Source organism: Rhodovulum sp. 12E13 (assembly GCF_003340565.1).
Lineage (GTDB): Bacteria > Pseudomonadota > Alphaproteobacteria > Rhodobacterales > Rhodobacteraceae > HLUCCA09.
The window spans coordinates 1-98,101 of the sequence record NZ_QPLK01000017.1; the positions used below are offsets into that span (position 1 = coordinate 1).

At 70.8% G+C, this 98,101-nt stretch carries 86 protein-coding genes, 4 tRNA genes and 2 pseudogenes; 53 read left to right on the forward strand and 39 right to left on the reverse strand.

Annotated elements, in window-relative coordinates; genetic code table 11:
* Nucleotides 1-677: IS110 family RNA-guided transposase (locus tag DLJ49_RS14375; RefSeq protein WP_115394253.1), on the reverse strand; the 677-nt coding region annotated here is incomplete at its 3' end.
* Between the two features lie 254 nt (nucleotides 678-931).
* Here DLJ49_RS14375 and DLJ49_RS14380 point away from each other — a divergent pair.
* The 4 genes and pseudogenes from DLJ49_RS14380 to DLJ49_RS14395 all read left to right on the forward strand — a co-directional run bounded on the left by DLJ49_RS14380 (nucleotide 932) and on the right by DLJ49_RS14395 (nucleotide 3,557).
* Nucleotides 932-1,007 (forward strand) — tRNA-Thr (locus DLJ49_RS14380).
* 123 nt (nucleotides 1,008-1,130) lie between these two features.
* Nucleotides 1,131-1,595, forward strand: a pseudogene (locus DLJ49_RS14385) (transposase); the annotation flags it as partial.
* A gap of 92 nt (nucleotides 1,596-1,687) precedes the next feature.
* A pseudogene (locus DLJ49_RS14390) lies at nucleotides 1,688-2,729 on the forward strand (IS110 family transposase).
* 201 nt (nucleotides 2,730-2,930) lie between these two features.
* Nucleotides 2,931-3,557, forward strand: a complete 627-nt coding sequence (locus DLJ49_RS14395; RefSeq protein WP_233489043.1) for an IS5 family transposase — start codon at nucleotides 2,931-2,933, stop codon at nucleotides 3,555-3,557.
* A 258-nt stretch (nucleotides 3,558-3,815) separates the two neighbouring features.
* Here the strand turns inward: DLJ49_RS14395 and DLJ49_RS14400 are convergent, their stop codons facing one another.
* The 3 genes from DLJ49_RS14400 to DLJ49_RS14410 are packed head-to-tail and all read right to left on the reverse strand — an operon-like array spanning nucleotide 3,816 to nucleotide 7,370.
* Nucleotides 3,816-5,486 (reverse strand): ABC transporter ATP-binding protein, encoded by a 1,671-nt coding sequence (locus DLJ49_RS14400; protein WP_115394254.1) that lies wholly within the window; start codon nucleotides 5,484-5,486, stop codon nucleotides 3,816-3,818.
* The gene (locus tag DLJ49_RS14405; RefSeq protein ID WP_115394255.1) at nucleotides 5,476-6,393 is read right to left on the reverse strand and encodes an ABC transporter permease; all 918 of its coding nucleotides are present in this window, start codon (nucleotides 6,391-6,393) and stop codon (nucleotides 5,476-5,478) included. Before DLJ49_RS14405 ends, DLJ49_RS14400 begins: the two co-directional genes overlap by 11 nt.
* Complete coding sequence (locus DLJ49_RS14410; protein ID WP_115394256.1) at nucleotides 6,390-7,370, reverse strand: ABC transporter permease; 981 nt, start codon at nucleotides 7,368-7,370, stop codon at nucleotides 6,390-6,392. Before DLJ49_RS14410 ends, DLJ49_RS14405 begins: the two co-directional genes overlap by 4 nt.
* Before the next feature lie 264 nt (nucleotides 7,371-7,634).
* Between DLJ49_RS14410 and DLJ49_RS14415 the strand changes: the two genes are divergently transcribed.
* Nucleotides 7,635-9,251, forward strand: a complete 1,617-nt coding sequence (locus tag DLJ49_RS14415) for an ABC transporter substrate-binding protein (protein WP_115394334.1) — start codon at nucleotides 7,635-7,637, stop codon at nucleotides 9,249-9,251.
* Here the strand turns inward: DLJ49_RS14415 and DLJ49_RS21810 are convergent.
* Nucleotides 9,146-9,613 carry a YgjV family protein gene (locus DLJ49_RS21810; RefSeq protein ID WP_158547475.1) on the reverse strand — a complete coding sequence of 156 codons (468 nt, stop codon included), beginning with the start codon at nucleotides 9,611-9,613 and terminating at the stop codon, nucleotides 9,146-9,148. The genes DLJ49_RS14415 and DLJ49_RS21810 overlap by 106 nt on opposite strands.
* A gap of 223 nt (nucleotides 9,614-9,836) precedes the next feature.
* Here DLJ49_RS21810 and DLJ49_RS14425 point away from each other — a divergent pair, with 223 nt between their 5' ends.
* The gene (locus tag DLJ49_RS14425; RefSeq protein ID WP_158547476.1) at nucleotides 9,837-10,259 is read left to right on the forward strand and encodes an FCD domain-containing protein; all 423 of its coding nucleotides are present in this window, start codon (nucleotides 9,837-9,839) and stop codon (nucleotides 10,257-10,259) included.
* A 206-nt stretch (nucleotides 10,260-10,465) separates the two neighbouring features.
* Here the strand turns inward: DLJ49_RS14425 and DLJ49_RS14430 are convergent, their stop codons facing one another.
* Nucleotides 10,466-12,985 carry a glycosyltransferase gene (locus DLJ49_RS14430; protein WP_115394258.1) on the reverse strand — a complete coding sequence of 840 codons (2,520 nt, stop codon included), beginning with the start codon at nucleotides 12,983-12,985 and terminating at the stop codon, nucleotides 10,466-10,468.
* Between the two features lie 146 nt (nucleotides 12,986-13,131).
* Nucleotides 13,132-14,397, reverse strand: coding sequence for a hypothetical protein (locus DLJ49_RS21815; RefSeq protein ID WP_115394259.1), 1,266 nt, complete (start codon nucleotides 14,395-14,397; stop codon nucleotides 13,132-13,134).
* Nucleotides 14,398-14,574: 177 nt separating this feature from the next.
* On the opposite strand from DLJ49_RS21815, the gene gndA reads away from it, so the two are divergent.
* Together gndA and hrpB are read left to right on the forward strand one after the other, a co-directional pair.
* Nucleotides 14,575-15,981 (forward strand): NADP-dependent phosphogluconate dehydrogenase, encoded by a 1,407-nt coding sequence (gndA, locus tag DLJ49_RS14440; RefSeq protein ID WP_115394260.1) that lies wholly within the window; start codon nucleotides 14,575-14,577, stop codon nucleotides 15,979-15,981.
* 508 nt (nucleotides 15,982-16,489) lie between these two features.
* Nucleotides 16,490-18,928, forward strand: a complete 2,439-nt coding sequence (hrpB, locus tag DLJ49_RS14445; RefSeq protein WP_115394336.1) for an ATP-dependent helicase HrpB — start codon at nucleotides 16,490-16,492, stop codon at nucleotides 18,926-18,928.
* 155 nt (nucleotides 18,929-19,083) lie between these two features.
* On the opposite strand, the gene DLJ49_RS14450 is transcribed toward hrpB, so the two are convergent.
* Entirely contained in the window at nucleotides 19,084-20,109 is a 1,026-nt protein-coding gene (locus DLJ49_RS14450; protein ID WP_115394261.1) for a YihY/virulence factor BrkB family protein, read from the reverse strand.
* 225 nt (nucleotides 20,110-20,334) lie between these two features.
* Between DLJ49_RS14450 and DLJ49_RS14455 the strand changes: the two genes are divergently transcribed.
* The 4 genes from DLJ49_RS14455 to DLJ49_RS14470 all read left to right on the forward strand — a co-directional run bounded on the left by DLJ49_RS14455 (nucleotide 20,335) and on the right by DLJ49_RS14470 (nucleotide 24,995).
* A complete protein-coding gene (locus DLJ49_RS14455) occupies nucleotides 20,335-21,444 on the forward strand; it encodes an NAD(P)H-dependent glycerol-3-phosphate dehydrogenase (RefSeq protein ID WP_115394262.1) in 1,110 nt (369 codons plus the stop codon).
* Nucleotides 21,441-22,214, forward strand: a complete 774-nt coding sequence (locus DLJ49_RS14460; RefSeq protein WP_115394263.1) for an HAD-IIB family hydrolase — start codon at nucleotides 21,441-21,443, stop codon at nucleotides 22,212-22,214. The genes DLJ49_RS14455 and DLJ49_RS14460 overlap by 4 nt, the downstream gene beginning before the upstream one ends.
* Nucleotides 22,204-23,694, forward strand: a complete 1,491-nt coding sequence (gene ggpS / locus DLJ49_RS14465) for a glucosylglycerol-phosphate synthase (protein ID WP_115394264.1) — start codon at nucleotides 22,204-22,206, stop codon at nucleotides 23,692-23,694. The genes DLJ49_RS14460 and ggpS overlap by 11 nt, the downstream gene beginning before the upstream one ends.
* 146 nt (nucleotides 23,695-23,840) lie before the next feature.
* Entirely contained in the window at nucleotides 23,841-24,995 is a 1,155-nt protein-coding gene (locus DLJ49_RS14470) for an acetate/propionate family kinase (RefSeq protein ID WP_115394265.1), read from the forward strand.
* 156 nt (nucleotides 24,996-25,151) lie between these two features.
* Here the strand turns inward: DLJ49_RS14470 and DLJ49_RS14475 are convergent, their stop codons facing one another.
* Nucleotides 25,152-25,340, reverse strand: a complete 189-nt coding sequence (locus DLJ49_RS14475; RefSeq protein WP_115394266.1) for a hypothetical protein — start codon at nucleotides 25,338-25,340, stop codon at nucleotides 25,152-25,154.
* A 131-nt stretch (nucleotides 25,341-25,471) separates the two neighbouring features.
* Between DLJ49_RS14475 and DLJ49_RS14480 the strand changes: the two genes are divergently transcribed.
* The 3 genes from DLJ49_RS14480 to DLJ49_RS14490 all read left to right on the forward strand — a co-directional run bounded on the left by DLJ49_RS14480 (nucleotide 25,472) and on the right by DLJ49_RS14490 (nucleotide 29,004).
* Nucleotides 25,472-26,242, forward strand: a complete 771-nt coding sequence (locus DLJ49_RS14480; RefSeq protein WP_115394267.1) for an enoyl-CoA hydratase/isomerase family protein — start codon at nucleotides 25,472-25,474, stop codon at nucleotides 26,240-26,242.
* The gene (locus DLJ49_RS14485; protein ID WP_115394268.1) at nucleotides 26,235-27,758 is read left to right on the forward strand and encodes an AMP-binding protein; all 1,524 of its coding nucleotides are present in this window, start codon (nucleotides 26,235-26,237) and stop codon (nucleotides 27,756-27,758) included. Before DLJ49_RS14480 ends, DLJ49_RS14485 begins: the two co-directional genes overlap by 8 nt.
* A 73-nt stretch (nucleotides 27,759-27,831) precedes the next feature.
* Nucleotides 27,832-29,004: a M24 family metallopeptidase gene (locus DLJ49_RS14490; RefSeq protein WP_115394269.1), complete on the forward strand. Its 1,173-nt coding sequence runs from the start codon at nucleotides 27,832-27,834 to the stop codon at nucleotides 29,002-29,004.
* On the opposite strand, the gene DLJ49_RS14495 is transcribed toward DLJ49_RS14490, so the two are convergent.
* Nucleotides 29,001-29,720: an aspartate/glutamate racemase family protein gene (locus DLJ49_RS14495; protein WP_115394270.1), complete on the reverse strand. Its 720-nt coding sequence runs from the start codon at nucleotides 29,718-29,720 to the stop codon at nucleotides 29,001-29,003. The two genes, DLJ49_RS14490 and DLJ49_RS14495, sit on opposite strands and share 4 nt — an antisense overlap.
* Before the next feature lie 114 nt (nucleotides 29,721-29,834).
* On the opposite strand from DLJ49_RS14495, the gene DLJ49_RS14500 reads away from it, so the two are divergent.
* The 7 genes from DLJ49_RS14500 (at nucleotide 29,835) to DLJ49_RS14530 (ending at nucleotide 36,877) form a co-directional block, all read left to right on the forward strand.
* Complete coding sequence (locus tag DLJ49_RS14500; protein ID WP_115394271.1) at nucleotides 29,835-30,986, forward strand: enolase C-terminal domain-like protein; 1,152 nt, start codon at nucleotides 29,835-29,837, stop codon at nucleotides 30,984-30,986.
* Complete coding sequence (locus tag DLJ49_RS14505; protein ID WP_115394272.1) at nucleotides 30,983-32,272, forward strand: NAD(P)/FAD-dependent oxidoreductase; 1,290 nt, start codon at nucleotides 30,983-30,985, stop codon at nucleotides 32,270-32,272. Before DLJ49_RS14500 ends, DLJ49_RS14505 begins: the two co-directional genes overlap by 4 nt.
* Before the next feature lie 19 nt (nucleotides 32,273-32,291).
* Complete coding sequence (locus DLJ49_RS14510; RefSeq protein WP_115394273.1) at nucleotides 32,292-33,272, forward strand: TRAP transporter substrate-binding protein; 981 nt, start codon at nucleotides 32,292-32,294, stop codon at nucleotides 33,270-33,272.
* A 73-nt stretch (nucleotides 33,273-33,345) separates the two neighbouring features.
* Nucleotides 33,346-33,879, forward strand: coding sequence for a TRAP transporter small permease (locus tag DLJ49_RS14515; RefSeq protein WP_115394274.1), 534 nt, complete (start codon nucleotides 33,346-33,348; stop codon nucleotides 33,877-33,879).
* 5 nt (nucleotides 33,880-33,884) lie between these two features.
* On the forward strand, nucleotides 33,885-35,198 hold the full coding sequence (locus DLJ49_RS14520) for a TRAP transporter large permease (RefSeq protein ID WP_115394275.1): 1,314 nt from the start codon (nucleotides 33,885-33,887) through the stop codon (nucleotides 35,196-35,198).
* The gene (locus tag DLJ49_RS14525; RefSeq protein ID WP_115394276.1) at nucleotides 35,199-35,942 is read left to right on the forward strand and encodes a sulfite exporter TauE/SafE family protein; all 744 of its coding nucleotides are present in this window, start codon (nucleotides 35,199-35,201) and stop codon (nucleotides 35,940-35,942) included.
* Complete coding sequence (locus tag DLJ49_RS14530) at nucleotides 35,939-36,877, forward strand: hypothetical protein (RefSeq protein ID WP_115394277.1); 939 nt, start codon at nucleotides 35,939-35,941, stop codon at nucleotides 36,875-36,877. Before DLJ49_RS14525 ends, DLJ49_RS14530 begins: the two co-directional genes overlap by 4 nt.
* Nucleotides 36,878-36,956: 79 nt before the next feature.
* Here the strand turns inward: DLJ49_RS14530 and DLJ49_RS14535 are convergent, their stop codons facing one another.
* A complete protein-coding gene (locus tag DLJ49_RS14535; RefSeq protein WP_158547477.1) occupies nucleotides 36,957-37,130 on the reverse strand; it encodes a hypothetical protein in 174 nt (57 codons plus the stop codon).
* 133 nt (nucleotides 37,131-37,263) lie between these two features.
* A complete protein-coding gene (locus tag DLJ49_RS14540; RefSeq protein ID WP_115394279.1) occupies nucleotides 37,264-38,136 on the reverse strand; it encodes a MurR/RpiR family transcriptional regulator in 873 nt (290 codons plus the stop codon).
* Nucleotides 38,137-38,266: 130 nt separating this feature from the next.
* Between DLJ49_RS14540 and DLJ49_RS14545 the strand changes: the two genes are divergently transcribed.
* Genes DLJ49_RS14545 through DLJ49_RS14575 form a run of 7 tightly spaced genes read left to right on the forward strand, consistent with a single transcriptional unit; the run spans nucleotide 38,267 to nucleotide 46,867 of the window.
* Nucleotides 38,267-39,763, forward strand: a complete 1,497-nt coding sequence (locus DLJ49_RS14545; protein WP_115394280.1) for an N-acyl-D-amino-acid deacylase family protein — start codon at nucleotides 38,267-38,269, stop codon at nucleotides 39,761-39,763.
* 40 nt (nucleotides 39,764-39,803) lie between these two features.
* Entirely contained in the window at nucleotides 39,804-41,381 is a 1,578-nt protein-coding gene (locus tag DLJ49_RS14550) for an ABC transporter substrate-binding protein (protein ID WP_115394281.1), read from the forward strand.
* Between the two features lie 60 nt (nucleotides 41,382-41,441).
* Entirely contained in the window at nucleotides 41,442-42,365 is a 924-nt protein-coding gene (locus tag DLJ49_RS14555; protein WP_115394282.1) for an ABC transporter permease, read from the forward strand.
* Nucleotides 42,362-43,255 carry a nickel transporter permease gene (gene nikC / locus DLJ49_RS14560; protein WP_115394283.1) on the forward strand — a complete coding sequence of 298 codons (894 nt, stop codon included), beginning with the start codon at nucleotides 42,362-42,364 and terminating at the stop codon, nucleotides 43,253-43,255. Before DLJ49_RS14555 ends, nikC begins: the two co-directional genes overlap by 4 nt.
* Nucleotides 43,252-44,979, forward strand: coding sequence for an ABC transporter ATP-binding protein (locus DLJ49_RS14565; RefSeq protein ID WP_115394284.1), 1,728 nt, complete (start codon nucleotides 43,252-43,254; stop codon nucleotides 44,977-44,979). The genes nikC and DLJ49_RS14565 overlap by 4 nt, the downstream gene beginning before the upstream one ends.
* On the forward strand, nucleotides 44,976-45,941 hold the full coding sequence (locus tag DLJ49_RS14570) for a DUF6963 family protein (RefSeq protein ID WP_115394285.1): 966 nt from the start codon (nucleotides 44,976-44,978) through the stop codon (nucleotides 45,939-45,941). The genes DLJ49_RS14565 and DLJ49_RS14570 overlap by 4 nt, the downstream gene beginning before the upstream one ends.
* Nucleotides 45,938-46,867 (forward strand): N-carbamoyl-D-amino-acid hydrolase, encoded by a 930-nt coding sequence (locus DLJ49_RS14575; RefSeq protein WP_115394286.1) that lies wholly within the window; start codon nucleotides 45,938-45,940, stop codon nucleotides 46,865-46,867. The genes DLJ49_RS14570 and DLJ49_RS14575 overlap by 4 nt, the downstream gene beginning before the upstream one ends.
* A gap of 734 nt (nucleotides 46,868-47,601) precedes the next feature.
* Here the strand turns inward: DLJ49_RS14575 and DLJ49_RS14585 are convergent.
* The 8 genes from DLJ49_RS14585 to glpD all read right to left on the reverse strand — a co-directional run bounded on the left by DLJ49_RS14585 (nucleotide 47,602) and on the right by glpD (nucleotide 56,544).
* Nucleotides 47,602-48,735, reverse strand: coding sequence for an iron-containing alcohol dehydrogenase (locus DLJ49_RS14585; RefSeq protein WP_115394337.1), 1,134 nt, complete (start codon nucleotides 48,733-48,735; stop codon nucleotides 47,602-47,604).
* Nucleotides 48,736-48,845: 110 nt separating this feature from the next.
* Nucleotides 48,846-50,579: an ABC transporter substrate-binding protein gene (locus tag DLJ49_RS14590; RefSeq protein WP_115394288.1), complete on the reverse strand. Its 1,734-nt coding sequence runs from the start codon at nucleotides 50,577-50,579 to the stop codon at nucleotides 48,846-48,848.
* 75 nt (nucleotides 50,580-50,654) lie between these two features.
* Complete coding sequence (locus DLJ49_RS14595) at nucleotides 50,655-50,927, reverse strand: DUF2160 domain-containing protein (RefSeq protein WP_115394289.1); 273 nt, start codon at nucleotides 50,925-50,927, stop codon at nucleotides 50,655-50,657.
* Nucleotides 50,928-50,939: 12 nt separating this feature from the next.
* The gene (locus DLJ49_RS14600) at nucleotides 50,940-51,836 is read right to left on the reverse strand and encodes a carbohydrate ABC transporter permease (protein ID WP_369932567.1); all 897 of its coding nucleotides are present in this window, start codon (nucleotides 51,834-51,836) and stop codon (nucleotides 50,940-50,942) included.
* Complete coding sequence (locus DLJ49_RS14605) at nucleotides 51,833-52,708, reverse strand: carbohydrate ABC transporter permease (protein WP_115394290.1); 876 nt, start codon at nucleotides 52,706-52,708, stop codon at nucleotides 51,833-51,835. The genes DLJ49_RS14600 and DLJ49_RS14605 overlap by 4 nt, the downstream gene beginning before the upstream one ends.
* Nucleotides 52,708-53,802: an ABC transporter ATP-binding protein gene (locus DLJ49_RS14610; RefSeq protein ID WP_115394291.1), complete on the reverse strand. Its 1,095-nt coding sequence runs from the start codon at nucleotides 53,800-53,802 to the stop codon at nucleotides 52,708-52,710. Before DLJ49_RS14610 ends, DLJ49_RS14605 begins: the two co-directional genes overlap by 1 nt.
* Before the next feature lie 11 nt (nucleotides 53,803-53,813).
* On the reverse strand, nucleotides 53,814-54,902 hold the full coding sequence (locus tag DLJ49_RS14615; RefSeq protein WP_115394292.1) for an ABC transporter ATP-binding protein: 1,089 nt from the start codon (nucleotides 54,900-54,902) through the stop codon (nucleotides 53,814-53,816).
* Between the two features lie 40 nt (nucleotides 54,903-54,942).
* Nucleotides 54,943-56,544 carry a glycerol-3-phosphate dehydrogenase gene (gene glpD / locus DLJ49_RS14620; protein WP_115394293.1) on the reverse strand — a complete coding sequence of 534 codons (1,602 nt, stop codon included), beginning with the start codon at nucleotides 56,542-56,544 and terminating at the stop codon, nucleotides 54,943-54,945.
* Nucleotides 56,545-56,732: 188 nt separating this feature from the next.
* Between glpD and DLJ49_RS14625 the strand changes: the two genes are divergently transcribed.
* From DLJ49_RS14625 to DLJ49_RS14690, 14 genes are all read left to right on the forward strand, one after another.
* Nucleotides 56,733-57,503 carry a DeoR/GlpR family DNA-binding transcription regulator gene (locus DLJ49_RS14625; protein ID WP_115394294.1) on the forward strand — a complete coding sequence of 257 codons (771 nt, stop codon included), beginning with the start codon at nucleotides 56,733-56,735 and terminating at the stop codon, nucleotides 57,501-57,503.
* A 621-nt stretch (nucleotides 57,504-58,124) separates the two neighbouring features.
* Nucleotides 58,125-59,465, forward strand: a complete 1,341-nt coding sequence (locus DLJ49_RS14630; protein ID WP_199533380.1) for an ABC transporter substrate-binding protein — start codon at nucleotides 58,125-58,127, stop codon at nucleotides 59,463-59,465.
* Between the two features lie 128 nt (nucleotides 59,466-59,593).
* The gene (locus DLJ49_RS14635) at nucleotides 59,594-60,460 is read left to right on the forward strand and encodes an ABC transporter ATP-binding protein (protein WP_115394296.1); all 867 of its coding nucleotides are present in this window, start codon (nucleotides 59,594-59,596) and stop codon (nucleotides 60,458-60,460) included.
* Between the two features lie 27 nt (nucleotides 60,461-60,487).
* A complete protein-coding gene (locus tag DLJ49_RS14640; RefSeq protein WP_115394297.1) occupies nucleotides 60,488-61,285 on the forward strand; it encodes an ABC transporter ATP-binding protein in 798 nt (265 codons plus the stop codon).
* On the forward strand, nucleotides 61,278-62,180 hold the full coding sequence (locus DLJ49_RS14645) for a branched-chain amino acid ABC transporter permease (RefSeq protein WP_115394298.1): 903 nt from the start codon (nucleotides 61,278-61,280) through the stop codon (nucleotides 62,178-62,180). The genes DLJ49_RS14640 and DLJ49_RS14645 overlap by 8 nt, the downstream gene beginning before the upstream one ends.
* A gap of 18 nt (nucleotides 62,181-62,198) precedes the next feature.
* Nucleotides 62,199-63,269, forward strand: a complete 1,071-nt coding sequence (locus DLJ49_RS14650) for a branched-chain amino acid ABC transporter permease (protein WP_115394299.1) — start codon at nucleotides 62,199-62,201, stop codon at nucleotides 63,267-63,269.
* Nucleotides 63,270-63,381: 112 nt separating this feature from the next.
* Nucleotides 63,382-64,077 (forward strand): CoA transferase subunit A, encoded by a 696-nt coding sequence (locus tag DLJ49_RS14655; RefSeq protein WP_115394300.1) that lies wholly within the window; start codon nucleotides 63,382-63,384, stop codon nucleotides 64,075-64,077.
* A gap of 1 nt (nucleotide 64,078) precedes the next feature.
* Nucleotides 64,079-64,999, forward strand: a complete 921-nt coding sequence (locus DLJ49_RS14660; RefSeq protein WP_115394301.1) for a glycosyltransferase domain-containing protein — start codon at nucleotides 64,079-64,081, stop codon at nucleotides 64,997-64,999.
* Nucleotides 65,000-65,002: 3 nt separating this feature from the next.
* Nucleotides 65,003-65,629, forward strand: a complete 627-nt coding sequence (locus tag DLJ49_RS14665) for a CoA transferase subunit B (RefSeq protein WP_115394302.1) — start codon at nucleotides 65,003-65,005, stop codon at nucleotides 65,627-65,629.
* Between the two features lie 275 nt (nucleotides 65,630-65,904).
* Entirely contained in the window at nucleotides 65,905-66,849 is a 945-nt protein-coding gene (locus DLJ49_RS14670) for a lysylphosphatidylglycerol synthase transmembrane domain-containing protein (RefSeq protein WP_233489044.1), read from the forward strand.
* Complete coding sequence (locus DLJ49_RS14675; protein ID WP_115394304.1) at nucleotides 66,846-68,147, forward strand: FAD-binding protein; 1,302 nt, start codon at nucleotides 66,846-66,848, stop codon at nucleotides 68,145-68,147. Before DLJ49_RS14670 ends, DLJ49_RS14675 begins: the two co-directional genes overlap by 4 nt.
* The gene (locus DLJ49_RS14680; RefSeq protein WP_115394305.1) at nucleotides 68,144-68,893 is read left to right on the forward strand and encodes an SDR family NAD(P)-dependent oxidoreductase; all 750 of its coding nucleotides are present in this window, start codon (nucleotides 68,144-68,146) and stop codon (nucleotides 68,891-68,893) included. Before DLJ49_RS14675 ends, DLJ49_RS14680 begins: the two co-directional genes overlap by 4 nt.
* 137 nt (nucleotides 68,894-69,030) lie before the next feature.
* Nucleotides 69,031-69,810 carry an imidazole glycerol phosphate synthase subunit HisF gene (hisF, locus tag DLJ49_RS14685; RefSeq protein ID WP_115394306.1) on the forward strand — a complete coding sequence of 260 codons (780 nt, stop codon included), beginning with the start codon at nucleotides 69,031-69,033 and terminating at the stop codon, nucleotides 69,808-69,810.
* Entirely contained in the window at nucleotides 69,807-70,133 is a 327-nt protein-coding gene (locus DLJ49_RS14690) for a phosphoribosyl-ATP diphosphatase (RefSeq protein ID WP_115394307.1), read from the forward strand. Before hisF ends, DLJ49_RS14690 begins: the two co-directional genes overlap by 4 nt.
* A gap of 24 nt (nucleotides 70,134-70,157) precedes the next feature.
* Here the strand turns inward: DLJ49_RS14690 and DLJ49_RS14695 are convergent, their stop codons facing one another.
* From DLJ49_RS14695 to rlmB, 4 genes are all read right to left on the reverse strand, one after another.
* Nucleotides 70,158-70,604 (reverse strand): CoA-binding protein, encoded by a 447-nt coding sequence (locus tag DLJ49_RS14695; RefSeq protein WP_255566676.1) that lies wholly within the window; start codon nucleotides 70,602-70,604, stop codon nucleotides 70,158-70,160.
* Between the two features lie 329 nt (nucleotides 70,605-70,933).
* Nucleotides 70,934-71,380 (reverse strand): YHS domain-containing (seleno)protein, encoded by a 447-nt coding sequence (locus DLJ49_RS14700; RefSeq protein ID WP_115394309.1) that lies wholly within the window; start codon nucleotides 71,378-71,380, stop codon nucleotides 70,934-70,936.
* A 136-nt stretch (nucleotides 71,381-71,516) separates the two neighbouring features.
* Complete coding sequence (locus DLJ49_RS14705) at nucleotides 71,517-71,891, reverse strand: TFIIB-type zinc ribbon-containing protein (protein WP_115394310.1); 375 nt, start codon at nucleotides 71,889-71,891, stop codon at nucleotides 71,517-71,519.
* A 1-nt stretch (nucleotide 71,892) separates the two neighbouring features.
* Nucleotides 71,893-72,684, reverse strand: coding sequence for a 23S rRNA (guanosine(2251)-2'-O)-methyltransferase RlmB (rlmB, locus tag DLJ49_RS14710; protein WP_115394311.1), 792 nt, complete (start codon nucleotides 72,682-72,684; stop codon nucleotides 71,893-71,895).
* Nucleotides 72,685-72,828: 144 nt separating this feature from the next.
* Between rlmB and DLJ49_RS21820 the strand changes: the two genes are divergently transcribed.
* Nucleotides 72,829-72,912, forward strand: a tRNA-Tyr gene (locus DLJ49_RS21820).
* A gap of 153 nt (nucleotides 72,913-73,065) precedes the next feature.
* On the opposite strand, the gene DLJ49_RS14715 is transcribed toward DLJ49_RS21820, so the two are convergent.
* Nucleotides 73,066-74,883: an extracellular solute-binding protein gene (locus tag DLJ49_RS14715; protein WP_115394312.1), complete on the reverse strand. Its 1,818-nt coding sequence runs from the start codon at nucleotides 74,881-74,883 to the stop codon at nucleotides 73,066-73,068.
* A 208-nt stretch (nucleotides 74,884-75,091) separates the two neighbouring features.
* On the reverse strand, nucleotides 75,092-76,306 hold the full coding sequence (locus DLJ49_RS14720) for an MFS transporter (RefSeq protein ID WP_115394313.1): 1,215 nt from the start codon (nucleotides 76,304-76,306) through the stop codon (nucleotides 75,092-75,094).
* Between the two features lie 215 nt (nucleotides 76,307-76,521).
* On the opposite strand from DLJ49_RS14720, the gene DLJ49_RS14725 reads away from it, so the two are divergent.
* On the forward strand, nucleotides 76,522-77,307 hold the full coding sequence (locus tag DLJ49_RS14725) for a 3-hydroxybutyrate dehydrogenase (protein ID WP_115394314.1): 786 nt from the start codon (nucleotides 76,522-76,524) through the stop codon (nucleotides 77,305-77,307).
* 46 nt (nucleotides 77,308-77,353) lie between these two features.
* Here DLJ49_RS14725 and DLJ49_RS14730 read toward each other — a convergent pair whose 3' ends face one another.
* The 4 genes from DLJ49_RS14730 to DLJ49_RS14745 form a co-directional block, all read right to left on the reverse strand.
* Entirely contained in the window at nucleotides 77,354-77,551 is a 198-nt protein-coding gene (locus DLJ49_RS14730) for a hypothetical protein (RefSeq protein ID WP_115394315.1), read from the reverse strand.
* Between the two features lie 237 nt (nucleotides 77,552-77,788).
* On the reverse strand, nucleotides 77,789-78,571 hold the full coding sequence (locus tag DLJ49_RS14735) for a DUF502 domain-containing protein (RefSeq protein ID WP_115394316.1): 783 nt from the start codon (nucleotides 78,569-78,571) through the stop codon (nucleotides 77,789-77,791).
* Between the two features lie 72 nt (nucleotides 78,572-78,643).
* On the reverse strand, nucleotides 78,644-79,588 hold the full coding sequence (locus DLJ49_RS14740; RefSeq protein ID WP_115394317.1) for a pseudouridine-5'-phosphate glycosidase: 945 nt from the start codon (nucleotides 79,586-79,588) through the stop codon (nucleotides 78,644-78,646).
* A gap of 264 nt (nucleotides 79,589-79,852) precedes the next feature.
* On the reverse strand, nucleotides 79,853-80,740 hold the full coding sequence (locus DLJ49_RS14745; RefSeq protein ID WP_115394318.1) for a PfkB family carbohydrate kinase: 888 nt from the start codon (nucleotides 80,738-80,740) through the stop codon (nucleotides 79,853-79,855).
* A 616-nt stretch (nucleotides 80,741-81,356) separates the two neighbouring features.
* Between DLJ49_RS14745 and rpsB the strand changes: the two genes are divergently transcribed.
* Nucleotides 81,357-82,166 carry a 30S ribosomal protein S2 gene (rpsB, locus tag DLJ49_RS14750; protein WP_115394319.1) on the forward strand — a complete coding sequence of 270 codons (810 nt, stop codon included), beginning with the start codon at nucleotides 81,357-81,359 and terminating at the stop codon, nucleotides 82,164-82,166.
* A 103-nt stretch (nucleotides 82,167-82,269) separates the two neighbouring features.
* The gene (gene tsf, locus DLJ49_RS14755; protein ID WP_115394320.1) at nucleotides 82,270-83,145 is read left to right on the forward strand and encodes a translation elongation factor Ts; all 876 of its coding nucleotides are present in this window, start codon (nucleotides 82,270-82,272) and stop codon (nucleotides 83,143-83,145) included.
* Between the two features lie 443 nt (nucleotides 83,146-83,588).
* On the opposite strand, the gene DLJ49_RS14760 is transcribed toward tsf, so the two are convergent.
* The 7 genes from DLJ49_RS14760 to rimK form a co-directional block, all read right to left on the reverse strand.
* Nucleotides 83,589-85,292 carry an ABC transporter permease gene (locus tag DLJ49_RS14760; RefSeq protein WP_115394321.1) on the reverse strand — a complete coding sequence of 568 codons (1,704 nt, stop codon included), beginning with the start codon at nucleotides 85,290-85,292 and terminating at the stop codon, nucleotides 83,589-83,591.
* A complete protein-coding gene (gene tpiA / locus DLJ49_RS14765) occupies nucleotides 85,289-86,044 on the reverse strand; it encodes a triose-phosphate isomerase (RefSeq protein ID WP_115394322.1) in 756 nt (251 codons plus the stop codon). The genes DLJ49_RS14760 and tpiA overlap by 4 nt, the downstream gene beginning before the upstream one ends.
* A gap of 302 nt (nucleotides 86,045-86,346) precedes the next feature.
* Nucleotides 86,347-86,718: a HesB/IscA family protein gene (locus DLJ49_RS14775; RefSeq protein ID WP_115394324.1), complete on the reverse strand. Its 372-nt coding sequence runs from the start codon at nucleotides 86,716-86,718 to the stop codon at nucleotides 86,347-86,349.
* Nucleotides 86,719-86,894: 176 nt separating this feature from the next.
* Nucleotides 86,895-87,440, reverse strand: coding sequence for a sugar O-acetyltransferase (locus DLJ49_RS14780; RefSeq protein WP_115394339.1), 546 nt, complete (start codon nucleotides 87,438-87,440; stop codon nucleotides 86,895-86,897).
* A 41-nt stretch (nucleotides 87,441-87,481) separates the two neighbouring features.
* Nucleotides 87,482-87,850, reverse strand: a complete 369-nt coding sequence (locus tag DLJ49_RS14785; RefSeq protein ID WP_115394325.1) for an SUF system Fe-S cluster assembly protein — start codon at nucleotides 87,848-87,850, stop codon at nucleotides 87,482-87,484.
* A gap of 225 nt (nucleotides 87,851-88,075) precedes the next feature.
* Entirely contained in the window at nucleotides 88,076-88,720 is a 645-nt protein-coding gene (locus tag DLJ49_RS14790) for a hypothetical protein (RefSeq protein ID WP_115394326.1), read from the reverse strand.
* A 234-nt stretch (nucleotides 88,721-88,954) separates the two neighbouring features.
* A complete protein-coding gene (gene rimK, locus DLJ49_RS14795; protein ID WP_115394327.1) occupies nucleotides 88,955-90,421 on the reverse strand; it encodes a 30S ribosomal protein S6--L-glutamate ligase in 1,467 nt (488 codons plus the stop codon).
* Between the two features lie 142 nt (nucleotides 90,422-90,563).
* Between rimK and DLJ49_RS14800 the strand changes: the two genes are divergently transcribed.
* Together DLJ49_RS14800 and tgt are read left to right on the forward strand one after the other, a co-directional pair.
* The gene (locus DLJ49_RS14800; RefSeq protein WP_115394328.1) at nucleotides 90,564-91,415 is read left to right on the forward strand and encodes a hypothetical protein; all 852 of its coding nucleotides are present in this window, start codon (nucleotides 90,564-90,566) and stop codon (nucleotides 91,413-91,415) included.
* A gap of 48 nt (nucleotides 91,416-91,463) precedes the next feature.
* On the forward strand, nucleotides 91,464-92,606 hold the full coding sequence (gene tgt, locus DLJ49_RS14805; RefSeq protein ID WP_115394329.1) for a tRNA guanosine(34) transglycosylase Tgt: 1,143 nt from the start codon (nucleotides 91,464-91,466) through the stop codon (nucleotides 92,604-92,606).
* 54 nt (nucleotides 92,607-92,660) lie between these two features.
* Here tgt and DLJ49_RS14810 read toward each other — a convergent pair whose 3' ends face one another.
* A complete protein-coding gene (locus DLJ49_RS14810; protein ID WP_115394330.1) occupies nucleotides 92,661-93,026 on the reverse strand; it encodes a hypothetical protein in 366 nt (121 codons plus the stop codon).
* Nucleotides 93,027-93,475: 449 nt separating this feature from the next.
* On the opposite strand from DLJ49_RS14810, the gene lon reads away from it, so the two are divergent.
* Nucleotides 93,476-95,890 carry an endopeptidase La gene (lon, locus tag DLJ49_RS14815; protein ID WP_115394331.1) on the forward strand — a complete coding sequence of 805 codons (2,415 nt, stop codon included), beginning with the start codon at nucleotides 93,476-93,478 and terminating at the stop codon, nucleotides 95,888-95,890.
* 90 nt (nucleotides 95,891-95,980) lie between these two features.
* Here lon and DLJ49_RS14820 read toward each other — a convergent pair whose 3' ends face one another.
* The gene (locus DLJ49_RS14820; RefSeq protein WP_115394332.1) at nucleotides 95,981-96,412 is read right to left on the reverse strand and encodes a L,D-transpeptidase; all 432 of its coding nucleotides are present in this window, start codon (nucleotides 96,410-96,412) and stop codon (nucleotides 95,981-95,983) included.
* A gap of 97 nt (nucleotides 96,413-96,509) precedes the next feature.
* Between DLJ49_RS14820 and DLJ49_RS14825 the strand changes: the two genes are divergently transcribed.
* From DLJ49_RS14825 to DLJ49_RS14835, 3 genes are all read left to right on the forward strand, one after another.
* Nucleotides 96,510-96,584, forward strand: a tRNA-Val gene (locus DLJ49_RS14825).
* 217 nt (nucleotides 96,585-96,801) lie between these two features.
* Nucleotides 96,802-96,877: transfer RNA gene (locus DLJ49_RS14830), tRNA-Val, on the forward strand.
* A 161-nt stretch (nucleotides 96,878-97,038) separates the two neighbouring features.
* Nucleotides 97,039-98,101: tyrosine-type recombinase/integrase (locus tag DLJ49_RS14835; protein ID WP_115394333.1), on the forward strand; the 1,063-nt coding region annotated here is incomplete at its 3' end.

Genomic DNA, 98,101 nt, shown 5'->3' on the forward strand with positions numbered 1-98,101 from the left:
GCAGTCACCGGGCCGATTCCGGGGATCGTGCATAGCCGGCGCAGCTCCTCGTCCGTCTTCGAAGCTGCTTCCAGGTCGGCTGCGAGCTTCTCGATCACCTCGGTGAGGTTCCCGATCTGCTCGAGGTAGACCGCGCCCATCTCACGGACCGGATCGGGTAGGTCCGTGGCCTCGGCCTCCATGGCATTCTCCAGAACCTTCAGGCTGGCCGGACCCTTCGGGGCCACAAGGCCGAACTCGGCAAGGTGCCCCCTGAGGGCGTTGATGAGCTGCGTACGCTGTCGGACGAGGCACTGGTGCGTTCGGAAGGCGACCGCGCCAGCCTGCGTATCAGCGCTCTTCACCGCCACGAAGCGCATGGTCGGGCGCAGCGCCGCTTCCGCGATGGCCTCCGCGTCCGCGCGATCATTCTTTTGCCGCTTTACAAACGGCTTCACGTAAGCAGCCGGGACCAGACGGACCTCGTGCCCGTACGCCTGCGCCAGCCGCCCCCAATGATGCGACGTCGCGCATGCTTCCATCGCCACCACGCAGGTCGGTTGCTCGGCGAGCAACGCCGCCAGCCGTGTTCGCGACATCGCCCTGTTGGACAGAACCGCCCCGTCCTGCCCAACAGCACAGACCTGGAAGCTTCCCTTCGCTAGGTTGATCGCCAGCATGCTGATCTTCGTCTTCATCGGTGCACCCTCTGCCTGGTTCCATAGAACCGTCATGGCATACGTGACGCCCTCCGGCTCCAGGGGCGGGGAATCCACCGCATCAGTTCACCATGAGCCCGGACGGACAAATCGCTCATCCGCTTGAGAAACCGCAATCAGAGAACCGGTGCAGAAACGCCCTCCGGGCAAGGCGGGGAGGTTGACACCGACTCTCCGCAGAAGCCAAAAATCCCCCTCGGAGATGTCGAACTTCGGTGCTAAGGTTAGGCGGCGCCCGCATAGCTCAGGTGGTAGAGCGACTGCCTTGTAAGCAGTGGGTCGGGAGTTCGAGTCTCTCTGCGGGCACCATTCAAGCAGCTTAGGAGCGTCTGAAAAACCCCGCTCTATGATCGGCTTGGGGTAGACTGGGCGGGACCACGAAGGAGGCCCCCGATTCCCAAGCAGCCCGCCTTTCCCGGCCTCCGCCGCGCGATGAAGAAGAAGCAGACGCGGCGGGAGAAGTTCCTCGCGGAGATGGAGGCGGTGGTACCCTGGACCCGCCTTCTCGCGCTGATCACGCCGCACTACCCGAAGGCGGGGCCGAAGGGCGGGCGCCCGCCGATGCCGCTGGAGACGATGCTGCGGGTGTACTTTCTCCAGCAATGGTACGCGCTCAGCGACCCGATGGCGGAGGAGATGCTCTACGACAGCGACGCCATGCGGCACTTCGCGGGCATCGAGTTGGGCGACGACCGGATCCCGGACGGTCCGAAGGGACCGTGGCGCCAGTGGCGCCGCGTAAGCCCGGAGGACGCGATCCTCAACTTCCGCCACCTGATGGAGAAGCATCGGCTGACCGAGACGCTGTTCGCGGAGGTGAACCGCCACCTCGCCGAGCAGGGGATCACGCTGCGCTCGGGGACGCTGGTGGACGCGACTATCATCGACGGTGAGCGATGGAACGCCACTGATGGGGTGGACGGCTCCCTCTCGCGGCATCGCGATGTGCCACATTGGGTGCCGTTTCAGACCCATCGAGGGAGCCGTCCATGCAACAGCCTACCACCATCGGGATCGATCTGGCCAAGAACCGAATTCAGCTGCACGGCGTCGACGCGGCCGGCGCGGCGGTCGTGAAGCGGAAGCTCCGTCGCGGTCAGGTCCTGGCGTTTTTCGAACGCTAGGAGCCCTGTCTTGTCGGCATGGAGGCCTGCGCCGGGGCACATTTCTGGGCACGCGAGCTTCAGGCCCTCGGGCACGAGGTCCGGATCATGCCGCCCTCCTACGTGAAACCGTATGTGAAGCGGGGGAAGACCGATGCCGCAGATGCCGAGGCTATTTGCGAGGCGGTCACGCGGCCTACGATGCGCTTCGTGCCGGTGAAATCGGCGGAGCGCCAGGCAGCGCTGCTGGACCACAAGACGCGGGATTTTCTCGTCCGCCAGCGCACCCAGTTGGTGAACACGATCCGGGCGCACCTGTCCGAGTTCGGCATCGTCGTGGCGAAAGGCATCCACAACGTCGAGCGGTTGCTGGAGGCAGCGACCGAACTGCCCGCCGCCGCGCGGCCGGCCGTCGATCTGCTTGCCGACCAGCTGCGCGAGACGCAGGAGAAGATCGAGAGGGTCACCGACCTCATCGAGGCGGCCCAGAGGACCGATCAGCTCGCCCGACGTCTGGCGACGATCCCGGGTGTCGGCGCCATCACGGCAAGCGCGATCGCGGCCACGACACCTGCGGTCGATAACTTCCGCTCGGCCCGCGACTATGCCGCCTGGCTCGGCCTCATCCCGCAACCCCATTCCAGCGGCGGCAAGGAGCGGTTGGGACGGATCTCGAAAGCCGGCAACCGGTACCTCCGGCGGCTCCTGTACCTCGGGGCCATGGCGCAGATCAGCGCGCGGCGGTGCCGACGACCGGGCGACGACTGGCTCTGGCGCATGCTGGAGAAAAAGCCCGTGAAGGTCGTCGCGCCGCCAATGCTGCTCGAACCATTGGCGCGATCATTGGCGGCCGCTGGCGAACCGCATGGCACGCGTCGTCTGGGCGCTGATCCGAAGCGGCGAGAGTTACCGGGTCAACCCGGCATGACAGGACACGCCGGTCGTTTTCGGCCGGCACCGAGACGGTGAGGCGCGACGTGAGGTGATGCCGAACAGACGGCGACACGGCAATCGGGACACCCAGTTCGGACCGGAGCACCCTCCAGTGCGTGCCATTGATTTGGACCCGAGCGCCGGCGGACTTCATCAGGGCGCGCAGCCCGAGCGCTGCAAGTCACACGCCGGATACATGGCCGCGACCGACCAACTGCCTGAACCAAATCGAGCCCTTGCCCCGCGGGAGCCGTCCATACATGGTCCGAGAGACATCGCGAACGCGTCGACGAAGAACGAAGCCAGGGCCCGCGACCCCGAGATGTCGTCGACGAAGAAGGGCGATACCTGGTATTTCGGCAGTGAGGAGGATCAGAAAGGGCGCCAGTGGCGCGTTTTCCCGGCGAACGCGCATGTCGGCGTGGACGCTGACAGCGGCATCGTGCACAGCCTCGAGACGACGACCGCGAAGGTGCACGACAGCCAGGTCCGGGACGCGCTCCCGCACGGCGCGGAGAGGTCGGTCTGGGCCGACAAGGGCTATGTCAGCGCCACGCGGGAGGCCGCGTTCTCCGGCCCCGGCAAGTTCTGGGGCGTCATGAGGAAGGCGCCGAAGGGCGGCGCGCTGCACCCCGTCGACGAGGACATCAACCGGATCATCGCCATGGTGCGGGCGCGGGTCGAACATCCCTTCCGGGTGCTCAAGCGGCAGTTCGGGTATCTCAAGACGCGCTACCGCGGCCTCGCGAAGAACCGGGCACAACTCTTCACGCTGTTCGCCCTCGGCAACCTGTTCTTCGTCCGACGGAGGCTGCTCGCATGAGGCGGAGTCTGCCCGCGGACGACAATCCCGGCCATTCCGGCCGGCAGATACGCCGAAAGCGCCCGTCTCACCGGGTGAAACGCCCTTGCCAGACCCTCCAAAGCCCCGAAATCGGCGAAGCCGAAGCGGTAGTTCAGACGATCCACCTGCAGTGCCCGCGACGAGCCCGGCGATCTCGCCGTCCGGCATCAGGTGCGCCGAGGCGGGCCTGCGGAGCCGCGGACCGCCGCATCGCGCGTCCTGGTCACGGCGGCGGGATCATCGCGGCGACGGGCGTTCCCGGTCGCCTTCCGCAAGCCGGTCCAAGACACGGCCCCCTTCTCCCCGGGCGATCGCGCGCTCCAGCCAGCCGGCCTCCATCTCCGGGACCGAGGACAGCAGCAATTCGGTGTATTCGGGATGGGGCGGGGCGAAGATCTCTTCCTTCAGGCCCTGCTCCACCACGCGCCCCTGCAGCATCACGACGACCTCGTCGGCGATGGCCTCGACCGTGGCGATGTCATGGGTGATGAAGATGTAGGACAGCCCGTGATCCTTCTGCAGCCGCATCAGCAGCTTCAGGATTCCCTCCTGAACGATCTGGTCGAGCGCGCTGGTCACCTCGTCGCAGATGATCACCTCGGGCTCGGCCGCCAGCGCGCGGGCGATGCAGATGCGCTGCTTCTGCCCGCCCGACAGCTCGCCGGGCAGCCGGTCGGCGAAGGAGCCGTCGAGCTCGATCTGCTCCAGCAGGCGCTCCACCCGCCGCTCCACCTCGCGGCCGCGCAGCCCATGGTAGAACGCGATCGGCCGGCCGATGATCTCGCGTACCGTCTGGCGCGGGTTCATCGCGGTGTCGGCCATCTGGTAGATCATCTGGATGCGGCGCTTCTGTTCCTTCGTGCGGCCCTTGAGATCGGCGGGCAGCGCCACGCCGTCGAAGCGCACCTCGCCGCGGCGCGGCGGCAGGAGGCCGGTGACGACACGCGCCGCGGTCGACTTGCCCGAGCCCGACTCGCCCACGAGCGCCACGGTCTTGCCCCGCGGCAGACCGATCGAGATGTTGTGCAGCACGTCCACCGTGCCGTAGGCCGCTGTCACGCGGTCGATCTCGAGCACGCGGTCGGCGCTCGTCTCGCCCGGTTTCCGGATCGAGCGGACGGCCCAGAGCGACCGCGTGTAAGGGTGCCTGGGATTCGACAGCATCTCGCCGGTCGGCGCCTCCTCCACCTCCTCGCCGTAGCGCAGCACCTTGATGCGGTCGGCCATCTGCGCCACCACGGCGAGGTCGTGGGTGATGTAGATGGCGGCGGTGTCGAACTCCTTCACCGCCTTGCGGATCGCCGCGAGCACATTGACCTGCGTGGTCACGTCGAGCGCGGTGGTCGGCTCGTCGAAGATGATCAGGTCGGGGCGCGAGGCCATCGCCATCGCCGTCATCGCCCGTTGCAGCTGCCCGCCGGAGACCTGGTGCGGGAAGCGGTCGCCGATGGTGTCGGGGTCGGGCAGGTCCATCGCGGCGTAGAGGGCGCGCGCGTCCCGCTCGGCCTCCTCGCGCGACCGCAGACCGTGGCGCACGGTCGCCTCCAAGGTCTGGTCGAGCAGCGTGTGAGCCGGGTTGAAGGCCGCCGCGGCGGACTGCGCCACATAGGCGATGCGCGAGCCGCGCAGGCGCTGCTTCTGCCGCTCCGAGGCGCGCATCAGGTCGATCCCGTCGAAGACGATCTCGCCGCCCGAGATGCGGCAGCCCGGCCGGGCGAATCCCATCGCGGCGAGGCCCAGCGTCGACTTGCCGGCGCCGGACTCGCCGATCAGCCCCATCACCTCGCCCTTGTGCAGCGTCAGGTCGACGCCCTTGATGATCTCGTGCCAGCGCTCGTCGGCGAAGCCGTCGATGCGCACCCCGCGCATCGCCAGCAGCAGCTCGGCCCGGTTCCCTTCAGTGCTCATCGCGCAGTCCGCTCGTCTTCATCAGGAACCAGTCGACCACGAAATTCACGGCGATGGTCAGGATCGCGATCGCTGCCGCCGGCAGGAGCGGCGTGATGCCCGCCTTTATGTCGAACTGCGCGAACTGGATCAGCGAGGCGTTCTCGCGCACCATCGAGCCCCAGTCGGCGGTGGGGGGCTGGATGCCCACCCCGAGGAACGACAGCGCCGCGATGGTCAGGAACACGAAGCAGAAGCGCAGGCCGAACTCGGCCACGAGCGGCGGCATGATGTTGGGCAGGATCTCGCGCCGCATGATCCAGCCCAGCCCCTCGCCCCGCAGCCGCGCTGCCTCGACATAGTCCATCACCACCACGTTCATCGCCACCGCGCGGGCCAGGCGGAAGACACGGGTCGAGTCCAGCACCGCGATGATCACGATGAGCGACAGCGTGGTCGAGCCGTAGATCGACAGCAGCATCAGCGCGAAGATCAGCGACGGGATCGAGATCAGCACGTCCACCGCCCGGCTCAGCACCTGGTCGACCCAGCCGCGCGAGATCGCCGCCAGCAGCGCGAGGCTGCCGCCGATCAGGAAGGCCAGCAGCGTCGTCGCCAGCGCGATGCCGATGGTGTTGCGCGCGCCGTAGATCAGCCGCGAGAGGATGTCGCGCCCGATCTGGTCGGTGCCGAAGACATGGGCGGCCGACCACGGCTCGTAGGCGCCGAACTGCGCGTCGGCTTCGCCATAGGGCGCCAGCCACGGCGCGAAGATCGCCACGAAGATGTAGGCGAGGATGATGACGAGCCCCAGCCACGCCGTGAACGGCGCCTTCTTCAACTCGATCCACGCGCGCTCGCGCCAGCTCCGGCGCATCCGGACGGCGCCGACCTCGGCGGCGGCGGAATATCCCTCGCTCTCGCTCATCGCGGGTGCAGCAGCCTCGGGTTGGTGACGATCGAGATGATGTCGGCCAGCAGGTTGAGCAGGATGTAGGTCGCCGCGAAGATCAGCGCGCAGGCCTGCACCACGGGGATGTCGCGCGTGGTCACCGCGTCGACCATCAGTTGGCCGATGCCGGGATAGACGAACACCACCTCCACCACCACGACGCCCACGATCAGGTAGGCGAGGTTGAAGGCGATCACGTTGACGATGGGCGCCCAGGCGTTGGGCAGGGCGTGGAACAGGATCACCCGTGTCGCCGACAGCCCCTTGAGCCGGGCCATCTCGATATAGGGAGAGGCGAGCAGGTTGATGATCGCGGCGCGCGTCATGCGCATCATGTGCGCCACGATCACCAGCGTCAGCGTCAGCGCCGGCAGGGCGCAGCGATAGAGCCGCTCCCAGAAGGGGGTCTCGGCGCTGACATTGGCCAGCGAGGGAAACACCGGGTAGAGCGAGCCGAGGAACAGGATCAGGACGTAGGCCACGAAGAACTCGGGCATCGAGATGGTCGAGAGGGTCGTGGCGTTCACCGCCCGGTCGTAGAGCGAGCCGCGCCAGAGCGCCGCCGTGATGCCCAGGGCCAGCGCCAGCGGCACCGCGATCACCGCCGTTATGCCCGCAAGGAACAGCGTGTTGGCCAGCCGCGGCGCGATCAGGTCGACCACCTCGCGCGAGCGATCCACCCCGCTCGAGGCGCGGCCGGAGAACGACGTTCCGAAATCGCCCTGAACCACGCCACCGACCCACTGGACGTAGCGGATGTAGGCGGGCTGATCGAGACCCAGCTCGCGCCGGAAGGCCGCGACCGTCTCTTCGGTCGCGGCCTGGCCCAGCACGGCCTGCGTGAAGTCTCCCGGCAGCATCTCGATCGCCATGAAGATGATGACCGAGACGAAAAAGAGCGTCATGAGCCCCAGCGCGAGACGCTGAAGCACGATGGAGACGACAGGATGCACCCGTGCGCCCCTCCCCTGTCCTGGTGCGATGTCGCTTTTGTCGCACGCCTGTTATGCGTCGAGATCAGACCCTAGGCCAGCGCGGTTGCGCTTGTAAACGCTTGTTCATCGAAGCCTCGCTGGGCGACGCGCCGAAATCGTTGCCTCGCGGCTCGCCTCTTGGCATGTTCGCCGCGCATGACGCGGCGCGGCGACCCCTGCCGCCCGCACTGGTCGAAAAACGACATCACCGGCTTCGAACCGGGCAGCACAGGGAAAACGAACATGACCGATCGCAAGACCCGCTACATCGCCGAGCAGGAGGCCGCCTACGCGCAGGGCCGCCTCTCGCGCCGCGGCTTCATCACCGCCCTCGCCGCTGCCGGCGTCGCGATTCCCGCCGCCATGTCGATGGCCACCCGCGTCGAGGCCGCCACGCCGAGCCGCGGCGGCTCGTTCAAGATCGGGATGGCGCACGGCTCGACCACCGACAGCCTCGACCCCTCGACCTACGAGAACGGTTTCACCACTCACATGGGCTATCTCTGGGGCAACTGCCTGACCGAGGTGGGCCCCGACAACGTGCTGCGCCCCGAGCTGGCCGAAAGCTACGAGCCGCTCGACGGCGGGCGGTCATGGGTGTTCCGGCTGCGCCCCGGCGTCGAGTTCCACAACGGCAAGACCCTCACGGCCGACGACGTGATCGCCTCGATCAACTACCACCGCGGCGAGGATTCCAAGTCGGCCGCGAAGAGCGTGGTCGCGCCGATCACCGAGATCCGCAAGGACGGCGACCTGACCGTGATCTTCGATCTCGAGAGCCCCAACGCCGACTTCCCGTTCCTGATCTCCGACTACCACCTGCTCATCATGCCCTCCGAGAACGGCGAGGTGGACCCGACGAGCGGCATCGGTACCGGCGGCTACGCGATCGAGAGCTTCGAGCCGGGCGTGCGCGTGCTGGCCAGCCGCAACCCCAACTACTGGAAGGAGGGCGCCGCCTGGTTCGACGATGTCGAGGTGCTGTCGATCATCGACGTGACCGCCCGCCAGAACGCCCTGCTCAACGGCGAGGTGCACCTGATTGACCGGGTCGACCCCAAGACCGTGCAGCTCTTCAGCCGGGCGCCGGGCGTTGAGATCCTCGATCTGGTGGGCTACCTCCACTACACGTTCCCGATGCGGCTCGACACCGCGCCCTTCGGCGATTTCGACCTGCGCATGGCGCTCAAGCTCGCCGTCAACAAGCAGGAGCTGGTCGACAAGATCCTGCTGGGCTATGGCACCATCGGCAACGATCACCCGATCTCGCCCATCGTGCCCTTCGCGGCCAACGATCTGCCCCAGCGCGATTACGACCCCGATCAGGCGCGCTTCCACTACGAGAAGTCGGGCCATTCGGGGCCGATCCAGCTCTCGGCCTCCGACGCGGCCTTCGCCGGCGCGGTCGACGCGGCGCAGTTGATTCAGGCCTCGGCCGCCGTCGCCGGCATCGAGATCGAGGTCGTGCGCGAGCCGAGCGACGGCTACTGGTCGAACGTCTGGAACAAGAAGGGCTGGTGCGCCTGCTACTGGAGCGGCCGACCGACCGCCGACTGGATGTTCGCCTCGGCCTATGTCGAGGGGAGCGAGTGGAACGACACCGCCTGGCGCGACACCGAGGCGGCCGATCGCTTCAACGACATCGTGGTCGAGGCCCGCGCAGAGCTCGACGAGAGCAAGCGCGCCGAGATGTATTTCGAGGCGCAGAAGCTCATCCACGAGGACGGCGGCGCGATCGTGCCGATGTTCGCCAATTACGTCATGGGCAAGGGCCCCGACGTGACGCATGGCGAGAACGTCGCCTCCAACTGGGAGAACGACGGCAACAAGGCCTCCGAACGCTGGTGGATGGCATCCTGACGTCGCCCTGCGGGGCAGGCGGGTGATCGGTCGGACGCCACGCCCGGGGGGTGCCCCGGGCGTGGCGTCCGCGCGTCGACGGCATCCGCGAGCAGGGCGAAAATGCCGGCGATCGAGCCGACGTGGGCGTTGTGGATGACCCAGAGCAGACTGCCGGTGAAGAACCCGCCACGCGCGGCAAGGCCCTCGAGATGGAAGACCGCGAGGATGCCGGCAAGGACGGCCGCCAGAGGGAGCAGGTCCCAGGCGCTGGTCCAGCCGATCGCGGTCGCGGCGACGTAGAAGCGCGGGAAGGCGAGGGCCAGCCTGGCGGACCGGAACCTGATACCGCAGGAGTTGCGCAGCGCCGTCACCAGGTTCACGCCCGGGGCGGGCGGCTGTCCTCGACCACGAGGCCGCCGTCGATGATCAGCTGCGTCAGCGCCCGCCCCGTCTCGGCGAGCGCGAGCTGCCTCAGCGGCGCGAACGCGATCGACCGCGCCGCTGCGCGAGGCGCTCGAGGCGCTGGCGGTAGAGGGGCTGGTCCTGGTCCAGCCCAACCACGGGGCGACGGTCGCACCGCTGGATCCGGTACGGCTGCGCGACGTGTTCGAGGCGAAGGGCGCCATCGAGCACGTCATCGGTCTGAACGCGGCGCTGCGCGCCTCCGACGCCGATATTGCCGATCTGCAGCGCCTGCATGAGCGTCTCGTGGCCGCCGAGGCGGCCGAGGCCCCGCAAGGCTATGCCGAGCTGAACGAGGCGTTCCACCTCAGGCTCGCCGAGCTTGCCGGCAATGCCGGGTTGCCGAAGGTGTACACGCGGCTTCAGCAGAACATCCCCCGCGCGCGCCACCGCATCAACGACGATCCGGCCCGCGTACGCGCCTCGCTGGCCGAACATGAAGGGATCATGGCGGCGATGGCCGCACGCGCCCGCCTGGACCTCGCCGAACGGCTCGTCACCCACAACGAGGCAACTGCGGCGGCAATCACCGCCAAGATCGGCGTGCAGCGCGGGGCTCCGTGAGCGGCTTCGGCACATTTGCCATCCTCTCCGGCCCACGCCCAAGGGAAGGCAAGAGCGCCACGCGCCGCGATGCCTGTACGTCGAGGGGAACCATCACAGCCAGGCCATCATCGCGCTCGCACGCCGCCGCGTCACCGTTCTCCCTGCCATGCTCCGCAGCCGGGAAGCCGTCGACCCCCAGAGAAAAGCCGCGACCAGCGCATTGCTCAGCGAGGCGCCGGCGCTTCCAGGGCCGGCGCAGTATCTGGCCGCGTCCGCCCCTCTTCGTGACCGTGCAGCAGAAAGTGCTCGTAGCCCGAGGCGAAGTGCCCGCCAGCCACGGCCGCGGCCACGTCGGGGTAGGCCGCGAGGTAGGCGCGCTCGTCGAAGAAGGGATGCGGCGCGATCGGCACCCGCACGTCGCGCAGGATCGCGCGCAGATCGTCTAGCGTCGCCCCGGTGCCGAGGGCACGGGCCACCTGCGCGGCGGCCGCGCCGCGCTCGGCGGCGCGAGACAGAAGCCCGTTCATGGCCCAGAGCCGGTCGATCTCGTCGGTGGCGCGGCGCGTCTGCTCGGCGTCGGGCGGCGGCGGGGCCGCGGCCTCGGCCAGCCGTGCCTCGATCCGCTCGAGCCGGGTGCGCATGTCGGTGGCGTAATAGCCCGCGATGGCGCTCGCGGCGACGGGGTCGGCCCGGCCGCGCCGCCGCATGAACATGTTGCGCATGACCGAGGCGAACTCGAGGTGCTTGGCCTGCCCGCCTGTCACCGAATTGGCGTAGAGCGCGAGCTTCGACGAATCGCCGTGGTCGCGGTGGTGGTAGAAGGCGAGCCGCTCCGGCAGCACGGCGATGTCGGAGGTCAGCGCGAACTCGAGGTTGAAATACCAGTCGCCCAGCACCGGAAGCTCCTCGTTGTAGCCGCCGATCCTGTCGTAGACGGAGCGCCGGTAGAGAAAGGCGATGGGCGGGAAGAGGTTCTGCGCGAGGAGCTCGGCGAGCTGGATGTTGCGTACCCACTCCAGGTACGGGCGGCGGTCGTGCTCGATGACCGCGTCGCCGCGGATCTCTTCGCTGACGTGGTCGGAGCCCGTGACGACGCCGCCGTAGCGCCCCCCGCCCGGCCCCTCGAGGAAGCCCACGGTGCGGGCGAGGAAGTCGGGGTGGAGCGTGTCGTCGTCGTCGTGAATCAGCAGGTAGCGGCCCGTGGCATGGGCGATGCCTTCGTTCGAGGCGGCCTCCATCCCGAGGCTGTGCGCATTCGAGACCAGGCGGATGCGGCGCCGGTCCACCGGGCAGGCGGCCAGCACCTCGCGCACCAGAGCCTCGTCGCCGCCGTCGTTGACCACGATCCATTCGACCGCGGCATGGCTCTGGGCTGCCACGCTCCGGGCCGCGCGGGCCAGCAGGAGGGGCCGGTTCTTGGTGCGGGTGATGATCGAGACGAGGGCGCCCTCGCCCGGGGCGAGCGCGGGCGCGGCGGCCGCCTCGGGGTCGAAATAGGCGGAGCTGTCGGCCATCCCGCTGGCCTGCAGCTGCATCTCGCGGGCAAAGACGCCCTGGTATTCTAGCGCGATCTGGCCCTGCGGCCAGAGCGAGCGGGCGATGCGGGCGTGCGGGTGGTCCGCCCCGGCTGCGACGTCGACCGCGTCGGGCGGCACGCGCCCGTCAGCCGGCAGGGCCCCCGACGCAGACCCGGTCGCACCAGGCTCGACCAGCACCGGGACGACGAGGCTCTTGCCGAAATCCGCCGAGCGTGGCTTGCCGGCGAGCGCCAGCGCCTCCTCCCGGCTTGGATGAACGATCAGCCGGGCGAGGCGTGGCAGCGCGGCGCGGGCGGCGGCCATGACCGCGGCGGGCGGATCGCCCGCGCGGGCCTCGATCCACGCCTCGGCGGCGAGGAAGAGAGCGTCGTGCAGGGGCGAGACGGTCTCGTGCGCGCAGGCCGCGATCTGGGCGCGGGCGCTGGCGTCGCAGGGGCCGCCCGGCACCTCCTCGATCGAGGGGCCGTTCGGTTCGAGCAGCGACTCGATCAGGTGGCGGTGCAGCGCCAGAGCCGTCTCAGGCCGGTCAGGGTCGTAGGCCTCGGCCTCGAACATCAGGCCGATCACGCGGTCGGCGATGGCCGGGTCGTGCGCCCCGCTCAGGATGCGCCCGAAATAGAGGCCGTGGAACTCCGTCTCGGGAAAGGCGCGGGCGAGCAGGCTCTGCGCGCTGCCCTGCCAGCCGCTGTCGATCAGCACGGCGCGCCGCGCGCCCCCTACCGCGCTGGCCAGCGCCACGTCGAAGGCGTCGCCCGTTTCGGCAAAATACGCGGTCAGGGCGCGCGCTGCCGGGCCGCCGGCCTCGAGCCACGTCTGGAACGTGTGCCCGGGTGCGTCGAGTTCCGCCGCCGAAAGGTCGAGAGCGTCCAGCCTGTCGGGCGCGTTCCGCAGCAGGCCTGCCACGGCCTCGCGGAGCGGCCGGTGGTGGAACTCGCGCGCTATCAGGGCGGCGGCGGTCTCCGGTACGCGGGCGTACAGAGCCTTGCACAGCGCGACCCGCGAGCACCAGAGCGTGGCGTGACGGTCGCCGAGGGCGCGGCCGCGCCCGGCCAGATACCCGTCGAACAGGCGGCGGATGCGCACCCCCGCCCGCGCGCAGTACAGAAAGGCGGTATCGCCGTCGTCGAAATAGGCGACGTGCTGCTCCAGCGCGAGCAGCCAGCGGTGCAGGACCGGGCCGATCGCCGTCTCGACAAGGGTTTGCACCAGCGCGGGTGTGCTTTCACCCCCTCCTCCGTCTGGCTCCGCCACGCCGCGACCGGCCGGGCGCGGAGAGGGAGGGGGGGCGTGGGCCGTGTCGGGTCTTTCCGTCGTCTGCATCGGGGGCTCGGTCCGGCGAGGGGGGCGGTCGGTCATCGGGGCAGGGCGATGTCGAGGGCGATCGCGTGCGCCTCGTCGAGGGCGCGGGCGCTGGCGATGTGGCAGGTGCGGCGGGCGACGAGCTCTGCGCGCGAGAGCGGCAGATGCAGCGCCGCCCATCCCCGGCGGGCCGGTTGGGCGAAATCGCCCTGCATGCTGTCGCCGGCATGGACGAAGGCGGTGGGCGGCAGGCCCAGCGCCGCCTCGACCAGCGGGAAGATCAAGCCCGAGGCCTTCGAGACGCGGGTATCGGCGCTCGAGAACAGGCGATCGTAGCGGTCGGGGGCGATTCCATGGCGCGCGAGCAGATCTGCGACGTGCTCGGCATGCATGTACATGTCGGTGATCAGCACGACCTTCCGCCCTGCCTCGCGCATCCGGTCGATCTGCGCGAGAAGCGCGGGGTTGGGCGAAAGCCGGCCCTCTTCCACGTCGAGTTCGGCGGCGACGAACGCCTCGGTGAGCCGATCGTCGCCGGCAAGCAGACGGCTGGCCGTGCGGTGCAGCTCCGTCAGCGAGCCCTCGCGGCAGCCCTGCGCCGTGGGTGCGGCGCGATAGGTCGCCCTCGTGCCGAGGTGGCGGGCGACGAGGGCGTCGACGGTGCGCACCTCGCGCCCCAGCCGATCGGCGGCGACGTGCGCCATGCGATCCGCGATCTCGTGAAAGCGCGTGAGCTCCGACGAGCCATCGCGCAGCAGCAGCGTGTCGAACACGTCGAGCGAGAGCACCTGGCGACCGCGGCAGAGCGTCTCGAGCCGGTCGCCAAGGCGTGCGGCGAAGCCCCGGTCGGCGAAGAGGGCGACGCGATCTGCGGCCTCGGTCAGCTCGGTCTCGAGGGCGTCAAGGCGATGGAGCGTGCCGCGGCGCCCCGCGGGCGCGCCGCGCACCGGTGCGCCGGCTGCGGCGGCGGCGCACTCAGGCCCCCGGTCGCCGGCATCCCCCGCCGCGGGGGCAGGCGCCCCGGCAGCGGCGTCGTGGGTGGTGCCATCATGGGGCGGGGCGGCGGATGCCGGCGCGGCGGCGCCGGCGCCCGGTGCAGGGAGGTCTGGCGCAGCGCCCTCGGCTGCCGGCGGGCGAGCGTCGCTGCCGGTGGTGCCGGCAGCGATTTCGGCTTCGGCCTCGGCCTCAGGGCCGCTGGCGGTGCAGGCGTTCTGCGTTTCCGGCCCCGTATCGCCCCCGCGCCGCCTGGCTGCCCTGGCCTTGCGCGCGGCCCGCGTCCGGGCATGCCGGTCGATCTTCGTGTCGCTCAGCGCGGTCATCCTGCGCGCCCCTTTCCCTCTGAGCCGGGCCCGTTCTGGCCACGGCCGAGGGCGTCCCACATCGAGCCTAACTTTCGGTGAACGCCAGCTGCGTCTGGCCGCGCCCGCTCCGGCCCGCTAGCTCTGGCTGGGGCAGGCGCCGCCTGGGGCAGCCGACGGATCGAGGGGGAGTGGCGCATGGCACGACCGGCGCGGATCGGGGTGACGGGGATGGGAACGATGGGTGCGGCCCTCTCGCTCAACATCGCCGAGACAGGGGTGGACGTGGCGCTGCACAACCGCACCGCGACCCGCGCACACGAGGTCGCTTCAGGGGCCGGCGCGCTGGCGGCCCGGCTTCACCCGACCGACACGCTCGAGGCGTTCGTGGCCGCGCTGGACACGCCGCGCGTCGTCGTGATGATGGTGCCCGCGGGCGCTGCGGTGCGCGCCACCGTGGCCGCGCTCAGACCGCTTCTGGCGGCCGGCGACATCCTGGTCGACGCGGGCAATGCCGATTTCCGCGACACGCAGGCAGCCGTCGCGTCGCTGGAGGGCAGCGGCATCGCCTATCTCGGCCTCGGCGTCTCGGGTGGCGAAGAGGGCGCGCGCCATGGCCCCTCGCTGATGGCGGGCGGCGACCGCGCCGCGTGGGAACAGGTGCGCGACGTCTTCGAGGCGATCGCGGCGCGGCACCGGGGCGATCCCTGCGCGGCCTGGCTCGGCCCCGACGGCGCGGGGCATTTCGTCAAGACGGTCCACAACGGCATCGAATACGCCGACATGGAGCTCATCGCCGAGGTCTACGGGCTGATGCGCCACGGGCAAGGGCGCGCGCCGGCGGAGATCGGGGGGGTCTTCGCCCGGTGGAACGGCGGCCCGTTGCAGAGCTATCTCGTGGAGGTCACGGCAGAGGTGCTTCGGGCGACCGACCCGGCCACGGGGGCGCCCGCCGTCGACATGATCGTGGATTCGGCCGGGCAGAAGGGGACGGGGCGGTGGACGGCGATCGAGGCTCTGCGGCTGGGCCGTCCCGCCTCGACGGTCGAGGCGGCGGTGGGCGCGCGGGCCTGGTCTTCGCTGCGGTCGGCACGGGCCGCGGGCGCGGCGGCGCTTCCGGCGGCGGACGTGCCTGCGCCGGCCCTCGACGACGCCACGCTTGCGGAGGCGCTGCTTGCGGCGCGCATCGTCGCCTACGGCCAGGGGGTCTCGATCCTCGAAGGGGCCTCCGCCGAGCATGGCTGGGGCACCGACCTTGCCCGCGTGGCCGAGATCTGGCGGGCGGGCTGCATCATCCGCTCGGCGCTGCTCGACGACATCGCGCGGGCGCTGCGCGAGGGGCTGCCCGAGGGCCAGCTGCACCTCGCCCCCGCCTTCGCGGAGGCGATGGCACGGGGGCTGCCCGCGCTGCGGCGCGTGGTGGCCGAGGCGGCCCTGGCAGGGCTGCCGGTGCCCGGCTTCTCGGCCGCGCTCGCCGTCGCCGAGACGATGCGGCGGGCGCGCACGACGGCCGACCTGATCCAGGCGCAGCGCGACTATTTCGGCCGCCACGGCTTCGAGCGGGTCGATGCGGACGGCCGCCACCACGGACCGTGGGCGGGGTAGCCGCGGGGGCGGGCGGCTCGCACCGAAGGAAACGGGGCGCTCCCGCCTCCGCTCGGGGCCGTGCGCCCCCTCGCTCCGTTGGGCCCGGCGCCGCGCGGGGCGCGCGGCGCGGCGGTGCTCCGCTCCACGCCCGGGCAGGTCGGCCGGCGGTGCGGCCTCGGACGAGCCGGGGCGACTGCGCGATCCGCGTCGGCCCCTGCCGCGACGGCTGTTGCGCCTGCCGGGCGCTCCCCGCCGCGCCTGGTGTCGAGCCGTCTCGCCGGGCCTGTCCCGTCGCCCGGCTGCGGGCCGCGTGACCGTGGGAGGACGGCTCCCAAGCGGAGGGCGCGCCCCCGACGTGCGTGGTGGAGCGGCAGCCGGGGGGGCGAGGCGCGGTCGGGCCCGCCGCGGGGGCGCGTGCATGGCCGATCAGCCAGGCAGGTTGGGGGCTGGCGGCTCGGAGGGCAGCGCCCCTCTCCGCGGCCGTGCGGCGTTGACGGGGCGCAGGCCGCCGGCCTACCTCCCGCGCGTGCCCGCTCCCCTGCCCATAGATGCCGTCCTGCCCGAACTCGTCGCCGCGCTGCGGGCGGCGGGGCGGGCCGTGTTGCAGGCCCCGCCCGGCGCCGGCAAGACGACGCGGGTGCCGCTCGCCCTGCTCGAGGCGGGGCTCACCCGGGGCCGCATCCTGATGCTCGAGCCGCGCCGGCTTGCCGCCCGCGCCGCGGCCGAGCGAATGGCGGCGACGCTGGGCGCAGAGGTGGGCGGCCCCGTCGGCTATCGCATCCGCGGCGAGGCGCGGGTGGGGCGCGCGACCCGGATCGAGGTGGTGACCGAGGGCATCCTGACTCGAATGCTGCAGGACGATCCCGGCCTCGACGGCGTGGGCGCGATCCTCTTCGACGAGTTTCACGAGCGTTCGCTCAATGCCGATCTGGGTCTCGCGCTCGTGCTCGAGGTGCGCGGGGCGCTGCGCGACGACCTGGCGCTTCTGCCCATGTCGGCCACGCTCGACGCCGCGCCGGTGGCCGCGCTGATGGGGGGCGCGCCCGTGATCACGGCCGAGGGGCGGGCCTTCCCGGTCGACCTGGTCCATCTCGACGCGCCGCTGGCGAAGGGGCGGCGGCCGGAGGAGGCCGTGGCCGACCTGATCCGGCGCGCGCTTGGCGAGACCGACGGCGGCGTGCTCGCCTTCCTGCCCGGCGAGGCCGAGATCCGGCGGACGGCGGCGGCGCTGGGCGAGCCGGGCGCGGGCGTGACCGTGCATCCGCTCTTCGGCGCGATGCCCTTCGGCGCGCAGCGCGCCGCCATCGCACCCGCGCCGCACGGCACACGCAAGGTGGTGCTGGCCACTGCCATCGCCGAGACGTCGCTGACGATCGAGGGAATCGGCGCCGTGGTCGATGCGGGGCGGGCGCGGCGGGCGCGGTTCGATCCGCGCTCGGGCATGTCGCGGCTGGTGACCGAGCGGGTCAGCCGGGCCGAGGCCACCCAGCGCGCGGGGCGGGCCGGGCGACTCGGGCCGGGGCGCTGCTACCGGCTGTGGACACGGGGCGAGGAGGGCGCGTTGCCGGCCTTCCCCCCCGCCGAGATCGAGATCGCCGACCTCGCGCCGCTCGCGCTCGAGCTCGCGCTCTGGGGCGACCCCGACGGTAGCGCGCTGCCGTTCCTGACGCCGCCGCCCGAAGGGGCGCTGGCCGAGGCGCGGGCGTTGCTCGCAAACCTCGGCGCGGTCGACGCCGCGGGGCGGGTGACCGACCACGGCGCGGCGCTGGCGAAGCTGCCGGTGCATCCGCGCCTCGGCCACATGCTGCTGTCGGCGGGCCGGGATGCGGCGCCGCTCGCGGCGCTCCTGTCGGAGCGCGATCCGCTGCGCGGGGCGCCGGTCGATGCGCGCCACCGGCTGAAGGCGCTGCGGGGCGACCGCGACGTGCCGGGCGAGATCAACCGGGGCGCGCTGGAGCGCATTCGCGCCGAGGCCAAGCGGCTGGCACGCCTCGCGCCCCAGGCGCCTTCATGCACGCCCGCCGAGGCCGCCGCGCTCGCCTATCCCGACCGGGTGGGTCTGCGCCGGCCGGGCGATGCGCCCCGGTGGCTGCTCTCGGGCGGCAAGGGCGCGGCGATGGAAGCGGGGGACGCGCTCGCCGGGCAGCGGCTGATCGTTGCGACGGACCTCGACGGCGACGCGCGCGAGGCGCGCATCCGCATGGCGCTGCCGCTGGCGGAAGCCGAACTGCGCGGTCTCTTCGCCGACCGGATCGGCTGGGTCGACGTGGCCGAGTGGTCGCGCCGTGATCGGAGGGTTGTGGCGCGGCGGCAGGAGCGCTTCGGCGCGCTCGTGCTCGACGACCGGGTGTGGCGCGATGCGCCGCCGGACGCGCTTGCCCGCGCCGCCCTGGAGGGCGTGCGCGACCTCGGCCTGCCTTGGTCGGAGGCGGCACGGCGGCTGCAGGCACGCGCCGTGCTCTGGCGCGCCGAGGGGGCCGACGTGCCCGACCTCTCCGACGCCGCTCTGGAGGCGGAGGCGGAGGCGTGGCTGCTGCCCTTCCTGGCGGGGGTGCGCACGGCCGACGACATCCGCAGGCTCGATCTCGTGCCGGCGCTCGAGGCGCGGATAGGCTACCAGAATCTGCGCCGGCTCGACGCCGAGATGCCGCCTGTCTTCACCTCGCCCGCGGGGCGCCGCCTGCCCATAGACTACGGCGCCGAGGCGCCCGAGATCGCGGCACGGGTGCAGGAGTTCTTCGGCACGACGGAGCACCCCTGCGTCGGCCCGCGCCGCCTGCCGCTGCGGCTGGTGCTGCTGTCGCCTGCCGGGCGGCCGGTGCAGGTGACGACGGACCTGCCGGGCTTCTGGGCGGGCTCCTATGCCGAGGTGGCACGCGACATGCGCGCGCGCTACCCGCGCCACCCCTGGCCGGACGCCCCCGGCCTGGCCGACCCGACGCTGCGGCCGAAGCGGCGCGAGTGAGCCGGTCGGGCCGCGGGTGCGGTGTGGCGACGTCGCGGGGGGGCGCTGCCCCCGTCGGCCCGTGCGGGCCGACTCCCCCGGGATACTTGGGGCAAGAAGAAGCCGGGGCGGCGGGCTTGCGGTGCGCTGCCCCGAGCCGGGCCGTCCGGCGAGCGTCAGGCGCGACCCGGGGCTTCGGCCCGGTCGGGGGCCCAGTCGGGGGCCTTGGAGGGGGCCTGGTCGGGGGGCGCGGTGAGGGCCTGGGCGTGGCCGCTGGTGGGGGAGGGCTCGTCGCCCTCGGCGTTTCCGGCTTGAGACTCGTCGGAGTCGGCGTGGGGCAGGGCGACGGCGCGGGCCACCTCGACGTCGACGATCGCGCCGAGAAGCACGACGAAGCCGCTGAGATAGAGCCACATCAGCAGCGCGATCACCGCGCCGAGCGAGCCGTATACACGGTCGTAATCGCCGAAATTGGCGAGGTAGGTGGAAAACCCCCAGGACACGAGGCCCCAGAGCGCCACCGCCACGATGGCGCCCGGCGTGATCACGCCCGCCCGGCGCCAGACGGGTCGCACCGCCTTTTCGCTCGGGCCGAAGCGATAGAGCAGGCCGATGGCAAGCAGGACGATGCCGATGCCGACGATCCAGCGGAGGATGTCGAGGGCGAAGCCCGTGTAGGGGCCGAGCGGCAGGAGCGTGAGCGCCACGGGGGCGATGACCACGGAGGCGAGCGCCACCAGGGCTGCGAGGATCATCGTGGCGGACATCGACAGCGCCACGACGGCGTGCATGACCCCGCCCCGCGAGCGGGAGCCATGCACCTTGTTGAGCCCGCCGATGATCGCGGCGACCCCAGAGCGCGACGCCCAGAGCGCCGCCAGAAGCGAGGCCGCCGAGGCCCATCCGAGGGTGGCGCTGGCGCCGCTGGCAAGCGATTCGACCTGGTTTTCGAGGATGGTGTAGCCGTCCTCCGGCATCATCGGCTCGAGCGTCTGCACTTCGGAGACCACCACCGCAGGGTCAGCGAAGAGGCCCCAGAGCGCCACGATCGCGGTCATGCTGGGGAACACCGCGAGCAGACCGTAGAAGGCGACGCCGGCCGAGACGAGGCCGATATTGATCTCGCTCATCCGGTCGGACATCGCGATGGCGACGCCCGCTGCCCGGGCGAGCGGCGCCGGCAGGAACCGCTTGAAATTCATGGGGCAAACCCTCTCCGTTCCGCGTCTGGCCCGGGCCGGGTGCGGCCCGCGCACCGCAGGCGTCCGCCCGGCCGCCCGCCTGCGCGCCCTTTCGCACCGGCTCCGCGCGCTCTACACTAACACCGACATGGACATAGTGAACGCCTCCACCCGACCGACCGTGGCGCCTGCCTCTCCGGCGCCGCGCCGGGATGTGATCTGCCCCCGCCGTCGGGGCCTGTGCGCATGAGCGACAATCGCGGAGAGGGGGTCTATCCCGTGATCGCCGTCCTCGGTGCGGGGGCGTGGGGCACGGCGCTAGCTGCGGTCGCGCGCAGGGCGGGGCGCGAGGTGCGCCTGTGGGGGCGCGACGCCGCGGCGCTGAGCCGGATCGCGGCGACGGGCCGGAACGAGAGCTATCTCGAGGGCATCGACCTCCCCGAGGGGCTGATCTGCGAGCCCGACATCGCCCGCGCCATCGAGGGAGCCGACTGCGTGCTGATGGTCACGCCGTCGCGCACCCTGCGCGAGATGGCCCGCCGCATCGCGCCGCATCTCGAGCGGCGGGTGCCGGTCGTGCTCTGCGCCAAGGGGATCGAGCAGGGCTCGGGCAAGCTGCTCGGGGAGGTGGTGGAAGAGGAACTGCCCGGCCACCGGATCGGCGTGCTCTCGGGGCCGACCTTCGCGCGCGAGACGGCGCTTGGGTTCCCGACGGCCGTGACGCTGGCCTTCCCTTTTGCCGCCGCCGACCGGCGGGCGCCGCAATCGGCGCCGGCCTCGCGCCTGGCGCTCTCGCTCGGCAATCCGATGTTCCGGCCCTACGTCTCCGACGACATGGTGGGCGTCGAGGTGGCGGGTGCGGTGAAGAACGTCATCGCCATCGCCTGCGGGATGATGACGGGCGCGGGCTATGCCGAGAACACGCGCGCCGCGCTCATCACCTGGGGGGTCGACGAGATGAAGAGCATGGCCGAGGCGCTGGGCGGGCGGCGCGAGACCGTCACCGGCCTCGCGGGCACCGGCGACCTCACGCTCACCTGCTCGTCGCCCACCTCGCGCAACATGTCGCTCGGCCTGCAGTTGGGGCAGGGGCTGCCGCGGCACGAGTGCTTCGAGGGACGCAAGGTGGTGGTCGAGGGCGAGGTCAACGCGGTGTCGGTGGTCAACCTGGCCGACATGATCCGCGTCGAGATGCCGGTCTGCCGCGCCGTCCACGCGATCCTGCACGAGGAGGCCGACCTGCAGCGCACCTTCGCCGATCTCTGGGCGCGGCCCCTCGTGGGCGAGCCGCGGGCGCTCGACATCGAGATGGCGCACCCGGCCGCCGGGCCCGACACGCCGAGGGCCGCCGAATGACCCCGATCTCCGACAGGACCTTCGTCCTCGCCACCGATCTCGACGGCACGTTCCTCGGCGGCTCGGAGGCGTCGCGCGACGCGCTCTACCGCTGGATCGAGGCGCGGCGGGACACCGTCGGGCTGATCTTCGTCACCGGGCGCGACCCCGAGTTCATCGTGTCGCTGACCCGGGGCACGCCGATCCCGACGCCCGACTACGTGGTGGGCGACGTGGGCACCACGATCGCCCATGTCACCGAGGAGGGGCATTGCGAGCCCATTCCGCACCTCGAGCACGAGATCGCCGCGCTCTGGGACGACGGTGCCGCCATGGTGCGCGCGGCGCTCGCCGACATGGCGGGACTGACGCTGCAGCCCACCGAATTCCGCTATCGCGTGAGCTACGACATGGACCCCGCCACGCTCGACCCCGAGGCGAAGCCGCGGATCGAGGCGATGGGCTACGACGTGCTGATCTCGGCCGACCGCTACTTCGACGTGCTGCCCCGTGGCGTGTCCAAGGGGCCGTCGCTGCGGCGGCTGGTGGCGCATCTGGATGTCGACGAACCCCGCGTGCTCTGCGCCGGCGACACGCTCAACGACCTGTCGATGCTGGCCTGCGGGCTGCCGGCGGTCGCCGTCGGCAATTCGGAGGCGGCCCTGCTCGAGGCCTTGCCCGAGGCGCCGCACATCCACCGTGCGCAAGGCCACGGCGCGGCCGGGATTGTTGAGGCCATCGCCGAGTTCCAGCTCCATCCCGAGATAGAGGAGGTGCGCCATGCCGTCTGATCTGGTGATCGTCTACCACCGCCAGCCCTACGAGGAGGTCGAGGGCGAGGGCGGCGAGATCCTCTACAAGGAGAACAAGTCGCCCAACGGCATCGTGCCCACGCTCAAGGCGCTGTTCGGCAAGGTCGAGCACGGCGCCTGGGTGGCCTGGAAAGAGGCGGAGGACCCCGCCAACCCCGATTTCGAGCGCGTGATCGAGATCGAGGACAGCTTCGGCAAGTACACCGTCTCGCGGCTGCCGCTGACGAAGGAGCAGGTGTCGAGCTTCTACCACGTCACCTCGAAGGAGGCGTTCTGGCCGATCCTCCACGCCTTCAAGGAACGCTACAATTACGACCCCGTCGACTGGCCGACCTTCCGCGAGGTGAACTGGGCCTTCGCCGAGGCGGCGGCGCGCGAGGCCGACAAGGGCGCGCTGGTGTGGATTCACGACTACAACCTGTGGCTGGTGCCGGGCTACCTGCGCCAGCTTCGGCCCGACGTGAAGATCAGTTTCTTTCACCACACGCCGTTTCCGGCGGCCGACATGTTCAACGTGCTGCCGTGGCGCGAGGAGATCGTGCGCTCGCTGCTCGAATGCGACGTGGTGGGCTTCCACATCCCCCGGTATGTCGCCAATTTCGTGCAGGTCGCCCGGTCGATGTTCGATGTGCGGGTGACCGAGCGCAAGCCGGTCAAGACCTCCGACGTGCCGCTCGGCTCGGCCCTCGACGAACGCTCGCAGCCCACCGAGATCGTGCTCGACGACGGGCGCAAGGTGGCGCTGGCCGCCAGCCCCGTGGGCATCGACACCGACTTCATCGAAAGGAACGCCCGCAGCGAGGAGACGGTGCGCGCGCTGACCGGCATCGAGGCCGACAAGGGCGACGGCACGCTGCTGCTCTCGGTGGGGCGGACGGACTACACCAAGGGCGGGCCAGAGCAGCTGCTGGCCTTCGAGCGTCTGTTGAAGCGCCGCAAGGACCTGCACGGCAAGATCCGGCTGATGCACGTCTCGGTCGTGGCCAACCGCAACATGACCGCCTACGCCGAGGTGCAGTCGAACCTCGAGCAGATCGCGGGCCGGATCAACGGCACCTTCGGCACGCTGGAATGGCAGCCGCTCGCCTTCATCAGCCAGCCGATTCCCTTCACCGAGCTGGTGGCCTACTACCGCGCGGCCGACATCGCCTGGATCACGCCGCTCGCCGACGGCATGAACCTCGTCTGCAAGGAATACGTGGCCAGCCGGGTCGATGGCGACGGTGTGCTGGTGCTGTCGGAATTCGCGGGCGCGGCGGTTCAGCTGACGGCGGCGGTGATGACCAACCCCTTCTCGCACCGCTCGATGGACACCGCCCTCGACCAGGCGCTGGCGATGCAGGAGGCGGAACGGCGCGACCGGATGGCGGCGATGCGCGAGAGCGTGCGCCGCGAGGATATTCGCGCCTGGGGCGACGCCCAGCTCGCCTTCGGCCAGAAGGCGGCGCAGGCGGCCTGAGCCTGGCCAGCGGCGGGGCGGCGACGCGACGTTGGCGCGCGTGGCCGCGCGCGATGCCTTCGGCGAGGATACTTGAAGCAAGAAGAAGCGGGGGCGCGCGCTTGTGTCGGGCGGGGCGACCCGTGGCCCGCGCGAAAGGGGGGTGCATGGCGGCGATCCTGACGCTCAACGCCGGCTCGAGCTCGATCAAGTTCGGTGTGTACGCGGCCGGGGACGACCCTGCCTCGCTGGCCTCGGGCCAGGTCGACCGGCTGGGCCCGGAGGCGCGGCTCATCCTCGAGGCGGGCGACGGGCGCGAGGAGCGGGCCGTCGAGGCGGCCGATCACCGGGCAGGGGTGGCGGCGATCCTCGAGGCGATCCGGCCGGCGACGGCGGGCCGCGAGGTGGCCGGCGTCGGCCACCGGGTCGTGCATGGCGGCACCCGGTTCGACGCGCCGGCCGAGCTGACGACCGAGGTGCGCGACCGTCTCGCCGAACTGGTGCCGCTCGCGCCGCTTCACCAGCCGCACAACCTCGCGGCGGTCGAGGCGGCGGTCGCGGCCTTCCCCGATGCGCTTCAGGTGGGGTGCTTCGACACGGCGTTCCATCGCGGCCACCCCTTCGTGGCGGATGCCTTCGCCCTGCCGCGGCGCTTCTACGACGAGGGAGTGCGGCGCTACGGCTTCCACGGCCTGTCCTACGACTACATCGCGGGGCGGCTGGCGGCGGAGCACCCGGCGCTGCACGCGGGCCGGGTGGTGGTGGCGCATCTCGGCAACGGCGCCTCGATGTGCGCCCTTTCGGGAGGTCGGTCGGTGGCCTCGAGCATGGGGTTCTCGGCGCTCGACGGCCTGCCCATGGGCACGCGCTGCGGCCAGATCGACCCGGGCGTGCTGCTCTACCTGATGGATCGGGGCATGGGCGCGGACGACCTCACCCGCCTGCTCTACCGCGAGAGCGGGCTGCTCGGCCTGTCTGGGGTGTCGCACGACATGCGCACGCTGCTGGCATCGCGCGATCCCGACGCGGAGGACGCGATCGCCTACTACACCCATCGCATCGCGCGCGAGATCGGGGCGATGGCCGCCGAGCTGGGCGGCCTGGACGCGCTGGTGTTCACCGGGGGGGTCGGCGAGAACGCTGCGCCGATCCGGGCGCGGGCGCTGGCGGGCCTGGAGTGGATGGGCCTCGCGGTCGACCCGGAGGCGAACGCCGCGAATGCCCGCCGGATCGGCGCGGGCGACGTGCCGGTGCTGGTGATCCCGACCGACGAGGAGCGGGTGATCGCCCGTGCGGTTCAGGAGGCGCTCTCCGCGGGCTGAGCGGCCTCGGCGGCGCCGGTGCAGCGCCAGCACCACGGGGCGCGAGCGCCACCGTCGCGGCAACCGGCAGGGCGAGGGCGAGCGCCACCCTGCCGACCTCCGCCGACCCCCGCCGACCGCCGCCGACCCCGGCGGAGATCGCGCGCATCGCCGTCGTCATGTGGGTGAGGGGGGCGCCACCACCGCCGCGAGCCAGGGCGGCATGGTCGCCGGATCGACCATGACGTTGACGGCGAAGACCAGCGGGAAGAGCACGGGGAAGCGGAGCGTCATCACCGTGGTCGACCTGCGCACGAGAAGGCCCGGCACGAGGAACATCCGGCCTGCGCCGAAGCCGATCGCCACGAGCGTGCCAGTGATCCCGGCCTCCGGGTGGAAGCCGAGCCCCAGCCCGATGCGGGCCCCGTCGTGGGCCCTTGCGGCGCGCTTCGGGGCGCGTCAGATTGCCCGGCGGCCGAGCGAGGGAGGGCAGCGCCATGACCGACGACGCGATCCTTGAGGAGCGGTCGGGGGGCGTCGTCCTGCTGACGCTCAACAAGCCCGGGCGCATGAACGCCTGGGACGAGGCGATGCGGTCCGACCTGATCGGCCGCCTGACCGCCGCCGGGGCCGACGCCGAGGCGCGCGCCGTCGTCCTGACCGGCGCCGGCGAGCGGGCCTTCTGCGCCGGGCAGGACCTGAACGAGCTCTCCGGCTTCGGGCCCGAGAAGGCCGAGGACTGGATCGACGGGTTCGCCCGCCTCTATCGCGCCGTCGCCTCGCTGGAGATTCCGGTCGTCGCGGCGCTGAACGGGGTGGCGGCGGGCTCGGCCTTCCAGTTCGTGCTGCTCACCGACCTGCGGATCGGACATGCCGGGGTGCGCATGGGCCAGCCGGAGATCCGCTCCGGCATCGCGAGCATCACCGGGCCGTGGATCATGCGCGAGACGCTCGGGCTGTCGCATACGCGCGAGCTCACCCTCTCGGGCCGGCTGATGGAGGCGGAGGAGGCGCTGCGCCTCGGCGCGCTCCACGAGATCGTGGAGCGCGAGGCAGTGCTGGCGCGCGCCATGGACGCCGCGCGCGAGCTGGGCAGCCGCCCGCGCACCGCAATGCGCCTGATCAAGCGGCGCTTCTTCGAGGTTCTGGAGCCCGGGCTCGACGAGGCCATCGACGCGGCCAGGCGCTATCACCGGCTGTCCTTCGAATCGGGCGAGATGCACGCAGAGACGCGCCGCTTCCTCGGCCGGGGCGCCGGCGATGGCTGACCTTCCCGGCCCGCTGCGGCCGCCCTTCGCGGGCACGGCGGGCGGGCTCCTGGCGGACATGGCCCGTCTCGCGCCGGAGCGGACGATCCTCGTCCACGAGGGCCGGGAGATCTCCGTCGGCGCGCTGGCCGCAGCCGCCCGCGCCGCCGCGGCCGGGCTGCGAGCGCGCGGCATCGGGCCGGGCGACCCGGTGCTCACCATGCTCGACGCCGGGCCGGACCACGTCGCCACCGTGCTGGGCATCGCGCTCGCCGGCGCCCTCTGGGTGCCGCTCGCACCGGACGCGCAGGGGCCCTCTCTCGCCCATGCGCTGTCGGTCGCCGCGCCAGTCCTCGGCCTCGTGGCGCCCGCGGCCGAACCGGCGCTCCGCGCCGCGGGCTGGGCCGGGCCGCTGGAGCACCGCCACGGCCACGGCTGGACGCCCGACCGCGGCCCGGAGATCGCGCCGCCGCCGGACCCGGATGCGCATCGCGCCATCCTGTTCACCTCCGGCACCACCGGCCCGCCCAAGGGCGTGATCGTCACCGAGCGGATGCTCCTCGCCTCCGCCGCCGGCTGCGCGCTGGCCAGCGCCTGCACGCCCGGCGACGGCTACCTGATGTGGGAGCCGATGCACCATGTCGGCGGGCCGCAGCTGCTGCTCATGGCGCTCGCGGGGCAGGCGCGGCTGGTCACGACGCCGCGCTTCTCCGCCTCCCGCTTCTGGGACGACGTGCGCCGGCATCGCGTCACCAAGCTGCACTATCTCGGCGGCATCCTCGAGATCCTGCTGAAGGCCGCGCCGCGCGCCGACGACCGCGAGCACCCCGTCGCTCTCGCCTTCGGGGGCGGCTGCCGGCCGGACGTGCAGCGCGCCTTCGAGGCGCGCTTCGGCATCCCGCTCCGCGAGGTCTACGGCATGACCGAGGCGTCGAGCTTCACCACGGTGAACCTGCGCGGTGTGCCGGGCGTGATCGGCACGCCCGTGCCCTGGCTCGACGTCGAGCTCGCCGGCGCCGACGGCGCGGCGCGCGACGGCCCCGCCGAGGGCGAGATCGTCGTCCGCCCGCGGCAGCCGGGCCTGCTGACGCCCGGCTATCTCGGCAACCCGGAGGCGACGGCGAAGCTGCGGCGCGGGGGCCGCCTGTTCACCGGCGATCTCGGCGCGCGCGACGCCGCGGGCACCTACCGCTTCCTCGGCCGGACGACCGATTCGCTCCGCCGGCGGGGCGAGAACGTCTCGGCCTGGGAGGTGGAGACGGCGCTCGCGGCCCATCCCGACATCGCCGAGGCGGCGGTGGTGGGCGTGCCCGCCGAGATCGGCGACCACGACATCCTGTGCTTCTTGACGATGCGCGAGGGCGCGGACTTCGCGCCGCGGGCGCTCGCGGCCTGGGCGCGCGAGCACATGCCGCGCGCGCATGTCCCCCGCTACTGGAAGGCGGTCGCCGAGTTCGAGCGCACCCCGAGCCAGCGCATCCGCAAGGACCGGCTCGACCGCAGCCTCGAAGGCGCCTTCGACCGCGGCGACCGCTGAGGCGGGGCGCTCTGGCATCCCGCCGGCGGCCCGTGCCAAATGCCGCCCGGGTCGACGCGACAGGGAGATCGCCATGCTGCTCTTCGACAGGTCGGAATACGCGGCGCGCCTCGCGCGCTGCAAGGCGGCGATGGCCGCCCGCGGGATCGACGTGCTGCTCGTCGCCTCGCCGGCCAACCAGTTCTGGCTGACGGGCTACGACGGCTGGTCGTTCTACACCCCGCAGATGGTCGTCGTCGCCGCCGACCGGGCGGAACCCGTCTGGATCGGCCGCAAGATGGACGCCGCGGGTGCGAAGTTCACCGCCTATCTCGCCCCGGAGAACGTGGTGCCCTACCCCGACGAATACGTGGGCTCCGACACGCTCCACCCGATGGATTTCGTCGCCGACCGGCTGATCGACATGGGCCTGTCGGGCCGGGCCATCGGGGTCGAGACCGACGACTACTACTACACCGCGCGCTGGGATCACATCCTGCGCCGGCGCCTGCCCGAGGCCGACTTCCGCGACGCCTTCCTGCTGGTGAACCGCTGCCGCATGGTGAAGTCGGAGCGGGAGCTGACCTACATGCGCCAGGCCGGGCGGATCGCGGCCGCCGCGCACGAGGCGGCCTTCGCCGCGGCCGAGGTCGGCGTGCGCCAGTGCGACGTGATGGCCGAGGTCTATCGCGTCACCACGGCGGGGCTGCCGGACTTCGGCGGCACCTTTCCCTGCAAGCCGCCCAACGCGATGGTGAGCGAGCGCTGCTCGGCGCCCCACCTGTCGTGGACGGACGATCCGCTCGTCGAGGGCGATATCTTCTACATCGAGCTGGGCGGCATCCGGCACCGCTATCATTCGCCGCTGTCGCGCTGCATCTATCTTGGCGAGCCGCCCGACGATCTCAAGCGGCTGGCCGACGTGATCGCCGAGGGGCTGGAGGCGGTGCTGGCCACCGTCCGGGCCGGCGCCACCTGCAGCGATCTCGCCGCCGCCTGGCAGGCGGTCAGCCGCCGCCACGGCGTCGAGAAGGACAGCCGCATCGGCTACCCGGTCGGCATCGGCTATCCGCCCACCTGGGGCGAGCTGACCGCGAGCCTGCGCAGCGGCGACGAGACGGTGCTGGAGCCGGGCATGACGTTCCACTGCATTCCGGCGATCTGGCTCGAGAAGTACGGCGTCGTCATCTCCGAGACCTTCGCCGTGACCGAAATGGGGGCCGACGTGTTCGCCGACAGCCCCCGCGAGCTGTTCGTGAGGCGCTAGGGCGCGGGGAAGCGCCGCGGCACGAGGCCCGACTGGAACCAGCGCACGAAGCCCTCCATGGTGAAGACGGGCAGCGCCGTGGCCGCGGCGATGTCGGCGGCGTAGGGCGTCATGTTGGTGCATTCGAGCACGATCGCGCCCAGATCGTCCTGCGCCGCCCGAAGCGCCAGCGCGGCCTCGACGTTGTCGGCCCGGGCCGCGTCGACGTCGAGCTCGGGCCGGTCGTCGAGGATCGCGCCGGTGAACTCGCGCATCCCCTCGGTCGTGCCCACGGGGGTGCCCGCCGGCACGCCGGCGGCGGCGAGATGCGCCTCGGTCAGGGTCGACGCCGAGATGGTCAGGATGCCCGCCCGCCGGTCGGGCGGCAGCAGGCGGTTCACCATGGCGACCTGCATCAACGACGAGGCCGCCACCGGCACGCCTGTCGCCTCGGCCAGTTCCTGCTGGAAGGGCGAGAGGAAGCCGCAATTGGTCGTCAGCCCGTCCACGCCGTCGGCCACCAGCTCGCGCGCCGCCGCCACGAAGGCATCCAGCAGGCCCTCGGCGCCGCGGCGCACCACCCGGTCGGGCGAGGCGTTGCGCACGACCCGGTAATGCACCGGAAAGTCCCATGTCGTCGCGTTGCCCATGTCGCCGGGGATGCGCGGGAAGCGCGCGTCGAGCATCAGGATGCCCACCGCCGCGCCGTAGATCGCCTTGTTGCCCGCCACCTTCATCGCCCAGCCCTTTCTTCCGAGAGTTGTCCCGCCCGTCGCGGGACGGAACCCGATTGACATTCCGACGCGCCCGCGCCCAGCGTTGCAAGAGGGCGAAATGCGCGGGGGGGCGGGATGAACCGGGGGACGGCCGATCTTCTTCAGCCGATCACGGGCATCGACCTGTGGCACCTGAAGCTGCCGGTCGTGTCGCGGCGCGACCACGGCGTCGGCACCGTCGCCGGCGCCTGCGAGGTGGTGGTGGTGTGCCTGACGGCGGAGGGCGGCGCCCAGGGCTTCGGCGAGGCGGCGAGCTGGGCCGTCTTCACCGGCTCGCCCGAGGCGAGTTTCGCCGCGCTCGACCGCTACCTGCGCCCGATCGCGCTCGGCCGCCCGGCCGGCGACGTGCAGGCGATCATGGCCGAGGCCGAGCGCGCCGTCGCGCACTGCACCGAGGCCAAGGCGGCGCTGGAGACGGCGCTGCTCGATCTCTGCGGGCGGATCGCGGGCGTGCCGGTCTGGGCGCTGCTGGGCGGGCGGTGCCGCGACCGCATCCCGCTGTCGGTCTCGCTGGCCGATCCGGATTTCGAGGCCGACCTGCGCCTCGTATCGCGCCTGCGCGACGAGGGCGTGGGCATCGTCAAGCTCAAGGCCGGGGTGCGCGACCACGCCTTCGACCTGACCCGGCTGGAGCGCCTGCGCGCCGAGCATCCCGACCTCGACCTGCGGGTGGACTACAACCAGGGCCTGAGCCCCGAGGAGGCCCTCTCCCGGGTGCGCGACGTCGCCGGTTTTCGGCCCACCTTCATCGAGCAGCCGGTGCGCGCGCATCTCTTCGACGCGATGTCGCGGCTGCGCGATGCCGTCGACGTGCCCTTGCTGGCCGACGAAAGCGTGTTCGGCCCCGAGGACATGCTGCGCGCCGTGCGCGAAGGCATCTGCGACGGCGTCTCGGTGAAGGTCATGAAGGCCGGCGGCCTGCGGCGCGCGCTGCGAACCGCCGGGATCGCCGCCGACGCGGGGCTTGCGGCCTATGGAGGCGACATGTTCGAGACGGGCCTCGGCCATCTTGCCGGTGTGCACATGATCGCCGCGGCGCCCGCGATCACGCTGGGCTGCGAGTTCTACCAGGCGCGATACTACCTTGCCGACGACATCCTGTCGGAGCCGTTCCCGGTGCGGGACGGCGCCGTGAGCGTGCCCGACGGCCCCGGCCTCGGCCGCAGACCCGACCCGGAGGCGCTCGCGCGCTTCGCCAGCCGCACCAGCACGAGAGAGGCCGCATGACCGCAAACCGCCGCGTCGTCGTCGTCGGCGCCGGGATCGTCGGCGTCTCCACCGCGCTCTGGCTCCAGCGCGACGGGGCGGAGGTGACGCTGATCGACAAGTCCGGCCCCGGCGCGGGGGCGAGCTTCGGCAACGGCGGGGTGCTGGCCTCCTGCTCTGTCGTGCCGGTGACGGTGCCGGGGCTGGTGGGCAAGGCGCCGCGGATGCTGTTCGACGGCAACCAGCCGCTGTTCCTGCGCTGGGGCTACCTGCCGCGGCTCCTGCCCTGGCTGCGGGCCTATCTGCGCCACGCCAACGCCGCCGACACCCAGCGGATCGCGCAGGCGCTCGCGCCGCTGACCTGCGACAGCCTCGAGGATCACCAGGCGCTCGCGGCGGGCACGCCGGCCGAGCGCTGGATCGTGCCGTCGGACTACCTCTACATCTACGACGACCGGGCCCATTTCGAGCGCGACGCCTTCGGCTGGCGGCTCCGGCGCGCGCACGGGTTCACCTGGGACGAGCTGGAGGGCGCGGCCTTCCGCGCCTACGATCCCGCCTTCTCGGAGCGGCTGGGCTTCGCCGTGCGCCTGCCGCGCCACGGGCGGATCGCTGATCCAGGCCGCTACGTGCAGGATCTCGCGGCGCATCTGGAGGCAGGGGGCGGCCGCGTCCTGACCGCCGAAGTCACCGACATCGCCTCCGAGAACGGCCGCGTCACCGGCGTGCGCGCCGGCGGCGAGACGATCGCCTGCGACGCGGCCGTGCTCTGCGCCGGCGCCTGGTCGAAGCCGCTTGCGCGCAGGCTCGGCATCGACGTCCCCCTGGAAAGCGAACGAGGCTACCACCTGGAACTGGTGGAGCCGAGCGTGATGCCGCGCGCGCCGGTCATGGTGGCCTCGGGCAAGTTCGTCGCCACGCCGATGGACGGGCGTCTGCGGCTGGCCGGCGTGGTGGAGTTCGGCGGCCTCGATGCGCCGCCCTCGCGCGGCCCCCTGGCGCTGCTGAAGCGCAACGCCCGCTCCACCTTTCCCGGCATCACCTGGCGGGAGACGCGCGAGTGGATGGGCCACCGCCCGGCGCCGACGGATTCGATCCCCCTGATCGGGGAGGCACCGGCGATCGGCGGCGCCTTTCTGGGCTTCGGACACCACCATGTCGGGCTGACCAGCGGCCCGAAGACGGGCCGCCTGCTGGCCCAGCTTGTCGCCGGACGGCAGCCCAATCTTGACCTTGGGCCATATTCCCCGGCACGCTACGCGCGGTCCGGGATGCGCGGCCGCGACGCCACCCCAAGAACGGCCTGACCACAGGGAGAAAAAACACATGAAGACGCACACCAGCCTGATCCTCGCAACGGCGCTCACCGCCGTCGCCGCGGCGCCCGCCGTGGCCGAGACGTGGGACATGCCGCTCGCCTATGCCGGCTCCAACTTCCATTCCGTGACCGCCGCCGAGTTCGGCGAATGCGTCACCACCGGCACCGGCGGCGACATCGAGATCACGACCCACCCCTCCGGCTCGCTCTTCGCCGGCAACGACATCAAGCGCGCCGTCCAGACCGGGCAGGCACTGATCGGGGAGCGTCTGCTGTCGGCCCACCAGAACGAGGACCCGATCTTCGGGGTCGACTCGATCCCGTTCCTCGCCACCTCCTTCGATCAGGCCGACGACCTCTGGGAGGCCGCCAAGCCCACGATGGAGGAGCTGCTGGCCGGGCAGAACCTCAAGCTCCTCTACTCGGTGCCGTGGCCGCCGCAGGGCCTGTACTTCAAGGAGCCGAAGGAGTCGGTCGCCGACATGGAGGGGGTCAAGTTCCGCTCCTACAACAATGCCACGGCCCGTCTCGCCGAGCTGACGGGCATGCTGCCGGTGCAGATCGAGGCGGCCGAGATCAGCCAGGCCTTCGCGACGGGCGTGGCCGACTCGATGATCTCGTCGGGCGCGACGGGCTATGACCGCAAGGTGTGGGAGAGCCTCAACTACTTCTACGAGGTCGATGCCTGGCTGCCGCGCAACTACGTCTTCGTGAACATGGATGCATGGGACGGCCTGTCGGAAGAGAACAGGAACGTCATGCTCGGCTGCGCCGGCCTCGCCGAATACGCCGGCACGTGGCGCGCCAAGGAATACACCCAGTTCACGCTGAACGGCCTGCGCGAGGGCGGCATGACGGTGGAGCCTGCCTCTGACCAGATGAGGGAGGAGCTGCGCGAGATCGGCGAGACCATGACCGCCGAGTGGCTCGAGGATGCCGGCGAGGGCGGCCAGGCCATCGTCGATCAGTTCCGCAGCATGCAGAACTGACCCTTGAGGGCGCGCGCCCCTTCGGCAGCGCGCGCCCGTTTCGCGACATCGCCATCGGGACAGGAGAACGGCCGTGGGTTTGCTCCGCGTGTTGAGGGTGACGCTCGACGCGATCTACAAGACTGCCGGCGTGCTCGCCGCCCTGTGCCTGATCGCCATACTCGCGCTGATCGTCATGCAGATGGTGGCGCGTTGGACCGGGTTGATATTCGTGGGGGCCGCCGCCTACGCGGGCTACGCGATGGCGGCGTCGAGTTTTCTCGCCTTCGCCTACGCGCTGAACCACGGATCGCACATCCGCGTCTCGCTCCTGCTCAACGCCGTGCCCGACCGGGTCCGGCGCTTGATCGACACATGGTGCTTTGCCATCGGCGCGGCCGTCATGTGGTATTTCGTCTGGTATTGTCAGCGGTTCGTCTACTGGTCGTGGAAGTTCGGCGACATAAGCCAGGGGCAGGATGCGACACCGCTCTGGATTCCCCAGAGCGCGATGCTCGTCGGCGCGGTTATCCTTGCGGTCGCTCTGACCGATCATCTCGTTCTGTTGCTCTCCGGCAGGGAGCATCGCTTGAAGCGTGACATCGTCGATCAGAGCTTCGCGGAGTAGCGGCTGTGGAAAACCTCTCGATCATCGTCCTCTTTCTGTTCGTGCTGTTCACCCTGCTCGGCACGGGCGTATGGGTGGGCCTTGCCCTGATGGGGGTGGCCTGGGTCGGCATGGAGCTGTTCACCACCCGACCCGTGGGCGACACCATGGTCACGACGATCTGGGCCTCGTCGTCCTCGTGGACGCTGACCGCCCTGCCGCTGTTCATCTGGATGGGGGAAATCCTCTTTCGCACCCGGCTGTCGGAGGACATGTTCAGGGGGTTGTCGCCATGGCTCGCGCGGCTCCCCGGCGGGCTGGTGCATACCAACATCGTGGGCTGCACCGTCTTTGCCGCGGTGTCCGGCTCGTCGGCGGCCACGTTGACGACCGTCGGCAAGATGTCGATCCCGGAGCTCAGGGCACGCGAATACCCCGAGCGCATGGTCATAGGAACGCTGGCGGGCGCCGCGACGCTTGGGCTGATGATCCCGCCCTCGCTGGCGCTCATCGTCTACGGCGTCACGGTGAACGAGAGCATCACCCAGCTGTTCTTCGCGGGCATGCTGCCAGGGCTCGTCCTTGCAGGGATGTTCATGGGGTATGTCGCGCTGCACGCGGTGTTCTCGTCCTCGTTCCGGCCGATCCAGGAGACGGCGATGACCTTCATGGACAAGGTCAGGAACTCGCGATACCTCATTCCGGTCATCTGCCTCATCATCGTCGTGATCGGCTCGATGTATCTGGGCCTTGCCACCGCGACCGAGGCGGCGGCGGTCGGCGTGATCGGTGCGCTCGTCCTCGCGGCGTCGCAGGGGTCGCTGACATGGAGCACGTTCACCGAAAGCCTGATGGGCGCCACGCGCACCTCGGCCATGATCGCCCTGATCCTCGCGGGTGCCGCGTTTCTCAAGCTCGCCATGGGGTTCACCGGTCTGCCGCGCGCCCTCGCGGACGGGATCGCGACGCTGGAACTGACGCGCTTCGAGCTGCTGATGGTCCTGCTGGTGTTCTACATCATCCTCGGCATGTTCCTCGACGGGATATCGTCGGTCGTGCTTACCATGGCGGTCGTCGAGCCCATGGTGCGCGACGCCGGGATCGACCTCGTTTGGTTCGGCATCTTCGTCGTCGTCGTGGTGGAGATGGCCCAGATCACGCCGCCGATCGGCTTCAACCTGTTCGTGTTGCAGGGCATGACAGGGCACGAGATGGGCTACATCGCGCGGGCGGCGCTGCCGATGTTCTTCATCATGGTGCTGATGGTCTTCGTCCTGATTCTCTTTCCGGAACTGGCGACCTGGCTGCCGGAGACCATGCGCTCCGGCCCCTCGACCTGAGTGAGCGACGTGACGCACCTGCTGGGGGTGCCCTGGCTGCTGGCCGCGGTGCTCGCCGTGGTCTTCGTCGCGGCCATCGTGCAGATCAATCTCGGCATGGGTTTCGGGCTGACGGCGGCGCCGCTGCTGGCGCTGCTCGATCCTGCGCTCGTGCCGGTGCCCACGCTGATCCTCGGGCTGTTCACCGCGAGCTTGGGCGCCTGGCGCGAGCGGGAGGGGATCGCCTGGGCCGAGGTCCTGCTCGGCGCGCCGGGCCGGATGGCCGGGGTGGCAGCCGGGGCGGGCCTGCTCGCCCTGATCACCGGGCCGCGCCCCTTCATGCTCGCCTTCGGCACGCTGATCGCCCTCGCCCTGATCCTCTCGGTCTCCGGCTGGCGGATGCCGTTCACCCGCGGCCGCCTGCTGGCGATGAGCGCGCTCTCGGGCCTCATGGGCACGCTCACCTCCGTCGGCGCGCCGCCGATGGCGCTGCTCTACCAGCACCGGCCGGTGCAGACGGCGCGGCCCACAATGGCGGCCTTCTTCGCCGTCGGCTGCGTGCTCTCGCTCGCCGGGCTCGCGCTGGCGGGCTGGGCGCGGCCGAGCCACGTCCTGCTCGCCGCGATCATGGCGCCGGGGCTGCTCGCCGGCATCTTCGCCGCCCGGGCCGCGGGCCGCCTCGTCGATCGCCGCTTCCGCCCCGCCCTGCTCGCGGTCAGCGGGGTCGCGGCGGCGATCCTCGTCGCCCGGGGCCTCGGACTGTGAGCGTCGCGCTCGCGCCGCTTCTCTTCGCGGCGCGGCATTCGCGCACGATCCTGATCGCGAGCCTCGCCACCGGGATCGCGCTGCCCGAGGTCGCGCACCTGGCCCGGCCGTGGCTGGCCGAGGGCGTCGCCGCGGCGCTCTTCTTCGCGGCGCTGCGCGTCGCCCCGCGCGCGGCGATCGGCGCGCCGCGCGCCCTGCCGCGGACGCTCGCCCTCGTCGGCATCCTGCAGGTGGCGCTGCCGGTCGCGGCGCTGCTGGCGCTGGCGGCGCTCGGCCGGCTCGACACCCTGCCGGCGCTGGCGCTCGCCGTGATGCTGGCCGCGCCGCCGATCGCGGGGAGCCCGAGCCTGACGGTTCTCGTCGGGCAGGACCCGGCGCCGGCGCTCCGGCTTCTGGTGCTGGGGACGCTGCTGATGCCCCTGACCGTGCTGCCCACCCTCTGGCTGATGCCCGCTCTCGGCACGCCCGGCGCCGTGCTCGCCGCGGCGGCGCGCCTGCTCGCGGTGATCGGCGTCGCGGTGGCGGCTGCGCTGGTGGTGCGCGGCTGGCTCCTGCCCCGGCCCGCCCCCCGGACGCTCTCGGCGTTCGACGGCGCCGGCGTGCTGTTCCTGTGCGTCGTCATCCTCGGGTTGATGTCCGCCCTCGGCCCCGCGCTGCGGGCCGATCCGTGGCGCGTGGCGGGCTGGCTCGCCGTGGCCTCGGCGCTCAATGTCGGCCTGCAGCTGGCGGTCGGCCGGCTGCATCCGGGCGGTCCCGGCGCCGCGGCGGGGCAGGCCATCGCGGCCGGCAATCGCAACATCGCCCTCTTTCTGGTGGCGCTGCCCGCGAGCGTGACCGACCCGCTTCTGCTGTTCATCGGCTGCTACCAGATCCCGATGTATCTCACGCCGGTCCTGCTGCGGCGCTTCTACGCCGCGCCGGGGCGGCCGGCGTGACGGCGCCGCGGACCGGTTCCCCCGCCGCGTTGCCTGCCCCGCGACCCGCCCCGCGACCCGCCCGCGTCGCCCGTCCCCGCTAGCCGCTCCCGGGCGCATGGAGGGCGCTGCCGGCGTCGTCGAGCGGGCGCGGGACGGGGCGGCCGGCCTTGCGCTTTTCGACGAAGGCGTTGATCGCCTCCCAGGTCCGGGTGACGAACGCGTCGGGCTTCGGGCTGCAGACGGCCTCGGTTCCGTCGTCGAGCAGGAACACCTTGTCCTCGTCCGGCGAGCGGGGGGAAGCCATACCCTGGCTACGCCCGGCGTCCAGTTCCCCCGGAGTCACCACCTGCAATGTCGCACGTTTTCATGAGCCGTGTCGGAGGACAGGCCTCGGCCACGCGGGCTCATTCAAGCTCGCCAAGCAGGCCGTGCAGCCGCTCGACCCGCTCCAGCGTCTCGCGCGAGGCGGTATCGCGCTGCCGCAAGGTCTGCAGAGAGAGCAGGCGCACGATGGCGAAGGGTCCGGCGAAGCTGTCGATCGGCTGCTCGGTCTCGATCGCGCAGATCAGCGTCCAGTCCGGTCGCCGGGAGGGGTCGGCGAGGCGGAGGCTGCGGTCGGCGAGCAGGGCTGTCCGCGCGCCGCTCTCCCCGATGGCCTGCAAAAGCGGCGCGAAATGCGCCATCCGGCGGCGCATTCCGAAGACGATCGCCACGTCGCCGGCCTCGATGCCCGCCACGCGCTCGGCGAGGCTGCGCCCGCCATGGGCCAGCACGAAGACGTCGGGCCGGACCGACGCCAGCAGGGTCGCGGCGTATTCCGCGAGCACATGGCTGTTGCGGAAGCCCACGCACCAGACCCGCCGGGCCCCGGCAAGGGCGGCGGCGATCTCGCGCACCGTCGTTGGGTCGAGCATGGAGAACGACGCCTCCATGGCGCGCGCTTCCTCGGCGAGATGCCCCGCAACAAGCCGCTCGGGCGCGGGCGAGTCGCGCGCACCGGTCTCGAAGAGGTGAAAAATCGAGCCAGATGCCCGCAATTCGCGCGCTGCCCTCCGGGCGGCCTCGTAGGAGGCGTAGCCGAGGCGCTGGAACAGACGGGAAACGGTAGCGGTCGAGACGCCGGATCGCGCGGCCAGTTCCTTGCCTGTCATCACCGCGATCTCGCCCGGCCGATCCCGCAGGGCATCCACGATCTTGCGTTCGCTCGCCGTCAGTTCCCCATATGTGGCGTTGAGCCTTTCGGTCAGCGTCGGCGCCGCCACATCTCCCGTCTTCATCCTGCCTCCCTTTCGGCGCCGTCCGACGCACCTGAAACGAAGATTTCAAAAAGGTTGACACACTGCAATCACGTTTTCAGGCTCGATGGAGTGACGCCGTGCGGCGCGGCGCGAAAGGGCATCGGGGGCGATGGGCGAACCTCTCACGGAGAGTGCGGCAGAGCTGGCGGGCGATCTTCTGATCCGTGACGTCCAGCTCCATCGCGGCGACGGGTCGGCATCCGTCCGGGGTGATCTCGCGGTGGCCGGCGGAAGGATCGTCGCGCTCGGGCCGGGCCTCTCCGGCCGCTTCGTCGAGGTGGTGGAGGGCAGGGGGCGCGCCCTCGCGCCCGGCTTCATCGACGTGCACACCCATGACGACGCGGTGGCGCTCGCGCCCGGCGCGATGCGGCCCAAGCTCAGCCAGGGCGTGACCTGCGTGGTCACCGGCAATTGCGGCATCAGTCTCGCCCCGGGCCTGCCCGAGAGCCTCGCCGCGCCGGTGCCGCCGCTCGACCTGCTGGGCGGGCGCGACGCCTTCGCCTTTCCGCGCATGGCCGACTACCTCGCCGCGCTCGCGTCCGCCGGCCCCGACCTGCACGTCGTCCCGCTCGTCGGCCACACGGTGCTGCGGGTGCGCGCCATGGGCACCGACCTCGACCGCCCGGCGACGGCGGCCGAGATCGACGCGATGCGCGCCGACCTCGCGGAAGCCCTGCAGGCCGGGGCCGTCGGCCTCTCCACCGGGCTGGCCTATCCGCCCGCCCGCCACGCCTCGACCGACGAGATCGCCGCGCTGGTGGCCGACGTGGCCGCGGCCGGCCGCCTCTGGACGACCCACATGCGCGACGAGCGCTCGGGCGTCGTCTCGGCCGTGGCCGAGACGCTCGACATTGCCCGCCGCACCGGTGCCCGCGTGCTGATCTCGCACCACAAGTGCTGCGGCGAGGCATCCTTCGGGCTCTCGCGCACCACGCTGGAGATGATCGCGGCGGCGCGGCGCGAGATGGCGGTGGATCTCGACGTCTATCCCTACACGGCCTCCTCTACCGTGCTGAACCCGGTCTTCGCCCGCGACAGCAGCCGCGTCACCGTCAGCTGGTCCGACCCGCATCCCGAGGCCGAGGGGCGCGACCTGCACGACATCGCCGCCGAATGGGGCGTGGGCGAGGGGGAGGCGCTGGAGCGGCTGAAGCCCGGCGGCGCGATCTATCACCAGATGGACGAGGCCGACCTGCGCCGCATCCTCGCCTTCGGGCCCGCGCTCGTCGGCTCCGACGGGCTGCCGCGCGACCGCCGCCCGCATCCGCGGCTGTGGGGCACCTTTCCCCGCGTGCTCGGCCATTACGCCCGCGACGAGGGGCTGTTCCCGCTCGAGACGGCGATCGCCAAGATGACGGGGCAGACGGCGGCCGTGCTGGGGCTGGCGGATCGAGGCCGCCTCGCGCCGGGCTGCGCCGCCGATCTCGTGCTGTTCGACCCCGCCACCGTGGCCGACGTCGCCACCTACACCGACCCCGCGCGCCCCAGCCTCGGCATCGACCGGGTGTGGGTGGGCGGCCGCCTTGCCTGGGCCGATGGCGAGATGCAGCCGGCCCGCGCCGGACAGGTCCTTTCCGCCGACCCGCCGCCGAGCGCCGCCGCATGACGCTCGGGCCGGCCAACACCCAACCGAAAGGAGACAGGGAATGACCGCACAAAGACACCGAAACCGGGGGCTGCGCATCGGCCTGAGAACGGGCCTGCTCGGGGGCGCGATCTCGCTCGCCGCGCTGCCCGTGCTGGCCCAGGATCTCGTCTGGGCGCGCTACGGCGACATCGACAGCCTCGACCCGCACCGCGCCACCTCGACCCTGTCGATGCAGGTCTGGGACCAGATCTACGACACGCTGCTGGCCTTCGACGAGAACGGCGTGGCCCGCCCCAACCTGGCGAAGTCGTGGGAGGTGAGCGAGGACGGGCTGTCCTACACCTTCACGATGCAGGAGGGCGTCGTGTGCCATGACGGCACGCCCTTCACCGCCGACGACGTCAAGTTCACCATCGACCGCGCCTTCGGCGACAACCCCAGCCTCACCCGCACCAGCTGGGGCCCGATCACCGACGTGACCGTGGTCGACGACCTGACCGTGACGGTCACGCTGGAAAGCACCTTCGGCGCCTTCCTGCCGTTCCTCGCCGACAGCTTCTCGTCGATGATCTGCGACTCCAACGCGGAATTGGAGGATTACGGCACCGGCTCGGCCATCGGAACGGGGCCGTTCTCGCTCGTCAGCTGGGTGCAGGGCGACGAGGTGGTGCTGGAGGCGAACCCCGACTACCGCAACTTCGGCAAGCCGGTCGAGAATGACGGGCCCGTCCACATCGACCGGCTGATCGTGCGCACCATCCCCGAGCCGCAGACGCGGCTGGCGGCGCTGCGCACCGGCGAGGTGCACATCGCCGAGCCGCCCTTCGACGACATCCCCGACATCCAGTCGGGCGAGGAACTGGAGCTGGTGGTGGCCGAGAACACGGGACAGAACGTGTTCTGGCAATACACCACCTCGCGCCCGCCCTTCGACGACATCCGCGCGCGGCAGGCCATCGCCCACGCCACCGACCCGCAGATGGCCATCGACATCGTCTATGGCGGCATGAACCAGCGCGAATGGTGCCCGATCGCCGCCGGCGTCTTCGGCAACGACCAGGAGTTCTGCCGCCAGTTCGGCTATGAATACGACCCCGAGCGCGCGCGCGAGCTGCTGGCCGAGCTGGGCTACGGCCCCGACAACCCGCTCGAGACGACGATGTATGTCTGGACGGGCGGCAACCGGCACATCCTCGCCGAGATCTTCCAGGCGCAGCTGGCCGAGGTCGGCGTCGATGCCTCCATCGAGATCATGGACATCGGCACGATGAACGCCCGCGTCCGCGAGGACAACGAGAACGCCGACAGCGAGGAGCCCGGCACCTTCAACATGATGACCTGGGGCTGGTACGACCCCGACATCCTGTATGCGCTGTGGCACGGCGGCGGCGCCTATGCCGGCTACCAGTCCGACGAGCTCGACGCGATGCTGGAGCGGACGCGCACGCTCACCGACGAGGAAGAGCGGCTGGAGGCGGTGCAGAACGTGATCCAGTACCTGATGGAGAACGCCATCCATGTCGGCCTCTACACGCCCGGCTGGGAGTGGATCTTCGCGCTGAGGCCCGAGGTCGAGGGCTTCAAGGTGGGCGCGTTCCTGCACCCGATGTTCCAGGATGTGCGCGTGACCGAATAAGCGCCTCGCCCGGCCGCGCGATCCGCGGCCGGGCACGTCCCCGCGCGACCCGGAGGCCCCATGGCCCGCTTCATCGCCCAGAGACTGCTCGCCGCGCTGATCACGATCTGGATCGCCACCATCGCGGTGACGCTCCTGATCCACCTCGTGCCGGGCGACCCGGTGCGCATCATGTATTCGGGCTTCCAGACGACCGACGCCGAGATCGAGGCGATCCGCGAGCGCCTCGGCCTCGACCAGCCCGTGATCGTGCAATACGGCATGTATCTCGGCCGCGTGCTGCAGGGCGATCTGGGCTATTCCATCGTCGGCAACCAGCCGGTGCTCGACACCCTGCTGCAGCGCTTCCCGGCCACGCTGGCACTGACCACCTCGGCGCTTCTGATCGCCGTGGTCGTGGGCGGATCGCTCGGCTTCTTCGCCGCCTACAAGAAGGGCACGGCGTGGGATTTCGGCGCCATGACGCTGGCCATCGTCGGCGTGTCGATGCCGCATTTCTGGCTCGGCCTGCTGCTGCTGTTCCTCTTCGCCATGACGCTGGAATGGCTGCCGGTGGGCGGCTCGGGCTGGCAGAACCTGATCCTGCCCGCGCTGACGCTGGGGCTCGCCACCGGCGCGGTGATCGCCCGGCTCACCCGTTCGGCGATGATCGACATCTTCGACCAGGACTTCGTGCGCACCGCCCACGCCAAGGGCCTGCCCAAGACGCTGGTCCTCTACCGCCACGCCCTGCGCTCCGGGCTCGTGCCCGTGGTCTCGATGCTGGGGCTGCAATTCGCCTACCTGATGGGAGGGGCCATCGTGATCGAGAACGTCTTCGCCTGGAACGGGGTGGGGCGGCTGGCGATCCAGGCCGTCTTCGCCCGCGACTACCCGCTCATCCAGGGCTTCATCCTGTTCTTCGCCACCGTGGTCGCGCTGGTGTCGGTGATCATCGACGTCACCTACGCCCTGCTCGACCCCCGCATCCGGTACGGCAAATGAGCGCCCCCGACGCGACCCAGGCCGAGCCCGCTTCCGCCCTCGCCCGCCCGCCGCGCAAGCTGGGCGCGCTCCGCGCGCTGCTGCGCAGCCCCTCGGGCGCGGTGGGCCTCGCCATCGTCGTGATCCTCGTGATCGCGGCGGTCTTCGCGCCCCTCATCGCGCCGCACGACCCGTTCCGCATGGCTGCGGGCCCGCGCCTCTCGCCGCCCTCGGCCAACCACCTGATGGGGACCGACCAGCTGGGGCGCGACGTGTTCTCCCGCATCGTCTACGGCGCGCGCCTGACGCTGCAGATCGGCGTCATCGCCGTGGGCATCTCGCTGACCGCGGGCCTGCTGCTCGGGCTCGTCGCGGGCTATGCCGGCGGCTGGCCCGAGCGCATCCTGATGCGCCTCGTCGACGTGCTGTTCAGCTTCACCGAGATCGTGATCGCGCTCGCCTGCCTCGCCATCCTCGGCGTGGGGCTGGTGAACGCGATGATCGCCATTGGCATCGCCTCGATCCCGTTCTACGCCCGCATCACCCACTCGGTCGTGCTGGTGGAGAAGAACAAGCCCTATTTCGAGGCCGCCATCGCCGCCGGCGCCTCGCGCCTGCGGCTGATCTTCATCCATCTGCTGCCCAACGTGATCCCGACGCTGATCGTCGTGGGCACGCTCGGCGTCTCGACCGCCGTGCTCGCCGCGGCGGGCCTGTCGTTCCTCGGGCTGGGCGCGCAGCCGCCGCAGCCCGAGTGGGGCTTCATGCTGTCGTCGTCGCGCGACCTGATCAGCCGCGCGCCGTGGATGATGATCTTTCCCGGCCTCGCCATCGCCATCACGGTGCTCGGCTTCAACCTGCTCGGAGACGGGGTGCGCGAGGTGCTCGACCCCCGGCAGAGGGCCCGATGAGCGCGCCGCTTCTCAGGGTCGAGGGGCTGACCGTCGCCTTCGGGCACGGCGCGGGGCGCAACGTGGCCGTCGAAGGGCTGTCCTACCACATCGACCCGGGCGAGACGCTCGCGATCGTCGGAGAGAGCGGCTCGGGCAAGAGCGTGTCGTCCATGGCGCTGCTGGGCCTGCTGCCGCCCCGCACCGCGCATATCGAGCGCGGCCGCGCGGAGTTTCACGGCAGCGACCTGCTCGCGCTGCCCGAGAAGGAGCTGCGTGCGCTGCGCGGCAACCGGATCGCGATGATCTTCCAGGAGCCGATGACCTCGCTCACCCCGGTCATCCGCATCGGCCAGCAACTGACCGAGGCATTGGTCGAGCACCGCGATCTCAGCCCGGCCGAGGCGCGCGACAAGGCGCTCGAGATGCTGCGGCTCGTGGACCTGTTGGACCCGCCACGCCGGATGCGCCAGTTCCCGCACGAGCTGTCGGGGGGCATGCGCCAGCGGGTGATGATCGCCATGGCGATGGCGCTGGAGCCCGACATCCTGATCGCCGACGAGCCCACGACCGCACTCGACGTGACCGTGCAGGCGCAGATCCTCGACCTGATGCGCGATGTGCAGGATCGCTTCGGCACCGCGATCCTGCTCATCACCCACGACATGGGCGTGGTCGCCGAGATGGCCGACCGCGTGGTGGTGATGAACAAGGGCCGCAAGGTGGAGGAGGGGCCGGTGGAGGCGATCTTCGCCCGCCCGCAGGCCGACTATACCGAGCGCCTGCTCGCCGCCGTTCCCCGCCTCGGCGCGCGCGGGCAGGAGGACGGGCCGCGCCCGGTCACGGCCGACCCCGCCCTCCCCGGCGAGGTGGTGCTGCACGCCGAGGGGCTGGGCAAGACCTTCGCCGGGCGCGGGGGCCTCTTCGGCCGCGCCGCCGGGACCGTGGCGATGGACGACGTGGGCTTCACCGTGCGCGCGGGCGAGACGCTGGCGCTGGTGGGCGAGAGCGGGTCGGGCAAGTCGACCTCGGGCCGCGCGGTGCTGCGTCTGCTCGAGGTCGACGAGGGCCGGATCGAGCTGGAGGGCGAGGACATGCGCGCCCTTCGGCCAGACAGCCTGCGCAAGGCCCGCCGCGGTATGCAGATGGTCTTCCAGGACCCGTTCGCCGCGCTCAACCCGCGCATGAGCGTGGGCCGCCTGATCGGCGAGCCGATGTACATCCACGGCATCGCGCAGGGGGCCGAGTTGCAGGACAGGGTGGCCGAACTGCTGCGCCGCGTCGGGCTGGAGGCCGACCACATGAGCCGCTTCCCGCACGAGTTCTCGGGCGGCCAGCGCCAGCGCATCTGCATCGCGCGCGCGCTGGGCGTCGAGCCGAAGCTGATCGTGGCCGACGAGCCGACCTCGGCGCTCGACGTCTCGGTGCAGGCGCAGGTGCTGGAGCTGATGCTGGAATTGCAGCAGTCGATGGGGCTCGCCTACCTCTTCATCAGCCACGACATGGCCGTGGTCGAGGAGATGGCGCACCGCGTCGCCGTGATGCGGGCCGGCCGGATCGTCGAGATGGGGCCGCGGCGCGACGTTCTGGGCGAGCCCCGCCACCCCTACACCTCGGCGCTGCTCGCGGCGGTGCCGCGCCCCGACCCGACCGCGCTGCGCGGCAAGCTGCCCAAGCTCGACCTCGACACGCTGCCCATGGGCGCGCTGGAACAGGCCGCGCCGAACCATTGGGTGGCCGCATGACCATCGGGATCGGCATCGCCGGCCCAGACGCCGGCCGGGCGGCGCTCGCCGCCCTTGCGTCGGTGGAGACAGTGGGACGGGGCATGATCGGCGGCTTCGTCAGCCTGGCCGCGCTGGACGCGCAGGGCCGCCTGCACCGGGCCGAGACGCAGCGGGGCGGGGCGGCGGCGCTGTTCCCGGGCGGGATGCCGGAGGCCATCGCCGAGGCGCCGGTGGTCGCGCTCATGTCGTCCGGGCCGGATCGCACCCCGCCGCTGGCGCAGTTCACCCCGGCCGCCGAGGGCGTCGCTTGCCTCAGCGGCCACCGCCTGCCCAACATGCCCGGCCGCCCCGGCGGCGAGGCCGTCAACGCCCTCGCTCTGGCGCGGCTGATGCAGGGCGCCCCGCCGCAGGCTGCGCTGGAGGCGGTGCTGGCCGAGCACCCGGATGCCGATGCCGGGCTGATCGCCGTGACCGCAGCCGGAGAGGTTGCCGCCGCCAACAGCGCACTCGCCGCAGCGCGCACCGATGCCGGCGCGCTCGTGACCGAGGGCGCGGGGCTGAAGATCGCGGTGCTGCACAACGCGATCTTCCCCGTCGCGGGCGTCGCCGCGCTCGCCGCCGGCGCCGCCATCGACGCCGCCGCCCCCGCCGACGCCGCCGACTTCGAGATCACGCTTTCGGCCGGCCTGCCCCTGTCCACCGCGCCGCCTGCCGGCATTGAGATCGACGGCGCCGGACAGGTCGTCGCCCTCTCAGGTCTGCCGGCCGGCTGGGCCGCGCCCGCGTGGCAGGGCGCGGCGGCGATGCGCGGCACGCCCGTGCTGCGCGACGGCCGGCAGGTCGGCACCCTCGTGTCGGAAGCCTACTGCGTCGCCCTAGGTGGCGTGCTGCAAAGCTGCGACGGCCAGCCCTCCGCCCGCCTGCGCGTCCGCGCGGCGGAGCCAGCCGGTATCGCCCCGCAGCAGGAAGAGGCCGGATGACCCGCAGCTTCATCGTCGCCGCCGCGCAACTCGGCCCCATCGCGCGCGACGAGCCACGCGCCTCCGCCGTCGCGCGGATGATCGCGATGATGGAAGAGGCGCATGGGCGCGGGGCGGCCCTCGTCGTCTTTCCCGAACTGGCGCTCACCACCTTCTTTCCGCGCTGGTGGATGGAGGACGCCGCCGAGCGCGACGCCTTCTACGAGCGCGCCATGCCCTCGCCCGAGACGCAGCCGCTGTTCGACGCGGCCCGCCGCCTCGGCGTCGGCTTCCACCTCGGCTATGCCGAGCTCACGCAGGAGGGCCGCCGCTTCAACACCGCCATCCTCGTCGGGCCCGACGGCGCGATCCTCGGCACCTACCGCAAGATCCACCTGCCGGGCCATGCCGACCATGAGCCGTGGCGCCCGTTCCAGCACCTGGAGAAGCGGTATTTCGAGAAGGGCGACCTCGGATTTCCCGTCTTCGACGCCTTCGGCGGCCGCGTCGGCATGTGCATCTGCAACGACCGGCGCTGGCCCGAGACATGGCGGATGCTCGGCCTCGGCGGCGCGGAGCTGGTCGTGCTGGGCTACAACACCCCGGCGCACTACCCGCCCGCGCCCGAGCACGACCACCTGCAATACTTCCACAACGCCCTGTCGCTGCAGGCCGGCGCCTACCAGAACGGGCTCTGGGCGGTGGGCGTCGCCAAGGCCGGCCACGAGGAAGGCTCCGACCTGATCGGCGGCAGCCTGATCGTCGCGCCCACCGGCGAGATCGTGGCGCAGGCGACCACGCTGGGCGACGAGGTGATCACGGCGCGGGTCGATCTCGAGCGCTGCGCCGAGATCCGGCGCAACATCTTCGATTTCGCCCGCCATCGCGAACCCGGCGAATACGGCCGCATCGCCGAGGCGCCGGGCAATGTCTCGCCCGGTCCCTGACCGCGTCGGCTCCGGGGCCGCTTCGCGCCCGCGGGGAGGCAGAGGGCGCCTCGCCGCCAGGAGACGCAGCCGCTCCCGACCAGCGGTGTCGCTTCGGCAGGCGTGCTCCGCCGACCCGGGGGCCGTGCAGTCGCCGAGCGGCCGGCCTGGTTGACGGTCGGCCTTCTTGATCGGCGGGCGGGAGGCCGAGTCGCCCAGGGAGAGCGCTCACCCCCGATGGCCGGGCCGATCACCGCCCGACGCCCGCTGTCGGGGGCCTCTGTTCCAGCTCTGGGGCGAGTGGTCCGGCAACCGGCCGGCGGCGAGGGCCGGAAGGCCCGCCGGTGATCGACCGCCAGCCCAGCATCATCCCGTGGCCTTCCGGCGTGGCCTGCGTGGCCTGAACGCGGTTGGTGAACGACTGGGCGCCGCCCCGGTTCGAACGACCGCAGCGTAGGCTGTCAGCAGGCGGAGCGGCGGCAGATCGTGATCCATGGCATAAGCAGTCGGCCAATACTTCCTGTAGCGCACTCGCCGTTTCGTGCAGCCTGGCCCCCTCGGGAAATGCCTGCGAGAACCATGGGCTGGGGCTCGAGGACTACCAGGAAGGGAAGAGCCTGCACGTCGGCTGAGGCGTCATCCGGCTGCGTCGGGGCGGTCTCGGTGTCCCGCGCCCGGGGCGGCACCGGGCCCGGGCAGGTCGATGCCGGGCGAACTGCGCCACCGATCCGGTCGCCGCTCGGCCCGCGGCCCGGTCACGGGCAGGCAGCGGCCAGCAGGTGCGCCAGCTCGGCCCGGTCGAACGGGACCGGGCTCGCCTTCATCGACGAGGATGCACACGCCGCCTCGGCCACGCGGTCGCGCACCGTGCCGGACAGGGACGGCATCGCCGGCAGGCCGTGCGCGTCCAGCCACCCCTCCATCGACGCGCGCCCGCCCGGAACGGACCTTTCGATGAGGTCGCAGACCTCCACGAGCCGCGCCCGGCCTTCGCCCGAGGCGGGGAGCTTGCCGTCGAGCGCGCGCAGCGCAGACGGCAGGAGCCGGGCGCAGATCGCGCCGTGGGGCGCGCCCGTCTCGCCGCCGAGCGGCCCGGCGAGGCCGTGCACCACGCCGAGGCCGGCATTGGCCAGCGCGATGCCGCTGACATGGGCGGTGTAGGCGAGGCGGTCGCGCGCGCCGGCGTCCTCGCCCTTGTCCATCAGGGTGACGAGGGCGGAGAGGCCGTGCTCGATCGCCGGGCGGGCGAGCGCGTCGGTGAACGGGGTGGCGCGCGCCGACAGGTAGGGCTCGATCACCTGCACCACCGCGTCGAGGCCGCTTGCCAGCGTCTGCGGCTTCGGCGTGCCGTCGGTCAGGCCCGGGTCGATCACGGCAAGGTCGGGCACCATGCGGTCGTCGCGCAGGCTGACCTTGCGGGCGTGCTCGGGCACCCCGATCACTGCGTTCTTGGTGGCCTCCGAGCCGGTGCCGGCGGTCGTGGGGATAGCGATGCAGGGCAGGGGGGCGGCCGCGAGGGGGCGGCCCGCGCCGACGACCTCGAGGTGGTCGAGGGGGTCGCTGCCCGAGGGCAGGAGGGCCGCCACCGCCTTGCCGAGGTCGAGCGCAGCGCCGCCGCCCATCGCCACCACCGCGTCCGGCGCGGCCGCGCGCCCCTCCGCCAGCGCCTGTTCGAGCGCCTTCAGCGTCGGCTCGCCCGGGCACGAGAGACCGGCGACGGTGCAGCCGGCCTCTTCGAGCGCGGCGCGCAGGGGCGCCGACCGAGCGGCGCTCTGGCCGTGGACGAGCAGGAGGCGCGGGCCGAAGGCGGCGATCTCGGGCAGGGCGGCCTGGAGCGCGCCGCGCCCGAAGCGGACGCGGGCGGGCAGGCGCAGGCTGAACGGGGGGATCGGTGTCATGGCGGACCCTTCACGTTTCGGGCCGCGACGGACGATGCCGCCGCGGCCCGATAGGGAGGCGGGCCGGCCGCCTCAGGCGGCCGGCCGGGGTCGGGGCAGGATCAGGAATCGTCCTGCCAGGACTTCACCAGCTCGTCGTAGGAGACGGTCACCGGCTCCGGATCCTCGTTCTCGAGCTCGGGCTTCGGCGCGCCCGGCTGCGAGAGCCAGTATTCGGGGTCGCGTTCCTCGTTGAGCATCGGCCCGATGTCGCCCTGCACGCCCGCGCGCTCAAGCCGCTCGAGCACCTGCTCCTGGTCGGCGCAGAGCGCGTCGAGCGCCTCCTTCGGGGTCTTGGCGCCCGACATGGCGTCACCGATGTTCTGCCACCACAGCTGCGCGAGGCGCGGATAGTCGGGGATGTTGGTGCCCGTGGGCGACCAGCGCACCCGCGCCGGCGAGCGGTAGAACTCGACGAGGCCGCCCAGCTCGGGCGCGCGCTCGGTGAAGCTTTCGTGCTCGATCGAGGAATCGCGCACGAAGGTCAGGCCGACATGCGACTTCTTCACGTCCACCGTCTTGGAGGTGACGAACTGCGCGTAGAGCCAGGCGGCCTTCGCCCGGTCGACCGGGGTGGATTCCATCAGCGTCCACGACCCCACGTCCTGGTAGCCGACCTTCATGCCGTCTTCCCAGTAGGCGCCGCGCGGGGAGGGGGCCATGCGCCACTTGGGCGTGCCGTCCTCGTTGAGCACGGCCTCGGCGCCGTCGCCCACCATGTCGGCGGTGAAGGTGGTGTACCAGAACATCTGCTGCGCGATCTGGCCCTGCGCCGGCACCGGCCCCGCCTCGGAGAAGGTCATGCCGGCGGCGGTGGGCGGCGAGTACTTCTCGAGCCACTCGATGGCCTTGCGCACGGCATAGACGGCGGCCGGGCTGTTGGTCGCGCCGCCGCGGGCCATGCACGAGCCCACGGGCTGGCTGTCCTCGTTCACCCGGATGCCCCACTCGTCGACGGGCAGGCCGTTGGGCTCGCCCAGGTCGCCCATGCCGGCCATCGACATCCATGCGTCGGTGTAGCGCCAGCCGAGGCTCGGGTCCTTCTTGCCGTAGTCCATGTTGCCATAGACCTCGCCCTCGACGCCCATGTGGCTCAGGTCGCGGCCGGTGAAGAACTCGGCGATGTCCTCGTAGGCCGACCAGTTGACCGGCACGCCGAGGTCGTAGCCGTACTCGGCGCGGAAGTCCTCCTGGTTCTTTTCGTCGTTGAACCAGTCGTAGCGGAACCAGTAGAGGTTGGCGAACTGCTGGTCGGGCAGCTGGTAGAGCTTGCCGTCGGGCCCGGTGGTGAACTGGGTGCCGATGAAGTCGTCGAGGTCGAGCGTCGGCGAGGTGACGTCGGCGCCTTCGCCCGCCATCCAGTCGGTCAGGTTGCGCACCTGCTGGTAGCGCCAGTGCGTGCCGATCAGGTCGGAGTCGTTGACGTAGGCGTCGTAGATGTTCTCGCCGGTCTGCATCTGCGTCTGCAGCCGCTCGACCACGTCGCCCTCGCCGATCAGGTCGTGGGTGACGTTGATGCCGGTGATCGCGCTGAAGGCGGGCGCCAGAACCTGCGCCTCGTATTCATGCGTGGTGATCGTCTCCGACACCACGGTGATGTCCATCCCCCGGAACGGCTCGGCCGCGTCGATGAACCACTGCATCTCCGCTTCCTGTTCCTCGCGGGTCAGCGTCGACAGGTCGCCGATCTCGGCGTCGAGGAACTCCATCGCCGCTTCCATGTCGGCGAAGGCCGGCGTGCCGCCAATGGCGAGCGCCACCGCCAGCGCGGTCGAGGATCTCAAGGTAAAGCCCATCGGTTTTCCTCCCTTATCTGGACTGTCTTGGGTGCCGGCCCGGAACGCCCGGGCCGGAGGTGCGCGGCGCCCGGCTCAGACGTATCTGAACACGAGCGCGGCGTAGATCAGGCAGACGACGAGCGCCCACCATTGCGCGAGGTCGGTCCACCCGAGCCACGCGATGTTGATGAAGGCCGAGCCGAGCAGGGTGATGAACAGCCGGTCGCCCCGCGTCGTCTCGATCCGCAGGATGCCGGTGCGCGGCGTCTCGGGGTATTTCACCCCGAGGATCGAGAAGGCGATCAGAAGCCCCGCGATCACCACGAAGAACGCGGCGGTGGGCCATGTCCATGCCATCCAGGCCATGCGATGCCTCCCTTACACGCGGCCCAGGGCAAAGCCCTTGGCGATGTAGTTGCGCACGAAGTAGATCACGAGCGCGCCGGGCACGATGGTCAGCACGCCCGCCGCCGCCAGCACCCCCCAGTCGAGGCCCGAGGCCGAGACGGTGCGCGTCATGGTGGCGGCGATGGGCTTGGCGTTCACGCTCGTTAGCGTGCGCGACAAGAGCAGCTCCACCCACGAGAACATGAAGCAGAAGAAGGCCGCGACGCCGATGCCGCTCGCGATCAGCGGCATGAAGATCTTCACGAAGAAATGCGGGAACGAGTAGCCGTCGATATAGGCCGTCTCGTCGATCTCGCGCGGGACGCCCCGCATGAAGCCCTCGAGGATCCACACCGCCAGCGGCACGTTGAACAGGCAATGCGCCAGCGCCACGGCGATATGCGTGTCGAACAGCCCCACCGACGAATAGAGCTGGAAGAACGGCAGGGCAAAGACCGCGGGCGGCGCCATCCGGTTGGTCAGCAGCCAGAAGAACAGGTGCTTGTCGCCCATGAACGTGTAGCGCGAGAAGGCGTAGGCCGCCGGCAGCGCCACGGCGAGCGAGATCACCGTGTTCATCACCACGTAGATCAGCGAGTTGACGTATCCCATGTACCATGACGGGTCGGTGAGGATCGTCGCGTAGTTCTGGAACGTCAGATCGCGCGGCCAGAGGCTGAAGCTGCCGAGGATCTCGGCATTGGTCTTCAGGCTCATGTTGACCAGCCAGTAGATCGGGATCAGCAGGAAGGCGAGGTAGAGCACCATCACCACCGCCGAGCCCTTGACCCGCACGCGGCGCCTGGCCGGGGCGCTGGCGGTCAGCTTGCCCGGAAGGCTGGCGGCGCCGGGGGCGGCCGTAGGGCTGTCGGCTGTCCGGTCGGTCATCCGCGGGCCTCCTCCTTGTCGAGATTGATCATCACCGTGTAGAAGACCCAGCTGATCAGCAGGATCACGAGGAAATACATGATCGAGAAGGCCGCGGCAGGGCCGAGGTCGAACTGCCCGAGCGCCATCTTCACGAGGTCGATCGACAGGAACGTGGTCGCGCTGCCCGGCCCGCCGCCGGTCACGACGAATGGCTCGGTGTAGATCTTGAAGCTGTCCATGAAGCGCAGAAGGATCGCGATGGTCAGGACGCCGCGCATCTTGGGCAGCTCGATGTAGCGGAACACGGCCCAGTTGCTCGCCTGGTCGATCCTGGCCGCCTGGTAGTAGGCCGCCGGGATCGACACGAGCCCGGCATAGGCCAGCAGCGCCACCAGCGACGTCCAGTGCCAGACGTCCATCACGATCACCGTGACCCAGGCGTGCACGACGTTGGAGGTGTAGTTGTAGTCGATCCCCAGCGCGTTGAGCGTGTAGCCCAGCAGCCCGATGTCCTGCCGGCCGAAGATCTGCCAGATCGTGCCGACGACGTTCCACGGGATCAGCAGCGGCAGCGCCATCAGCACGAGGCAGACCGACACCCACGGCCCCTTGCGCGGCATCGACTTGGCCACGAGGATGCCGAGCGGCACCTGGATGGCCAGGATCGTGGCCGAGAAGGCGAGCTGGCGCCAGAGCGCGCCCCACATGCGCTCGTCCTCGAGCATCTGCTCGAACCAGCTCAGACCGGCCCAGAAGAACACGTTGTCACCGAACGTGTCCTGGACGGAGTAGTTGACCACCGTCATCAGCGGGATGATCGCCGAGAAGCTGACGATCACCAGCATCGGCAGGACGAGCAGCCAGGCTTTCTGGTTGACGGGCTTTTCCATCAGGCGGCCTCCCCCACGCGGCGCCCCGACGGCTCCACCAGCCAGTCGTCGGCGTAGACGTTGACGCCCGCGGGGTCGAAGACGACCCGGGTCTGGTCGGCGCCGATGCGGGCGTCCTCTCCGGCGACGATGGCGATGTCCTGCCCGAACATCTCGGCGCGCACGATCTTGTGGCGGCCCACGTCCTCCACCCGGCGGATCTTCACCGGCAGCCCTTCGCCCGAAGAGAGCCGCACGAATTCGGGCCGCACGCCCAGCTCGACCCGGCCCGGGACAGCGCCATAAGACGCCCCCAGCGGGATCTCGGCGCCCTGCACCACGGCGCGGTCGCCGCGCACCTCGGCGGGGATCACGTTCATCCCCGGCGAGCCGATGAAGTAGCCGACGAAGGTGTGCGCGGGCCGCTCGAACAGCTCCTGAGGGGTGCCGATCTGCACCACCTGTCCTTCGGTCATCACCACGACATGATCGGCGAAGGTCAGCGCCTCGGTCTGGTCGTGGGTGACGTAGATCATCGTGTGCCCGAACTCGTGGTGCAGGCTCTTGAGCTGGGTGCGCAGCTCCCACTTCATGTGCGGGTCGATCACCGTCAGCGGCTCGTCGAAGAGCAGCGCGTTGACGTCCTCCCGCACCATCCCGCGGCCGAGGCTGATCTTCTGCTTGGCGTCGGCCGTCAGCCCCCGCGCCTTGCGGCTCAGCTCGTCTTCCATGCCGATCATGCGTGCGACCTTCGCCACCCGCTCGGCCACGACGTCGGCGGCAAATCCCCGGTTGCGCAGCGGGAAGGCGAGATTGTCGCGCACGCTCATCGTGTCGTAGACGACGGGGAACTGGAACACTTGCGCGATGTTGCGCTCGGCCGTCGTCATGTGCGTCACGTCGGCGTCGTCGAACAGGATGCGGCCCTCGGACGGCTCCAGAAGCCCCGAGATGATGTTGAGCAGGGTCGACTTTCCGCAGCCCGAGGGGCCGAGCAGCGCGTAGGCCTCGCCGTCGGCCCAGACGTGGTTGAGCTCCTTGAGCGCGTAATCCTCCGGCCCCTTTGGCCTGGGCGCGTAGGAATGGGCGAGGCCGTCGAGCGTGATCCGTGCCATGTCTCCTCCCTTCAGGCCGCCAGCGCGTAGGAGGCCGGCGCGACCAGCGCCCCGTCTGCGCCGAAGACGTAGACATGCGCGGGGTCGATGTAGACGGTGACGGGAGCGCCGATCTGCAGGTCGCGCACGCCGTGCACGAGGCCCACCCAGCGCTCGCCATGGTGGTCGAGATGCACGAAGGTTTCCGACCCGGTGATCTCGAAGACCGCGAGGCGCGTCTCGAAAGTCATGGTGTCGGCGGCGTGCGGCTCGATCTCGACGTGATTGGGCCGGAAGCCGGCGGTGTACGGCCCGTCTGCCAGACGGGCGAGCGCACCCTTTGCCTCGGCCGACTGGCCGTCGCCGAACATCAGCCGCCCGCCCCGCTTCTCGATCTCGAGGAAGTTCATCGGCGGGTCGGAGAAGACGCGCGCCGTCGTCGCGTCGACCGGCTGGCGATAGACCTCGGCCGTCGGCCCGAACTGGGTGATCCGCCCTTCCCACAGCGTTGCCGTGTTGCCGCCAAGCAGCAGGGCCTCCTCCGGCTCGGTGGTGGCGTAGACGAAGATCGCGCCGGACTTTTCGAAGATGCGCGGGATCTCGATGCGCAGCTCCTCGCGCAGCTTGTAGTCGAGGTTGGCCAACGGCTCGTCGAGCAGCACTAGCCCCGCATCCTTCACCAGCGCGCGGGCCAGCGCGCAGCGCTGCTGCTGGCCGCCCGACAGCTCCAGCGGCTTTCGGTGGAGCATCGGCGTCAGCTTCATCAGCTCGGCCGTCTCGCGCACGGCGCGGTCGATCTCTGCCTTCGACTTGCCCAGCAGGCGCATCGGAGAGGCGATGTTGTCGTAGACGGTCATCGCCGGGTAGTTGATGAATTGCTGATAGACCATCGCCACGCCGCGATCCTGCACGCGCAGGCCGGTCACGTCGGCACCCTCCCACAGGATTCGCCCCGAGGCCGGCTTGTCGAGCCCGGCCATCAGCCGCATGAGCGAGGTCTTGCCCGCGAGCGTCGGCCCGAGCAGCACGTTCATCGTGCCCCGCTCCAGCGTCAGGTCGGTGGGGTGAATGTGGGTCTCGCCGCCCACGACCTTCGACACGCCGTCCAGCGTCAGTGTCATGCCTCTCCTCCCTGGCTCGCCGCGGCCGGTGCCGGACGAGTCACTCCGCGGCGGACCGGGTGCTCCCGGCCCTGTCCCCGGTCATGAACGCATCGAGTTCCGCGGCTTCCTCCTCCGACAGCCTAAGCCCGAGCTTCGTGCGACGCCACAGCACGTCGGCCGCGGTGCGGGCGAATTCGCGCTCCATCAGCCAGCGCACCTCGCGCTCGGTGAGCGTCGCGCCGAAATCGCGGCCGAGATCGGCCGCCGAGCGCGCCTCGCCCAGCACCTGCCGCGCCTCTGTCCCGTAGGCGCGGACGAGTCGCCGTGCCCAGGCCTCGGTCAGGAACGGACAGGCGGCGCGCAACTCCGTCGCCAGCCGGTCCGATCCGCCGACCTCGAAGTCCCCGCCCGGCAGCGGGACGCCCGCCGTCCACGCGCCACGGGCGAGCGGCAGATGCGCGCCGATCTTCTCCAGCGCGCCCTCGGCCAGCCGCCGGTAGGTGGTGATCTTGCCGCCGAAGACGTTGAGCGCCGGCGCGCCCGCGCCCGTGTCGACGCTCAGCACGTAGTCGCGCGTCGCCGCCGAGGCCGATTGCGCGCCGTCGTCGTGCAGCGGGCGGACGCCGGAATAGGTCCACACGATGTCGTCGACGGTGACGGGCTCGGCGAAATAGGTCGAGGCGAAGTCGAGCAGGTAGTCGCGCTCTTCGTCGGTGCAGACGGCCGGCGCGTCGGGGTCGGTGTGCTCGGTGTCGGTCGTGCCGATCAGGGTGAAGTCGCCCTCGTAGGGGATGGCGAAGATGATGCGTCCGTCGGTGCCCTGGAAGAAATACGCCTTGTCGTGGTCGAAGAGCTTGCGCGTCACGATGTGCGAGCCGCGCACCAGCCGCACCCGCTCGCCGGTGTTGCGGCGCATCCGGCCCGTGATCACGTCGGCCACCCACGGCCCTGCCGCGTTGACCAGCATGCGCGCGGTCAGCGCCTCGGTGCGCCCCGTCTCGACATCGCGCAGGACGGCGTGCCAGAGACCGTCCTGCGCCTCGGCCGAGACCAGCTCGGTGCGCGTGCGGACATGCGCGCCGCGCGCCTCCGCGTCGCGGGCGTTGAGCACCACGAGGCGCGAATCCTCCACCCAGCAATCGGAATACTCGAACGCCTTCTCGAAACGGTCGTCGAGCGGCACGCCCTCGGGGGCCCGCCGCAGATCGAGCGTGCGGGTGGGCGGCAGGATCTTCCGGCCGCCGAGATGATCGTAGAGAAACAGGCCGAGGCGGATCAGCCAGGCGGGCCGGCGCCCCTTCATCCACGGCATCAGCGTGGACAGAAGACGCGATGTGGGCGTGCGCGACTCGAAGCGCATGTCGGGGTGCCAGGGCAGCACGAAGCGCATCGGCCACGAGATGTGCGGCATGGCGGCGAGCAGACGCTCGCGCTCGATCAGCGACTCGCGCACCAGCCGAAACTCGAAATACTCCAGATAGCGCAGCCCGCCGTGGAACAGCTTGGTCGAGGCGGAGGATGTCGCCTGCGCCAGGTCGCCTTTCTCCACGAGGGTGACGGACAGGCCTCGCCCGGATGCGTCGCGTGCGATGCCGCACCCGTTCACGCCGCCGCCCACGACCAGCAGGTCGCAATCGGCCTCTGGCCCGGATCCACCCATACGAAAACCTCCCGGCATGAGTGGTGCAAGATCGCGCATCTCTTGTCAACGCATGGTTTCGTTTGTTTTCGTTTCTGTCTGTTTCTGTACGCGACCCCCATGCATCGCTCACGCAGCGTCTGCCGAACACATCTTGCGATTCCCGTCTGCCGCGCTTCATCCTGCCCCAGGTCCACCGCTCCACGATCATGACGCAGACGTTCCGCCAGCCCGAAATCCTCGAGATCGCGCGCCGCGAGGGCCGCGTGACGGTCGAGGGTTTGGCGTCGCGGTTCGGCGTCACGCGCCAGACGGTGCGGCGCGACCTCACGGAGCTCGCCGAGGCCGGCAAGCTCGAGCGCGTGCATGGCGGGGCCATCCTGCCGTCGGGCGTGACGAATATCGGCTACGCCGAACGCCGGGCCCTGGCTGCCGATGCTAAGGCGCGGATCGGTCGCGCCTGCGCCGCCGCGATCCCCGACGAGGCCTGCGTGTTTCTCGGTATCGGCACCACGACGGAGGCGGTGGCCCGCGCCCTCGTCAATCATCGCAACCTTCTGGTCGTGACCAACAACATCAACGTGGGCGCCACCCTGCTGGCCAACCCAGATTGCGAGGTCGTGGTGGCGGGCGGCACGCTGCGCCGCTCCGACGAGGGGCTCGTCGGCACGCTGACGATGCGCACGATCGAGCAGTTCAAGTTCGACCACGCGGTGCTGGGCTGCTCGGCGCTCGACGAGCAGGGCGACCTGCTCGACTACGACATGGAGGAGGCCGGCGTGAACCAGGCGGTCATCGAGCGCTCGCGCATCGCATCGCTGGTGGCCGACGCGACGAAGTTCGAGCGAACGGCCCCGGTGCGCATCGCCTCGCTGCGCGATCTCGACCGGTTCTTCACCGACGCGCCTCCGCCGGCCGCGCTCTTGGGCGACTGCCGGGGCTGGGCCACGTCCGTGCAGGTCTGCCCCGGCCCGGAGTGAGCGCGCGGCCGCGCCCTGGGCGCCTGCGCCCTTGCCGCCGATGTCCGGTCGATCGCCGGGTCCCGCCATCCTGGAGCGGTTCGGCGGCAACGGTGTCGGCTCGTCGGTGGCTCCCCTCGTCCCGCGTCGTCGGCCATGGCCCGACCGTCGATGAGGGTGGGGGGCGGCATCTGCCGGTTTGTCGGTCACGTGCGCTTGACAGGCCTGTCAACGAGGCTACCCTGCGGCAAAGTGTCATTACCGATCTTGCCGGGGGCGTTCCTGACGGGCCGGGTTCGCGGGGTCGACCGCGCTCGTCTCCGGGAGCTGCGCGGGGTGTTCGGGCGGTACGCGCGCCCGTCGCACGGCGATGCGGTAACGACCTCTGAAGGGAGCACTGCCGCGTGTGCGGCGGCTCGCTCAACCTTGGTGATGCGGGCTTTCGAGACCCTGGGTCAACCCGGGCGGCCCGCGGCGTAAGCGGTGATCGGTCACCCGGCTACCGGGAGCGGCACGGCCACTCGTGCGACTGCCACCGGTCTCCGCAGCGGTCGGGGCACCGGGCGCCGAACGCGATGCAGACATGATCTGCGACTGTCGTCGAACGACGATACTGACGGGGAGGAGAAGAAGAGAATGAGCATGAGACGCACGCTTCGCGACATGATGGCGGTGTCCGCCATCGTGTGCGCCGCGATCGTATCGGCGGCGTTGCCCGAGCGGGCCGCCGCCGAGGAAACCCAGTATTTCCCGATCGCGAGCAGCCGGGTCGGCCCCTATTCCGCCATGGGCACGGGCTATTACGGTGCGCAGATCGACTACCTGAACTACGTCAACATGAACGGCGGCGTGAACGGCGTCATGCTGACGTGGCAGGAATGCGAGACCGAGTACAACGCGGTGAAGACCGTGGAGTGCTACCAGCGCCTGTTCGAATACAACGGACAGAAGATGGTGGTGTTCGACACGCTCGGCACGCCCGGCGCCTATGCCGTGATCAACCGCATGGCCGAGGACGAGGTGGTGCTCGCGCAGTATGGCTACGGCCGCACCGACGCCGCCGACGGCAGCGTCTGGCCCTGGGTCTTCAACGCCGCGGGCCATTACTGGGACCAGATCGCCGTGAAGATGCGCTTCATGGCCGAGCAGGAGGGCGGCGTCGAGAACATGCGCGGCAAGAAGATCGTGCACATGCACATCGACAGCGCCTTCGGCCGCGAGCCGCTTCCCGCGATGCGTGCCATCGCCGAGGAATGGGGCGTCGAGATCGTCGAGATCGCCGTGCCGCCGCCGGGGCTCGAGCAGCAGTCGCAGTGGCTGCAGGTGCGCCGCGAGCGCCCCGACTGGGTGACGTTCTGGGGCGCGGGCTCGGGGATGAACTCGACCGGCATGACCAATGCCGCGCGCATCGGCTTCCCGCGCGAGCGGCTGATCTACGTCACCTTCGGCGCCGCCGAGGAAGACATGTATCCCGCCGGCGACAGCGCGACCGGCACCTATGCCATGGCCAATGCCCTGCCGGGCAAGCAGTTTCCGCTCGTGCAGGCGATCGAGGAACAGGTCTACGGCGCGGGGGAGGGCAACCTCGCCGACGAAAGCCGCATCGGCTCGGTCTACTGGAACCGCGGGCTCGGCGCGGCGGTGATGTGGATCGAGGCGCTGAAGAACGCGCAGGAGATGCACGACAAGGTCGGGCAGGCCGTGACGGGCGCCGAGTTCCGCGCCGGCTACGAGGCGCTGAACATGACCCCGGAGAGGCTCGAGGAGCTCGGCATCGGCGGCATGGTCGCCCCGTTCGATCTGTCCTGCGCCAAGCATAACGGGGCGCGCGCCTTCGCCATGATGCAATGGGACGGCGAGAAGTTCGTGCAGGTCACGGACTGGCTGCCGCCGCTCGACCCCGACGCGATCCGGACGCTGATCGAGGACTCGGCGGCCAAGTTCGCGGCGGAAAACGGCATCACGCCGCGCGACTGCTCCTAACCCGGCGAGCGGTCGGCGGCCGAGCGGACCCGGTGCCGGCGCAGCGCATGCGCCGGCACCCCCGTCCTGATGCTCCGCCGATCAAAGTCCCCGCGCTCCACAGGATACATCAGCATGGCGATCTTCCCATGAATGCGACCCCGCCTCCGACCCCCTCCGGCAATGCCGCCCCGAACGTCGCTCAGGACGACATTCTCGTCGTCGACTCCATCGAGGTGGTCTACGACAACGTCATCTCGGCGCTTCACGACGTCTCGCTCACGGTGCCGCGCGGCAAGATCGTGGCGCTGCTCGGCGGCAACGGCGCGGGCAAGAGCACGACGCTCAAATCGGTGTCGACCATGCTCGCGGGCGAGCGCGGCAAGGTCACCCGCGGCACGATCACCTACGACGGCACGCCTGTGCGCGACCAGACGCCGTCGGACATGGTGGGCCTCGGGATGGTGCAGGTGCTCGAGGGGCGGCGCTGCTTCGGCCACCTGACGGTGGAGGAGAACATCATCGCCGGCGCCTACTCGCGCAGCCTGTCGAAGGGCGACATCGAGGCCGAGCTCGATCGCATCTACGGCTACTTCAAGCGCCTCAGGGACCGCCGCAAGAGCCAGGCCGGCTATACCTCGGGCGGCGAGCAGCAGATGACGGCGGTGGCCCGCGCGATGATGGCCAAGCCCAAGATGCTCCTGCTCGACGAGCCGTCGATGGGCCTCGCGCCGCAGCTCGTGGCCGAGATCTTCAACATCGTGCAGGAGCTCAACAAGCACGAGCATGTCAGCATCCTGCTCGCCGAGCAGAACACCAACGTCGCCCTGCGCAACGCCGATTACGGCTACGTCATCGAGACGGGCCGGGTGATGCTGCAGGGGCCGGCCCAGACGCTCCTGAACGATGACAAGATCAAGGAATACTACCTCGGCATCTCCAAGGAGGGCCGGAAGAACTTCCGCGACGTGCTCCGCAAGGAAAGCGAGTCGCACGCCGATCTCCACCATCACTGACCGCCGCGGCAGGAGACCCATCCAGCAATGACCCAGGCAAGAAACTTCCCCATCGGCGGCCCGATCCTCGAGGTGGAGAACATCTCGCTCAGCTTCGGCGGCGTGAAGGCGATCACCGACACCTCGTTCAAGGTGCTGATGCACGAGATACGGGCGATCATCGGTCCCAACGGGGCCGGCAAGAGCTCGCTGCTGAACTGCATCAACGGGATCTACAAGCCCCAGCAGGGCAGGATCTCGTTCAAGGGCGAGGTGCTCGACAGGATCAGCCCCAACATCGTGGCCCGAAAGGGTATCTCGCGCACCTTCCAGAACCTGGCGCTGTTCAAGCGGATGTCGGTGATCGACAACATTCTCGTCGGACGCAGGCTGCACATGGGCGCCAACTTCCTGCAGATCGCCTTCCAGACGCCTGCCGCGACGCGGGAAGAACGCGAGAACCGCGAGCGCTGCGAAGAGATCGTCGAGTTTCTCGAGATCGAGAGCATCCGCGACACGCCCGTGGGCAAGCTGCCCTACGGCCTGCAGAAGAAGGTCGAGCTCGGCCGGGCGCTGGCCACCGAGGCCGACATGCTGCTGCTCGACGAGCCGATGGCGGGCATGAACGTCGAGGAGAAGCGCGAGATGTGCCGCTTCATCCTCAAGGTCAACGACGAGCTCGGCACGACCATGGTGCTGATCGAGCACGACATGGGCGTGGTCATGGACATCTCCGACAACGTCGTCGTGCTCGACTACGGCAAGATCATCGCCGACGGGCCGCCCGAGGCGGTGCGCACGAACCAGGACGTGATCGACGCCTATCTGGGGGTGGCCCATGACTGAGATACTGTTCTTCTTCGAGGTCGTGCTGGCCGGGATGCTGGCGGGCACGATGTATTCGCTCGTCGCGCTGGGCTTCGTGCTGATCTACAAGGCGTCGGCCACCTTCAACTTCGCACAGGGCGCCATGGTGTTCTTCGCCGTGCTGTCGTTCGTGGGCTTCATGGAGCTGGGGCTGCCCTTCGCGCTGGCCTTCGTGGTGACCGTCTTCCTGATGATCGCGGTGGGCTACGCCACCGAGCGGCTCGTGCTCGAGCCGCTGATGAGCCAGAGCGAGGACACGATGCTGATGGCCACGATCGGCCTCGCCTTCGTGCTCCAGGGGCTCGCGCAGGCGGTCTGGGGCGTCGAGGTGCGCCGCCTCGATCTCGGCATCGGCGATTTCCCGATCCCCTGGGTGGCGGAGAATCTCGGGCTTTTCGTCAGCGCGCTCGACGTGGCCGCGGGCGTCGTCGCCGCCGTGCTGATCGTGATCCTCGCGCTTCTGTTCCGGTTCACCAAGATGGGCCTCGGCCTGCGTGCGGTGGCCGACGACCCCGGTGCGGCCGCCTCGATCGGCATCCCGCTCAAGACGATCATGCTGATGGTGTGGTCGGCCGCGGGCATCGTCGCCCTTGTCGCGGGCATGCTGTGGGGGGCACGGGCGGGCGTGCAGTTCGCGCTCGTCGATCTGGCGCTCAAGGCGTTGCCCGTGCTCATCATCGGCGGCTTCTCGTCGATCCCGGGCGCGATCGTCGGCGGGTTGATCATCGGCGTCGTCGAAAAGACGCTCGAGGTCTATGTCGGCCCCTTCTTCGGCGGCGGCATCGAGGGCTGGGCGCCCTACGTCCTCGCCATCTTCTTCCTGCTCTGGCGGCCCGAGGGCCTGTTCGGCGAAAAAATCATCAGGCGCGTCTGAGGCGCGGGAGGCAGACACATGCACGACAAGCCCCTCTTCATGACCTACAGCCGCGGCGACGTCGCCAACTTCGTCGTCCTGATGGCGCTGGCCTTCGCGGTCGTCCCGCTCATGATCGAGACCGACTACTGGTATTCCTCGATCCTGATCCCGTGGCTCTGTCTCGCGCTCGCGGCGATCGGCCAGCAGTTCGTCATGGGCTACGCGGGCCAGCTCGCCCTCGGCGCGGCCGGATTCATGGCCGCCGGCGCCTTTGCCTGCTACAACATCGAGCTGCGCATCCCGTGGATGCCCTTTCCGCTCTCGCTGCTGTTCTCGGGGCTGATCGCGGCGGCCTTCGGCGTGCTCTTCGGCCTGCCCAGCCTGCGCGTGCGCGGCATCTACCTGATGGTGGCGACCCTCGCCTCGCAGTTCTTCATCATCTGGATGATAGACAAGTTCGGCTGGTTCAAGAACTACGACAGCTCGGGCATCATCACCGCGCAGGACATCGTGATCGCGGGCCGCTCCTTCACCTCGCCGATGGAGATGTATCTGGTCGTCGCGGTGGTGGTGACGGTGCTCACCATCCTCGCCGTCAACATGACCCGCGGCTCGGTGGGGCGGAACTGGATGGCGGTGCGCGACATGGATATCGCGGCCGAGAGCATGGGCATATCGCTCCTGCGGGCCAAGCTGCAGGCCTTCGCTCTCAGCGCCTTCTACTGCGGGGTGGCCGGCGCGCTCTTCGCCTTCACCTACCTCAAGTCGCTCGAGCCGGTGGCCTTCGACATCAAGCTGTCCTTCCAGATCCTCTTCATGGTGATCCTCGGCGGGCTCGGCACGATCAACGGCGCCTTCATCGGCGCGGGATTCATCCTGCTCTTCCCGGTGGTGCTGAACACGGTCGGCAATGCCTGGTTCCACGGGATGATCGACGCCACGATCATCTCGGCCATCGAGCAGGTGGTGTTCGGCGCGCTGATCATCGTCTTCCTGATCTACGAGCCGCTGGGAATCGCGAAACTCTGGGAGAACCTCAAGAGCCGCCTTTTCTCCCGCCGTCCGGTGGCCGAGGCGGCCGCGGCCAAGCAGGAGCCGGCCGGCTGACGCGCCGGCCGGCTCCGCTCTCCCGCGTCGGCCGCTGCGCTGCAGCGTGCGTTGACAGCGCGCGCGCCGCCCGCCACAACCGCGGCGACCGCATGACTGGCGAGGGAGCACGATGGACAAGGTGTATGGCAGCGCGGCCGAGGCGCTCGACGGGCTTCTCCACGACGGAATGCTGATCGCCGCGGGCGGCTTCGGCCTCTGCGGCATCCCCGAGCTCCTCATCGCCGCGATCCGCGATGCGGGGGTCAGGAACCTCACCGTCGCCTCGAACAATGCTGGCGTCGACGATTTCGGCCTCGGCCTGCTGCTGCAGACCCGGCAGGTGAAGAAGATGATGTCGTCCTACGTGGGCGAGAACGACACCTTCATGCAGCAATACCTTTCGGGCGAACTGGAGCTCGAGTTCAACCCCCAGGGAACCCTTGCCGAACGGATGCGCGCGGGGGGCGCGGGCATCCCCGGCTTCTACACCAAGACCGGCTACGGCACGCAGATCGGCGAGGGCAAGGAGGTGAAGGAGTTCGACGGCGAGCCCTACATCCTCGAGCGCGGGATCTTCGCCGATCTCTCGATCGTCAAGGCGTGGAAGGCCGACACGACGGGCAACGCGATCTTTCGCAAGACCGCCCGCAACTTCAATCCGCCGGCGGCGATGTGCGGGCGGGTCTGCGTGATGGAGGTCGAGGAGATCGTCGAGCCCGGCCAGCTCGACCCCGACTGCATCCACCTGCCCGGCATCTACGTTCACCGCCTGATCCAGGGCGAGCACGAAAAGCGCATCGAGCAGCGCACCACGCGGGCGGCCTGACGTGGCCGACGGCGCCACCGTTGCACGCGACGTGCCGAGCGAGGCGCGGGACGCGGCGCGCGCCATGCGCAAGGTGGTCTATACCTGCACCTTCGACAGCTACGACAACCTGATGTCGCCGCTCGCGCGGACGCCCGGCACGCCGTTCCTGCACTTTTCCGACCGGGCCGCGCCGCTCACCTTCGGCTGGCGGTTCCGACCGCTGCCGGGCGCCGTCGCAGGCTGGCCGCAGAACGAGGCCAACCGCTACTGCAAGCTCCTGCCGCATCGTGTGCTGCCCGATGTGGACCTGTCGATCTACATTGACGGCAACATCCTCGTGCTCGGCGACCTCACGCCGCTGATCGAGGAATTCGTCGCCTCCGACGCCGACCTTGCCCTCTTCCCGGGCGAGAACAATCGGACAGTGGAGGAAGAGATATTACTGGTCCTCAAAGGGGACCGTCTGTCTCCTGAGCGCGCTGTCGCCGCCAAAGCGCAGCTCGCCGAGTATCGGCGGCAGGGCGGGGCTGATCTACCGATTACCATGAACGGCATTCTTTTTCGTCGTCACGGCCGTGCTCGCCTAGACAGGCTAATGGAAGAATGGTGGGAAGAGACTCGGCGCTGGGCAATGCGCGACCAGTTCTCACTCCCACCGCTTCTTGCTGCCTCGGATGTGACCGTTCACAGCTGGAACTGGCAATACTTCCACAAGAGCAATCCTTATTTCTCGGTAAAGATGCACCGAGTTCCCGGCCCTCGGCGCTGGGGCGCCCTGTCCGACGCACAGGCGGCCAGTCTGCTGCGCGCGCCCTACAGCCGCGTCGACAGGACGTTCCAGCGCTATGTCGTCGCCCCCCTGCGCCGCGTCATGGGACGCCCGCCGGTGAAAGAGACCTTCCTGCGCCCCGCTGCGCAGCCGCTGCCGAAAGGAGACTGAAGCATGCCCTGGGACCGCAACGAGATGGCCGCCCGCGCCGCGCAGGAGCTCGAGGACGGCACCTATGTCAATCTCGGCATCGGCATCCCCACGCTGGTGCCCAACTACATCCCCGAGGGCGTGAACGTCACGCTCCAGTCCGAGAACGGGATGCTCGGCATGGGCCCGTTTCCGCCCGAGGGCGAGGAAGACCCCGACCTCATCAACGCCGGCAAGCAGACCATCACCGAGCTGCCGCACACCTCCTACTTCGACAGCGCCACCTCGTTCGGGATGATCCGCGGCGGCAAGATCGCCATGGCCATCCTTGGCGCGATGGAGGTGGCCGAGAACGGCGATCTCGCCAACTGGATGATCCCCGGAAAGCTGGTCAAGGGGATGGGCGGCGCGATGGACCTCGTGGCCGGTGTGCGCCGCGTCGTGGTGGTGATGGACCACACCAACAAGGCCGGCGAGTCGAAGCTCCTGAAGGAGTGCACCCTTCCGCTCACCGGCACGGGCGTGGTCGACCGGATCATCACCAATCTCGGCGTGCTCGACGTGGGCCGGAAGGGGTTGCACATCGTCGAGACGGCGCCGGGTGTCACCCATGACGAGATCGTGGCGAAGACCGAGGCAACGATCGTCTGACTGTGATCAGCGGCAGAGATCGGTCCCGGCGAGGCTGAAGCCGGCGGGGGGACGGGAAGGGCGAAGGTGGCGGATATGCGCATCGGAGACTCCATTTCCCCGGGCCCAGGCGAGCGGACCAGCCGAAGACGCCCCGAGGCCACGCTCCAGACCGGCTCGACTGTCGCGATTCTCGAAACGGCTTCACTTTCTCGCCGCATTCTGTGTCTACAGGCGGCGCGATGACGCCGTTCGATACTCCCGCTTCCGTGGCCGGACCGGCCCGCCCCCGCCGAGTGCGCGAAGCTGCCTTCGGCCTCGGCCTGCTGGTGCTGTTCCTCGCCGGCCTCGCGGGCGTCGCGGCCGCGACCGGCTGGGAAGAGGTGCTCGCCCATATCGGCGCGCTCACCGCGGCGCAGGTGGCGGTTCTGCTCGCGCTCTCGCTGGTGAACTATGCCGGCCGCGGGGCGCGCTGGCACCTCTTTACCCGCGCTCTGGGTCTGCAGACCCGGCTCGGGCAGGACATGCGCCATTTCTTCGGCGGCTTCGCAATGACCGTGACGCCGGGGCGGCTGGGCGAGTTGATCCGCCTGCGCTGGCTGCGCCGCGAGACGGGCGCGGCCTACGAGCGTATCGCGCCGCTTGTGCTGGCCGACCGCGCGGCCGACCTCGCCGCGATGGCGCTGATCCTCGCGCTGTCCGTCGCGCTGTCTGCGGCCGGGATCCGGGGTGCATTGCCCGTCATCGTGATTGCGCTGGGCGCTGCCTGGATCGCGACGCGCCCCCGCCTGATGGCGTGGCTGGCGACGGCCGCCTGGCGCGCGACGGGCCGCGCCGCCCGCCTCTTCGCCCGCGTCCGGCAGGGGGCGCGTGCGCTCGCGCGCTTCTCGTCATGGCCTGTCCTCATGCCGGCAATGGCGCTCGGCGTGGTGGGCTGGCTGGCCGAGGGATACGCACTCTACCTGCTGCTGGGCTGGATGGGCGCCGATGTCGGGCTGTGGACGGCGGTCGCCATCTTCACCTTCGCCACGCTCGCGGGCGGGTTGACCGGGGCGCCAGGCGGCCTCGGCGGGGCCGAGGCGGCGATGATCGCGCTGTTGCAGGTGCAGGGGGTGCCGCTCGAGGTGTCGGTGCCCGCCACCGCCGTGATCCGCCTCACCACGCTCTGGTTCGCCATTCTCATCGGGCTGCTGGTGCTGCCAGCGGCGGAGCGCACGGCCGCGCGGGCGCTCGCCGCATGACCTGGGCCACGCGGGAGATCGCCGGCTGGGGCCGGGTGCTGCGTGCCGAGGCTGCGCTCGCCCGCCCCGAGCGGCAGCGCACCGCCCGGGCGCTTGCTGAGAGCGCGCCGGCTCCCGCGCTGGGCCGCCGCCGGTCCTACGGCGACGCCTGCCTCGCGGAGCGCGCCATGCTCACCGAGCGGCTCGACCGCGTGCTCTCCTTCGACCCCGAGACGGGCACGCTCGAGGCCGAGAGCGGCGTCATGCTGGGCGATCTGGCCGCCCGCCTCGCGCCGCTGGGATGGCTGCCGCCGGTCATGCCCGGCACCGGCTTCGCCACAATGGGCGGGGCCATCGCGATGGACGTGCACGGCAAGAACCACCACCATGCCGGCGCCTTCGCCGCCCATGTCGACCGGCTGACGCTCGCCACACCCGCCGGCCCTGTCGAGGTGGCGCCGGGCGACCCGCTTTTCGCGCTGACGGCGGGCGGCCTCGGCCAGACGGGCCCGATCCTGAAGGCCACGATCCGGCTCGCGCGCGTGCGCGGCGACGTGATGATGGTGACCGAGCGGCGCATGGCCGACCTCGATGCATTCTGCGATGCGCTCGACGCCTCCGACGCGCCCTACACGGTAGGCTGGATCGACGCGACAGCGACCGGCCCGGCGCTCGGTCGCGGCATCCTCGAGGAGGGCGAGGTCGCCAGGGGCCTGGTGCCGCCGGCGAAACGCGGCCGCACCGTGCCGCTCGATGCCCCGGGCTTCGCCCTCTCCGCACCGGTGGTGCGCACCTTCAATGCCGCCTACCTGCGCCGGGTGCCGGCGCGGGGCCGGACGGTGGTGCGGCCCATTGCCGACTATTTCTTTCCGCTCGACAGGATCCACGACTGGAACCGCCTTTATGGCAAGTGCGGCTTCCACCAGTTCCAGTGCGTCGTGCCGATGGACGCCCGCCCCGCCCTGCGCGACATGCTGGCCCGGATCGGCAAGGCCGCGCTCGCCTCGCCGCTCGCCGTGCTCAAGCGGCTCGGCCCCGGCGCCGGCCACCCGATGTCCTTCCCGGTCGAGGGCTACACGCTCGCGATCGATCTTCCGGCGCGCGACGGGGCCGACCGGCTGCTCGCCGCGCTCAACGCCGCGACGGCCGAGGCGGGCGGCCGCGTCTATCTCGCCAAGGACAGTTCGCTGACGGCGGAGCAGGCCCATGCCATGTATCCCGGTCGCGCCGCCTGGGCCGAGGCCGTCAACGCCCGCGACCCCGAACGGGCCTACGAAACCGCGCTGGTCAAGCGCCTGCGCCTGCGGGAGGCGGCATGAGCGCGCCGCAGACCGAGACATGGCTGATCCTCGGCGCCTCGTCGGCCATGGCCCGCGCGATGGCACGGGCGCTCGCTGCCGAGGGCGCGGGGCTGATCCTCGCGGGGCGAGACGACGACGACCTTGCCGCGCTCGCCGCCGATTGCCGGTTCCGCGGCGCGACGCGGGCCGAGGCGATGCGCTGGGACGCACGCGACCCCGCGACGATCGCCCCCCTGATCCACCGTCTTGCGCAGGCCCAGGGCGTCGTGAGTGCGGCCGTCTTCGCCGGCTCGATGCCGCCGCAGGCCGAGATCGACGTCGACCCGGCCCTGATCGCCGGCGTCGCGGCCGACAGCTTCACCGGCCCCGCGCATGTGCTCTCGCGCGTGGCACCGCTGATCGAGGCGCGGGGCGCGGGCACGATCGTCGGCGTGGCCTCGGTCGCCGGCGACCGGGGGCGAGTCGGCAACTACGTCTACGGCGCGGCGAAGGCGGCCTTCGCCACCTACCTCTCGGGCCTGCGCAACCGGCTGAACCGGGCGGGGGGGCACGTGGTGACGGTCAAGCCGGGCTTCGTCGACACGGCGATGACATGGGGCCTGCCGGGGATGTTCCTCGTCGCGCCGCCCGAAGCCGTCGTAGCGTCGATCCTCAAGGCGGTGCGCAGGCGGCGCAACGTCATCTACACCCCCTTCTTCTGGCGCTACATCATGGTGATCATCCGCGCGGTGCCCGAGCCGATCTTCAAGAAGCTGTCGATCTGACGCGATCCGTGGGGACCAGGCGCAAAGGGCCTTCCAAGGCCCTTGCGCACGCGCTTTCGAAAGCGCGTCGCAAGGCGCTTGCAAGCGCCTTCCCCCGTGCCCTTCCGGCCGGCGGGCAAACCCGTTAAGGCAATCCCATGCTGAAGACCCGCCTCATTCCCTGCCTCGACGTGAAGGAGGGCCGCGTCGTCAAGGGCGTCAACTTCGTCGACCTGATCGACGCGGGCGACCCGGTGGAGGCCGCCATCGCCTACGACGCCGCGGGGGCCGACGAGATCTGCTTCCTCGACATCGCCGCGACCCAGGAAAACCGCGGCACGATGTACGATCTCGCCACCCGCACCGCCGAGCACTGCTTCGTGCCGCTGACCATCGGCGGCGGCGTGCGCAGCCCGGAAGACGTCCGCAAGCTCCTGCTCGCCGGGGCCGACAAGGTGAGCTTCAACTCCGCCGCCGTGGCCGACCCCGACGTGGTCGCCCGTGCCGCCGACCGCTTCGGCGCGCAATGCATCGTCGTGGCGATCGACGCCAAGCAGGTCGCGCCCGGCCGGTGGGAAGTCTTCACCCACGGCGGGCGCCGCGCGACCGGGGTCGACGCGGTGGAGTTCGCGCACACGGTCACGGCGAAGGGCGCCGGCGAGATCCTGCTGACCTCGATGGACCGCGACGGCACGCGGTCGGGCTTCGATCTCGCGCTCACCCGCACCATTGCCGACGCCGTGAACGTGCCGGTCATCGCCTCGGGCGGCGTCGGCACGCTCGACCACCTTGCCGAGGGCGTGCTCGAGGGGCATGCCTCGGCCGTGCTCGCGGCCTCGATCTTCCATTTCGGCGAACATTCCATCGCCGAGGCCAAGGCCCACATGGCCGCCGCCGGCATCCCCGTGCGGCCCGTACCGGGCGCCGCCGCCGCATGACCGACCCGCTCGACACTCTCGCCGCCACCATAGCCGCCCGGCAAGGCGCCGACCCCGAGACGAGCTGGACGGCGAAGCTGCTCGCCAAGGGCGCCGAGAAATGCGCCGGGAAGTTCGGCGAGGAAGCCGTCGAGGCGGTGATCGAGGCGGTCAAGGGCGATGCGGAGCGGCTGACCGAAGAGGCGGCCGACGTGCTCTACCACCTGCTGGTGATGTGTGCCGCGAGAGGTGTCACCCTCGACGACATCCGCGCCGAACTGTCCCGGCGCGAGGGGCGCTCGGGGATCGCGGAGAAGGCTTCCCGATCTTCGGGCGACGCGTGAGACAGGCCCGGCAGCGCGTTGATATCACAGGCGGGACGAGATGATCCCGGTCGCCGCCCCGGCCATCCGCAGCTCTCCGAAGAGGCGCTGGTATTCCATCTTCGGGCAGCGATCCATCACCACCTCGACGCCGCGTGCCCGCGCCGCTTCGGCCGCCGGTTCGCTGATCACGCCGATCTGCATCCACACGCAGCAGAGCGCCGGGAAGCGGGCGAGCGCCTCGTCGACGATCGGGGGCACGTGCTCGGAGCGGCGGAAGACGTCGACCATGTCGACCGTGCCCTCGATCTCCGACAGGTTCGCCGCCACGCGCGCGCCGAACAGCATCTGCCCGGCGATCCCGGGATTGACCGGGATCACGCGGTAGCCCTTCAGCGACAGGTAGCGCGCCACGTAGTGGCTTGGGCGCACCGGGTTGGCCGAGACGCCCACGCAGGCGATCGTCCGCGTCGCCTTGAGGAGACGGCGCAGGCGCGCGTCCTCTTCAGGGCCTGTCGGGCCTGTCGGGCCTGTCGGGCCTGTCGGGCCTGTCGGGCCTGTCGGGCCTGTCGGGCCTGTCGGGCCTGTCGGGCCTGTCGGGCCTGTCGGGCCGGCGGGCGGTGAGCGGTCGTCGGGGGGGCGCGTCTCGTCGGTCATGACACGGGTGTCCGACAAAAAGGCGCCCGAGCCAAGGGCCGGGCGCTGAAGGTTCGGAACGAGGGACAGTAAGGAAAGCGCGGCAGTTCCATCACCGCGCCTCACACAGCCAACATGGGCAGGCGCGGCGGTGTGCCAAGCGCAGGTAAAACAGACGTGATCGCTTACTCCAGCACGGCCGGCCAGTTGGCCTGGGCGCGGGCGATGTTTCCGGAGGCGTCGTGCCGCCACAATCGCCGCACGCGATTCGAGAAGTTGAGGTAGAGACGGCCATCGACGATCGCCCACGCCTCGGGCACGCTGGGTGCGGTGTAGCCCTCGGCCACGGCCCAGGCGCACCATCCGCCGAATTGCGGGGCATAGCGCCGGGGCGCGCGCTCGAACGCGGCCCGCGCCTCGGCGGAGGTGAAGCGCCACGTCGCGCCGCGCCAGTCGAGCGTGATCGCGGGATCGCCCGGCACCGGTCGCCCCTCGGTGAAGTAGGAGGTCGGGTCGATGCCGCCTATGGCCACGCCCTCCTCGGCATAGACGGGCGGAGTCTGCGCGCGGGCAGCGGCGGGCAGAAAGGCGAGGGCAGGGCCGGCGGCGATCAGGGCGCGGCGCGTGAGCATGGCATGTCTCCGGGCGTTGGCTGTGATGTGCGGTCGAGGATGCGCATTGGCCGACCCTTGGTAAGCCCCTCTCGCCGGATGGTGATCGGCCGCGCCTGCTGCGTGAGGCGTGTTGCGGGGGCCGCTGCCGGGCGGCTCAGTCGAAGATGTCCTCGATGAAATCGAAGGCCTCCTCGAACACCTTCTTCAGCAGCTTGCGCGTCTTGCGCTTCTTCCGCGCCTTGGGCCGTCGTGCGCGCTCCCAGTCCGGCCGGCGATGCGGCGGCGGGCCACCCGGCGGCCCCTGCGGCGGTCCGTGGGGTGGCTGGTGGGGCGCCTTGTGGGGCGTGGCGCCCGTCGTGCTGCGCTTGCGGTCGCGGCGGGGCGCGCCCTCCTTCACCGGCATCGCCTTGATCTCGTGCAGCGGCGCGCCGCAGGCGGGGCAGACCAGTTCGTGCCGGCCGTGGTCGAGCACCAGCGCCGAGCGCGTCCCGCAATAGGAGCAGGTGGCGATCTTGGTGTTGCGATACATCTCAGCCCTCCGCGGCCTGTGCCGCATATAGCGCGACGGCGGCGGCGTTGGAGACGTTGAGCGAACCGAACACACCCGCCGCACCGATCCGGGCCAGCCGGTCGCAGCGGTCGCGGGTGAGGGCGCGCAGGCCCGGCCCCTCGGCGCCGAGCACGAGGCCGAGCGGGCGACCGGCCTCGGCCGCGCAGGCCGCGCCGAGCGCGTCTTCCGCCTCGGCGGCGAGCCCGACGAGGGCATATCCCGTCTCCGACAGCGCGCGCATCGCCTCTGCGAGATTGGGCACGCGCAGGTAGGGCTGCCGTTCCAGCGCGCCCGAGGCGGACTTGGCGAGCGCCCCGGTCTCGGGGGCGGAATGGCGGGCCGGGGCGATCACCGCGCGCGCCCCAAACACTTCGGCCGAGCGCAGGACGGCGCCCACGTTGTGCGGGTCGGTCACCCGGTCGAGCAGGACAAGCCGGGGCGCGGCGTCGCCCGGCCGCGGCGCGCAGACCTCCTGCCAGCGTCCCCAGTCGAGCGGCCGCGCCTCGAGGGCGGCGCCCTGGTGGACCGATCCGGCATCGAGCGGGGCGTGAAAGCGGCGAGGGTCGGCGATCTCGGCGGGCAGGCCTGCCTCGGCGATGGCGGCGGCGAGCCGCGCCTCGGCGTTCTTCGTCACGACGAGGCGAAGCTTCTCGCGGCGCGGGTTGCGCAGCGCCGCCTCGACCGCGTGCATCCCGAAGAGCCAGACGCTGCGCCGGGCCTCGTCGCGTGCCGCGCGCTCCTTCTTCACCACCCAGGCCGGTTTCTTCGCCATCGCGCTCTCCTGCCGGGCGGATCTAGCGGGCGCGGCCCGCCGCCACAAGCGAGCGCAGCGCCGGTCGGCCCGGTTGAGCCCGGCGGCGATCCGGCCGATTTCGTGTTGACCCTTCCGGGCGCCGGGGCTAGTGACCCCGCCTACGGGCGACGCGCTGCAAGGTGCGGCAGCGGACTGTAAATCCGCCGGGGAGACCCATGCCTGGTTCGATTCCAGGGTCGCCCACCACTCCCCATACAGTGCCGGTGCTGCCGCTCTTGCGGTAACCTGCCTCACCGGCGCGCCACATCGGCACGGGCCCGGCGCCGTGCCGCGGCGAACGCGGCCGCGTCGCGCCGTCCGTGTCCGAAAGGGGGCCGCTGGCCGGCGGGGCGGGCGGTGTCATCGCTCGACCCACCAGACGTCGGGCTGGAAGCCGATCCAGTCACCATACATCTGCACGCGGTCTTCGGGGTAGTGCAGCCATGCCTTGTGGGCAAGCCGCGAGACGGGCGAGTGCCAGATCGGCACTACGTAGCGGCCTGTCGTCAGCACCCGGTCGAGCGCCTTGACGGCGGCGCGGAAGCCCTCCTGGCTCTCGGCGGTCAGCATCTCGCCGATCATCGCCTCGGCGGCCGGAGAGCACAGCCCCATCCAGTTGCGCGTGCCCTCCTGTTCGACGCCGTCGCAGCCCCAGTAGAGCATCTGCTCGTTGCCGGGCGAGAGCGACAGGCCGCGGGTGTAGTAGGTCATGTCGAAATCGTAGACCTGCGTGCGCTCCTTGTATTGCGCGCTGTCGACGGTGACGACCTCGGCCTCGACGCCGATCCGCGCCAGTGCCTCGACATAGAGATCGGCCACGTTGATCATCTGCGTGGCGCCCGATTGCAGCAGGATCTGCGGGCGCAGCCGCTGGCCTTCGGAGTTCGTCATCACGCCGTCCTGCACGGTGTAGCCTGCCTCGCCCAGCAGACGGATCGCCTCGCGCGTGTTGCGGCGGTTCGCCTCCGAACCGTCGGAGACCGGCAGCGCGTAGCCCTCGAGCGCGCCGGGCAGGAGCTCTTCGGCGAAGGGGGCGAGCAGCTCGGCCACGCGGCCCTCGGCCGGCCCGTCCTCCATGCCGAGGATGGAGTTGGAGAAATAGCTCGTGATTCTGGGCTGTTCGCCGGCGTTGATCGCCTGATTGATGAACTCGAAGTTGAAGGCGTGGATCAGCGCGTCACGCACGCGCCAGTCGTCGAAGGGGGCGCGGCGCGTGTTCATCACGAAGCCCGCGATGCCCGAGGGTCGATCGTGCGGGATGAGCGACTTGACCACCTCGCCCGATCGCACGGCGGGAAAGTCGTAGGAGACGTTCCACTTGGCGATGTTGAACTCGCGCACCGAGTCGACCGCGCCGGCGCGGAACGCCTCGAAGGCCACGTCGCCGTCGCCGAACCACTCGTAGCGGATTTCCTCGATGTTGTGCTGGCCGCGGTTGAACGCCAGATCGGCACCCCACCAATCGGGGTTCTTCACGAGGCTCAGGAAACGGCCCGGCTCGAAGTCGCCCACCACGTAGGGGCCGGAGCCGATGGGCGGCTCGAGGGTGGATTCGTCGAAGGGCCGCCCGTCGAAATCGGCCTTCTTCAGCACCGGGCGCAGGCCCAGGATGAGCGGCAGCTCCCGGTCCTCCTCCGCGAACTCGAAGCGCACGGTGCGCGGGCCCGTGGCCTCGGCGCGCGCCACCTTGTCCCACGCGCCGTGGTAGCGGGGGTGGCCCAGCGTGCCGAGCGTCTCGAAGCTCCACAGCACGTCCTCGACGGTGACGGGCGAGCCGTCGGAGAAGCGCGCCTCCTCCCGCAGGGTAAACTCGACCCACGACCGGTCTTCCGGCGTCTCGACCGATTCGGCCAGAAGGCCGTAGAGCGTGAACGGCTCGTCCCACGACCGGCCCATCAGGCTTTCGTAGCCGTAGACGCGATGGCCGTAGACCGACGAGCCCTTGAGGATGAACGGGTGCAGCGAATCGTAGCCGCCGACTTCGGCCAGGACGATGCGCCCGCCCTCGGGGGCATCGGGATTGACGTAGGGCAGCGATACGAAATCTGGGGGCAGGGCGGGCTCGCCATACATAGCTATGCCATGCTTCGGCTCTCCCGCGGCGCCCGTCGCGCCGAACGCGAGGGCCATGCCGAGGACCAGTGCGGGACGGATCGATGCGGGGTGGATGCGCCTCATGGCCTCGCGGCCTCCCTCTGCTCTTGTTGGTTGTGCGGCGAGCCTAAGCGCCGGATGCAGCCTTTTCAAACTTTTACCTTGGACAGCGGCGCGGGTTTGCGTATAAGAGAGCCACTGCTCGATAGGTTTCTTGCCTGTATGAAACCTGCCTCAATGACTTGCGCCCGCCTCTGGCGGGCGCTTTTTTTTGCCTCGCGTCGGCTCCGAGTCAGGCGGCCAGCGGTTGGCGCCGGGGCCGCGACAGGCCCAGAAGCGCGGCCACGATGGCCAGGTTGAGCACGTTCCAGCCGATGCCGTTCAGGAAGGCGTAAAGATAGCTGCCGGTCGCGTCGTGGATCGCCCCCGACATCCAGCCCCCAAGTGCCATGCCCGCGATGGTGGCGAAGGTGACGATGCCCACCCGCGCACCTGCCTCGCGCGCCGGAAGGTATTCGCGCACGATGATGGCGTAGGCGGGCACGATCCCGCCCTGCGCCAGCCCGAAGATCGCCGAGACGAGGTAGAGCGACACCAGCGCGTCGGAAGGCAGGAAGAGCACCAGCGCGAGGGTCTGCAACGCCGAGCCGAGCAGCAATGTCTTCAGACCGCCGAGCCGGTCGGCGAGAAAGCCCGAGACGAGGCGCGACACGACGCCCCCCAGCAGCATCAGCGACAGCATCTCGGCGCCCGCCGCCGGGCCGTAGCCGAGGTCGACGCAATAGGCGACTATGTGGACCTGCGGCATCGACATCGCCACGCAACAGGCGATTCCCGCCACGAAGAGCAGAATGGTCAGCGTCTTCGGCGAGAGGCCCGTGGTGCGCGCGCGCAGGGCCGCGGCGGCGTCGGCGGCGCGCCACGATTCCTCGGTCACGCGGCGGCGCAGGGTGAGCGAGAGCGGCAGCACCAGGGCGGGCACGATGACGGCGAGCGCGAGGTAGGCGCCGCGCCAGCCATGCTCGGCCTGCACGCCCGCCAGCAGCAGCGGCCATATCGCGCCCGACAGGTAGTTGCCGCTCGCCGCGATCGCCATGGCGATGCCGCGCCGCCGCAGGAACCAGTGCGAAACGTCTGCCACCAGCGGGCCGAAGCCGGTCGCGGCGCCGAAGCCGATGGCGGCGTGCAGCGCGATGACGATGGAGATCGAGGGGCTGATCGCCGCAAGCGCATAGCCCGCCCCCATAAGGCAGGCGGCCGCCGCCAGGCACGGCGCGATGCCCACCCGATCCACCCAGCGCCCGATCAGCAGCGTGCCGAGGGCGAAGCCGGCCATGGTGACGGTGTAGGCCAGCGAGACGGTGCCTCGGTCGGTGCCGAACTCGGCCTCCATCGCCGGCATCACGACGATGGGCGCCCACATGCCCACATTGGCCACGCAGGCCGTCGCGAGCGACAGCGCGAGGCGCCCCCAGGCATGGGGCGTATCGTGGATGGCGGCGGTCATGGCGCATGACGCTATGCGGGGCCGGGGCGGCCGTCCATCGGGTTTCGTGCCCTGCTCGGCGGCGGGCGCGACGATCCTTCCCGAGCTGCGGGCCACTCGCGGCTGGCCTTCGTACCTGCGGCAGGTAGGGTGCGGACACAAAGGCGCGCGGGCGCGCGTTGATGACGAGAGATACCGCGCGCGGCCACGCGCAGGCACGAAAGGGAGCGCACGCCATGTCGCAGGACAGACCGCTGAAGGGAAAGACCGCCATCGTCACCGGATCGAACTCCGGCATCGGGCTTGGCGTGGCGCGGGCGCTGGCGCTGCAGGGCGCCGACGTGGTGATCAACTCGTTCACCGACAGCGCCGACGACCACGCGCTTGCCGCCGCGCTCGCGCAGGAGACGGGGGCCGAGGTGCGCTACATCAAGGCCGACATGTCGAAGCCCGAAGAGTGCCGGGCGCTGATCGAGCAGGCGGGCGAGTGCCACGTCCTCGTCAACAACGCCGGCATCCAGCACGTCGCCGCCGTCGAGACGTTCCCGGTCGAGAAGTGGGACGCGATCGTTGCGATCAACATGAGCTCCGCCTTCCACACCAGCGCCGTCGCCCTGCCGATGATGCGCAAGGCCGGCTGGGGGAGGGTCGTCAACATCGCCTCGGCCCACGGGCTGACCGCCTCGCCCTACAAGTCGGCCTATGTCGCCGCCAAGCACGGCATCGTCGGGCTGACCAAGGTGGTGGCGCTCGAGACGGCGCGCGAGCCGATCACCTGCAACGCGGTGTGCCCGGGCTATGCCCTGACTCCCATCGTCGAGAAACAGATCCCCGACCAGATGGAGACCCACGGGATGAGCCGCGACGAGGTGATCGAGAAGGTCATGCTGGAGCGGCAGCCCTCGAAGGAGTTCGTCACCGTCGAACAGATCGGGGGGACGGTGACGTTCCTATGCTCGCCGGCGGCCGATCAGATCACCGGCACTACGATCAGCGTCGACGGCGGCTGGACCGCGCTGTGACCGGCGGCGGCGCTGCCGGCGCCGGCCGCTTCGGCCCGGCGGCGCCTCAGTCGGCCACCGAGATCGCCGCGCCGAACAGCACGAGTGCCATGAGCGGCACGATCACGGCGTGCGAGGGCGCAGTGTCGGCGACGATGAGGTCGGGCTCGATCACCGGCGCGTCGAGGCCGCCCGCCATGGCGGCGGCTGGCATAACGAACAGACAGGCGACGAGGGCGGCACGGCGAACAGCGGCAAAGGCCATGGGCGATCTCCACGAACAGACAGTTTCCCCAGCGGAAATGATGGACCGGGCAATGGGGCAAAGGCAAGGCCCGGCAGCCCGACAAGGGCCGCCCGACATGCGCCGCCCGGCATGTGGGGCGCAGGCAGGCCTGCCGGGGGCGGCGGCGCCGCCGCCGCTTCCGCCGCAGAGAAACGCACTGTGCGCCCTGCGCGACGTGATGCGGTGGCGGGTGCGAATGCGCGTGTTCCGGCCGCGTCAGGCGCGTTCGGGCGCGCGGGCGGGCGTGGCGTCGGGGGCCGCCGCCGGGGTGCCCGGCTCCGCCCCCTGCGCGGCGACGACGCGCGGCGGGCGGCCGGGCGCCTCGGGCGGGTAGACGAGGCCGGCCGAGATCACGAGCTTGGCGGCGTCTTCCACGCTCATGTCGAGTTCCACCACGTCGGCCCGCGGAACGAACAGCAGGAAGCCCGAGGTCGGGTTGGGCGTGGTGGGCAGGAACACCGAGACGAGGCCATCGTCGCGCGGGACGCGGCGGGCGATTTCGCCTCGCGCGCCGGTCGAGATGAAGGCGATGGCCCAGATTCCCTTGCGCGGATACTCGACGAGGCAGGCCCTGTCGAAATTCGTTTCGGTCTGGGCGAAGACGGTCTCGGCGATCTGCTTCAGCCCGTTGTAGATCGAGCGGACGACGGGCATCCGGTCGACCACGCTCTCGGCCCAGGAGATCAGCGACCGGCCGATCAGGCCCTTGGCGACCCAGCCGACGAGGATCGTGAAGATCAGGAAGACGATCACGCCGACGCCGCGGATGTCGATGCCGATGTACTGCTCGGGCCGGAAGGCGGCGGGGACGAAGGGGAGCACGAAGCCGTCGATCCAGCCCACCACCGTCCAGATCAGGTAGGCGGTCAGCCCGATGGGGGCGATCACCACCAGGCCCGTCAGGAACGAGGCGCGCAGCGAGGCCAGCACGCCCGGCCGCTTGCGGGGCTGCCCCGGGTCGATCGGGTTTTCGAGAATGTGCGGCTTGCGGTCGGTCATCGGCGCTCTTCCTGACCGTCGTGAGTTAGGCAGAGGCAAGCGGCGCCGCAAGATGGCGGGGCGGGGCCGGGCTCAGCATCCAGGGGGGGCCGCCGGGGTGCTGCCGATTTCGCAGGCGATGGCGGCGGCGAGGCGCGCATTGTTGAGCACCAGCGCGATGTTGGCGGCGAGGCTGCGCCCCTCGGTCAGCTCGAGGATGCGGCCCAGCAGGAAGGGGGTGACGTCCTTCGCGGCGACACCCCGTGCGGCGGCCTCGTCGGTCGCCTGCGCGATGAGGGGGGCGAGCGTCTCGGCCGGGATCTCGTGCTCGCGCGGGATCGGGTTGGCCACGAGCTGACCGCCGCCGCGGCCGAGCGCGGCGCGCATGATGTGGGCGCGGGCGATCCCGGCCGCGTCGTCGATGCGGAGCGGTGCGGACAGGCCGCTGTCGCGCGACCAGAAGGCCGGGACCGCGTCCTGGCCCACGGCGATCACGGGCACGCCGAGCGTCTCCAGCACCTCGAGCGTCTTTGGCAGGTCGAGGATGGCCTTGGCGCCGGCCGCGACCACGGTGACGGGCGTGCGCGCGAGCTCGTGCAGGTCGGCCGAGACGTCGAACGAGTGCTCCGCCCCGCGGTGGACGCCGCCGATCCCGCCCGTGGCGAAGACGGCGATGCCGGCGAGGCGGGCGGCGATCATGGTGGCGGCGACGGTGGTGGCGCCGGTGCGCCCCGCGGCGAGGCAGGCCGCGAGGTCGGCGCGGGAGAGCTTGGCGACGCCCTCGGCCGTGGCGAGCCGCGCGAGCTCTGCCTCGTCGAGCCCGATGCAGAGGCGGCCATCCATCACCGCGATCGTGGCGGGGGTGGCGCCGGCCTGCCGCACCTCGGCCTCGATCAGCCGGGCGGTCTCGAGGTTCTGCGGGCGGGGCAGGCCGTGGGTGACGATGGTGCTCTCGAGGGCCACGACGGGCCGCCCTCGGGCGCGGGCGTCGGCCACCTCGGCCGAGAAGGCGAGGGGGAGGGCAGGGGGCCCCGTCATGCGCGCGGCCCGCGTCCCGCGCCGGATGCCGGCCAGGGCCGGCAGCCTCCGGCGGGGATACTTGCAGCAAGAAGAAGGGGCAGGGCGCGCGCCGGGCCGCGGGCGAGCGCGGTGATCGTGCGAGGGCGGGACAGGCGGGGCGCGCAGGAGCGGCAGGCGCGAGCGCGGTCTCCGGGCGCGCTGATGCCGGCCGATCGGGACCCTGTCGCATTGGCGGGGATGAGTTGGGGGTGCGCTCGGGCGCGCATGGCTCGTGTCATCCGGTCAGGCCGTGGAGACGTAGAGGGCAGTGGCGGCGAGCGCCTCTTCCAGCGCGGCGGCTCCGTCGAGGCCGGCGACCTCGGCGGCGATGTGCGAGGCCATGAAGCAGTCGCCCGCCCCCGTCACCCGGCAGACCGAGACAGCAGGCGGCGCGAGCGAGACGAGGGTGCCGTCGGCCCGCGCCTCGGCCATCGCCGCGCCGCCGTCGGTCACCAGAACCCGGCGCGCGCCGCGGGCCACGAGGGCGCGGGCGGCCGCCTCGGCGCTGTCGAACGCCTCGCCGCAGATCAGGGCGGCTTCGACCCGGTTGACGTAGACGGTGGCGCGGGCATGCGGCAGGAGCGGCGCGAGCCGGGCCGCCTTTCCGGGCGAGGCGGGGGCGACCCGCAGGTCGGCGGCGGCGAAGAGGGGGGAAGCCGCGATCTCGGCCAGAAGCGGCTCGGTGAGGTTGCCGTCGAGCGCGACGAGGCCGCGCCATGGCTGCGCCTCGGAGGCGATGGCGCCGTCCCGCAGGGGGGCGAGGATGCGTGCGCCCGCCTCTTCGAGCGAATGGGCGTCGGCGACGGCGGCCACGAGCCCGTTCTCGGCCTCGATCGCCATGTAGCGGTCGGTCCGCAGGTCGTCGGCCCAGGTGACGTGGTCGGTCACCAGACCCATCGCGGCGCAGGCATCGGCCAGCGCCCGCCCCTCGGCGTCGCGCCCCAGCACGGTGAGCAGGATCGGGCGCAGGCCCTCGCGGCGACAGGCGGCAGCGATGTTCATCGCCACGCCCCCGGGCAGCCGCTCGATCCGGCCGGGCACGTCGTGGCCGATCCCCATGCGGCGCGGCGCGCGTCCGATCACGTCCCACAGGACGGAGCCGATGCAGAGGATGTCGCCGCGATGCGTCATGCCCGATCTCATGCCCCCGCGCCGCGCCGCGCGCAAGCGTGATGCCGTTCTGTCCGGTCTCGCCTCGGCCCGCGCGAAGGCGGCGCGCAGGCCAATCTCGTTGCGGCGGTCCGCGCATCGGCAGGGGCGGGCCGGTCGCCGTCGTGGCGAGCCGCGCCCCCGTTGTGGCCGCGCCCCCGTCGTGCCCTCGCCCCGTCATGCGCAGGCGCGTCTTTGGTGCGTGGGTATCGCGCCATTCATGGCCCCGGACGTCGCCCCCTGTGGTGCGGCGGTGGGGGCTGCCCCCGGCGCGGCGGTGGCGGCGATCGGCTCCATCGTCGTCCTGGCGCCCGTCGGCCGCGGTCGCCGGATCGTGCCCGGCGCACACGTTGCCGGCACCTGCGCGGCCCTCCCGGGCCGTCCGCGCCCGGCCGGAGGGGGGCGGCCGCAGGCCGGGAGCGCATGGCGGGAGCGCGTGGGCCCTTGCGCTTCCCCGACGGATGGCATACCTCGCGCGCACTTCGCAGGCGGGGCCGGGCCGCCGGGGGAGACATCCCCGCACGGTCCACCGGTTGGGGGCGCAGGCGCGCCCCCTCGCGCCCCGCCGAGGCATGAAACCGGAAAGGATACCCAAGGCATGGCATTGCCCGATTTTTCCCTGCGCCAGCTGCTCGAGGCCGGCGTCCACTTCGGTCACCAGACCCAGCGCTGGAACCCGAGGATGGGCCCCTACATCTACGGCAGCCGCAACGGCATCCACATCATCGACCTGACGCAGACGGTGCCGATGCTCGACGCCGCTCTCAACGTGGTGCGCGAGACGGTGGCGAAGAACGGCCGCGTCCTGTTCGTCGGCACCAAGCGGCAGGCCCAGAAGCCGATTGCCGACGCGGCCGAGAAATGCGCCCAGTACTACATGAATCACCGCTGGCTGGGCGGCACGCTGACCAACTGGAAGACCGTGAGCCAGTCGATCAACCGGCTCAAGGCGATCGACGAGCAGATGGCGCTGGGCGCCGAGGGCCTGACCAAGAAGGAGCGCCTCGGGATGGAGCGCGACCAGGCCAAGCTGCAGGCCTCGCTCGGCGGTATCCGCGAGATGGGCGGCCTGCCCGACCTGCTGTTCGTGATCGACGTCAACCGCGAGGACCTCGCGATCGCCGAGGCGAAGAAGCTGGGCATCCCCGTCGTGGCGGTGGTCGACACCAACTGCTCGCCCGACGGGGTGGATTACGTGATCCCCGGGAACGACGATGCCGCGCGCGCCATCGCGCTCTACTGCGATCTCGTCAGCCGCGCCGCGCTCGACGGCATGTCGGCCCAGATGGACGCCGCGGGCATCGACGTCGGCGAGATGGAAGAGGCGCTCGTCGAGGAGACGCTGGCCGAAGAGGCCGCCGCGCCCCAGGAGGGCGCCGGCGAGGCCGAGGCCAAGGCCGAGGCCTGACATCCCCGACCCGGCGCGCCCGCGGGTGCGCCGTCACGGAATTGACATGCCGCGCGGGGTAGCCACCTGCGCGGCAGGAGCAGCAAATCGAGGAGAGCCCGCGATGGCGATCACCGCAGCACAGGTGAAGGAACTGCGCGACAAGACCGGCGCAGGCATGATGGACGCGAAGAAGGCGCTGACCGAGACGGGCGGCGACATGGAGGCCGCGGTCGACTGGCTGCGCACCAAGGGGCTGGCCAAGGCCGCCAAGAAGTCCGGCCGGACGGCCGCCGAGGGCCTCGTGGCGGTGCGCACCGAGGGCGGCAAGGGCGTCGCCGTCGAGGTGAACGCCGAGACCGATTTCGTCGCCAAGAACGCCGAATTCCAGGAGATGGTGGCCGCCATCGCCGACGCCGCGATGCGCGTAGCCGATGTCGAGGCCCTGGCCCAGGCCGACCTCGGCGGCAAGTCGGTGGCCGACACGCTCACCGACAAGATCGCCACGATCGGCGAGAACATGTCGCTGCGCCGCATGGCCGTGCTCGAGGGCGAGCAGGTGGTGTCCTACATCCACAACGCCGCGAAGCCCGGCATGGGCAAGATCGGTGTGCTGGTGGCGATGACCGGCGGCTCGGAGGAGTTCGGCCGGCAGGTAGCGATGCACGTCGCGGCGGTTAACCCGTCTTCGCTGGGCGCCGACGATCTCGACGCGGCCGTGATCGAGCGCGAGAAGCAGGTGCTGACCGAGCAGGCCCGCGAAAGCGGCAAGCCCGAGCAGGTCATCGAGAAGATGATCGAGGGCCGCATGAAGAAATTCCTCTCCGAGGTAACGCTCCTCGGCCAGTCCTTCGTGGTGAACCCCGACCAGACGGTCGAGGCCGCCGCGCAGGAGGCCGGCGCCACGATCACCGGCTTCGTCCGGCTCGAAGTGGGCGAGGGCATCGAGGTCGAGAAGGAAGACTTCGCCGCCGAGGTGGCCAAGGCCGCGGCCACCTGAGGGCCGTCGTTGTTGCGTGACGCGAGGGGGCGTGCCTGCGGGCGCGCCCTTTTTCGTTCCACGCCCGCGAACCGGGCGGCCCATGGCGAGGGCAGTCGGCCGACCCAGGGGGCAGAGAATGCACCCCCCGGGCCGGCCGCCCGGTTTCCCGGGTCGGGGCGACGGACCCGTAATCGCGACCGGACCGCCCCGCGTTCCGCCACTCTCGGAACATGATGAGTGGTAAATGCTAACCTTGGGTTGGGCAAAGCCTTTGGCAGCTCCGCGCTTCGGTCGACCGCGGCGGGGGCACATGCGCTGCCTGTCTGCCGCGATCCCGGGCGAGTCGTCGACGGCGCCTCCGGCCGGCCGGGCGCACGAGGCCCCCGCGGGGACGACGGGGAGGAGGCGGGATGATTCGGTGCGTCCGGGCAGGCGGCTTGCAACGGCGGGGGATGCCGGCGTCAGGCGCCCGGCGGGTCTTCCACCATCTCGGCCACCGGGGCGGGGGTGGCGCGGGGGACATCGCTGCCCTGGCGCCCCAGGTTGCGGCAGACGAGGATCACCGGCAGCAGCCCGACCGCGACGATCACGAGCGACGGGACCGCCGCGCCCGACAACCGCTCGTCGGAGGCCAGCCGGTAAGCCTGCACCGCCAGCGTGTCGAAGTTGAAGGGGCGCATGATGAGGGTGGCCGGCAGTTCCTTCGTGACATCGACGAACACGATGAGCAGTGCCGTGAGCACCGAGGGGCGCAGGATCGGCAGGTGCACGCGGGCGAGCATTGCGCCGGGCCCGAGGCCGAGCGTGCGGGCGACCGCGTCGGTGTTGGGGTGAATGGTGACGAGCCCGCCGTCGTAGGTGTTCAGCGCGGCGGCGATGAAGCGTACCATGTAGGCGCCCACGAGCAGCCAGATCGAGCCGGTGAAGATCAGTCCCGTGTCGATGCCGAAGCGCGCCTCCATGAAGGCGTCGACCGCGTTGTCGAAGGCGGCGAAGGGCACGAGCAGGCCGACCGCGATCACGCCGCCGGGCACCGCGTAGCCGATCCGCGCCACGTTGGCCGCCGCGCCCGAGAGGCGCCCGGGCGCAAGCCGCTGGAAGAAGGCGACCAGCACCGCCGCGCCCACGGTGAGCACCGCGGCGATGCCGGCGAGCGTCACGGTGTTGCGGATGAAGCCGAGATAGCGGTCGTCGAACAGGTTCTGGCCCGAGCCGATCCCCATCTCGAGCAGCAGGCCCAGCGGCAGCAGGAAGCCCAGCACGACCGGCACGGCGCAGAGAACGACCGCACCCCAGCGGTGCCAGCCCCGCAACTCGACCGCCGGCGCCCGTTCGAAGCGCTTGCCCGCGCCGTGGTGGCGTGCCGCGCCGCGCTGGATGCGCTCGAGCAGGGCGAGGAACAGGGCGAAGCCCAGCAGGCACAGCGCGAGCTGCGCGGCCGCCGCGCGGTCGGACATCGAGAACCACGAGGTGTAGATGCCCGTGGCCAGGGTCTGGACCCCGAAATACTTGACCGTGCCGAAGTCGGCGATCGTCTCCATCACCGCCAGCAGCACCCCGCCCGCGATGGCCGGCCGCGCCATGGGCAGCGAGACGCGGCGGAACGCGCCCCAGGCCGATTGTCCCAGCGCCCGCGCGGCGAGGTTGGCCGTGGCCGATTGCTGAAGGAAGGCCGCGCGGGCCAGCAGGTAGACATACGGGTAGAGCACGAGGATCAGCATGACCGCCGCCCCGCCCAGCGAGCGCACCTCGGGGAACCAGTAGTCGCGCGGGCCCCAGCCGGTGACCGCCCGGAGCGCCGATTGCACCGCGCCGGGGTGGTCGAGCAGGTCGGTATAGGCGTAGGCCAGCACGTAGGCGGGGAAGGCGAAGGGCAGCGCGAGCGCGACCTCGAAGGCGCGCACGCCGGGAAATCGCGTCATCGTGACCAGCCACGCCGCGCCCGTGCCGAGCGCCGCGGTGCCGAGCGCGACGAGGGCCGCCAGCAGCAGCGTGGCCGAGGTGTAGCGAAGGAGCACGGTATCGGCGAGATGCGCCAGCGTCTCGGTCGATCCCATCAGCGCGGCGGCAACGACGGCGGCCATGGGCAGAAGGCACAGGGCGGCCGCGGCAAGCGCCCCGGCCCGGATCGCGCGTTCGGCGGCGCCGCGCCCCTCCGCGCTCATTCTCCGACAGCGCCCTCCAGCGCGGCGACGATGGCCGAGAAGTCGTCGGCCTTCAGGCTGGCGCCGCCCACGAGCGCCCCGTCGACGTTGGCCACGGCGAAGATCTCGGCCGCGTTGGCCGGCTTGACCGAGCCGCCGTAAAGCAGCGGCACGTCGCGCGCGCCCGATCCGATGGCGGTGGCGAGCTCGTCGCGCAGATGGTCGTGCACCTCGGCGATCTGCGCGACGGTGGGCGTGCGGCCCGTGCCGATCGCCCAGACCGGCTCGTAGGCGACGACAAGACCTTCGGCCATGGTGCCGGTGGGCAGGGAGCCCTGGAGCTGGGTCGAGACCACGTCGAGCGTGCGGCCCGCGTCGCGCTCGGCCTCGGTCTCGCCGACGCAGAGGATGGCCACGAGCCCGGCGCGCCGGGCGGCCTCGACCTTGACGCGCACGACCGCGTCGCTCTCGTCGTGGTCGGCGCGGCGCTCGGAATGACCGAGGATGACGTGGCTCGCGCCCGCCTCGGCCAGCATCTCGGCCGAGACGTCGCCGGTGTGCGCGCCCTTGGGCGCGGCGTGGCAATCCTGCCCGCCGGTCATCACCGCGCTGCCCGACAGCGCCTCCGCCATCCGGTGGATCAGCGTGGCGGGCGGGCAGAGCAGCACCTCGACGGAAGGGGAGGGATGGCGCTCGGCGAGCGCGCGGGCCTCGGCGAGGTCGGCCCCGGTGCCGTTCATCTTCCAGTTGCCTGCCGCGAGCTTGCGCGCCATGTCAGTCTCCTGCGTCGAGTGCCGCTCCGGCCCATTCGCAAGCCGCCTCGGGGTCGTCAAGGGCGGCGTGGGGCAGGCTCCGGTCGCCCGTGACCTGTCTCCGACCCGCTGCCTGCCGTGGCCGCGCAGATTGCGTTGCCCCGTCCGCGGCGAGCCGCTCGGCCTCCGTGATCGCGCCGCGGACCGGGCCGTCGACACGCGGCGCCGCGGCCCAAGCGATGGGGCGGTGGGTTATGACAGCGCCGAGCGGTGCCAGGCGATCCCCAACGGCGTCGGGCCCGGCGCGCGAGCCCGCCATCTGTTCACCGCGCCTGGCCGGCCGAGAGGCTCTCGTCGAACTTGATCGACTCGCCGCAGCCGCAGGACTCCGTGACGTTGGGATTGCGGAACTGGAAGCCGGCCTCGAGCAGCGAGACCTGGTAGTCGATCTCGGTGCCGAAGAGGAACATCTGCGCCATCGGGGCGATCATCACGACCGCGCCGTCCTGCTCGACGATCTCGTCGTGGGGATCGACCTCGTGCGCGTAGTCCATGGTGTATTCCATGCCCGCGCAGCCGCCCTTCTTGACGCCGACCTTGAGGCCCTTGGCGCCGTCGCGCTCCATGATCCGGGCGATCTGCGCGGCGGCCGCGGGGGTGAGGGTGACGGCCTGCTTGCCGGGAATGCCGAACATCTGGAACTCCTTCTGCCTACGGTCGAACGTAAGGGGCACGGCGCCGCCGCTCAAGCCCGGGCTGTGCGGCACGCCGACCTGCCTCGCACCACACGCGCGCGCCCGCCCCGGCCGGCCGTCGCCCCACCCGCCCACCCGCGCCGCCCGGCCGGCGCGGGCGCGCGCGGGCAGACGGCTCAGCCATGGTGCACGGGGCGTGGGCGCAGGGGGCGTGCCGGGTTGCCCGCGACGGTCGTGCCGGGGGCCACGTCGCGCGTGACCACCGCGCCCGCCCCGATTACCGCGTCGTCGCCCACGGTGACGCCCGGCAGGATAAGCGCGCCGCCGCCGATCCAGACATTGCTGCCGATCGCCACGGGGCGGCCGAATTCCAGCCCCGCGTCGCGCATCTTCGGGTCGCGCGGATGGTCGGCGGTCAGGATCTGCACTGCGGGGCCGATCTCGGCGCGGTCGCCGACGGTGACCGGGCACACGTCGAGCACGACGCATCCGTAGTTGAAGAACACGTCGTGCCCGAGGCGGATGTTCGTGCCGTAATCGACATGGAAGGGCGCCCGTATAGCGCACCCCTCACCACGCGCGCCGATCAGCCTGTCGAGCAGGGCGCTCCGCTCGGGATCTCCCAGGATGGTGGCGTTGTAGGCGCGCATCGCCTCCTGGGCGCGCCGTCGCCTCTCCACGAGGTCGGGGTCGCCGGGCCGGTAGAGCGCGCCTGCCACCATCCTGTCCCACTCGGTGGCGGGCGGGTCGGTGGCGTGGTCGCTCACATGAAGCCCAGCTCGAGCTTCGCCTCGTCCGACATCATGTCCATCCCCCAGGGCGGATCCCACGTGATGTCGACGTCCACCTGCTTGACGCCCGGCAGAGGCTCGACAGCCTCGGCCACCCAGCCGGGCATCTCGCCCGCCACCGGGCAGCCCGGCGCGGTCAGGGTCATGACGATGCCGACCTCGCCCTGGTCGCTGATGTCGATCGTGTAGATCAGGCCGAGGTCGAAGATGTTGACCGGGATTTCGGGGTCGTAGACCGATCGGCAGGCGTCGACCACGCTGTCGTAGAGCGGATGGTCGGTGCTCGAGGGACGGATGAGCGGCGCTCCTTCGAGAGGGGCGGCTGCGTCAGGTGTCGTCATCGCGGCAGATCCTCTTTTCTTGACTGAAGATATAAGGAAAGCCGTCGCCGCGGTCCATACCCGCGGCTGCGACGCGTGCGCCGGGCGGGTGCGCAAGCGGGGGCGCCGTCGCGTCCGGACTTGCGTTTGCCGGACCTGCGTTCGCGGGGCCTGCCTTTCCCGGGCCGACCTGCCCTGCGCCGACCTGCCCCGCGCCGGTCTGCCCTTCCCTGGGCGTCGGTGCGTTCAGCGGTGGCGCGTGCGCGTGGTCTCGTGGCGGTGCTCGGTGTCGTGGCGCCGGGGAGCGGGCCATGCGTCGCCGGGCTCGTCCGCCTCGCCCCCGTCGGTTGCGGGCGCGTTCGTCACGAGCCGCGACAGTCCGCCGCGGTCGTCGAGCAGGTGGACCGGCAGCGGCTCGCCCCGGCGCAGGTGGGCGTCCGTGAGGGCGAGGCGATCGACCCTGCGGAAGGCGAGGATGAGCGCCGCCCCGGCCCCGACGAGGCCCAGCGGCGTTTCGCCCGCGCCCGCGGCGATCAGCGCGGCGGCCAGCCCGAAGATGAAGGCGAAGAGGGCATGGCCCTGCGCGCGCATCTGCGAGGCGAGCATCCGTGGGCAGGTAATCTCGGACGGGGTGGCGCCGAAGAGACGGGTCGAGAGGCGGTGGCGCAGCCGGATCGTGTTGACGTAGCCGGCGGGAATGCGCTTGGCGTGTTCGAGGTCGCCGCGGATGTTCTCGTCGATCCAGCAGACGCGCAGCAGCGCGACAAGGGCGAGAAGCGTGGCGACCGAGGCGGGCGCCCAGAGCGCGGCGGCGCTGCCGGCGAGCACGGCGAGGCTGCCGGCGAGGAAGGGCGCGGCGGCGGGTGGGATCTCCGGGGTCTGGTGCGGCATGGTTCCTCCTGAACGCGGCGTGGGCCCCGGCGTTCCCCGCCGGTGACCGCCACCCGGCGGCGAGCACTCTGATGCGCATGGTTGTTCGACAGGGTTGCAGATTCCCTGATGGAGCGCGCTTGCGGTGTGCCGCCGCGGCGTCGCCCTGTCGCAGGGGGCGGCGCGCCAGCCGCCGCGTGCGGCGTTTCTCCTCGCCGCGCGGTGCGCCGGCCGCCTGCGCCACGCCCGGCCGTCCTACGCCCGGCCCCCTGTGGCCCGGCCCCCCGTGGCACGAGCCCCGGCCGCCCTTGTCCCGTCGGGCCGCGGCCCGCTCCTGCGCGCGACGGTGCTCTTGCGGGCGGGGGCGGGGCGGACGCGCTTCTCGATCTCGTCGTAGAGCAGCGCGGCCACGTTCTTGCCGGTGCATTTCTCCACCCCCTCGAGCCCCGGCGACGAATTGACCTCGAGCACCTTCGGCCCGTCAGCCCCGCGCAGCAGATCGACGCCGGCCATGTGCAGCCCGAAGGCGCGGGCCGCCCTGACGGCCGTCTCGCGCTCGGCCCGGCTGATGCGCACCGCCTCGGCCGAGCCGCCCTGATGCAGGTTGGAGCGGAACTCTCCGGCTGCGGCCCGCCGCTTCATCGCGGCGACCACCTTGCTGCCGACGACGAGGCAGCGGATGTCCTCTCCCGCCGCCTCCTTGACGAAGTGCTGGACGAGGAAGTTGGCCTTGAGCCCGCGGAACGCGGAGATCACCGATTGCGCGGCCTTCTTCGTCTCGGCCAGCACCACGCCCTTGCCCTGCGTGCTCTCGAGCAGCTTCACGATCAGGGGCGCCCCCTCGACCAGCCCGATGAGGTTGTCGGTATCCTTGGGCGAGGCGGCGAAGGCGGTGGCGGGCATCCCGATGCGGTGGCGGGCCAGGATCTGATGGGCGTGCAGCTTGTCGCGGCTGGCGGTGATGCCCTCGGAGCCGTTGACGCAATAGGTGCCGATCGATTCGAACTGGCGGATGACGGCGGTGCCGTAGGCCGTGACCGAAGCGCCGATGCGGGGGACGACAGCGTCGTAACGCGGCAGGCGCTTGCCGTCGTAATGCACCTCCGGCGCCAGCGCGTTGATCGCCATGTAGCAGCGGGTCGTGTCGATCACCTCCACCACGTGGCCGCGCCTCTCGCCCTCGGAGACCAGCCGCGAGGTGGAATAGTTGGGCTCGCGCGAGAGGACGGCGATGCGCAGGGTGCGGCTCGGCGCCACCTGCCTGACCTGCGCGGTATGGTAGGGCTCGTAGGAGAGCTGGGGCTGGCAGCAGGACTCGGAGGGGCTGATGACCACCTCGTCGCCGAGCGCCTGCCGACCGAGCAGCATGCGATACGCCATCGTGCCACGGTCGGTCAGGGTGATCTCGATGGGCCATGCCCGGCCGGCGACCGTGATCTCGGTGGCGATAACGTAACGCAGCTCGGTCTCGCCGTTCGACGAGGTCACCTCGCGCCGGTCGACGATATCGGCCGAGCAGGGGATCGAGATCAGGTCGTTGCCGGGGATCGGGTGCACGGCGAAGCGCACCTTTGGGTGCGAGGACGGCCCGAACGCCTCGATGTCGAAGGCATGGAGGGCGGAGGTCTTCGCGCCGGTGTCGATCTTGGCCTTGATCGCGGGCAGGCCGAGGCCCGGCAGCGCGACCCACTCCTCCCAGCCGAAGGTGAGGCGGTCGGTCATGCGGTCTTTCCTTGCATCCTTGTCCGCTTCAGCCTTTCAAGGGAGGCACGGCGCGTCCAGCCCCGTTCGACCGCGGCCCGCAGGGCTGACGCAGGGGCACGCAGGCGCGACAGAGAAGCGAAAGAGACGAGGGAACCCGCCGATGTCCTACGCCCCGGAGACCTCCCGCCCGCCGCTCGGCGTCACCGAGCTCGTGGGCCGCGTGTTCCGCCTGTTCCGCGAGCGGTTCCAGGAAATCTTCCTGGTGTCGCTGCTCTACTCGGTGGTCAGCCTCGCGGTGTCGCTCGCCCTGATCGGGCCAGAGCGCACTTTCGGCCTGACCGACCAAGGCACCGTGCCCGTGGGCGGCGAAGGCGGAATGGGCCCGGGCGGAATGGGGCCGGGCGCAATGGGGCCGGGCGCGATGCCGATGGCCCAGATCGGGGTGGGCGATCTTGTCGACGCGGTGCTTCAGATCCTTCTCAGCGCGCTCTTCGTGGGCGCGATCGCCCTTCTCGTGGTCGACGCGGCGCGGGGGCGGCCGGCCGGCGCGCCCGAGGTGCTGCGGCGCGCGCTGGGCACGGCGCTTCCCGTGGCGGCGATCAGCATCGTGATCGGCGTCGCCGTCGCGCTGGGCTTCGTGCTGCTGTTCGTGCCGGGCCTGTGGATCTTCGCCGTGCTGTCCGTCGCCATCCCCGTCGCGGCGGTCGAGGGGGCCGGGCTCGGCGCGCTGGGTCGCAGCGCGGCTCTGACCAAGGGCTACCGGTGGCCCATCGTGGGCTTCGGCCTCGTCTTCGCCGCGATCGTGCTGGCCCTGACGCTGGTGCTCGGCCTTTTCGTGCTCGCGCCGCTCGGGGTGATGCTCACCGGGGGCGAGCCCGGACTCGTGGGCGGGCTGGTGCTGACGCTGGTGACCGCTCTTGTCGGCGCGGCCTATGCCGGTCTCGGCGCGCTGCCCGCCCCGGTGCTCTACCTGCGCCTGCTCGAGCTGAAGGAGGGGGGGCAGGGCCGCTAGGCGCGCCTGCCTCTGGCGCCCGCCCGCGATCCGGGGCAGACCCTGCCCATGAGCGACACCGCGACCGACCGCTTCTCCTTCGCGCTGCACGCCACCGACGGGCCGGCGCGGACGGGGGTGATCTCGACCCCGAGGGGCGAGATCCGCACGCCGGCCTTCATGCCCGTGGGCACCGCGGGCACCGTCAAGGCGATGCTGCCCGAGTCGGTGCGCGAGACCGGCGCCGACATCCTTCTCGGCAACACCTACCACCTGATGCTGCGCCCGGGGGCCGAGCGGGTGGCCCGCCTCGGCGGCCTGCACGCCTTCATGAACTGGGATCGCCCGATCCTGACCGATTCGGGCGGCTTCCAGGTCATGTCGCTGTCCGAGTTGCGCACGCTCACCGAGGAGGGGGTGACCTTCCGCTCGCATATCGACGGGTCGCGGCATCACCTGACGCCGGAGCGGTCGATGGAGATCCAGCGCCTGCTCGGCTCGGACATCGTGATGGCGTTCGACGAATGCCCCGCTCTGCCGGCCGGGCGCGACCGCATCGCGGAGTCGATGCGCCTGTCGATGCGCTGGGCGGCCCGCTCGCGCGAGGCGTTCGGCGCCCGGCCGGGCCATGCGCTCTTCGGCATCCAGCAGGGCGGGCTGGAGCGCGACCTGCGCGAGGAATCGGCCGAGGCGCTGCGCGCGATCGGCTTCGACGGCTACGCGGTGGGGGGGCTCGCCGTGGGCGAGGGGCAGGAGGCGATGTTCGGCGTGCTCGACCACGCGCCGGCCATGCTGCCCGCGGACAGGCCGCGCTACCTGATGGGCGTCGGCAAGCCCGACGACATCGTGGGCGCCGTGGCGCGCGGCATCGACATGTTCGACTGCGTCCTGCCCTCGCGCTCGGGGCGCACCGGGCAGGCGTTCACCCGCCGCGGCGTGGTGAACCTCAAGAACGCCCGCCACGCCGACGACCCGCGCCCGCTGGACGAGGCCTGCGCCTGCCCGTGCTGCCGGAGCTATTCCCGCGCTTACCTGCACCACGTGTTCAGGTCGGGCGAAATCATCTCGTCGATGCTGCTGACGTGGCACAACCTGCACTATTACCAGGAGATGATGGCGGGCATGCGCGCCGCCATCGCGGCGGGCCGCTTTGCCGACTGGCAGGCCGAGTTTCACGCGGGTCGGGCCGAGGGCGACCTTCCGCCGGCCTGAGCTCGACCGGCCGCGCGCCGTCGCGCGGCGACGGCGACGGCGACTGTGAGCGCCTCAGACGTCGGGGCCGGTCGCCGGGGGAAAGGCGCAGCCGGAGATCAGCGTCTCCGCCCGTTCCGACCGGGTGCCGGCGGGCTCGAACTCGAGCGCCGCCCGCGCCGCGCGCAACCCTTCCTTCAGGTCCTCGGCCGTGAAGGGGGGCGGATTCCCCCCGGCGCTCCCTTGTGCGGCGCGATGGTCGCGAGACTGCCGGGCGCCTCGGGCGAAGGCCGAGAGGGCCGCCTCGCGTTCGTTGCGGCGCAACTCGGCGAGATCCTCCTCGCCCAGATGCGCCACGACCGACACGGTGCCGTCCGCGAAGCCGCGATCCTCTCCGAGCACGTCGCCGAGCGTCTGCTTCGTCCACACGAGATCCGCCATTGCGCCTCCTTTCGATCCCGAGGGAAACGGGCACCGGCCGGATTTGTTCGACGGACGCGGCGGCCGCCTAGACGAGGCCGAGGAACTTTCGGCGCTTGGGACGACCGGCGAACGCGCCTCGGCTCTGCATGAAGGCACGAACCTCGGGAGGTTGCCAGCTTCACCGCCGCAGAGGGGCTGAAAATGTCGCGTCCGCTGACGCAGTTCGGCAGCGCATCCTTGTGAGCCCCGTGCAGAAGGGCGCGGCCGCATTCGGGTCAGTTTACCGTGGCCGGCAGTCGCCGCTTGTCCTGTCAGGCGGCGGCGTGCACACTCCGTCCCGACGAGGAGCCCGCGGTTGAAAGCGGAGGTCGCGCGCCCCACCTAACCCCTCCGTGACAGGAGAGGGCTCCAAGGCCGCCGGATGCCGGGGCGCGGGCCCTCTTGCTAGAGAACAGGACATCGAGCACATGCAAGAGCCACTGAGCAATCCATACCCGGTGCTGCCGCTGCGCGACATCGTGGTGTTCCCGCACATGATCGTTCCGCTGTTCGTGGGCCGCGAGAAATCGGTTCGCGCGCTGGAAGAGGTCATGGCCGACGACAAGCAGATCCTGCTCGCCAGCCAGATCGACCCGGCAGAGGACGACCCCGCCCCCGAGGGCATCTACCGCGCCGGCGTGCTGGCCAACGTGCTGCAGCTCCTCAAGCTGCCCGACGGAACGGTCAAGGTGCTGGTCGAGGGCAAGACGCGGGTGCGCGTGGCCGACTACATCGACAACGACGAGTTCTTCGAGGCCAACGCCGACCCGCTCACCGAGATGTCCGGCGACGACGCCGAGGTCGAGGCGCTGGTGCGCTCGGTCGCCGAAGAGTTCGAGCGCTACGCCAAGGTCAAGAAGAACATCCCCGAAGAGGCGCTGACGGCGGTGGCCGAGGCGCGGCAGGCAGCCAAGCTGGCCGACCTCGTGGCGGGTCACCTCGGCGTCGATGTCGACAAGAAGCAGGACCTGCTCGAGACGCTCTCGGTCGCCGAGCGTCTGGAGAAGGTCTACGGCCTGATGCAGGGCGAGATGAGCGTCCTGCAGGTCGAGAAGAAGATCAAGACGCGCGTCAAGAGCCAGATGGAGAGGACGCAGCGCGAGTATTACCTCAACGAACAGATGAAGGCGATCCAGCGCGAGCTGGGCGACGGCGACGACCAGTCCGAGATCCAGGAACTCGAAGAGCGGATCGAGGCGACCAAACTGTCGAACGAGGCGCGCGAGAAGGCCGAGGCGGAGGTCAAGAAGCTCAAGAACATGAGCCCGATGTCGGCCGAGGCGACGGTGGTGCGCAACTACCTCGACTGGATGCTGTCGATCCCGTGGGGCGTGAAATCGCGCGTCAAGAAGGATCTCGGCCGCGCCCAGAAGATCCTCGACGACGACCACTATTCGCTCGACAAGGTCAAGGAGCGTATCGTCGAGTATCTCGCCGTGCAGCAGCGCTCGAAAAAGCTGAAGGGGCCGATCCTGTGCCTCGTCGGCCCGCCGGGCGTGGGCAAGACCTCGCTGGGCAAGTCGGTCGCCAAGGCCACGGGCCGCGAGTTCATCCGCATCAGCCTCGGCGGCGTGCGCGACGAGTCCGAGATCCGCGGCCACAGGCGGACCTATATCGGCTCGATGCCGGGCAAGATCATCCAGGCGCTGAAGAAGGCCAAGACGACGAACCCGCTCATCCTGCTCGACGAGATCGACAAGATGGGGCAGGACTTCCGCGGCGACCCGGCCAGCGCCATGCTGGAGGTGCTCGACCCCGAGCAGAACTCGACATTCGTCGACCACTACCTCGAGGTGGAATACGACCTGTCGAACGTGATGTTCATCACCACGGCGAACACCTACAACATGCCGGGGCCGCTGCTCGACCGGATGGAGATCATTCCGCTCGCCGGCTACACCGAGGACGAGAAGCTCGAGATCGCCAAGCGTCACCTGATCGACAAGCAGGTGAAGAACCACGGCCTGAAGAAGGGCGAATTCGAGCTGACCGACGCGGCCCTGACCGAGATCATCCGCACCTATACCCGCGAGGCGGGCGTGCGGAACCTCGAGCGCGAGATCGCCAAGATCGCGCGCAAGGCGGTGACGCAGATCGTCAAGAAGGAGACCGACAAGGTCGTGGTCACGCCCGAAAACCTGTCGGACTTCCTCGGCGTGAAGAAGCACCGCTACGGGCTCGCCGAGCTGGAGGACCAGGTCGGTGTCGTGACGGGCCTCGCCTACACCTCGGTGGGCGGCGACCTGCTGCAGATCGAGGCGGTGCGCCTGCCGGGCAAGGGCCGGATGAAGACCACCGGCACGCTGGGCGACGTGATGAAGGAGTCGATCGACGCCGCCAATTCGTATGTCCGCTCGATCGCGCCCTCGATCGGGGTGAAGCCGCCGCGCTTCGACACGATGGACATCCACGTCCACGTCCCGGAAGGGGCGACGCCGAAGGACGGGCCGAGCGCGGGCCTCGCGATGGTCACCTCCATCGTGTCGGTGCTCACGCAGATCCCGGTCAAGCGCGACATCGCAATGACCGGCGAGGTCACGCTGCGCGGCAACGCGCTGCCGATCGGCGGGCTGAAGGAGAAGCTGCTCGCGGCGCTGCGGGGCGGCATCAAGACGGTGCTGATCCCCAAGGAGAACGAGAAGGATCTCGCCGAGATCCCCGACAACGTGAAGGAGGGGCTCGAGATCATCCCCGTCGAGCATGTCCGCGACGTGCTGAACCACGCGCTCGTTCGCCAGCCCGAGCCCATCGAGTGGGACGAACAGGCCGAGGAGGAGGCCGCGCTCGCCCGTGCCGCGCGCCTCGAAGCCGAGCGGCGCGAGACCGGCACGACGGCGCACTGAGCGCCCCTCGATACGACGCAGAAAGGGCGCCCGCGCGGGCGCCCTTTTTTCGTCCTGCGGGGCAGGCGGGTCGGTCCCGCCGGGGCCCCCTTACGGCCGGATCACGATCGTGGTCGCGGCCTTCCCCTCGTCCAGCACGTAGCCGAAGAGCGTCTCGGCGTTCGCCGGGTGAAGGCGCACGCATCCGGCCGAGGCGCGCGACCCGAGCCGGTCGGTCTCGGTCGTGCCATGGATGGCATAGTTGCCCGAAAAGAAGATCGAAAACGGCATGGGCGCCCCGCCGTAGAGGGTTGAGTAATGCATGCGCTTCAACGTGACCGGGTGGTAGGTGCCCACCGGCGTGCACTTGCCGTCGCGCGCGGTGGAGACCGGCCATACATGCAGTGGGGTGCCGTCGCGCACGACATGCATCGCCTGGTCGGAGAGGTCGATGCTGATCCGCAACTCGGCCATTGCGCCAGAGGCCGCAGCCGTCAGAAGGGTGACCACCAAAGCGCGTGAGACGAGTGCGGAAAATGGCATGGCCAGCAGTCTGGCGGAAGGGCGAGGCCGGGGCCAGCGCCGCGATCCGGGGGCCTTGCGCCCCCCCGCGGCCTTCGCTACATCGCTGCGCACCGGCGGGTGATTAGCTCAGTGGTAGAGCGCTTCGTTCACATCGAAGATGTCGGGAGTTCGAATCTCTCATCACCCACCACCTTGCTCCGCTGGCAGGCCCGCCTTGTCGCGCCACCTCGCGGTGGCCGGTCAGGGCGTTACCGCACAAGGCTCCGGCGCGGTCCGTGCTCCGGCGCGGCTAGCCCGATCGGTGACAGGGAATGGCAATCTCGCCGCCCCGACCGTCGATCGCTACCGGTCGGTCATGCCCGCGCCCTTGCCCCGTGGCGGCGCGACGGGCTATGCACGCACGTCGCGGGTGGTTAGCTCAGTTGGTAGAGCGCTTCGTTTACACCGAAGATGTCGGGGGTTCGAATCCCTCACCACCCACCATTCCCTCTCTCCATGCTGTCCATGCTGCCCATTTTGTCCAGTGACTTCAGGGCGTCTGGGCAGATTGGCTTTGTCCACCTTCTTCCCTTAGCCTCGACAGCACGTGCGAGTGTTGGCACATCTGTTGGGACGTGGTTCCCGAGTGAGGAGAGGTGCCAACAATGAGGCTGACCGACGCGAAGATCAGGGCCGCCCGGCCGGGCGAGACGACAAAGAAACTGAGCGACGGCGGGGGCTTGCAACTGCATGTCACGCCCGCGGGCGGGAAGCTGTGGCGACTCGCCTATCGCTTCGAGGCGAAGCAGCGCACCCTCGCAATCGGCCGTTACCCCGATATCTCGCTCAAAGCCGCGAGGAACGCCCGCGACGCGGCCAAGGCGCTGATCGCCGAAGGACGCGACCCGTCTGTAGAGAAACGCAAGGCAAAGATCGCGCCGCCGACGTGGGCAGAGGTCGCGCTTGAATTCCTAGAGCACGAGCGCCAGCGGGGCAGGGCTGAGGGAACGGTGAAGAAGCTGGCGCACCAGATCGACCACACGATCCGGGCATTCGGCGACCGACCCATCGCCGAACTGCGCGCGTCGGACCTGCTGCCGCTTCTGCGGGTCTTCGAGCGGGGCGGCAAGCATGAGACGGCCCGCCAGGTGCGCGCGCTGTGTTCGCGCATCTTCCGATATGCGGTCGCGACCGACCGATGCGAGAATGACCCGGCGGCGGTGCTCACCGGGGCGCTCGTCTCGCCGCCGCGGAGTGGCTATCCGGCGATCACCAATCGGGAGGAGGTTGGCGCTCTCATGCGGGCGTTACGTGGTTACGCGGGCGAGCCCACGACAGCCACGGCGCTGCGAGTTCTCGCCTATACATTCCTGCGGCCGGGCGAGGTGATCTCCCTGCGATGGACCGACGTGGACTGGTCCGAACGCCTCATCTCGATCCCGGCAGCGCGCATGAAAATGAACCGTCCGCATCTGGTGCCCATTTCGCGGCAGGTGGCAGAGGCCCTGCGGGCTTTGCAGCCGTGGACAGGCGACGGCCCGCTCATCTTCCCGTCCCTGCGAGCACCGGGCAAGGCGATCAGCAACAACACGCTCAACGCCGCGCTTCCTGCGCGACCTCGACCGCGCCGCGCCGATGAAGATCACCCGTGTTCTCACCGACAACGGCAAGGAATTCACCGACCGGCTGTTCGGCCTGCGCAAGCGCGCAGCCACGGGCAACCACGAG

What these genes read in the sequence shown, in the direction of transcription:
- DLJ49_RS14570 (WP_115394285.1), top strand. Translation starts at nt 44,976, where the DNA reads ATGACCATCGGGATCGGCATCGCCGGCCCAGACGCCGGCCGGGCGGCG.
- DLJ49_RS14510 (WP_115394273.1), top strand. Translation starts at nt 32,292, where the DNA reads ATGAAGACGCACACCAGCCTGATCCTCGCAACGGCGCTCACCGCCGTC.
- DLJ49_RS14705 (WP_115394310.1), bottom strand. Translation starts at nt 71,891, where the DNA reads ATGTATCGCAACACCAAGATCGCCACCTGCTCCTATTGCGGGACGCGC.
- DLJ49_RS14810 (WP_115394330.1), bottom strand. Translation starts at nt 93,026, where the DNA reads ATGGCGGATCTCGTGTGGACGAAGCAGACGCTCGGCGACGTGCTCGGA.
- glpD (WP_115394293.1), bottom strand. Translation starts at nt 56,544, where the DNA reads ATGGGTGGATCCGGGCCAGAGGCCGATTGCGACCTGCTGGTCGTGGGC.
- rlmB (WP_115394311.1), bottom strand. Translation starts at nt 72,684, where the DNA reads ATGGCGAAGAAACCGGCCTGGGTGGTGAAGAAGGAGCGCGCGGCACGC.
- tpiA (WP_115394322.1), bottom strand. Translation starts at nt 86,044, where the DNA reads ATGGCGCGCAAGCTCGCGGCAGGCAACTGGAAGATGAACGGCACCGGG.
- DLJ49_RS14780 (WP_115394339.1), bottom strand. Translation starts at nt 87,440, where the DNA reads ATGGTGGCAGGCGCGCTCTACCGGCCCGGCGACCCCGACCTCGTGGAG.
- DLJ49_RS21815 (WP_115394259.1), bottom strand. Translation starts at nt 14,397, where the DNA reads ATGACCGCGCTGAGCGACACGAAGATCGACCGGCATGCCCGGACGCGG.
- DLJ49_RS14730 (WP_115394315.1), bottom strand. Translation starts at nt 77,551, where the DNA reads ATGGCCTTTGCCGCTGTTCGCCGTGCCGCCCTCGTCGCCTGTCTGTTC.
- DLJ49_RS14480 (WP_115394267.1), top strand. Translation starts at nt 25,472, where the DNA reads ATGACCGACGACGCGATCCTTGAGGAGCGGTCGGGGGGCGTCGTCCTG.
- DLJ49_RS14700 (WP_115394309.1), bottom strand. Translation starts at nt 71,380, where the DNA reads ATGCTCACGCGCCGCGCCCTGATCGCCGCCGGCCCTGCCCTCGCCTTT.
- DLJ49_RS14785 (WP_115394325.1), bottom strand. Translation starts at nt 87,850, where the DNA reads ATGACGACACCTGACGCAGCCGCCCCTCTCGAAGGAGCGCCGCTCATC.
- DLJ49_RS14635 (WP_115394296.1), top strand. Translation starts at nt 59,594, where the DNA reads ATGAATGCGACCCCGCCTCCGACCCCCTCCGGCAATGCCGCCCCGAAC.
- DLJ49_RS14605 (WP_115394290.1), bottom strand. Translation starts at nt 52,708, where the DNA reads ATGGAAAAGCCCGTCAACCAGAAAGCCTGGCTGCTCGTCCTGCCGATG.
- DLJ49_RS14745 (WP_115394318.1), bottom strand. Translation starts at nt 80,740, where the DNA reads ATGACGCATCGCGGCGACATCCTCTGCATCGGCTCCGTCCTGTGGGAC.
- DLJ49_RS14490 (WP_115394269.1), top strand. Translation starts at nt 27,832, where the DNA reads ATGCTGCTCTTCGACAGGTCGGAATACGCGGCGCGCCTCGCGCGCTGC.
- tsf (WP_115394320.1), top strand. Translation starts at nt 82,270, where the DNA reads ATGGCGATCACCGCAGCACAGGTGAAGGAACTGCGCGACAAGACCGGC.
- DLJ49_RS14720 (WP_115394313.1), bottom strand. Translation starts at nt 76,306, where the DNA reads ATGACCGCCGCCATCCACGATACGCCCCATGCCTGGGGGCGCCTCGCG.
- DLJ49_RS14790 (WP_115394326.1), bottom strand. Translation starts at nt 88,720, where the DNA reads ATGCCGCACCAGACCCCGGAGATCCCACCCGCCGCCGCGCCCTTCCTC.
- DLJ49_RS14600 (WP_369932567.1), bottom strand. Translation starts at nt 51,836, where the DNA reads ATGACCGACCGGACAGCCGACAGCCCTACGGCCGCCCCCGGCGCCGCC.
- hisF (WP_115394306.1), top strand. Translation starts at nt 69,031, where the DNA reads ATGCTGAAGACCCGCCTCATTCCCTGCCTCGACGTGAAGGAGGGCCGC.
- DLJ49_RS14575 (WP_115394286.1), top strand. Translation starts at nt 45,938, where the DNA reads ATGACCCGCAGCTTCATCGTCGCCGCCGCGCAACTCGGCCCCATCGCG.
- DLJ49_RS14400 (WP_115394254.1), bottom strand. Translation starts at nt 5,486, where the DNA reads ATGAGCACTGAAGGGAACCGGGCCGAGCTGCTGCTGGCGATGCGCGGG.
- rimK (WP_115394327.1), bottom strand. Translation starts at nt 90,421, where the DNA reads ATGACCGACCGCCTCACCTTCGGCTGGGAGGAGTGGGTCGCGCTGCCG.
- DLJ49_RS14675 (WP_115394304.1), top strand. Translation starts at nt 66,846, where the DNA reads ATGACCTGGGCCACGCGGGAGATCGCCGGCTGGGGCCGGGTGCTGCGT.
- DLJ49_RS14485 (WP_115394268.1), top strand. Translation starts at nt 26,235, where the DNA reads ATGGCTGACCTTCCCGGCCCGCTGCGGCCGCCCTTCGCGGGCACGGCG.
- DLJ49_RS14395 (WP_233489043.1), top strand. Translation starts at nt 2,931, where the DNA reads ATGGCCGCGACCGACCAACTGCCTGAACCAAATCGAGCCCTTGCCCCG.
- DLJ49_RS14505 (WP_115394272.1), top strand. Translation starts at nt 30,983, where the DNA reads ATGACCGCAAACCGCCGCGTCGTCGTCGTCGGCGCCGGGATCGTCGGC.
- DLJ49_RS14625 (WP_115394294.1), top strand. Translation starts at nt 56,733, where the DNA reads ATGACGCAGACGTTCCGCCAGCCCGAAATCCTCGAGATCGCGCGCCGC.
- DLJ49_RS14655 (WP_115394300.1), top strand. Translation starts at nt 63,382, where the DNA reads ATGGACAAGGTGTATGGCAGCGCGGCCGAGGCGCTCGACGGGCTTCTC.
- DLJ49_RS14650 (WP_115394299.1), top strand. Translation starts at nt 62,199, where the DNA reads ATGCACGACAAGCCCCTCTTCATGACCTACAGCCGCGGCGACGTCGCC.
- DLJ49_RS14760 (WP_115394321.1), bottom strand. Translation starts at nt 85,292, where the DNA reads ATGAGCGCGGAGGGGCGCGGCGCCGCCGAACGCGCGATCCGGGCCGGG.
- DLJ49_RS14460 (WP_115394263.1), top strand. Translation starts at nt 21,441, where the DNA reads ATGACCCCGATCTCCGACAGGACCTTCGTCCTCGCCACCGATCTCGAC.
- DLJ49_RS14550 (WP_115394281.1), top strand. Translation starts at nt 39,804, where the DNA reads ATGACCGCACAAAGACACCGAAACCGGGGGCTGCGCATCGGCCTGAGA.
- DLJ49_RS14645 (WP_115394298.1), top strand. Translation starts at nt 61,278, where the DNA reads ATGACTGAGATACTGTTCTTCTTCGAGGTCGTGCTGGCCGGGATGCTG.
- DLJ49_RS14775 (WP_115394324.1), bottom strand. Translation starts at nt 86,718, where the DNA reads ATGTTCGGCATTCCCGGCAAGCAGGCCGTCACCCTCACCCCCGCGGCC.
- DLJ49_RS14470 (WP_115394265.1), top strand. Translation starts at nt 23,841, where the DNA reads ATGGCGGCGATCCTGACGCTCAACGCCGGCTCGAGCTCGATCAAGTTC.
- DLJ49_RS14500 (WP_115394271.1), top strand. Translation starts at nt 29,835, where the DNA reads ATGAACCGGGGGACGGCCGATCTTCTTCAGCCGATCACGGGCATCGAC.
- DLJ49_RS14690 (WP_115394307.1), top strand. Translation starts at nt 69,807, where the DNA reads ATGACCGACCCGCTCGACACTCTCGCCGCCACCATAGCCGCCCGGCAA.
- DLJ49_RS14725 (WP_115394314.1), top strand. Translation starts at nt 76,522, where the DNA reads ATGTCGCAGGACAGACCGCTGAAGGGAAAGACCGCCATCGTCACCGGA.
- lon (WP_115394331.1), top strand. Translation starts at nt 93,476, where the DNA reads ATGCAAGAGCCACTGAGCAATCCATACCCGGTGCTGCCGCTGCGCGAC.
- DLJ49_RS14455 (WP_115394262.1), top strand. Translation starts at nt 20,335, where the DNA reads ATGAGCGACAATCGCGGAGAGGGGGTCTATCCCGTGATCGCCGTCCTC.
- DLJ49_RS14555 (WP_115394282.1), top strand. Translation starts at nt 41,442, where the DNA reads ATGGCCCGCTTCATCGCCCAGAGACTGCTCGCCGCGCTGATCACGATC.
- DLJ49_RS14540 (WP_115394279.1), bottom strand. Translation starts at nt 38,136, where the DNA reads ATGAAGACGGGAGATGTGGCGGCGCCGACGCTGACCGAAAGGCTCAAC.
- DLJ49_RS14735 (WP_115394316.1), bottom strand. Translation starts at nt 78,571, where the DNA reads ATGACCGACCGCAAGCCGCACATTCTCGAAAACCCGATCGACCCGGGG.
- DLJ49_RS14450 (WP_115394261.1), bottom strand. Translation starts at nt 20,109, where the DNA reads ATGAATTTCAAGCGGTTCCTGCCGGCGCCGCTCGCCCGGGCAGCGGGC.
- DLJ49_RS14800 (WP_115394328.1), top strand. Translation starts at nt 90,564, where the DNA reads ATGTCCTACGCCCCGGAGACCTCCCGCCCGCCGCTCGGCGTCACCGAG.
- DLJ49_RS14565 (WP_115394284.1), top strand. Translation starts at nt 43,252, where the DNA reads ATGAGCGCGCCGCTTCTCAGGGTCGAGGGGCTGACCGTCGCCTTCGGG.
- DLJ49_RS14820 (WP_115394332.1), bottom strand. Translation starts at nt 96,412, where the DNA reads ATGCCATTTTCCGCACTCGTCTCACGCGCTTTGGTGGTCACCCTTCTG.
- DLJ49_RS14495 (WP_115394270.1), bottom strand. Translation starts at nt 29,720, where the DNA reads ATGAAGGTGGCGGGCAACAAGGCGATCTACGGCGCGGCGGTGGGCATC.
- DLJ49_RS14405 (WP_115394255.1), bottom strand. Translation starts at nt 6,393, where the DNA reads ATGAGCGAGAGCGAGGGATATTCCGCCGCCGCCGAGGTCGGCGCCGTC.
- DLJ49_RS14740 (WP_115394317.1), bottom strand. Translation starts at nt 79,588, where the DNA reads ATGACGGGGCCCCCTGCCCTCCCCCTCGCCTTCTCGGCCGAGGTGGCC.
- rpsB (WP_115394319.1), top strand. Translation starts at nt 81,357, where the DNA reads ATGGCATTGCCCGATTTTTCCCTGCGCCAGCTGCTCGAGGCCGGCGTC.
- DLJ49_RS14415 (WP_115394334.1), top strand. Translation starts at nt 7,635, where the DNA reads ATGACCGATCGCAAGACCCGCTACATCGCCGAGCAGGAGGCCGCCTAC.
- DLJ49_RS14545 (WP_115394280.1), top strand. Translation starts at nt 38,267, where the DNA reads ATGGGCGAACCTCTCACGGAGAGTGCGGCAGAGCTGGCGGGCGATCTT.
- gndA (WP_115394260.1), top strand. Translation starts at nt 14,575, where the DNA reads ATGGCACGACCGGCGCGGATCGGGGTGACGGGGATGGGAACGATGGGT.
- DLJ49_RS14590 (WP_115394288.1), bottom strand. Translation starts at nt 50,579, where the DNA reads ATGGGCTTTACCTTGAGATCCTCGACCGCGCTGGCGGTGGCGCTCGCC.
- DLJ49_RS14630 (WP_199533380.1), top strand. Translation starts at nt 58,125, where the DNA reads ATGAGACGCACGCTTCGCGACATGATGGCGGTGTCCGCCATCGTGTGC.
- DLJ49_RS14595 (WP_115394289.1), bottom strand. Translation starts at nt 50,927, where the DNA reads ATGGCCTGGATGGCATGGACATGGCCCACCGCCGCGTTCTTCGTGGTG.
- DLJ49_RS14640 (WP_115394297.1), top strand. Translation starts at nt 60,488, where the DNA reads ATGACCCAGGCAAGAAACTTCCCCATCGGCGGCCCGATCCTCGAGGTG.
- ggpS (WP_115394264.1), top strand. Translation starts at nt 22,204, where the DNA reads ATGCCGTCTGATCTGGTGATCGTCTACCACCGCCAGCCCTACGAGGAG.
- DLJ49_RS14610 (WP_115394291.1), bottom strand. Translation starts at nt 53,802, where the DNA reads ATGGCACGGATCACGCTCGACGGCCTCGCCCATTCCTACGCGCCCAGG.
- nikC (WP_115394283.1), top strand. Translation starts at nt 42,362, where the DNA reads ATGAGCGCCCCCGACGCGACCCAGGCCGAGCCCGCTTCCGCCCTCGCC.
- DLJ49_RS14715 (WP_115394312.1), bottom strand. Translation starts at nt 74,883, where the DNA reads ATGAGGCGCATCCACCCCGCATCGATCCGTCCCGCACTGGTCCTCGGC.
- DLJ49_RS14680 (WP_115394305.1), top strand. Translation starts at nt 68,144, where the DNA reads ATGAGCGCGCCGCAGACCGAGACATGGCTGATCCTCGGCGCCTCGTCG.
- DLJ49_RS14615 (WP_115394292.1), bottom strand. Translation starts at nt 54,902, where the DNA reads ATGACACTGACGCTGGACGGCGTGTCGAAGGTCGTGGGCGGCGAGACC.
- DLJ49_RS14665 (WP_115394302.1), top strand. Translation starts at nt 65,003, where the DNA reads ATGCCCTGGGACCGCAACGAGATGGCCGCCCGCGCCGCGCAGGAGCTC.
- tgt (WP_115394329.1), top strand. Translation starts at nt 91,464, where the DNA reads ATGAGCGACACCGCGACCGACCGCTTCTCCTTCGCGCTGCACGCCACC.